This is a genomic window from Turneriella parva DSM 21527 (assembly GCF_000266885.1).
GTDB lineage: Bacteria > Spirochaetota > Leptospiria > Turneriellales > Turneriellaceae > Turneriella > Turneriella parva.
The window spans coordinates 113,275-228,617 of sequence record NC_018020.1 but is presented as its reverse complement, the minus strand read 5'-3'; the positions used below and the strand labels follow the sequence as shown (position 1 = coordinate 228,617).

105 protein-coding genes (2 of these 105 only partly in view) are annotated in these 115,343 nt (G+C 54.4%); 42 read left to right on the top strand and 63 right to left on the bottom strand.

Going from position 1 to position 115,343, the window contains the following annotated elements:
- The 7 genes from sthA to TURPA_RS01030 form a co-directional block, all read right to left on the bottom strand.
- Positions 1-674, bottom strand: partial view of a Si-specific NAD(P)(+) transhydrogenase gene (sthA, locus tag TURPA_RS01060; RefSeq protein ID WP_014801429.1) — the 5' portion only. 718 nt of this gene lie to the left of the window's left edge; the window shows 674 of its 1,392 coding nt (coding positions 1-674); its start codon is at positions 672-674; its stop codon lies beyond the left edge, outside the window.
- On the bottom strand, positions 671-1,507 hold the full coding sequence (gene lpxA, locus TURPA_RS01055) for an acyl-ACP--UDP-N-acetylglucosamine O-acyltransferase (protein WP_014801428.1): 837 nt from the start codon (positions 1,505-1,507) through the stop codon (positions 671-673). The genes sthA and lpxA overlap by 4 nt, the downstream gene beginning before the upstream one ends.
- Before the next feature lie 141 nt (positions 1,508-1,648).
- Positions 1,649-2,158, bottom strand: a complete 510-nt coding sequence (locus TURPA_RS01050; RefSeq protein ID WP_157210348.1) for a hypothetical protein — start codon at positions 2,156-2,158, stop codon at positions 1,649-1,651.
- Positions 2,159-2,280: 122 nt separating this feature from the next.
- Positions 2,281-2,430 (bottom strand): hypothetical protein, encoded by a 150-nt coding sequence (locus TURPA_RS01045; protein ID WP_014801426.1) that lies wholly within the window; start codon positions 2,428-2,430, stop codon positions 2,281-2,283.
- Between the two features lie 172 nt (positions 2,431-2,602).
- Entirely contained in the window at positions 2,603-6,178 is a 3,576-nt protein-coding gene (locus TURPA_RS21205) for a beta strand repeat-containing protein (RefSeq protein ID WP_157210347.1), read from the bottom strand.
- 282 nt (positions 6,179-6,460) lie between these two features.
- Positions 6,461-7,936 (bottom strand): coproporphyrinogen-III oxidase family protein, encoded by a 1,476-nt coding sequence (locus tag TURPA_RS01035; RefSeq protein ID WP_014801424.1) that lies wholly within the window; start codon positions 7,934-7,936, stop codon positions 6,461-6,463.
- Positions 7,936-9,588, bottom strand: coding sequence for an FAD-dependent oxidoreductase (locus tag TURPA_RS01030; RefSeq protein ID WP_014801423.1), 1,653 nt, complete (start codon positions 9,586-9,588; stop codon positions 7,936-7,938). The genes TURPA_RS01035 and TURPA_RS01030 overlap by 1 nt, the downstream gene beginning before the upstream one ends.
- 128 nt (positions 9,589-9,716) lie before the next feature.
- On the opposite strand from TURPA_RS01030, the gene TURPA_RS21200 reads away from it, so the two are divergent.
- Together TURPA_RS21200 and TURPA_RS01020 are read left to right on the top strand one after the other, a co-directional pair.
- Positions 9,717-10,124, top strand: a complete 408-nt coding sequence (locus tag TURPA_RS21200) for a single-stranded DNA-binding protein (RefSeq protein WP_014801422.1) — start codon at positions 9,717-9,719, stop codon at positions 10,122-10,124.
- A gap of 53 nt (positions 10,125-10,177) precedes the next feature.
- Complete coding sequence (locus TURPA_RS01020; RefSeq protein WP_014801421.1) at positions 10,178-10,423, top strand: hypothetical protein; 246 nt, start codon at positions 10,178-10,180, stop codon at positions 10,421-10,423.
- A gap of 15 nt (positions 10,424-10,438) precedes the next feature.
- Here TURPA_RS01020 and TURPA_RS21195 read toward each other — a convergent pair whose 3' ends face one another.
- The 3 genes from TURPA_RS21195 to TURPA_RS01005 all read right to left on the bottom strand — a co-directional run bounded on the left by TURPA_RS21195 (position 10,439) and on the right by TURPA_RS01005 (position 14,888).
- On the bottom strand, positions 10,439-10,774 hold the full coding sequence (locus tag TURPA_RS21195) for a 5-formyltetrahydrofolate cyclo-ligase (protein WP_157210346.1): 336 nt from the start codon (positions 10,772-10,774) through the stop codon (positions 10,439-10,441).
- 220 nt (positions 10,775-10,994) lie between these two features.
- Positions 10,995-13,556: a leucine--tRNA ligase gene (gene leuS, locus TURPA_RS01010; RefSeq protein ID WP_014801419.1), complete on the bottom strand. Its 2,562-nt coding sequence runs from the start codon at positions 13,554-13,556 to the stop codon at positions 10,995-10,997.
- A 234-nt stretch (positions 13,557-13,790) separates the two neighbouring features.
- The gene (locus TURPA_RS01005) at positions 13,791-14,888 is read right to left on the bottom strand and encodes a PilZ domain-containing protein (protein ID WP_014801418.1); all 1,098 of its coding nucleotides are present in this window, start codon (positions 14,886-14,888) and stop codon (positions 13,791-13,793) included.
- 129 nt (positions 14,889-15,017) lie between these two features.
- Between TURPA_RS01005 and TURPA_RS01000 the strand changes: the two genes are divergently transcribed.
- Complete coding sequence (locus TURPA_RS01000; protein WP_217157674.1) at positions 15,018-15,824, top strand: SDR family NAD(P)-dependent oxidoreductase; 807 nt, start codon at positions 15,018-15,020, stop codon at positions 15,822-15,824.
- Positions 15,825-15,828: 4 nt separating this feature from the next.
- Here TURPA_RS01000 and TURPA_RS00995 read toward each other — a convergent pair whose 3' ends face one another.
- Together TURPA_RS00995 and TURPA_RS00990 are read right to left on the bottom strand one after the other, a co-directional pair.
- Entirely contained in the window at positions 15,829-16,446 is a 618-nt protein-coding gene (locus tag TURPA_RS00995) for an L-threonylcarbamoyladenylate synthase (RefSeq protein WP_014801416.1), read from the bottom strand.
- A gap of 25 nt (positions 16,447-16,471) precedes the next feature.
- Positions 16,472-17,083, bottom strand: a complete 612-nt coding sequence (locus tag TURPA_RS00990; RefSeq protein ID WP_014801415.1) for a hypothetical protein — start codon at positions 17,081-17,083, stop codon at positions 16,472-16,474.
- Between the two features lie 183 nt (positions 17,084-17,266).
- On the opposite strand from TURPA_RS00990, the gene TURPA_RS00985 reads away from it, so the two are divergent.
- The 3 genes from TURPA_RS00985 to TURPA_RS00975 all read left to right on the top strand — a co-directional run bounded on the left by TURPA_RS00985 (position 17,267) and on the right by TURPA_RS00975 (position 21,690).
- On the top strand, positions 17,267-18,259 hold the full coding sequence (locus TURPA_RS00985) for a succinylglutamate desuccinylase/aspartoacylase family protein (RefSeq protein WP_157210345.1): 993 nt from the start codon (positions 17,267-17,269) through the stop codon (positions 18,257-18,259).
- The gene (locus tag TURPA_RS00980; RefSeq protein ID WP_014801413.1) at positions 18,256-20,577 is read left to right on the top strand and encodes a DEAD/DEAH box helicase; all 2,322 of its coding nucleotides are present in this window, start codon (positions 18,256-18,258) and stop codon (positions 20,575-20,577) included. The genes TURPA_RS00985 and TURPA_RS00980 overlap by 4 nt, the downstream gene beginning before the upstream one ends.
- 87 nt (positions 20,578-20,664) lie before the next feature.
- Positions 20,665-21,690: a hypothetical protein gene (locus TURPA_RS00975; protein ID WP_014801412.1), complete on the top strand. Its 1,026-nt coding sequence runs from the start codon at positions 20,665-20,667 to the stop codon at positions 21,688-21,690.
- A gap of 4 nt (positions 21,691-21,694) precedes the next feature.
- Here TURPA_RS00975 and TURPA_RS00970 read toward each other — a convergent pair whose 3' ends face one another.
- The 3 genes from TURPA_RS00970 to TURPA_RS00960 all read right to left on the bottom strand — a co-directional run bounded on the left by TURPA_RS00970 (position 21,695) and on the right by TURPA_RS00960 (position 24,266).
- Positions 21,695-22,081, bottom strand: a complete 387-nt coding sequence (locus TURPA_RS00970) for a VOC family protein (protein ID WP_014801411.1) — start codon at positions 22,079-22,081, stop codon at positions 21,695-21,697.
- 5 nt (positions 22,082-22,086) lie between these two features.
- Positions 22,087-23,418 (bottom strand): tRNA (N(6)-L-threonylcarbamoyladenosine(37)-C(2))-methylthiotransferase MtaB, encoded by a 1,332-nt coding sequence (gene mtaB / locus TURPA_RS00965; protein ID WP_157210344.1) that lies wholly within the window; start codon positions 23,416-23,418, stop codon positions 22,087-22,089.
- A 62-nt stretch (positions 23,419-23,480) separates the two neighbouring features.
- Entirely contained in the window at positions 23,481-24,266 is a 786-nt protein-coding gene (locus TURPA_RS00960) for a tetratricopeptide repeat protein (RefSeq protein ID WP_014801409.1), read from the bottom strand.
- An 88-nt stretch (positions 24,267-24,354) separates the two neighbouring features.
- Between TURPA_RS00960 and TURPA_RS00955 the strand changes: the two genes are divergently transcribed.
- Positions 24,355-25,194, top strand: a complete 840-nt coding sequence (locus TURPA_RS00955) for a pyridoxal-phosphate dependent enzyme (protein ID WP_014801408.1) — start codon at positions 24,355-24,357, stop codon at positions 25,192-25,194.
- Here TURPA_RS00955 and TURPA_RS00950 read toward each other — a convergent pair.
- Positions 25,176-25,640 carry a MarR family winged helix-turn-helix transcriptional regulator gene (locus tag TURPA_RS00950; protein WP_014801407.1) on the bottom strand — a complete coding sequence of 155 codons (465 nt, stop codon included), beginning with the start codon at positions 25,638-25,640 and terminating at the stop codon, positions 25,176-25,178. The genes TURPA_RS00955 and TURPA_RS00950 overlap by 19 nt on opposite strands.
- A 1-nt stretch (position 25,641) precedes the next feature.
- On the bottom strand, positions 25,642-26,607 hold the full coding sequence (locus tag TURPA_RS00945; protein WP_014801406.1) for a phosphate ABC transporter substrate-binding protein: 966 nt from the start codon (positions 26,605-26,607) through the stop codon (positions 25,642-25,644).
- A 140-nt stretch (positions 26,608-26,747) separates the two neighbouring features.
- On the opposite strand from TURPA_RS00945, the gene TURPA_RS00940 reads away from it, so the two are divergent.
- Positions 26,748-27,785, top strand: coding sequence for a pepsin/retropepsin-like aspartic protease family protein (locus TURPA_RS00940; protein WP_014801405.1), 1,038 nt, complete (start codon positions 26,748-26,750; stop codon positions 27,783-27,785).
- Between the two features lie 22 nt (positions 27,786-27,807).
- Here the strand turns inward: TURPA_RS00940 and TURPA_RS00935 are convergent, their stop codons facing one another.
- The 6 genes from TURPA_RS00935 to TURPA_RS00910 form a co-directional block, all read right to left on the bottom strand.
- Complete coding sequence (locus TURPA_RS00935) at positions 27,808-28,311, bottom strand: hypothetical protein (RefSeq protein WP_014801404.1); 504 nt, start codon at positions 28,309-28,311, stop codon at positions 27,808-27,810.
- 44 nt (positions 28,312-28,355) lie between these two features.
- Positions 28,356-29,816 (bottom strand): hypothetical protein, encoded by a 1,461-nt coding sequence (locus TURPA_RS21190; protein WP_014801403.1) that lies wholly within the window; start codon positions 29,814-29,816, stop codon positions 28,356-28,358.
- A 55-nt stretch (positions 29,817-29,871) separates the two neighbouring features.
- A complete protein-coding gene (locus tag TURPA_RS00925) occupies positions 29,872-32,706 on the bottom strand; it encodes a TonB-dependent receptor (RefSeq protein WP_014801402.1) in 2,835 nt (944 codons plus the stop codon).
- A 142-nt stretch (positions 32,707-32,848) separates the two neighbouring features.
- Entirely contained in the window at positions 32,849-33,499 is a 651-nt protein-coding gene (locus tag TURPA_RS23925; RefSeq protein WP_053332081.1) for an energy transducer TonB, read from the bottom strand.
- 101 nt (positions 33,500-33,600) lie between these two features.
- Positions 33,601-34,029, bottom strand: coding sequence for an ExbD/TolR family protein (locus TURPA_RS00915; protein ID WP_014801400.1), 429 nt, complete (start codon positions 34,027-34,029; stop codon positions 33,601-33,603).
- Positions 34,030-34,081: 52 nt separating this feature from the next.
- Positions 34,082-34,942: a MotA/TolQ/ExbB proton channel family protein gene (locus TURPA_RS00910; protein ID WP_014801399.1), complete on the bottom strand. Its 861-nt coding sequence runs from the start codon at positions 34,940-34,942 to the stop codon at positions 34,082-34,084.
- A gap of 507 nt (positions 34,943-35,449) precedes the next feature.
- On the opposite strand from TURPA_RS00910, the gene TURPA_RS00905 reads away from it, so the two are divergent.
- The 6 genes from TURPA_RS00905 (at position 35,450) to TURPA_RS00880 (ending at position 44,768) form a co-directional block, all read left to right on the top strand.
- On the top strand, positions 35,450-36,520 hold the full coding sequence (locus TURPA_RS00905) for a hypothetical protein (protein ID WP_014801398.1): 1,071 nt from the start codon (positions 35,450-35,452) through the stop codon (positions 36,518-36,520).
- Positions 36,521-36,640: 120 nt separating this feature from the next.
- Positions 36,641-38,053: an amidophosphoribosyltransferase gene (purF, locus tag TURPA_RS00900; protein ID WP_053332258.1), complete on the top strand. Its 1,413-nt coding sequence runs from the start codon at positions 36,641-36,643 to the stop codon at positions 38,051-38,053.
- A gap of 16 nt (positions 38,054-38,069) precedes the next feature.
- A complete protein-coding gene (lpxB, locus tag TURPA_RS00895; RefSeq protein ID WP_014801396.1) occupies positions 38,070-39,239 on the top strand; it encodes a lipid-A-disaccharide synthase in 1,170 nt (389 codons plus the stop codon).
- 67 nt (positions 39,240-39,306) lie between these two features.
- Positions 39,307-40,233, top strand: a complete 927-nt coding sequence (locus TURPA_RS21180; protein WP_014801395.1) for a septal ring lytic transglycosylase RlpA family protein — start codon at positions 39,307-39,309, stop codon at positions 40,231-40,233.
- 259 nt (positions 40,234-40,492) lie between these two features.
- Positions 40,493-42,751 carry a DNA translocase FtsK gene (locus TURPA_RS21175; protein ID WP_014801394.1) on the top strand — a complete coding sequence of 753 codons (2,259 nt, stop codon included), beginning with the start codon at positions 40,493-40,495 and terminating at the stop codon, positions 42,749-42,751.
- Between the two features lie 82 nt (positions 42,752-42,833).
- The gene (locus TURPA_RS00880) at positions 42,834-44,768 is read left to right on the top strand and encodes a PP2C family protein-serine/threonine phosphatase (protein WP_014801393.1); all 1,935 of its coding nucleotides are present in this window, start codon (positions 42,834-42,836) and stop codon (positions 44,766-44,768) included.
- Between the two features lie 19 nt (positions 44,769-44,787).
- On the opposite strand, the gene TURPA_RS23255 is transcribed toward TURPA_RS00880, so the two are convergent.
- Positions 44,788-44,976 carry a hypothetical protein gene (locus TURPA_RS23255; protein ID WP_157210343.1) on the bottom strand — a complete coding sequence of 63 codons (189 nt, stop codon included), beginning with the start codon at positions 44,974-44,976 and terminating at the stop codon, positions 44,788-44,790.
- 128 nt (positions 44,977-45,104) lie between these two features.
- On the opposite strand from TURPA_RS23255, the gene TURPA_RS23250 reads away from it, so the two are divergent.
- From TURPA_RS23250 to lnt, 5 genes are all read left to right on the top strand, one after another.
- A complete protein-coding gene (locus tag TURPA_RS23250; RefSeq protein WP_157210342.1) occupies positions 45,105-45,257 on the top strand; it encodes a hypothetical protein in 153 nt (50 codons plus the stop codon).
- A gap of 71 nt (positions 45,258-45,328) precedes the next feature.
- On the top strand, positions 45,329-45,775 hold the full coding sequence (locus tag TURPA_RS00870; RefSeq protein ID WP_157210341.1) for an esterase/lipase family protein: 447 nt from the start codon (positions 45,329-45,331) through the stop codon (positions 45,773-45,775).
- Positions 45,776-45,780: 5 nt separating this feature from the next.
- Entirely contained in the window at positions 45,781-45,951 is a 171-nt protein-coding gene (locus TURPA_RS23245) for a hypothetical protein (RefSeq protein WP_169314387.1), read from the top strand.
- Between the two features lie 85 nt (positions 45,952-46,036).
- Entirely contained in the window at positions 46,037-47,119 is a 1,083-nt protein-coding gene (locus tag TURPA_RS00865; protein WP_014801392.1) for a lipase secretion chaperone, read from the top strand.
- 59 nt (positions 47,120-47,178) lie between these two features.
- Positions 47,179-48,792 (top strand): apolipoprotein N-acyltransferase, encoded by a 1,614-nt coding sequence (gene lnt / locus TURPA_RS00860; protein ID WP_014801391.1) that lies wholly within the window; start codon positions 47,179-47,181, stop codon positions 48,790-48,792.
- Here lnt and trmB read toward each other — a convergent pair.
- Genes trmB through gltX form a run of 3 tightly spaced genes read right to left on the bottom strand, consistent with a single transcriptional unit; the run spans position 48,761 to position 51,629 of the window.
- Positions 48,761-49,432: a tRNA (guanine(46)-N(7))-methyltransferase TrmB gene (trmB, locus tag TURPA_RS00855; RefSeq protein WP_014801390.1), complete on the bottom strand. Its 672-nt coding sequence runs from the start codon at positions 49,430-49,432 to the stop codon at positions 48,761-48,763. The two genes, lnt and trmB, sit on opposite strands and share 32 nt — an antisense overlap.
- Positions 49,429-50,076, bottom strand: a complete 648-nt coding sequence (locus tag TURPA_RS00850; protein WP_014801389.1) for an ATP-binding protein — start codon at positions 50,074-50,076, stop codon at positions 49,429-49,431. Before TURPA_RS00850 ends, trmB begins: the two co-directional genes overlap by 4 nt.
- A complete protein-coding gene (gene gltX, locus TURPA_RS00845; protein WP_014801388.1) occupies positions 50,073-51,629 on the bottom strand; it encodes a glutamate--tRNA ligase in 1,557 nt (518 codons plus the stop codon). The genes TURPA_RS00850 and gltX overlap by 4 nt, the downstream gene beginning before the upstream one ends.
- 158 nt (positions 51,630-51,787) lie before the next feature.
- Between gltX and TURPA_RS00840 the strand changes: the two genes are divergently transcribed.
- On the top strand, positions 51,788-53,437 hold the full coding sequence (locus TURPA_RS00840) for a glycerol-3-phosphate dehydrogenase/oxidase (protein ID WP_014801387.1): 1,650 nt from the start codon (positions 51,788-51,790) through the stop codon (positions 53,435-53,437).
- Positions 53,438-53,476: 39 nt separating this feature from the next.
- Positions 53,477-54,421 (top strand): UDP-N-acetylmuramate dehydrogenase, encoded by a 945-nt coding sequence (gene murB, locus TURPA_RS00835; protein WP_014801386.1) that lies wholly within the window; start codon positions 53,477-53,479, stop codon positions 54,419-54,421.
- Positions 54,422-54,600: 179 nt separating this feature from the next.
- Here murB and TURPA_RS00830 read toward each other — a convergent pair whose 3' ends face one another.
- The 8 genes from TURPA_RS00830 to TURPA_RS00795 all read right to left on the bottom strand — a co-directional run bounded on the left by TURPA_RS00830 (position 54,601) and on the right by TURPA_RS00795 (position 65,061).
- Entirely contained in the window at positions 54,601-56,097 is a 1,497-nt protein-coding gene (locus TURPA_RS00830; RefSeq protein WP_014801385.1) for a glycoside hydrolase family 1 protein, read from the bottom strand.
- Positions 56,098-56,170: 73 nt separating this feature from the next.
- Positions 56,171-57,160, bottom strand: a complete 990-nt coding sequence (locus tag TURPA_RS00825) for an ankyrin repeat domain-containing protein (protein WP_041948216.1) — start codon at positions 57,158-57,160, stop codon at positions 56,171-56,173.
- 187 nt (positions 57,161-57,347) lie between these two features.
- The gene (locus tag TURPA_RS00820; protein WP_014801383.1) at positions 57,348-58,163 is read right to left on the bottom strand and encodes an SDR family NAD(P)-dependent oxidoreductase; all 816 of its coding nucleotides are present in this window, start codon (positions 58,161-58,163) and stop codon (positions 57,348-57,350) included.
- A 51-nt stretch (positions 58,164-58,214) separates the two neighbouring features.
- The gene (locus tag TURPA_RS00815) at positions 58,215-60,101 is read right to left on the bottom strand and encodes an AMP-dependent synthetase/ligase (protein WP_014801382.1); all 1,887 of its coding nucleotides are present in this window, start codon (positions 60,099-60,101) and stop codon (positions 58,215-58,217) included.
- 41 nt (positions 60,102-60,142) lie between these two features.
- Positions 60,143-61,255: a helix-turn-helix domain-containing protein gene (locus TURPA_RS00810; RefSeq protein ID WP_014801381.1), complete on the bottom strand. Its 1,113-nt coding sequence runs from the start codon at positions 61,253-61,255 to the stop codon at positions 60,143-60,145.
- Positions 61,256-61,336: 81 nt separating this feature from the next.
- Positions 61,337-63,442 (bottom strand): (Fe-S)-binding protein, encoded by a 2,106-nt coding sequence (locus TURPA_RS00805; protein ID WP_014801380.1) that lies wholly within the window; start codon positions 63,440-63,442, stop codon positions 61,337-61,339.
- Between the two features lie 87 nt (positions 63,443-63,529).
- Positions 63,530-63,934, bottom strand: a complete 405-nt coding sequence (locus TURPA_RS00800) for a clan AA aspartic protease (protein WP_014801379.1) — start codon at positions 63,932-63,934, stop codon at positions 63,530-63,532.
- Between the two features lie 179 nt (positions 63,935-64,113).
- Positions 64,114-65,061, bottom strand: a complete 948-nt coding sequence (locus TURPA_RS00795; RefSeq protein WP_014801378.1) for an acyl-CoA desaturase — start codon at positions 65,059-65,061, stop codon at positions 64,114-64,116.
- A 115-nt stretch (positions 65,062-65,176) separates the two neighbouring features.
- Between TURPA_RS00795 and TURPA_RS00790 the strand changes: the two genes are divergently transcribed.
- The 3 genes from TURPA_RS00790 (at position 65,177) to TURPA_RS00780 (ending at position 67,497) form a co-directional block, all read left to right on the top strand.
- Complete coding sequence (locus TURPA_RS00790) at positions 65,177-66,112, top strand: aldo/keto reductase (RefSeq protein WP_014801377.1); 936 nt, start codon at positions 65,177-65,179, stop codon at positions 66,110-66,112.
- An 11-nt stretch (positions 66,113-66,123) separates the two neighbouring features.
- The gene (locus TURPA_RS00785; RefSeq protein WP_014801376.1) at positions 66,124-66,498 is read left to right on the top strand and encodes an STAS domain-containing protein; all 375 of its coding nucleotides are present in this window, start codon (positions 66,124-66,126) and stop codon (positions 66,496-66,498) included.
- Between the two features lie 183 nt (positions 66,499-66,681).
- On the top strand, positions 66,682-67,497 hold the full coding sequence (locus TURPA_RS00780; protein WP_014801375.1) for a hypothetical protein: 816 nt from the start codon (positions 66,682-66,684) through the stop codon (positions 67,495-67,497).
- A 57-nt stretch (positions 67,498-67,554) separates the two neighbouring features.
- Here TURPA_RS00780 and TURPA_RS00775 read toward each other — a convergent pair whose 3' ends face one another.
- Complete coding sequence (locus tag TURPA_RS00775; RefSeq protein WP_014801374.1) at positions 67,555-68,826, bottom strand: hypothetical protein; 1,272 nt, start codon at positions 68,824-68,826, stop codon at positions 67,555-67,557.
- A 44-nt stretch (positions 68,827-68,870) separates the two neighbouring features.
- Entirely contained in the window at positions 68,871-69,341 is a 471-nt protein-coding gene (locus TURPA_RS00770; protein WP_014801373.1) for a MarR family winged helix-turn-helix transcriptional regulator, read from the bottom strand.
- Between the two features lie 239 nt (positions 69,342-69,580).
- On the opposite strand from TURPA_RS00770, the gene TURPA_RS00765 reads away from it, so the two are divergent.
- Positions 69,581-70,030, top strand: a complete 450-nt coding sequence (locus TURPA_RS00765) for a DoxX family protein (protein ID WP_014801372.1) — start codon at positions 69,581-69,583, stop codon at positions 70,028-70,030.
- A 21-nt stretch (positions 70,031-70,051) separates the two neighbouring features.
- Here TURPA_RS00765 and TURPA_RS00760 read toward each other — a convergent pair whose 3' ends face one another.
- The 16 genes from TURPA_RS00760 to TURPA_RS00685 all read right to left on the bottom strand — a co-directional run bounded on the left by TURPA_RS00760 (position 70,052) and on the right by TURPA_RS00685 (position 88,950).
- Entirely contained in the window at positions 70,052-71,146 is a 1,095-nt protein-coding gene (locus TURPA_RS00760) for an aldo/keto reductase (protein ID WP_014801371.1), read from the bottom strand.
- Positions 71,143-71,811 (bottom strand): hypothetical protein, encoded by a 669-nt coding sequence (locus tag TURPA_RS00755; RefSeq protein WP_014801370.1) that lies wholly within the window; start codon positions 71,809-71,811, stop codon positions 71,143-71,145. Before TURPA_RS00755 ends, TURPA_RS00760 begins: the two co-directional genes overlap by 4 nt.
- 8 nt (positions 71,812-71,819) lie before the next feature.
- A complete protein-coding gene (locus TURPA_RS00750; protein WP_014801369.1) occupies positions 71,820-72,989 on the bottom strand; it encodes a hypothetical protein in 1,170 nt (389 codons plus the stop codon).
- Positions 72,990-73,064: 75 nt separating this feature from the next.
- Positions 73,065-75,815, bottom strand: a complete 2,751-nt coding sequence (locus tag TURPA_RS00745) for a phosphoenolpyruvate carboxylase (RefSeq protein WP_014801368.1) — start codon at positions 75,813-75,815, stop codon at positions 73,065-73,067.
- Positions 75,816-75,882: 67 nt separating this feature from the next.
- Positions 75,883-77,973 carry a heme lyase CcmF/NrfE family subunit gene (locus TURPA_RS00740; protein WP_014801367.1) on the bottom strand — a complete coding sequence of 697 codons (2,091 nt, stop codon included), beginning with the start codon at positions 77,971-77,973 and terminating at the stop codon, positions 75,883-75,885.
- The gene (locus TURPA_RS00735; protein ID WP_014801366.1) at positions 77,973-78,440 is read right to left on the bottom strand and encodes a hypothetical protein; all 468 of its coding nucleotides are present in this window, start codon (positions 78,438-78,440) and stop codon (positions 77,973-77,975) included. Before TURPA_RS00735 ends, TURPA_RS00740 begins: the two co-directional genes overlap by 1 nt.
- Positions 78,437-80,383 carry a hypothetical protein gene (locus tag TURPA_RS00730; protein WP_014801365.1) on the bottom strand — a complete coding sequence of 649 codons (1,947 nt, stop codon included), beginning with the start codon at positions 80,381-80,383 and terminating at the stop codon, positions 78,437-78,439. The genes TURPA_RS00735 and TURPA_RS00730 overlap by 4 nt, the downstream gene beginning before the upstream one ends.
- Positions 80,384-80,430: 47 nt before the next feature.
- Complete coding sequence (locus TURPA_RS21170; protein WP_014801364.1) at positions 80,431-81,603, bottom strand: cysteine desulfurase family protein; 1,173 nt, start codon at positions 81,601-81,603, stop codon at positions 80,431-80,433.
- Positions 81,575-82,765, bottom strand: a complete 1,191-nt coding sequence (locus tag TURPA_RS00720) for a hypothetical protein (RefSeq protein WP_014801363.1) — start codon at positions 82,763-82,765, stop codon at positions 81,575-81,577. The genes TURPA_RS21170 and TURPA_RS00720 overlap by 29 nt, the downstream gene beginning before the upstream one ends.
- Position 82,766: 1 nt before the next feature.
- Complete coding sequence (locus tag TURPA_RS00715; protein WP_014801362.1) at positions 82,767-83,714, bottom strand: lysophospholipid acyltransferase family protein; 948 nt, start codon at positions 83,712-83,714, stop codon at positions 82,767-82,769.
- Entirely contained in the window at positions 83,711-84,901 is a 1,191-nt protein-coding gene (locus TURPA_RS00710) for a helix-turn-helix domain-containing protein (RefSeq protein ID WP_041948215.1), read from the bottom strand. Before TURPA_RS00710 ends, TURPA_RS00715 begins: the two co-directional genes overlap by 4 nt.
- Positions 84,879-85,727, bottom strand: a complete 849-nt coding sequence (locus TURPA_RS00705; RefSeq protein WP_014801360.1) for a hypothetical protein — start codon at positions 85,725-85,727, stop codon at positions 84,879-84,881. The genes TURPA_RS00710 and TURPA_RS00705 overlap by 23 nt, the downstream gene beginning before the upstream one ends.
- A 9-nt stretch (positions 85,728-85,736) precedes the next feature.
- On the bottom strand, positions 85,737-86,363 hold the full coding sequence (locus TURPA_RS00700; protein WP_053332077.1) for a phosphatidylglycerophosphatase A family protein: 627 nt from the start codon (positions 86,361-86,363) through the stop codon (positions 85,737-85,739).
- A 2-nt stretch (positions 86,364-86,365) separates the two neighbouring features.
- Complete coding sequence (locus TURPA_RS21165; protein ID WP_014801358.1) at positions 86,366-87,514, bottom strand: SpoIID/LytB domain-containing protein; 1,149 nt, start codon at positions 87,512-87,514, stop codon at positions 86,366-86,368.
- A gap of 96 nt (positions 87,515-87,610) precedes the next feature.
- Positions 87,611-88,264, bottom strand: coding sequence for a glutathione S-transferase family protein (locus TURPA_RS00690; RefSeq protein ID WP_014801357.1), 654 nt, complete (start codon positions 88,262-88,264; stop codon positions 87,611-87,613).
- Between the two features lie 5 nt (positions 88,265-88,269).
- On the bottom strand, positions 88,270-88,950 hold the full coding sequence (locus tag TURPA_RS00685) for a hypothetical protein (RefSeq protein ID WP_014801356.1): 681 nt from the start codon (positions 88,948-88,950) through the stop codon (positions 88,270-88,272).
- Between the two features lie 111 nt (positions 88,951-89,061).
- Between TURPA_RS00685 and TURPA_RS00680 the strand changes: the two genes are divergently transcribed.
- The 3 genes from TURPA_RS00680 to TURPA_RS00670 are packed head-to-tail and all read left to right on the top strand — an operon-like array spanning position 89,062 to position 91,936.
- Positions 89,062-89,469 carry a bacteriohemerythrin gene (locus tag TURPA_RS00680; protein WP_014801355.1) on the top strand — a complete coding sequence of 136 codons (408 nt, stop codon included), beginning with the start codon at positions 89,062-89,064 and terminating at the stop codon, positions 89,467-89,469.
- A gap of 6 nt (positions 89,470-89,475) precedes the next feature.
- Positions 89,476-90,831, top strand: coding sequence for an MBOAT family O-acyltransferase (locus TURPA_RS00675; protein WP_014801354.1), 1,356 nt, complete (start codon positions 89,476-89,478; stop codon positions 90,829-90,831).
- A gap of 16 nt (positions 90,832-90,847) precedes the next feature.
- Positions 90,848-91,936, top strand: coding sequence for a DUF1574 domain-containing protein (locus TURPA_RS00670; RefSeq protein ID WP_041948214.1), 1,089 nt, complete (start codon positions 90,848-90,850; stop codon positions 91,934-91,936).
- Between the two features lie 157 nt (positions 91,937-92,093).
- On the opposite strand, the gene cutA is transcribed toward TURPA_RS00670, so the two are convergent.
- The 4 genes from cutA to TURPA_RS00650 all read right to left on the bottom strand — a co-directional run bounded on the left by cutA (position 92,094) and on the right by TURPA_RS00650 (position 94,680).
- The gene (cutA, locus tag TURPA_RS00665; RefSeq protein WP_014801352.1) at positions 92,094-92,417 is read right to left on the bottom strand and encodes a divalent-cation tolerance protein CutA; all 324 of its coding nucleotides are present in this window, start codon (positions 92,415-92,417) and stop codon (positions 92,094-92,096) included.
- A 75-nt stretch (positions 92,418-92,492) separates the two neighbouring features.
- Complete coding sequence (locus TURPA_RS00660; protein ID WP_014801351.1) at positions 92,493-92,876, bottom strand: hypothetical protein; 384 nt, start codon at positions 92,874-92,876, stop codon at positions 92,493-92,495.
- A 20-nt stretch (positions 92,877-92,896) separates the two neighbouring features.
- Positions 92,897-93,544, bottom strand: a complete 648-nt coding sequence (plsY, locus tag TURPA_RS00655) for a glycerol-3-phosphate 1-O-acyltransferase PlsY (RefSeq protein ID WP_014801350.1) — start codon at positions 93,542-93,544, stop codon at positions 92,897-92,899.
- A gap of 47 nt (positions 93,545-93,591) precedes the next feature.
- The gene (locus TURPA_RS00650; protein ID WP_014801349.1) at positions 93,592-94,680 is read right to left on the bottom strand and encodes an outer membrane protein assembly factor BamB family protein; all 1,089 of its coding nucleotides are present in this window, start codon (positions 94,678-94,680) and stop codon (positions 93,592-93,594) included.
- Between the two features lie 256 nt (positions 94,681-94,936).
- On the opposite strand from TURPA_RS00650, the gene TURPA_RS00645 reads away from it, so the two are divergent.
- Entirely contained in the window at positions 94,937-95,284 is a 348-nt protein-coding gene (locus TURPA_RS00645; protein ID WP_014801348.1) for a hypothetical protein, read from the top strand.
- Between the two features lie 40 nt (positions 95,285-95,324).
- Positions 95,325-96,038 (top strand): hypothetical protein, encoded by a 714-nt coding sequence (locus TURPA_RS00640; protein WP_014801347.1) that lies wholly within the window; start codon positions 95,325-95,327, stop codon positions 96,036-96,038.
- A 50-nt stretch (positions 96,039-96,088) separates the two neighbouring features.
- On the opposite strand, the gene TURPA_RS00635 is transcribed toward TURPA_RS00640, so the two are convergent.
- From TURPA_RS00635 to aat, 4 genes are read right to left on the bottom strand one after another with little or no spacing between them, the layout of a single operon-like run.
- The gene (locus TURPA_RS00635; RefSeq protein ID WP_014801346.1) at positions 96,089-97,507 is read right to left on the bottom strand and encodes an ATP-dependent DNA helicase; all 1,419 of its coding nucleotides are present in this window, start codon (positions 97,505-97,507) and stop codon (positions 96,089-96,091) included.
- A complete protein-coding gene (locus TURPA_RS00630; protein WP_014801345.1) occupies positions 97,500-100,415 on the bottom strand; it encodes a UvrD-helicase domain-containing protein in 2,916 nt (971 codons plus the stop codon). The genes TURPA_RS00635 and TURPA_RS00630 overlap by 8 nt, the downstream gene beginning before the upstream one ends.
- Positions 100,412-103,576 carry an exodeoxyribonuclease V subunit gamma gene (locus tag TURPA_RS00625; RefSeq protein WP_014801344.1) on the bottom strand — a complete coding sequence of 1,055 codons (3,165 nt, stop codon included), beginning with the start codon at positions 103,574-103,576 and terminating at the stop codon, positions 100,412-100,414. The genes TURPA_RS00630 and TURPA_RS00625 overlap by 4 nt, the downstream gene beginning before the upstream one ends.
- Before the next feature lie 3 nt (positions 103,577-103,579).
- Entirely contained in the window at positions 103,580-104,227 is a 648-nt protein-coding gene (gene aat, locus TURPA_RS00620; RefSeq protein WP_053332076.1) for a leucyl/phenylalanyl-tRNA--protein transferase, read from the bottom strand.
- Between the two features lie 108 nt (positions 104,228-104,335).
- On the opposite strand from aat, the gene TURPA_RS00615 reads away from it, so the two are divergent.
- On the top strand, positions 104,336-105,193 hold the full coding sequence (locus TURPA_RS00615) for an MBL fold metallo-hydrolase (protein ID WP_014801342.1): 858 nt from the start codon (positions 104,336-104,338) through the stop codon (positions 105,191-105,193).
- On the top strand, positions 105,190-106,923 hold the full coding sequence (gene argS / locus TURPA_RS00610; RefSeq protein ID WP_014801341.1) for an arginine--tRNA ligase: 1,734 nt from the start codon (positions 105,190-105,192) through the stop codon (positions 106,921-106,923). Before TURPA_RS00615 ends, argS begins: the two co-directional genes overlap by 4 nt.
- A 106-nt stretch (positions 106,924-107,029) precedes the next feature.
- Here argS and TURPA_RS00605 read toward each other — a convergent pair whose 3' ends face one another.
- A complete protein-coding gene (locus tag TURPA_RS00605; RefSeq protein ID WP_014801340.1) occupies positions 107,030-107,506 on the bottom strand; it encodes a hypothetical protein in 477 nt (158 codons plus the stop codon).
- 261 nt (positions 107,507-107,767) lie between these two features.
- Between TURPA_RS00605 and purL the strand changes: the two genes are divergently transcribed.
- The 8 genes from purL (at position 107,768) to TURPA_RS00565 (ending at position 113,405) form a co-directional block, all read left to right on the top strand.
- The gene (purL, locus tag TURPA_RS00600; RefSeq protein ID WP_014801339.1) at positions 107,768-110,023 is read left to right on the top strand and encodes a phosphoribosylformylglycinamidine synthase subunit PurL; all 2,256 of its coding nucleotides are present in this window, start codon (positions 107,768-107,770) and stop codon (positions 110,021-110,023) included.
- 109 nt (positions 110,024-110,132) lie between these two features.
- Entirely contained in the window at positions 110,133-110,384 is a 252-nt protein-coding gene (locus TURPA_RS00595) for a hypothetical protein (protein ID WP_014801338.1), read from the top strand.
- Entirely contained in the window at positions 110,371-110,811 is a 441-nt protein-coding gene (locus tag TURPA_RS21160; RefSeq protein ID WP_014801337.1) for a type II toxin-antitoxin system VapC family toxin, read from the top strand. The genes TURPA_RS00595 and TURPA_RS21160 overlap by 14 nt, the downstream gene beginning before the upstream one ends.
- A 44-nt stretch (positions 110,812-110,855) precedes the next feature.
- Positions 110,856-111,416: a nitroreductase family protein gene (locus TURPA_RS00585; RefSeq protein ID WP_014801336.1), complete on the top strand. Its 561-nt coding sequence runs from the start codon at positions 110,856-110,858 to the stop codon at positions 111,414-111,416.
- A 1-nt stretch (position 111,417) separates the two neighbouring features.
- Entirely contained in the window at positions 111,418-111,834 is a 417-nt protein-coding gene (locus TURPA_RS00580) for a cupin domain-containing protein (RefSeq protein WP_014801335.1), read from the top strand.
- A gap of 29 nt (positions 111,835-111,863) precedes the next feature.
- Positions 111,864-112,109: an addiction module protein gene (locus TURPA_RS00575; RefSeq protein ID WP_157210339.1), complete on the top strand. Its 246-nt coding sequence runs from the start codon at positions 111,864-111,866 to the stop codon at positions 112,107-112,109.
- On the top strand, positions 112,110-112,409 hold the full coding sequence (locus TURPA_RS00570; protein WP_014801333.1) for a type II toxin-antitoxin system RelE/ParE family toxin: 300 nt from the start codon (positions 112,110-112,112) through the stop codon (positions 112,407-112,409).
- Between the two features lie 90 nt (positions 112,410-112,499).
- A complete protein-coding gene (locus tag TURPA_RS00565; RefSeq protein WP_014801332.1) occupies positions 112,500-113,405 on the top strand; it encodes a metal-dependent hydrolase in 906 nt (301 codons plus the stop codon).
- A gap of 168 nt (positions 113,406-113,573) precedes the next feature.
- On the opposite strand, the gene fabG is transcribed toward TURPA_RS00565, so the two are convergent.
- The gene (fabG, locus tag TURPA_RS00560; protein WP_014801331.1) at positions 113,574-114,320 is read right to left on the bottom strand and encodes a 3-oxoacyl-[acyl-carrier-protein] reductase; all 747 of its coding nucleotides are present in this window, start codon (positions 114,318-114,320) and stop codon (positions 113,574-113,576) included.
- Positions 114,321-114,624: 304 nt separating this feature from the next.
- Between fabG and TURPA_RS23240 the strand changes: the two genes are divergently transcribed.
- Both TURPA_RS23240 and TURPA_RS00555 read left to right on the top strand, forming a co-directional pair.
- Positions 114,625-114,789 carry a hypothetical protein gene (locus TURPA_RS23240; RefSeq protein WP_014801330.1) on the top strand — a complete coding sequence of 55 codons (165 nt, stop codon included), beginning with the start codon at positions 114,625-114,627 and terminating at the stop codon, positions 114,787-114,789.
- Positions 114,790-114,847: 58 nt separating this feature from the next.
- Positions 114,848-115,343, top strand: the 5' end (the start) of a protein-coding gene (locus tag TURPA_RS00555) for a valine--tRNA ligase (RefSeq protein WP_014801329.1). The gene runs 2,321 nt beyond the window's last position; only the first 496 of its 2,817 coding nucleotides appear in the window; it begins with the start codon at positions 114,848-114,850; the stop codon falls past the right edge of the window.

The window sequence follows — 115,343 nt, the reverse complement described above, 5'->3', positions numbered from 1 at the left end:
AGATGGTAACTCAGCGCATCAATAATCTCATCGTCGAGAAACTCGAGCAGCTTCGCGCGGTGATTAACCAGAGTCACCTTAATGCCGAGACCTTTAAAGATCGAAGCGTACTCGCAGCCAATGACACCCGCACCATAAATCGTGATCGAGCGGGGAGTGTAGGCGAGCTCAAGCACCGTGTCGCTGTCGAGAACATGGTCGTCGAACTTAATATCGGGCGGGTGGTAGGGCCTTGAACCCGTCGCGACGATAATCGCGTCTGCCTGAATCGTCTCAGTGCCACGCTGGCCCATCTCAATCTGAATTTCATTCGGCGTCACGATGCGCGCGCGACCGCCGTACACATCAACCCGGTTGCGTTCATAATAGCTGAGGTTGTGCTGAGCCTCGCGTTCGATAATCTTGCGCGCTGCTGCCAGCATCTGGGGAAAATCGAGCTCGCGGCTCGCGAAGTTAACATGACTTTTGACCAAGGGGTTCGACATCGACTCGATATACCTTTGTATCGAATGCCGTAGCGCCTTTGACGGAATCGTGCCGCGGTGCAGGCACTCCCCGCCGAGCGTTTCGTTCAGCTCAACAATTGCGGTGTGCTTGCCGTCTTTGGCGCACTGCATCGCCGCGCCTTCGCCGGCAGGCCCCGAACCGATAACAACGACGTCGTAGCGCGTCATTCGCCTTCTTCTTCTGCGGCTTTACGTTTTGATGAGTGGTAGGTGAAGCCGCGTTTCGTCGTGCTGAGCCAACGCGATAAGTACTCGATGCGTGCGCGCTCGGGTGACCCTTCTGGCAGCGACGGCAACAGCTCGCTGGCAATCGTTTCAATCGCGATGGATGTAGACAGATCACGCAAATAAAAAATCTGAAAAGCCTGCTTGATCGCAGAACGTTCTGCAGGCGTAAACCCACCGCGCTTCAGGCCCACGAGATTCAAGCCAAACGCCAGCGCGGGGTTGCCATTGTTCAGCGTAAACGGCAGAATATCGCGTGTCGCCTTGCTGACCCCGCCGATCACCGCAAAAGCGCCAACGCGCACAAACTGGTGCGCCATCACAAGGCCCGAGATCAGCGCATTGTCGCCGACTTCGACGTGCCCTGCAATGCCCGTTTTATTCACCATGATCACATTGTTGCCCACATGGCAGTCGTGCGCGACGTGCGCATCGGCCATGAAATAGCAGTTGTTGCCGATCGTTGTCTTGTTGCCTTTTACCGACGGCTGGTGCACCGTGATCTGCTCGCGAAAGACGTTGTTATCGCCAATAACCACCTCAGCTTCAGGGTTATTGAAGTGAATATCCTGCCCGTCTTCGCCAATCGTCGCGCCCGTAAAGAGCCGGTTGTTCTTACCCAGAGTCACCCGGTTGACCAGCGTCGCCTTGACCCCGATCACACAGCCGGGGCCAATCTTCACATCAGGCCCGATATAAGCCTGCGGGCCGACGACAACATCGTCAGCCAGGTTCGCCGGGTTTTCAACGATCGCGGTAGGGTGAATTTTTGCCATGGTTCACGGATGAACCTCGGTTTGCGGCGACAAGGATGTTATGGCCGCAAACCATAATCCACGGAGAGATCGGGGCCGACGGCGACAAGGATGTCAAAGACGTCACAACTTGCCGTCAACGGCAAGTTGTGACTGCCAATTCTATTGAATCGAAATTGAGAAAGTAGGGTTTGAAATTGTGCAGGTACCGTCTTGAATTACCTGTTTGTTGATCCGCACAGCTGCCCGCTTGTTCGTGGGAAACACCACTGGTGTGCCTAACGTTACCCCTGAAGTTGTGTCAACCGCGCTGGTTGGTGGCAACAGAACACGGGTACCGCTCGTGCTTGCAGACAGGGTGTTGTAATAAAGTACAACGCGTTGGTCGTTGCCTGTGCCACCTGAGCATGACACTGCAGTGCCGTTGATCAGTTTGCTGTCTTGACCATCGGCACAAATCAGGTTGTTTTGTGCGGTAGTGCACGCACCGGTTGATGCAGTGTTGACAATTTTTGAAAGCTCAACCATGATGCAGTGGTACGTGCCAGAAGCAATCTTGCCCTTCGCTAGAGTAGGTGTGCTCAACAGGTCAGACTGCACACCCGCCGCGCTTTCAATGAGCGTTACCGGGTTTGTGCATTCTGCGCTGGTAGACAGTGCGATTTTGTACACTTTGTATTTGATTGATGTTGCGTTGAGGAGCGCTGGGGGTGTAGATGGGTCTGAATCTTGGGCAAATAGAGAGCCGCAAAAAACACATGCGTAAATCAAAGTTACAAAATAGTGCAAGATTTTCATATTGCCTCTCCGGTGATCGTAAATTCTGGTTCGCTGTCTGCTGTTGCGGCATTCTCATCGCCAGATTTTGCGCAACCTGGTAATACAATACTCAGTAGCGCAATTATTGCGACTGCCATGGCAATTTTAATAATTTGTTTGCTCATCGTGTTCTCCTCTGTGTCGAGTCTCTTCAACGCGGCCTGCGTAATTTATCGTGTAAACAAGAATTTATTGAGATTGCAATTTGAGATCGTGAATGCTTGTATACTCAGAACGGTCGTTTACTTAACTTTGGCGACCATCTCATGTGAAAGCAGTCACATTTAGTCGTGAATTCTATTTACCAATACTTAACCCGAATTCTTCCGCACTAGAACCTGTTATTTCGTTGTCGCGACTTGTGGCACCGAAAGTGGGGCCGGCATGAGGAAAAAAGAATCCGTACACCCGGCCATTATACGTTGGGTTATTATAAAAATTGGCGCCCACGAAGATATCGGGGCGTCCATCACCATTGATGTCAGTCACTGCTACAGCCCTACCAAATTGGTAGAAGCCGCCACCATCCCCTAGGAAACGTACTGTCGCCAGAGTTGCTGACCCACCCGGAAAATTCGGAGCCTGCCCCATAAACAAATAGGCGCGGCCTGACATGACTGTTGAACCATGCGCACCGACAATCAAGTCACCAAAAGTATCGGCATTGGTATCAGCTATCGTCATATTCGTCGCAAAATAGTGATTCGCCGCCTCACCCGTATAAGTTGCATTCGGCACAGCCCCGCCGCTTAGTGTAATGCCAGCACCATTGACACCGTAAAAAACCCGTATATTTCCTGTGTTTGTCGTCACACCATAGCCGCCGACTACCAGGTCCGTGACGCCGTCGCCATTAAGATCACCTGCCGCCATGCTCCCGCCAAAAAAATTCGATGCAGTGCCCGTGTAGATCGACAGTGCAAAAGACGCTAAACTTCCGGTAATTGTGCCGGCTGAACCATAATAGATGTAGGCCCGCCCGGCACTTGTACTATGCCCTTCAGAGCCGACGGCCAGATCAGGATTGCCGTCTCCATTGAAATCGCCTAGGGCCATAGAGCATGAAAATCGCGGTGCAGTTACAGCTTCACCTTGCCCGGTTACAGATGAGGCGGCAGCGACCCCGCCGGCGCCCCCGAAATGCGCGTAGAATCGGCCGCGCTGGGTCGCGTTTAGAACGGCGCCGATAATTAGGTCTGCATAACCATCATTGTTTGCATTGCCAGCTATCAAACCTGAACCCAGTTGCTCCGCAGATGTGCCTGAAATGACTCGCGAAGGCGCGTTGGTTCCAGCAACGAAATTAGATGCACCGGCAGCGAGGCCGGCCGCACTGCCATTATACACATACACACGACCAAAAGAAGCGGAATTATCTATCGCTGAAACCGCGAGATCGCCGAAGCCATCACCGTTAAAATCAGCAAGGATTAATTGACGACCGAAGTTGTCGTTTATTGCCTGACCACTAATGACCGTGTTTGCTGCAATGGCGGTCGCGGCAATAACGCCGGTGCTGCTTCCGTGAAAAACATAGGCCTTACCCGTACTGGTTGTTGGTGCGTTGGGTCCACCTATTGCCAAATCAGGAAACCCATCGCCATTGACGTCATGGTTATTGCCCTTGCGCACACTGATCGTCACGACAGCCGACATGTTGCCGGCAAGATCGGTCGCTCTGGCACCGATAGAATGCGTTGTGTTATTCACCCACGTAGCCGCACCGGTCGGCAACATGAAATTCCATGAGGGTGTACCTGTTGCCGCATTAAACAAACCGCCGTCGACCTGTACCTCTATTGTTATCGCGCCGGCCAGATTGTCTGTGGCTGAGCCGAGCACCTTATTCGTGTTCAAGGGACTGTTGTTTACAAGATTTGAGATGCTCACAGTCGGCGCCGTGTAATCGAACGTGATGCCTGTATTCGAGATTACGGTCGCGGCATTGCCCGCAGCGTCGCTGCATGCGTAAGCCATCGTGTAAACCGCTCCGTCGGCGAGAGTGGGGTTGTTGGCGATGATGATGCCGTTGTGCGCCCCGGCGTTGAGGTCAGAGCCTGTGACTGACTGCACGTGGGGCGAGCTCGCATCGGCTGCGCCACCGGTGCGCGTCCACGTGATGCTTGCGCTTGCGCAATTTTCAGAGTAGGTGAAGCTGACCAGATTGTTGTTGCGAAATGCGCCCGTCGCCGGCGCGGTGCCGGTGATCGTCGGCGCGGTGAAATCGTAGGTCACATTGGTGACCGTAATCGGCGTCGAGGCATTCGCAGCAAAGTCGGTGCAGTTGAATTGCACGCTGTAGACCGCGCCGTCGACGAGCGGTGGGTTGTTGGTGAGAGTGATGTTCGTCTTTGTGCCTGCATTGAGTTCGGTGCCCGTGAGCGCCTGCACGCGCGGTGAACCAGGGTCGGGGTTGCCGCCCGTGCGCGTCCAAGTGACATTGCCCGAGGCGCAGTTCTCTGACAGGGTGTAGCTCACCTGCGTGGTATTGCGAAACGCGCTGCTGGCAGGCGAAACGCCCGAGATAACGACCGCGCTCGGGTCGTAAGTAACGTTCGTGCGTGTGATGGTTGTCGCCACGTTACCGGCCGAATCAGTACAGTTAAAATCCAACTGGTAAACGGCGCCGTCGATCAGCGTGGGGTTGTTCGTGATCGTGATATTCGTATGCGTGATTGCAGTCATTTCACCGGCGGTGAGCGCCTGCACATGCGGCGACGAAGGGTCTGCTGACCCGCCGGTGCGTGTCCAGGTGATCGAAGCTGTTGCGCAGACTTCGGTGAGGTCGTAACTCACCTGCGTCGTGCTGACGAACGCACTGTCGAGCGGTGCAACGCCGCTGATGATCGGCGCGACATTGTCGAACGTAACGCCGGTCGAAGTTACCGTCGTCGCATTCTGGCCGGCGAAGTCCTGACAATTGAAGTCAATGGTGTAGATCGTGCCGCTCACGAGCGCGGGGTTGTTGGCAAGTGTTAGGTTGGTCTTTGTACCCTGCGTGAGTTCGAGCCCTACCAGCGTCTGCGCGTGCGGCGACGCGCCGTCGGCTGCACCGCCCGTGCGTGTCCAGGTGATCGTGCCCGTCTGGCAATCTTCTGAAAGAGCATACGATACCTGCGTGTTCGTTCTAAACGAACCCGTTATCGGGGCGACTCCCGAGATGACCGGTGCGACGTTGTCGAATGTGACGCCCGCTGCAGTCACCGTCGTTGCGGCGTTACCGGCAGCGTCGGTGCAGTTGAATGCGATATCGTAAACCGTGCCACTCACAAGTGCCGGGTTATTGGTGAGCGTGATGGCGCTGTGCGTGCCCGCAGTGAGTTCAGCCCCGACGAGCGCCTGCACCCTGGGCGAACCGGGGTCTGGGCTGCCGCTGGTGCGTGTCCAGGTGATTGAACCGGTGCCGCATGATTCTGAGAGCGTGTAGCTGACCTGCGTGTTCGTGACATACGCGCCCGGTGCAGGCGCAGTCGCTGAAATAACCGGGGCGGTCGAATCAATCGTATAGACCGCAGTCGCGACGACTGAATTATTCATCGTGGCTTTGCACGCCATCGCGTTCAGCGTGATTGTCGCGGGTACGTTGATCGATCCGACATAGGTGGTGCTGCCAGCAAAGCAGGTGGCGGTTGCATTGTCGCAATCGGCGTTGGTGCCGTCGTTGCGGTAACAGATGGTCGCGCCCGGTGTGGATGTCGTAAGCGTGACATTCTGCGTCGCATTGTACGACCCGCCCGCAGGTGCAAACACCGGGGCTTCAACCGTGTTGGGGGGAGTCGTGCTGACTTTCTCAAGCGCGTCGGTCGGGGCCCAGTTGAAATTGCGGCAGCCGGCCATCGCGATAACCGCAACAGCAAGAATGAAATATCGCATGATGGGTATTTTTCTGTTCACGTACGTTAACCACACAGGCTGCGGAGTTCCATGGCCCTGTGTTGATTAGACGCACGGCGACTGAAAAGTCAACAAATTCCGGACAAAAAAAATTCTATGGGATCTTGTGCGGCGCAAAAAACAAGTGACGATTTAGTAGGTTCCGGAACCTGCTTCAGGCCGCTTTTTCATGAGCCTGTAAGGGGGCGTCGTCGATCGCTTCGAGCGCCTCAGCGACCGGCCGTGGCGCTGGCTTGGGGCTGCGACGCAGTCTCGCCGTTCCTAGTTGCTCGAAGCGGGGCCTGAGGTGCTCGAAGCGGGGCCTGAGGTGCTCGAAGGCCGAATCAAATAACCCTGCACCGAAGGGGCAAAGAAAAGTGCGATAGTTCCATTAAAATGGCGCGCGCCTTTTTCTGTCAGAGAAAGGCAGGTCTTGCCAGAGAGCGCAATTTCACGGCCGTTGACCGATTCTGTATAACTCATCAATCCTTCTGATATCGCGAACTCTACCGCAGGGCCATACGCTTCTTCGAGGTTTTGGCCAAAGCGCTCTTTGAAAGCTGTCAGGTTGATTTCGCCGAAATAAAAGCTCACCGCGATCATTTTCGCCATCATGTGGGCTGCGGGCAGATCATACAGGTCTTGAATCGGTAAGAGACCTTTTTCGATATCTCTGAGGTAGGGCGTGAGGTTTTTGCCGGCCGCGCCCGAGTTATAGGCAATCGTTGTCGGCGAATAGGTCTGCGCGCCAAGGCCCAGACCCAGGTAGGGGCGGCCTTCGATCACCCGGTGCGTGAGGTATTTGCTCGTGCCCGTGTCGCCGCTGGTGCGGCTGTAGGTGTTCTTACCAGGGTTTGCCGAGTAGCCCGCCGAGAACAGCATTTCTTTCGCGATCTTCGCGTGCTGACGCGCCATGTCGAGAGTGACGCGCTCGGCCTGGTGCGAGATGCGTGTGAGCTTATAGCGCATGCGGTAGAGCGTGATGTAATCGGGGTCGAGGCGAATCGCGTGTTCGAGAGTCGCGCGCCATGATTCGGGTGACTGGTCGGCGAAGCCATACATCAGGTCGAGATTGAATTTTTCAAAGCCCGCGGCGCGAATGTGCTCGGTGGCGCGGTAATGGTGTTCGAGTCCATTTGTGTCACGGCCGAGCGCTTTTAGCAGGTCGGGCTGCGTCACCTGCACGCCCATGCTGATGCGCTCAATGCCCATCTGGCGGTATGCGTGAATTTTATCGGGTTCGAGCGAAGCGATGCGCGGCGTGGTCTCAATGCTGATCGCAAAATCGGGGCTGAGCTGAAAGTTGTGCTTCACCACATCAATGTGCTCGGCGATAAATTCAGCCGGGGGAAAAGACGGCGTGCCGCCGCCTATATCCCACCCCCACAGAGTGCGGGGGCCGAGCAGCTCTGCGTACATTTCGGTTTCGCGGTTGAGCGCGGTCATGTAGTCTCGCGTGCGCTCGAGCTCAGATTTGCCGACGACTGTGTATTCGCAGAAAAAGCAGCGCGTTTCGCAGAATGGTATATGGGAATAGAGGCAGATGTCGGGGGCGTCGGCAAACGCGCGCTCGACCGTCTCACGGTGCAGCGCGCGTTCGAGCCTGTAGGGTTTAAAGGTCTGCGAGTGCACTATCGGGTATGCGGTGTTCGAGATGTGGTGGTTCTGCTCGCCCGCCGCAAAAACGTCTGCGGGTGAAAATACCTGCCGGTCGGCTTCGACCGGCGCGGCAAAATAGATTTCGCTAACCTTGGGCATCAGCTGGTTTTTTTGCCGCCGAGAATGTTGACGGCGGTGAATCCGCGGGCTTTGAGAATGCGCATCGCAAGGTGGCCGCGCCGCCCCGATTCGCTGAGCGTCGCCACAATTTTGGCGCGCGATTTCTTGAACTTCTCGGCGAGCTGCCCGGTGCTCTCGCGCAGTCTTTCAAGCGGAATATGCATGTCGTGAAAGCCGGCGTGGCGTGCTTTGAGAGAAACGTCGACGACAAAATATTTGGCACGCGCCGCACGAATCTCTTCGTAGCTCGTCGTTGCGGTGAGGCCTGCTTCTTTCTGCAGCGCGACCGTTGCGGCGACGTTGAGCGCGTCGCGCGCCGTGCCATAAGCGGGGGTGTACGCAAGGTCGAGCATGGCGAGCTGGTTCAGCGTCAGGCCGCCTGCGAGTGCGGCTGCGACGGTGTCGAGGCGTGACTTGATGTCTTTGCCGGCCGCTTCGAGCGCAATCACCTGTTTCTTTTTGCGGTGGTAAAACAGCTTGAGGCTGATACCTTCAGAGCCAGGCATGTAGGGTTCGGTGTTACGGCCGTGCACGAATACCGAGCCGATGTTCGCCTTGCCAAATTTGCGCATCGCCTGTGAGCAGGTTAAGCCGACGCGGCCAACCTCGATACCGGGCAGGCGAATGATCTGGCTCGCAGTCATCGAGCGCAGCACCGCCTTACCGCCCGCGGCGTTTTCACCCGCGACCTGCGCTGTTTTATCAGAGACTGCCGCCTGCGGAATATAAACATGCTCTTTGCCGTCTGGCACGCTCACACAGATGCTGCACGCATAGACGTCTTTGACATTCGTCTCGCAGCGTTCATTCACGGCGATCGAGCCATCGCCCAGAAGCCTGACGCCTGCTTTCTTTAAAAGCTCGGTGCGCGGGCGCACGCCAATTGCCCCAACCACGAAGTCGGTGTCGATGCGCATGCCATCGACCTTCACGGCCACGATGCGATTGTCTTTATATTCGAAATCGGTGTGTTTGAAGCCAGCGACGATGCGCGCCTTATGCTCTTGCGCTGCGGTGGCAATCGATGAAATTTCTGGCGCGTAGTCGGGCAAGAAGCGCAGCTTTTTCTCAACCAGAGTCACATCGGCGCCGCCGCGAACGAGGCCGTCGAGTGCTTCGGCGCCCATCGAGCCACCGCCGAGAATGACAAAGCGCCGCGCGCCGCTGTCGAGTTGCGCCCGTATCGCGGCGAGGTCGTCGAGAGTTCTGAAATAGCGAAAATTTTCAGCGGCCTTCAGGCCAATCGGGTGAAGAGACGACGCGCCGGCAGCAAAAATCAGCCGGTCGTATGGGAGGGTCGAATCGCCCTTTTCATCTCGCAAATGCAGCAGCTTTTTCTTCGCTTCGAGCTGAACAACCTCGGTACGCGTACGCACTTCAATATTGTAAACCGATTGAAAAAAATCTTCACGCTCGCGGTTCAACTCTTCGAGCGACGCAACCTCGCCACTCAGGTGCAGCGAGAGCCCCGTCATCGCATAGCTCACCCGCGTGTTGCGTTCGAGCAGAATAATGCGGGCATGCTCATCAACTTCGCGCGCACGCGCGGCGGCGGTTGGCCCTGCGAGTGCCGCGCCGACCACGACGATTGTCTTAGCAGATGAGGATTTAGATTTTTTCTTCGGCGGCATTGCCGTAAGCATGGCTTTTACCCGGCAAGCGTAAACAAGAAAAATATCAATCCGCGTGAGAAAAAAACGGCCTTTTCTGGTATTTAGTATTTAGAGGGGGAAAAACCCACTCAAAAAGGAAGGAAACTATGAACACATTAGAAGACGAACTCGGCGGCGAATCGACGCCCACCGAAGCCGGCAAAGATGTCGGTAAAGCACGCACACAGTGGAACTGGATTCAGCTGTCAGGGCGTATCTCAACAGACGTTGAAAAGAAGACAGTCAAAGACCAGACAGTGATCAGCTTTGCGCTGCTTTTTGAAACGCAGCGCAAGACCGATAAAGAGGGCTCACATGCCAACTTCATTCAGATTGAACTCTGGGGCAAGATGGCAGAACTCTTTTATCCGTTGCTGGCGAAGGGCATGCAGATTCTCGTCACCGGCGAGCTATTTCAGCAGCGCTGGGTTTCGAAAGAGAACCAAAAGGCGCAGAAATTCTGCATTTCAGCGCAGGCACTCGCAATCAGCGACCACACCTACCGGCCGAGTTAAAATGTTGACGGGCGCTGAAATGGATGGTAGATTGCAACCGAGGACAGCAGATTATGGCAATTGAAACTTTGATTACCGTTGCCGCGACCATGATCGTCGGTCTTTCGCTGGGCCTGCTGTTCTTTCTGATCGACTTTTTCAGAACTCGTGAACAGCGTGATTGGCGGGCCGACTTTCGGGCTTTGCAGCTAGAGAACAACCGTTACCTGCAAAAAGTGCACGATGAAAATACGCGGTTTTTTCGCAGCATCGGGTTGACGCAGCAGCAAATTCTCGAACGTGTCGACCGGGTTGACTAGCGCGGCATTGACCCGTTAGTCGCCATAGCGTACCGGAGTTACGGGCTCGTCGTGAGCCGTAACCGGTACCTCATCGACAAACTGAAATTTATAACCCAGAAAAATACGGCGCGGCTTGGGAATGCCTGAACTCGCAAGATAACGGTCGTAATAACCTTTACCGCGACCGAGACGGTTGCCTTGGCGATCGACGAAGAGGCCGGGAACAATTACGATTTCAGGTTCAGCCAGTTTGCCCGCATCATCGACGAACCACATTTTCTCACCATCAACCTGCGGGTAAACAAATGCAGGTTTCGCAAATGCCTGCGATGCCTCGACAATTTGCCTCGCGGGGAGCTCGACTCTCATGGGAGTGTAGACTGCGATGAGCGTCGCCTGGCGCTCGGCTAAAGACAAACTCGCCTCTGCATAGGACCTCAAGCTCAAAGCAATACGTGCGTGAATTTGGGCGAGCGTGCCAGCGTCTTGTGCGGCGAAGAACGCCTTAGATAACACTTTGAAGTGATCGCGTAACGCAGCTTTATCCATAGCTATTGCGTAATCTGTTTGGGGTCTTGCCCCGAACAGATCACGCTACCACAAAGTTGATCATTTTGTTCTTCACGACAATAACTTTGCGTACGGTTTTACCTTCAAGCGCCGCTTTGACCGCATCGACGCTGCGTGCCGCACTTTCGAAATCCGCGTCGCTGATGCCGATTGCAAGCTCGGTGCGGCCACGTATCTTGCCGTTGATCTGTATCACTGCCTCGAAACTTGATTCGACCAGGTATTCGGCGTTGAACTGCGGCCATGGCGCAAGCGCGATGCTGCCTTTTTCACCGAGCGCCTGCCAGATTTCTTCAGCCACGTGCGGCGCGAAAGGGGAAAGCAGTTTGACAAAGGTTGCTGCCGCTTCTTTGCCGATCGACTCGACGCGGTAGGCTTCGTTGACGAAAATCATCATCTGCGAAATCGCCGTATTGAGTGACAGAGTCTCGATATCATCGCTGACCTTTTTGATTGTCTGGTGCAATACTTTCAGCACCGCTTTCTCATCGGCAGGGGCAGCCAATAGTTTGGCGCTCAGCGTCGGTTGCGCCGGCGCATTCTCATCGCTGTGGGTATTGCCAAAATACAGACGGTAAACGCGTCCCAGAAACCGGTAGATGCCCTCGATGCTCTTCGACTGCCACGGTTTCATCTGCTCCAGAGGCCCCATGAACATCTCGTATAGCCTGAAGGTATCGGCGCCATATTCGGCCACAACGGTGTCGGGGTTGACCACATTGCCACGCGACTTTGACATTTTGCTACCGTCTTCGCCGAGAATAATGCCTTGGTGCACCAGCTTCTTGAACGGTTCGACCGATGTCACGTAACCCAGATCGTAGAGCACTTTGTGCCAGAAGCGCGCATAGAGCAAATGCAAGACCGCGTGTTCGGCGCCCCCGACATAGAGGTCGACGCCGCCATTCAGCCAGTACTTCTCTTTTTCTGCTGAGGCGAACCTTTCTTTGTTCGCCGTGTCGGCGAAGCGCAGGTAATACCACGAGCTGCCCGCCCATTGCGGCATCGTATTCGTTTCACGGCGCAGCTTGCGGCCGCCTTTTTCATGGTTCACCCAATCAGGCAGGTTGGCGAGCGGTGATTCGCCCGTACCTGCAGGTTGAAAATTTTTGCTCTCGGGCAAGAGCAGCGGCAGAGCGCTCTCTTCTTCTGCGACCATGAAGCCGTCTGCGTCGAAACTCACCGGCACGGGTTCGCCCCAATAACGCTGTCGCGAGAAAAGCCAGTCGCGCAGCTTGTACTGAATACGCCGCTCACCCAGTTTTTCTTTTTCAAGATGCGCAATAATTTTTTCTTTTGCTTCGGGCGTCTTGAGTCCGTCGAAGATGGGTGAGTTGATGGCGACCCCGTCTTCAGTGACGGGTAGTTCTGCCGCGCTCTCGCGCGGTTGAACTACCTGTCGAATATCAAGCGAAAATTGCTGCGCAAACGCAAAGTCGCGCTCGTCATGTGCAGGCACCGCCATGATGGCGCCCGTGCCGTAACCCATGAGCACGTAATCGGCGATGTACAGCGGAATCTTTTCGCCAGTGACGGGATGCATTGCGTGCGCGCCAATGGCGACGCCCGTTTTCTCTTTTTTTGCCGCGTCGAGCTGTCTGTCGAGATCGGTCTTGAGCGCCGTTGTTTTGCGGTAAGCATCGATTTCGGCTTTGGCTGAATCAGCAGCAATTTTATCGACCAGTGGATGTTCAGGGGCGAGCACCATGAAGGTGACGCCGTAAAGCGTGTCGGGGCGAGTGGTGAATACCGTCAGCTTTTCGGGGGATCCCGCGATGCCGAAGTGTACCAGCGCGCCGGTTGACTGGCCAATCCAGTTTTTTTGCAGCTCGAGTGTGCCTGCGGGCCAGTCAACGTGTTCGAGATCGGTGAGCAGGCGCTCGGCGTACGCTGTGATGCGCAGCATCCACTGGCGCATCGGTTTGCGTTCGACCTTGTAACCTTTGCCGACCCATTCGTCGACCTCTTCGTTAGCCAGAACAGTGCCAAGCTCTGCGCACCAGTTGACGGGCATATTTGCGATGTATGCCAGGCGATGGTTGGCTATGAAATCCTCACGTTCTTTTTTCTTTGCATCACCTTCGAGGTCTGATGGTATTTTCAGTTCAGAGATCGGGCGCGCTTTTTTCGCAGCAGCATCGTACCAAGAGTTGAAGAGTTTCAGAAATATCCACTGCGTGAATTTGTAATAGTCGGGCGAAGTGGTATCAATTTCACGCGACCAGTCATACGAAAAACCGAGCGATTTCAGCTGCCGGCGAAAGTTGTCGATGTTCTGTTTTGTCGTGACCTTAGGGTGAATACCCGTCTGCATCGCGTAGCGCTCGGCGGGCAGGCCGAAGGCGTCCCAACCCATGGGGTGCAGCACATTGAAGCCCTGCATGCGGCGCTTGCGCGCGATGATGTCGGTTGCGGTATAGCCTTCGGGGTGGCCGACGTGCAGCCCCGCCCCCGACGGATAAGGGAACATATCGAGCACGTAATACTTAGGTTTTGATAAATCTTCGCCGGTCGCGAAAGTCTGGTTGTTTTCCCAGTAGAGTTGCCACTTCTTTTCGATTTCGGCAAAGGGGTAAGACATAGTGCTGCAATGCGATTTTGCGACAGGGCGAAAAGCGCAACCCGGCAAAGTAACAGGCAGTTTTTATTCGCTTTCGCAGGCTCCGGAAGAACTCCCGAAAAAGTGAAAAGCCTCGTCGTTTGCCAGCGCAAACGACTGCTAAAGCGCGTCGTCGCTTTGAAGCAAAGCGACTTTGCTGCTTTTCACTTTTTCGGTTCCGTTCGCCTGCTAACAGGTTCCTTTTTCGGGAACCTGTTAGAGCATGGCTTTGAGTGCGGTTTCGCCGGCTTCTGAGAGGCCTTCAAATTCAATGCCGTAACGCCGGCCGTTCTCAAGCGAGGTCATGTTCATGATTTTGCCGCTGAAAGTCGCGACGTTTTCGGCTGCGAAGTGCGCATCGAGCACGATCTTATCGCCGACGCCGGCAGTCGAGAGAACGCTGCGCTGCCCGGTGTAGATAAACCCTAACCCGCCGTGGCTCACGTCGACGATTTTACCCGATATCGGGTTATCTGGGTAACACCTCTTGGCGTCGAGATCGCGCTCGAGGCGCCGCATCAGTTGCCGCACGGTATGGTATTGGCTGATATTCAGCGGCGCCCGTGTACTGAATACCTGCACATAACCGACAATCAGTACGCCACGATAGCGCAGCGGCTCGCAAATTTCGCCGATATAGTCGCCCGGCAGACCGTCGGAGCGCATAACCTGTTCATATTCACTATGCGGCATCGCAACAACATTTTGTTCGTCGCCCTGCCTCTGCCGCGTCATGTCGGGTGCAAAAACCGGAAGGTTAAATTCTTGCAGCTTTTTCATGCGCACGGTCAGTCGGTTTGTGCGCTGTAGCTCGAACTTCACCACGCACTCTGGCACGAGCTCTTTAATGGCATTTGCGTATTGTAACAGCGTTGCATCGCGGCCGCTGCTCGTGCCTGCGTTCACCCGGTAAAATTCGGGATGCGGAATCACATTGCGCACCTGGCCCGCAAGTTCGCTGCCCGAAATGGCCACGCGGTTTTCATGGCGAATGCCGCGCTTTGTCAGGTAGAGCCGCAGCGGCTTGAGAATTTCAGTGCCCTTATCGGTTCTGCTGATAACGCTGCATTCGAGCATCATCGAATGGTCGTCTTTCGTCAAGAGCAGCGTGCGCGATTGCGCCGGCGCCATCTGGTGTAGAATCTCGAGATGCGGGTGTACATACTGTAGTGCGCGCGCCGGATTCTTCTGGTTATTTTCAACGATGTGAATCGGCAGACGGGAAAACAGTTTCTCGGTAATCTGGTGCAATTGTGCGTGATCGATAATTTTGCGCGCCTTGGCTGCTGCATCGGCTTCTGGTGGGTTGTGCATCTCTTAACTAATGACCGCCTTTCGTTTGTTATCTATGCCATTTTTCTGCGCTTGTCTATACGTATTATTACTGAATTTTTTAATGAAATGCCCTTGGCAGAATGTGCAGAAGAGAAAATTTGTACTTAAATTTGTTCTCTAATTTGTTCTCTGAGGTTCTCTGCCATCAACACAGATAAAAAAATTGCATTCATTACCGGTGCTTCAAGCGGTTTCGGCGCCGCGATTGCAGAGAAATTTGCTTCACGAGGATATAAACTCGTTCTGTTGGCACGCCGCCTCGAAAGGCTGCAGGCACTCGCGGGAAAATTAAACACCGAGTGCCATGCCATCGGCTGTGACGTGCGCGAGAGTGCGCAGCTCAGCGATGCCGTCGCGAATTTGCCCGCCGATTTCGCCGCGGTCGATATCCTCATTAACAACGCGGGTTTGGCTCTCGGACTCGAGCCTGCGCATGAGGCCGAGTGGGCAGACTGGCAGCAGATGATCGAAACCAATTGCACTGCGGTTGCCCGCCTGACAAGGCTCATTGCGCCTGGCATGGTGGCGCGTGGTCGTGGCCACATAGTAATGCTGGGCTCGGTTGCCGGCAGCTATGCTTACCCCGGTGGCAATGTCTATGGCGCGACGAAGGCATTCGTCGAGCAGCTCTCGAGAAATCTCAGGGCCGATTTGTCCCAGCACGGCATTCGCGTGACGCATATTGCGCCGGGTCTCGCGGGTGGCAGCGAATTTTCACAGGTGCGTTTTCACGGTGATGCGGCTAAGGCTGCGTCTGTCTATGCCGGCACAGAGCCGCTGAGGCCCGCCGACATCGCCGAATGCGTCGATTGGGCGGTTCTGCAGCCGCAGCATGTCAACATCAACAGCATTGAACTTATGCCGACCTGCCAGGCTCCGGGGCCACTCGCAGTCTATCGCAGGCCTCAAGGTTGAGGCATTATGCCTCGGGCAGACCTTCGGGTACGGCCCCGAGGCCTTCGCGTATCAGAGTCGGCGGCCAGGTGCGCACGTCGAGAATCGTCGAATACGCACCGCTGACAGGGCCGCACTCGACGACTGCATCGACGCGGCTTTCGTAGCGATCGGCAATCTCTTCAAAGTCATGCATATCTTCGGGCGGCAGGTCGAGCGAGCTGCCCATCAGCGGCAGATCGAGCTGTGCCAGAAGCGCAGCAATCAGCGGATGTTCAACGATACGAATGCCGACGGTATTTTGTTTGGTGACCGCATAGTGCGGCAGGCTTTTTGCCGCATCGAAGATCAACGTGTAAGGCCCCGGCAGAATATCTTTCATAAAGCGAAAGAGCTGGTTGCCCTGTGTGCGCACGTAGGTGCTCATCTGCGAAAAGTCGCGGCAATAAAGCGTCAGCGCCTTGTGTTTGGGTAAATCTTTGATGCGCTGAATCTGCGCGATGCTGTCTTTGTTCTGCGCCAGCGTGACGAATGCATAGACGGTATCGGTTGGCAGAACGAGTAGAGATCCCCCTTTTAATTTTTCGACAAGCTGTTTGACGAGCCTGGGTTCGGGGTTGTCGGAATGCAGGTAGAGTCGCATGCGCGACCCTACCTGGTTTGAACTTTTAGATCCAGAGCATTGCGCCGATCGACGCGCGCCAGCCGGTTGTGCTTACATCAGAGACTCCAAGTGCCTTGATTTCGCTCGGAACTGTTAAAGAACTCCATTGAATGCCACCCTCAGCAAAAACGTAAATTAGGGGCAGGACCTTGAGCGTCAGACCGAACAGGGTGTGGCCCGTGCTGCCGTAGTAGAGATAATCTGTGGTTACCGTACCAATAGTTGTTTTTGTTGAGTTGCCCTCGTAGCCGTAACCAAATCGACCGTATGGTACTACGCCTATAATATTGCCAACGACATCTGCGTAGACGACCAATTCACCGCCAACGCGAAGGTGCGTCGATTCGGGGGCGGTCGCAGGGCCACCCTTGATAGTGCCGTAATCCATGAAGGGACCCGCGCCAAAAGTAATCAGGAGTGGAATGCCTGCGGTGAAGCGTGCAAAGGCACCAAAGCCAACACCTGAGTATTTATTCGAAACGGAACCCGAAGAAGTCGACGAATCGAATGTCAGGCTGGTGTAGTTGCCTTGCACACCAAGCTGTGCGATTGAAAACGCGGGCGCGGCGGCGCCCAACAGAACTGCCATTATGGCGATAAGTTTAAGTTTTTTCATTAGTGTTTAGACGTACATATCGGGCGCCGCGGTCAAACTTATTTTCTTGCGCCCCATTTGCCCGCGCCGAGGGCAAATGGTTTAGTGCTTGTCTTGCCAGCCTTGCTGCCTGTAAGAGACATAATTTTGGGATCAAAAATGGGAGCATTTGACGCAAATATGCCCGGTCAGCGTGCGCCGAGAGTGCATTCGCCCTCAGAACTTGCCGCCGCGCTCGCACCCGGCGAATGGCTGAAAAATTTTATTCCCTTTGAAGAAGATGGCTCGCAGCGTTCGTGGCTGATGCCCTACCTCTTTGCGCACGGGGCGAAACCAGGCCGCAAAGTAACGATCATTGCTGCCATTCACGGCGACGAACTCAACGGCGTGCGCATGCTGCACGAACTCGCGAACCTTTTGCAGGGCACAGAGATCAACGGGTCGCTTTGCCTGGTGCCGGTGGCGAACCTCATGGGTTACGCCAACCACTCGCGCTATCTGCCCGACCGCCGCGACCTCAACCGCATGTTTCCCGGGCTCAAAGACGGCTCTGAGGGCGCGCGGCTGGCGCACTTCTTGTGGACGAATTTCGTCGCGCAGGCCGACTACATCGTTGACGTGCATTCGGGCAGCTATAACCGCTGGAACTTTCCGCACCTGCGCGGTAACATGAAAGATGAAACGATGCGCGAGTGGGCACGAAATCTTGAAGGTCAGGTGGTATTGACAAGTTCGGGCGTCGCAGGCTCGTTGCGCAAAGAGGCGGGCAAAGTAGGTAAGCCGGTGTTTCTGATTGAAGCCGGTGAAACCGGTCGGTTCGAAAAAGACATTCTGCGGCGTGGTTTGCGCCTGCTTCTGCAGATTCTGGTCTCACTCGAATCGATCGACCGCGGTGTGCTGGCTGAAGTCTCTGCGCGTTTTGATACTGAAATTGGCGTCCCCGACCATCCGACCGGGTATTACCGCAAAGCGGTGTGGCAGCGCGCAACGCACGCCGGGCTGTTTATGCCGCAGGTTGCACCTGGTGAACGCGTCGCTGTAGGGCAGCCGCTCGGTTTTATCACCGATCTTTTTGGCGAGCGCCGTGCAGAAATTCTTTCAGAACAGACAGGGTTCATTCTCGGCATGCACCTTCACCCTCAGGTCGTGCCCGGCCGCGCGTTGTTTCATATTGCTTATGACTTCAAAGAACTATGAATCTTGAACAATACCTCGACTCGCTGCGCAGGAGTGAGTCGGCAAATATTCGTGCACTCATTGAGCGGCCCGAAAAAGCCGCAAAATTCGCAGAAATACCCAAGGCACTAGGGCCCGAGCTTCGCCGGGTCTTAAAAGAAAGGGGGATAGAGAAACTCTATTCGCACCAGCAGCAGGCCGTAGAGCTTTATCTCGCACAGCAAGACTTTGTCGTCACCACGCCGACAGCTTCGGGCAAAACGCTCTGTTACCTTCTGCCGATTCTGCATTCAAAACTCAAAAACCCGAATGGCAAGCACCTGTTTATGTTTCCGACCAAGGCGCTCGCGCAAGACCAGCTCGCTGCCTACCGGGGTTATGCCGATGCGCTCGGCATGTCGTGGAACGTGAACACTTTTGACGGTGATACCCCTGAAGAAGAGCGGCGCGCGGTCAGAAAGGCCGGTGATTTTATTCTCACGAACCCCGACATGCTGCACTCGGGTATCATGCCGCACCACACAATCTGGAAGTCATTTTTTGAGAACCTCGAGACGATTGTCATCGATGAAATGCACACCTACATCGGCGTCTTTGGCTCGCATGTGGCGAATGTGCTGCGGCGACTCAACCGCCTGCTCGAACATTACAAGCCCAGTCGCCTTACCGCCATCCCTGGCTCCGGCGACCCTGCGACCTCCATGTCGCGTGGCCCACGCTATATATTCTGCTCGGCAACCATAGCGAACCCTGCAGAACTGGCCAACCAGTTGTCGGGCCGTGAGTTTAACGCGATCACAGAATCGGGCGCGCCCGAGGGCAGAAAATATTTTCTCTTTTACGATCCGCCTTTTTACGAAAAATTGCAAATTGCTGAGTCGCCTTATAAGGCTGCGGCGCGCATCGGTTCGGGGCTTATTCGCAATAACATACCGACGATATTTTTCGCGCGCTCGCGCAACCGCGTCGAAATTCTGACCGAGTTCTTGCGCTCGCGGTTGCCCGAAAGTCTTGCGCGCAAGGTGCGTGGTTACAGGGGTGGTTTTCTGCCGCTCGAACGCCGGCAGGTTGAACGTTCGCTGCGCGAAGGCACGACGCTGGGTGTCGTGTCGACGAATGCGCTTGAACTGGGCATAGACATAGGGGCATTAAACGCCGTCATATCGATAGGTTACCCCGGGCGCATGAGCTCGCTCTACCAGCAGTTCGGCCGCGCGGGCAGAAAAAAAGAACCGTCGCTCGCGGTGCTGATTGCCTCGCCTTCGGCGCTCGATCAATACCTGATGCGCAACCCTGACTATCTGTTTGAAAGTAAAGGCGAAGCGGCGATTGTGAACCCCGACAATCTTCTTATCTATCAAGATCAGATTAAATGCGCCGCGTACGAGCTGCGCTTTCAGCAGGGCGACAAGTTCGGCGAGTACCCGGTGGATCAGTTCATGGATAACCTTGTTGAAGAGCGGGTCGTGCTCGAAAAAGGTGGCACCTATTTCTGGACGAGTGACACGTACCCGGCTGCCAATGTGTCGCTGCGCTCTGCTGCGACCGACAACTTTGTCATTGTCGATAAAACTCACGCGGGCAATGAAAAGGTAATCGGCGAGATTGATCTGTTCTCGGCGCCGCTCTTTATTCATGACGAAGCAATTTATATGCATGCGGGCCGGCACTATTATGTGAATATTCTCAAGTGGGATGAGCGCCGTGCTGAAGTCACTGAAGTTAAATCAGATTATTACACCGATGCACATGAAAAGGTGCACCGCAGTATTCTGCATCTCGACGAGAAGCGTACCGAAAAAAAACTGACGCAGCATTGGGGCGAGGTTACGCTGCGCCGACAGGCATACCTCTATAAGAAGATCAAGATTGAAACTTCAGAAAATCTGGGTTGGGGGCAGATACACACGCCTGAAATTGAAATGCATACACAGGGCGCGTGGCTTGATATTTTGCCCGAGGCATTGCCACAAATACCCGCGAATTTCATGAGCGCGCTGCTCACCCGGTTCGCTTACCTTTTGCGGCAGCTGGCGCCGCTCGTGGCGCTCTGCGACCGCCGTGATATTTCTGTCTCGTCAAGTTACCGCGACGTGCATTTTGGCGACCATGCCATCATCTTTCACGACAATTATCCCGGTGGGGTGGGGCTTTCGCACAAGCTGGTCAGCAACTACGACGCGCTCTTTGCGCTCGCGCGGCAGACGGTTGAACAATGCAGCTGTGAGGCCGGCTGCCCGTCTTGTATCGGGGTTTGGGATGCCAAAACCGATGGCGACGCCGACCTGCCAGACGATCTGAAAAGCCCGGTACGTGTGCTGCTGCAGAATCTCACGTAGTGTCGCTTGGCCTGATGGCGCGCCGCGTTATGCGTACGAAGATAAATTTAGCGTTTTCGTCTCCGGAGCAACTTTGTAGACAGCCCCATGCAACGCTATCTCTTACTGACAGTTCTTGCCTTTGCCGCATGCAAGAAGCCAGTCGATTTGAAAAAAGAAGAGGCTGCTTATGACGCCTATCTTGAAGCGTTGCCAGAATTGCGGGTGGTACAGAAGAACATACCTGTTCAACTGAATGTTGCATACGTTGAAAATCCGCATTTACCAACTCTCGATGTCGCTGGCAGGCAGCGTGTCTATGCAAGCGTCGAAGCGCTGGCGCGGCGCGTCTATGGTTTCGATCTCAAGATAACAGAAACGCGGCAGCAAACAATTGCAGATTTTTTTGCCGCTGTGGGCCCGCGTTTCGCTGAGACACCGATTCGTTTTCCGTCAGTGGCCTTTCTGATTTCGTGGTTTGCGCCGAACCGAGACGCGCTTGTGGCAGAAACGATTGCGGCGGCACTCAAGAAACACTCTACTGAAAAGCTGGCAGAATACCTGGGTAAAGACACAGACCCTGCGGCTGCGAGCCGGGTGTTCTTGCAGAAGTTAACGTCGATCTATGCTGAAAAAAATGCGACCGGCAGGCCCCTGCTCAGTGCCACCAACAGGCAAGAAGAGGCATGGTATTCGTTTGGCCATTGGTCGACAATCTTGCAAGGTGAAAAAGAATTCGACTTTGTGCTGACGAATGTCGGCATCATCGGCGCAGACAATGGCATGCCGCTCTATGTTATCGCGCGCGGCGGTGTGACGAGTGCGTTCGTGGAGAACAATGCCTACCGGCCTTACCAGGGCGCGGGCATGCTGGGAGCGTATCCGTTCTTGTCAGATTCGCCTTTCTTTATAGCAGAGCGCGGCGCTCTCACAGCGACGGAAAAAGAAGAGGCGATTGCCTGGTTATGGCTGCATGAGCTCGGGCACTTATTACTTAAGAAAGAAGAGAACTATTCTTTCTCTGATTCGGTTCACCGCGCGCCGCCGAATCTGAAATATCATGAATGGGTAAAAACCGTGCGCGCCACGAAAGACCATCGCAGCGACAAGGTCGGCCTGATGAAAAAGTTCTGATGCTTTAGTGGCGTTCGATCAGATCCCACAGGTTGCCGTAGAGGTCTTTGAAAACTGCGGCGGTGCCGAATTCAGCCGCGGCCGGTTCGCGCACGAACGTAACTCCCCGCTCTGAAAAGTTTCTGAAATCGCGGGCAATGTCGTCGGTATAAAGAAACAGAAACACCCGCCCGCCGGTTTGGTTGCCAATGGCTGCATGCTGTTCAGGCGTCACGGCTTTGGCGATGAGCACGCTGCACGCAGACCCCGGGGGAGTCACCACGACCCAGCGTTTTGTGTCGCTGAGCTGCGTATCTTCGGTGAGAGTAAAGCCAAGTTTTTCGGTGTAGAAGCTGATCGCCTCGCCATAATCGGCGACGACGACCGCGACCTGACCGAGTTGCAGTTTCATGACCGTCAAAGAGTGATACGTTCGCGCAGGCTTTTTTCAGGGGCGAGCCGTTGGGCCGACCACTCGATGAAGAAGCGCTGGCCGCGCCTTAGGCTCGGCATTTCAGAGAGCGGCATGACGCCACGCAGATAATTTTCTGTCAGAAAATGAACCGTGTCAGTCTCAATACGTTCGGCGATAGCCGCAAAGGTTTTGCCAGACATGCGCGCGATATAGGCGTCGGCCATCGACTTCTTTAAGCGCGAAAGTTCTGCCGCACGTTCGCGAATAACTGCCCCGTGAATTTCTTTGTATTCGCGCCGGGTTGCGGGCGCACTGCCTTGCCGCCGCAACAGCCAATCGACGATCGGTGTGTTGCGCCGCTTTGAAAACGGGAAAATATGAATGTTGGCAAAATCAGCCTCGCGGCAGAATGCCAGCGTCTCTGCGAACTCGGCGTCACCCTCTGAGGGAAAGCCGACAATCACATCGGTACCGATGTGCACATCGGGGCAGAGCACGCGAACCTTCTCGATGCGGCGCATGAAGTTGTCGGGGGTGTACCCCCGGCGCATCGTGCGCAGAACGAACTTTGAACCCGACTGCAGCGGAATATGCAGAAATTTTGCCATCTTCGGGTGCTCAAAAAATGCCGCGAATCTTTCGTCGACATCGCCGGGTTCTATGGAGCTTATACGCAGCTGAAAATCGCCGGGCAAATTCAGAATCTGTTCAACGAGCGCGTGAAAACCCGTGCCGTTATCGTTGAACCAGCCGATGTTGACGCCTGTGAGCACGAGTTCGCCAAAGCCAGCGTCGATGAGTTCGCGCGCCGTATCAAGCGTGTTCTGCGTGTCGCGCGAAACACCGCGCCCCCGCGCCTGCGGAATTTTGCAGTAGCTGCAGCTCTTGTTGCAGCCGTCTTGAATCTTGAGCGTCGCGCGGCTCTTGAAATCGTGGCGCGACGAAAAAAAGAAGCGGTTGTTTGAGCTATCTGCCTCACCGCCGGCGATAACTTCTGCAATACGGTGTTTCTGGTCGTTCGAGACAACCCGGTAGACGCCAGGCAGCGACCGCAGCTCTTCGGCATCGGTTGTCGCATAACAACCTGTCACCACGATTTTCGCAAGAGGGTTGAGGCGGTGCGCGCGGCGAATCGCCGCACGGTTCTTGTAATCTGCCTTGTTGGTGACCGTGCAGGTATTCACGACGACAAAATCTGCCTCTCGCAGATTCTGCGTCAGCGTGTGCGCATTGTCTTCAAGGTTTGCCTTGATGCCGTCGCTTTCGAACTGGTTCAGCCTGCAGCCGAAATGGATTAGGGCAGTCCTTGGATGGACGTCCTCGGCACGCGACACCAGGTCGCTCTTGGTGCCGAGAGCAGTTTTTGCGCCGGCAGAAATATTTTGATTTAGTTGATTCAAGGCGCTTTGATGGCTTTGACACGTTCAAGGTTGCGTGTTGCCGCTGTTTTGATTTCCGTATTTTCTGAGCGACCTAGCTTCTCGTAGGCTGCCACCACATCGGCGCGCTTATCTTCGGGAAACTTCTGCTGCGCCCATTGCAGTTCAGCAATATTGGCACGCAACATTGCGTGCACATCTGCGTCGCGCATAGACTCGGCATAACTCAGCGCGATGTCTGCTTCGGCGAGGTTGCCGAGCGCGATCAGCGCGCGCGTCTCGGTGATTAATCCCCCGTACTTGATCTCTGCATTGTCGCTCTGCTTTGCTTCTCGCGCGAGACTCAGCGCTGCAGAAGGTTTGCCATAACCGAGTTCGGCGCGTGCCACATTGAGCGTGAGTGCGGCGGGAACAGGCTTGCCGTCTTCTTTCATGGCCGCGGCGTAGCGGTAACCGACCTTACGCGCCTCACGGTATTTGCCCTGCGCCAGCAGCAGAGCGACAATATCTTCGCGCACGTCGGTGCGGGCCTCGTTTTCATCGGCAACGATGCGCAGGTGTGCGATGGCATCGGCATAGTTTTTCTTGCCTGCGTGGCAATGGGCGACGAGCACCCTGAGTTGCGCCTGCCCTGAGCTTGTCGAAGGGTCTTTTATTGCTGGGCGAATCGCGGTGATGCAGGCGTCAAAGTTCTTCTGTTCAAAGTACGCGAGCGCCTTCTCATAGGCTGATTCGGGGGCTACTTTCTGCGCAGACGCCGCGAAGGTCGTGGCAAAAAGCAGTGTCTTTAGTGCGGTGCGCATACAAAGGCACGGCTCTGCTCACGAGACACGCCGAAAAGCCATAATATGATTTTTAACTGCAGCCTGAAAGCTTTGCCTGCGGTGGCCCATGCTGTTGCAGCTGCCCAACCCATGGGGCCTCGACCTATGGCTTTTGAAGTCAAATGAAACGGCGCCGCACCTTGGCGGTAACAAATTTCATAAACTGCGCGGTTATCTTGAAAGCGCAAAACGACGGTCGACTGGTACGCTCATCACCATGGCCGGGGCGCATTCAAACCACCTGCGTGCATTCGCCGCACTCAGCCGGCGCGAACAGCTGCGGGCGCATGCGATCATTCGCGGCGACGAGCTTAGAGATTACACGAGGCATTCGGCCGAGCTTCGCTTTGCTCTCGATCAGGGGGTGGATTTATCTTTTGTATCCCGCGCGGCATACCGTGAGCTGCGTGAGGCGGTGTCGACCGCTGACCGCGCGGCTCTGGTGCCCGATGCGCCATGGCGCGAGGCAGTCTTTGTGCCCGAAGGCGGCCTCGGCGCAGAGGGCGTCACGGGAGTCAAAGACTGGGCGCGCGAGGCGTCTGGGTTTGAGCATGTCTTTATCGCCTGCGCGACCGGCACGACCTGCGCGGGTTTCTTGCAGGCTGCGCACGAGAACCAGAAAATCTGCGGAGTTGCTGTGCTCGAGAATGCAGCCGCAATTGAGCGGGCAATCCATCTTTTGGCGCCTGAACATGAATCACGGTTTGAGCTTCTGAACGACTATGTATTTTCAGGCTTTGCCAGCACGACCGATGAACTTAAAGTGATCGCGGCCGAATACAGTACGCTCTGGCAGATAACCATCGACACAACCTATATGGCGCGCGCAGTGAAGGCAGTGCGCGACCGGGCAATGAGCGGTAAGCACAAAGGGAGGGCGCTGCTGGTTTATACGTACAATGAATGAAACTTGCCGAGAAATTCGCTGAGTGCTCCCTTGAACTTCTGAGGGTCTTCGCTCTGCGACTGCAAAAAGTTGTCGATGATTTCAGAGACTTCATTCGTCACCTGGCGGCATTCGACGGCGAGTTCGCGGCCCTTTTCGGTGAGCGATATTAACTGGCTGCGCGCGTCGAGTGGGTTGGGTGTTTCAGAAACGTATTCGATTTTTCTGAGCTTGCCCAAAAGTACACTCATGTTCGCGCGCTCACGCATCGTGAGAATGCAGAGGTCGGTGGCCGATTTCGAGCCGTGTTCGAGAAGGGCGGTCAGAATTGTTGCATAGGGCACTGTCAGGCCCAGTTTCGAGAGTTTGCCTTCAAGCATCGACGCCGCAATGCGCCCGCCACGAATCAGCAGCACTGCGCTCGGCGCATTCTGGTGAGACATCAGAGGGTTTGCGGGCATCAGCATTTTATTTTTCCGCGTTGCGCTTCTCGATCACGAGAACCGTGTTCGGGGCAGCCTGCATGTATTCGTATTCAAGAATCTGCTTCTGGCCTTCTTCGCTGAGAGCATAAGCGACAAACGCATCTTTGCGGGCATTATCGGGTACATAGACGAGAGCGAGCGCGCGTGCGAGCCGGTATTGGCCCTTTTGAATGTTCTCGACGGTTGGTAACATGAACGGGCCCTCTTTGTTGAGCGCATATTCGACGATGCGTACCTTGCCCTTGCCTTCAGATTTCGCAACGCCGACGCCCATGTACGCGATCGCTCCTGCATTGCTGGCGACAAAATCCAAAATCTCACGGTTATCGCGTTTGACTGTCGCCGTTGTTACGTATTCGGTATTTTTGAATGCACCATAAACCGCTTCGCCGAGATCTTTTCGGCGCAGCACATGCTCGCGTACAAACGCCTCGGTGCCTGAGTTGCGGTTACGCAGCACCGGCAAGATGGCCATATCGGGGCCACCCAGCTCTTTCCAGTTAGTGATTTTGCCCGAAAGAATCTGTGCATACTGGCTGAGGTGAATCTGCTTCAGCGGGTTTTGTGGATTCACCACAATCGCAAGCCCGTCGTAGCCAATTTCGACTTTTTCGAATTTACTGATGTCGGCGAGCGCCTCAAGGTGGGTTTCTTTAATCTCGTTCGAAGTCATGGCGATGTCGATGCGGCCGAGCGTCAGATCTTCGATGCCAGCCTTCGAGCCGCCGCCGCCCACCTTCGCTTCGAACTTATTCTGCTTTTTGTTGAAACCATTCGCGAGCAGCTGAATCGCGTCTTTCATGGTCTCAGACCCAGAAATTAGGATTTCTTGCTTTTTAGAACACGCGGCCATCGGCAGGCCGGCGAGCGAAATCCATATCAGGCTATGGAATTTCATAGCCAAGAGGCGCGCAATGGCGCATGAAAAGTTATTTCGGATAATTTTCATATTTAGTTAATTGCCATAATACAGAACTGAATCCGGCTGGCAAGGCATTTTGGGGTTGGGGACTAAAAATATCGGTTGGTTTGCCTGCGAAGCATTTTGAACCCTGCTTTACTGGCCTGTGGCAGCCAAGGCATTTACCCATGCGGTTTTTGGTTGTTGCAATCTTGCTTTGTGCCAGCTGCGAGAAGAGCACACGCAATTGGACTCGGCCGACAGGACTTTCAGCTGAAGAGGCAGTCGTCTCGACAAATGCGGCGCTTGAGACACTCTATGCACAGGGCTTTGAATCAGAGCGCCTTGACCTCGTGAACGGCGGCCTACTTGTTGGGGCCAGGTTCAACGGTCATGAAAAGAAGATGTTACTCGATACCGGCGCAACGTTCTCCAGCATTGGCAAAGGGCGTGCAGAGACGTTTGGCCTACTGATCGGAGACTTCTCGAATGAAGAGGATAAGGTATTCGTAACCTGGCTTGACGTACTAAAAGGACAACAATTGGCGCTGGCGCGATCATTTCAGGTCGCTGGTTACGATTATTCTCCTTGGGTTTTTGGTACGCATGAAAGTTTGCGGGGCGACCCACTTCTCGGTTCGGAGTATTTACGTTTCTCAGCCGCCGTCATTTTTACCCGTTTTCGATTTCTGGCGATTCAACCCGATGGTATCCCGGCCAAGTCTCTGGTTAAACTGCTGAAAGGGCATGGGTTCGCGGAATTGCCGATGCACGGATGGGATTATAGCGCGACTCTCAAGATTAAGCGCGGCAAAGGGACACCGATCAAATTCGGCGTGCCCTATGTGAACGTGAAAATGAACGGGCGCAGTGGTCGCATGTTGGTCGATACCGGCGCACACATGTCAATTGTCTATCGTGATCTCGTTGCCGATAAGGCAAATGAATTTTATCGGTATCAAGATTCTGCATCGATAGACGCAGCGGGCAACAGACAAGATAAGTATGCAGTTTTATTGGAAAATCTGGTCATCAATGACGCTTACCAAGTGAAACATCAATCGCTGTTTAATGCAAAAGACATTAGTAAGCGCAAAGCTAAAATGCAAGAATTGGGATTAGCCGAGGATAATCTAGACATGGGTGCCCTCGGGCTCGATTTTCTCGTTGAACACAACGCAATCATCGACATGGGAAATATGACCCTTTACTTACGATTCAACTAGGGCAACGGCGCGCGGTAGGTAGCTATTCGTAAGCAATATTCCATAGCTTAAACCCGCCGTTCACTTCAACGACGGCTTTCAGTATTTCGGAGTTGGCCAGCGTGACGGTCTTGTTCTCTTCCTTATCGAGAAATTCAGCGTAGAGCGGCAGGTCGCGGTGAATTTTTATGCCGTCGAGTTTTAGAATCTTTTTCGGCTGGCCCACAGTCATCTTAATGAGCTTCAAGCCACCAAAGCGTTCAAAGAGCTTCTTTGTGCCCTTCTGCCGGTCTGGAAGAGTCCAACCCCAGTAATCGTTCTCTGCGATGCTGCCATCTTTCGCCTCAGGCAATTGTTGGTAAACGGACTTGCGAAACTCACCAAAGGTGAGCAACCTGGCGTTCAGACACTGTGCATCGTTTGCTTCGATACAGCGCAAATGATGCTCTGTTAGCTCCTGAATGGAACCAAAGGGATCAGAAAGAGGCGGAAGCTTCTTTCCGCATGCCACGAAAATCAATAAGGTGAAGATAAATACTTTTTTCATGGTCTGTGGAAAGGCGGTCGGTTACCGACCGCCATTGACAAGCGTTAGTTCGCCGGGAAAGATACCCAGCCCATAGTTGTGCCCCAATTGTCTGTTTGGTTCTGGAAAGCGCCGATGAATGTGGCGGTCGCCATATCAGTACCATTTGGAGCGGCTGCAGGGTCTGCATACGTGGCAGTAATTGCCGCCGTTGGCCGAAACTCATTGATGCCGCTTGTAGCACCCCAGAGAACACCTTCTGAGGGTCGGCTCAGTGATGGAGTCGTGCATGCCAGGTTTGTGGTTACGTTGTTGGTGTTGCCATCTGGAAAAGTTACTGCCAGGGTGTTAGCCACGCAGCCAGCAGGCTGGTTCGCTCCAGAGCAAAACAAGCTATCGGCTGTAGTCTTGGCTGTCGTGAATGTTGCGTTGGTGAATGCACATTCAATTACATTCGACTGAAAGCGCAGGTCGAAAGACGCTCCGTAGTTGGTTGCTGGCGTATTGCCTGCGTTGGTAATTGAGTTGGCTGCAACTGCAATGACGCCATTCGCACCCCAAACGTGGGCGATGTAAGAGTTGTCGAGTTCCATAGTGCCGCTTGCACGCACGCTGATTATGCCCTCGACTGTCTTGTTATATGAGCCAAGAATTGTGAAGTTTGAGAGCTTTGCGTTAGTTGACCGGTTCGCGTCTGCACCAACACCATCATATTCGATGCCCTGGTCGCCGTCTTTAGGCACAGCTGCTACGATGTAGCGGGCAGTACCTCTCCAGCCTTCGTCGACATCAAATGCGTCATCTTGATTGTTGGTGATGAGTGCGTAGTTCACGTTTACTGCACCGCCAAATATCTCTATGCCATCGTCTGACCCGCGATGAAACTGCACGTGGTCGATGGTCGTTCCACTGCCAACACCCGCGAGGAACAAGCCGTTAAATTCTTTACCACTCGCGATTTCGCGACCAGCAAATTCAATGCGCACATACTGCAGCGTACCGCTGTTGTCAGTGTTGCCCAAAGTGCCCGCGCATGCGTTGCCTGCGTCACCGCAACCATAAGGACCGGTGAAGATTTCTGAGTCAGTCGCATAATCTGCGCTCGCTGTGTTATTCGTAGCCGATTTGCCATGAATCACGATACCGCCCCAGTCTGATGGATTGCGTGAACCTTGGTTGCCACCGCTGGTGAAAATCACGGGGTTGGTGTCCGTGCCTATGGCGGTGATTATGCCACCACGCTTAACCAGAATGTAGCTTAGCGTACTGGTCGAAGCGAGTACGCGCGCACCTGCATTCACAGTCAGCGTCACGCCGCTGTTCACCTCTACTTTGCCGCGAATCGCGACGCAGGCATTAGCCGCGATTGTCTTATTCGCTGTAATAATGCCTTCGATTGTCTCACTTGGCGTGCAGACGGGGTTTGATACAGTCGAGCTTGCCGCCGCCGCATCCTCAGATTTGGCACACGAGACTGCGAAAGTTGCCGCAACCGCGAGTGCCAACCATTTTGTTGTTGGTTTCATTCTTTTTCTCCTGTTAATTTCTTTCAGCATTTATGTACTGCGTTGCGGCGATTTCTTATAGTTTGTAGGTCAGACCAAACGAAATGTTCACACCTCGTCGATACGTCTGAATCTCTTGCCTTTCGCTGCCGCTCCCTTGACTGACTTCAATTAGTGGATTCAGAATATTACCCACGGATACTTTCAAATCCATCTTCTCGCCGAGTTTTTGTTTACCGATCATGTCGAGGGTGCCGTAAGTTTCTTCGTACGTATTCGGCAGGCCGTTGACACCCACCTGGGCAATTCTTCGGCCAAAGATGTTATAGAGTACCGCTACACTGGTTCCTGATTTTTCCCGGTCGTAGTAGAGACCCGCATTTAACAACCAAGGTGACTGACCCTGAAGCGGTCGATTTGGATTGGTCTCTGCCGTCGTGAGGTTAGGATTCACTGTAATCTCTGAGGTCACATAGGTTGCGTTAAAGAGCGCAGAAAATTCTTCTATATAGCTGGTAATGAATCCGAGTTTCTTGCGGACTTCAAATTCAGCACCGAGTAGTTTCGCGCGGGATTGGTTCACGTACGTAAACTGTAGGTCGTCTGCAAGGGCGCCTACGGTCGCCTCGATTGGGTTGCGAATGTCTTTGTAGAAGCCGCTGATAGCTATAATCTCACCCACCGCAGGAAACCATTCGATGCGCGTGTCATAGTTATTGATAGTTGCAGCCGAAAGATTAGGGTTACCTTTGATCAAGGCACCTGTCACGAGATCGTCAAAAACTCTGAAGTTTGAGGCTTCGATGAAGTCCGGTCGGTTGAGTGTTTGGCTTGCCCCGAAGCGAATATTCAGATCGTCAATAGGCGTATAAATCAAATTCGCCGCCGGCATGAAGTTTGTAGATTTCAGTGCAGCATTGACTTTCTGATTTCGCGCAAATATGTTGAACGATTCGCTAGTCTGCTCCCATGATTCGGCGCGCACACCCGTAACAAGACGCACTCTTGGAATTAAAGGCACGTCAAATTGTGTATAGCCGGCACCTATGGCGAGCTTAGCGTTGTAGGCATCAAAGCCTTCGGCCTCAGAAGTGCCAGTGACTTCTGACATCATGGGCGCGCCGGTGAGAAAAATCTGCTCAGCCGTTTGTGTCAGGTCGATTGCAGTGTTCGTTAGGTCATGAGTAAAGCGGCGGCTGATCGTCTCACGATTTCGGTACGAGCCATCAGCACCGAGCGTGAATTTTGACTTAAGACCCGACCATTGTTCAAACGGTATTGACCAGCTTGCACCCGCCTGGTAGACCTGCTCATTATGCTTGTTAAAGTACCGCGTCATGTTGCGCGTCTGCTGAAATTGGCCGTCAATGCCGTACCGAGTGACGCGTGTATCCGGCGTGTCCCGGCCAGCGAGAGCAACGGTACCGAACCAGTTTATCTCTGAATCCAGAAAGCCCAGCCGGTGTTCGCCAGCGAGCTGGTTAAAGATTAGACTCGATTCTTGGAAACTAAGGATGGTTTTGGTTCCTTGATTTGAAAAATCGTATTGCCCCTTATTCTGACGGGTTGTGTCAGTTGATTTATGGGTGTAAAAGCTGTTAAGCTTGAACTTCGATTGCTTCGAAGATGCAAACGCCGTGGAAATCTGAGCGCTTTTCAGCGTAGAATAGCTGAAGTCTTCATATTTATAATCAGCAGCAACCGACTTGTCGGCGAGGTAGCGTTTGAAGGTGCCTTTTTCTGTCTGTGAGCTTTCCTGAAAAAATCCAGAAACGAGAAAGCCCAGTTTGCGGGTCTCGTCTATTTCGTACGTTTTGCCAAAAGAAGCTTCAATTTTTCCCGCTGGCCTGCCCGAAATATCCTGACGAGACCAGACATTGCTGAATTTCTTCGCGAATTCGATTCTCTCAGCGTTCGTGAAACCTTCACCGAAGCTAAAGGGCGAAATCTTGTTATTTACAACGCTCGCGGGCAAAGCCCTGCCACCGTCGTCATAGCCGAGTGCATCGAGTGAGCCACCTTTGTAAGTACCGAATGGCTGAAAGGTAGTGATTGAATTCATACCAAAAGACAATCCCACTTTTGCTTCGCGTTCGTCGGGGTAGTCTTTCGTATTGATATTGATGACGCCGCCGCCAAATTCACCTGGCAACTCTGGCAAATAGCTTTTGATGATCGTGACGTTGTCGAGCAGTGATACGGGAAAGATATCCAATGGTACGACACGCCTTGTGGGTATCGGTGAGGGTACCTGCGAACCATTAACCTGGACCATCGAATAACGTTCAGACATACCGCGAATGAAGACGAACTGCCCGCCCCCGACGATGCTGACGCCTGTGACGCGCTTCGCTGCATCAGAGGCATCGCTGTCAGGCGATTTGCTGATCTGCTCAGCCGAGATCGCATCTTGCGCCGCCGCCGCTTTCTTCTGCTTGCTGAGCAGCGAGGCAGCAGTATTATCGACCCGCTTAGCTGTTACCACAACCTCTGACGAGACTTTGTAGTTCAGCGTCACGTTCGCGACTGCTGCCTTGCCGGTGCCGACAGTGACTTTCGTTGCCGAGGGCTGGTAGCCGGTGATCTGGTAGGTGACGGTCTGCTCGCCGACGGGCACGTTGGTGATGACGTAGTTGCCGTCGATGTCGGTGATGCCATAGACGCCGAGTTCTTTGATCACTGCGGTGACGCCGATCATCGCCTCGCCGTTAGCAGAATCGAGCACGCGGCCACGAATTGTGCCGGTGGCGCCGCTGGTTGCGACGGCCGCGGGCGCTGCCGCGGGTTTTGCACCCTTGCGTTGTGCGCCGATACCGCTGATCGAGACGAGCAGCATAAGGGGGATTAATCCCCGTGCTGTTCTGGTCGCCGTGCGGCTGAGATTACCCTGTTTCTTGGGGCTCTGGTTCATTTTGTAACTCCTTGTTTGTGCTGTGCGTTATGGTGTAAAGCTATATTTAGGTATTTAGCTAAACGGCAAAGTTAATTGGCTGATTAACTATTCATTCGAAAAAACAGGCAGAAATTTTATTTCTGCCTGTTGCTCGCATACCTTAGTTGAGAACGAATTTTACGCGCTCATAATATTTGACTACGATTGCCTTGCCGGCCGGGCCGATTGAGGGTTTGAAGCGCTTGGCTTTGTAGGTTTTGGCTGCGGCTTCGTCGAGGCCCATGCCGAGCTTTTTGCCGACGGGTTTTGCGCGCAAGACCTTGCCGTCTTCAGAGATGACAATCTCAAGCGTGACGGCGCCTTCAATACCGGCGGACCGCGCCTCAGACGTGTAGGCAGGGCGAATCTCGGGTGAGAGGTCGACAGGCATCGTCGCGCCGCCGACTGCCGCGTTCACCGCCGTCGCAATGCGTGGGTCTTCTTGGTTCGGGTCCGGCGGTGTCTTGTCTTTCAAGAACTCGTTGCCGAAAACTTCGTCGACCTCTTCGCGTGGTTTGACGTTCTTCTTTTTGAACGGCTGCACCACGTCGCCGAAGTCGACGGTCACGGCGAGCTTGTCGAGCTCTGAATCGTCGGGGCTCCAGTCGATTTTGACGACGGTGATCGCAATCGATAACACCAGCAAGATCGCCCCGAGCCAGACCGACTTGTTGCGGCTTACCCAGGGAATCGTCTCGTAGTTCTCGAACGTGTTCGAAAGACCCGGGTAGACGAGCCGGCCGTCTGTCAGGCGAATGCCGTCAAAGCTCACGACGCCGCTGCGTGAGCTACGTTTCTCCCCCCACCCAGCCTCCCCCCGCTTGCGGGGGGAGGTGCCAAAGGCGGAGGGGGGACTTGTGAGCGTCATAAATCCTACTTGCCTTTTTTGGCCGAATCGACCGCAAGACCGACTTTGCTGATGCCCGAGAGTTTAACGTCATCGAGCACTTTCAGCATGTCGCTGTACTTTGTATCTTTTTCCATGCGCAGAATCACGGCAACGTCGGGTTGCGCTTTCTTCGCTGACGTGAGGCGGGGTCCAAGTTCTGCGAGGTCTTTGACTTCTTTGTCGCCGATAAAGACCTTGCCGTTGGGCTTAATCGTGATCGCGACTTTGTGCGGTTCGCGTTTCATCGCCACGGCGTTTACCTTCGGCAATTGAATCGGCACGGTGCGGTATTTGGTGAACTCGGCGGTGACCATCAGAATGATCACGAGCACGAGCATGATGTCGACGAGGGGCACGACGTTGATGTCGCCAATGACCTCGTCGCCAGAATCGTTACCTACTTTAGCAGCCATAGTTTTCTCCTTTTGCTCCCCTCTCCTTCAGGAGAGGGGCTGGGGGTGAGGCTTATTTACCGCTCCGCGTCGCGCGGCGCAATGCGACGATAATGTTGGTCACTTCTTCTGAGTTTGACATTTTGCGCTTAATGACCGATGAGAAATAGTTGAAGAGCATGACGCACGGTATCGCCACGCCAAGACCCATCGCGGTTGCCACGAGTGCTTCAGAGATACCTTTCATTACCACTTGTGGGCCTGCGTCGGCAGCGCCCGCGAGGTCGCGAAACGCTTTCATAATACCGAGAACCGTGCCGAGAAGACCGATAAACGGCGCGTTATTGCCGAGCGTTGAGAGAATCGGCAGGCGGCTGCTCAGGTAGCGGCGCTCGGCGACGGTAGCGGCATTGGCGTATGACTGAATTGTATCTTCATCGTGCTGCCAGCCTTTGAGCGTGACGGCGACGATTCGGCCTTCGACACCATATTTTGGGTCAGAGACTTCTTTTGCGAGTTCTTCGCCGGTTGCCGGGTTCTGGCTGAGCTTTTCAGTCACCAGGCGCACGAGTTCGGCGTTGGCCGACTTGCTGTTCAGAATTACCCACAGGCGGTCAGCGCCGATGGCGAGCGCGACCAGAAAGAGCGCCATGAGAATCCACAGGGCCGGGTCTTTGCTGTGAAAGATATTGAGTTCGCCCGCTTCAGCGAAAGCTGCGGCCTCTTTGTTACCTTCGGCGCCGAGGGGAGCCGTTTCCGCTGCCGCAGGGGACGCCGCACCAGCGGCTGGGGCGCCTGCTGCGGGGGCTGCCGCCGCCGGAGCGGCTGTCTGCGCCGTGACAGACATCGTCACGAACACGACGCCGAGCGAAAGAACGAGAAAAAGCAAGGTCTTGCCGGTGCTTTTGGGGCTGTTTACGAGGTTTTTGAACATGGTATCTCCTGTTTTTGGGGTTCAAAGTCTGAGAATGAGTCCCTTGGGCTGATTCTCAGACCTTGCCATACCCCTCTGCGGCTGTATCTCAAGACTGAGATATATTGTAAATTGTAAACTTAGCTAATTAACTAAGTGTATGCAATTGGTGCAGTGCCCAGAGTTTCCTCACAAGGAAACAGTAGGCTGTCGGCAGAATGCCAGTCCAGTTCCGTTCATGGCCCTGAAAATCCATAGCTGAGGTCTGCCAGAATCAGCCTATGCTATGGAATTCCATAGCTGCGCTGAACTCCGAGCTCTTTGTCGGCCTGCCGCTCATGGCAGAAAATAGCATTTATCGGTAATTTTGGGCATTCGGTCGGCGTTAGGCATTCTTCTGTCTTCATCTCCGTGTCCCTCCGCGGCCTCCGTGGTTTATCAACGAGGTATTCACATGGTTCATCGGGCACTACCGAGCTACGTATATTTCGAATTGACACCGGCGTCAGCCCGGTATTACCCTGCCTGATGCGCCGAGTACTGCCTCTCGTCTTGGTATTTACCGCATTTTCACCCGCATTCGCGGCCCTCAAAAAAGTCATTATTCTACCGATCATCAACATCGACAAAGACGCCAATTTCGCCTACCTTGAGGGCTCGATCACCGACAGCCTCAAAGAGCGTCTGCGCGAGAAATTTGCGTTCGACGAGCTCGCCGAAGAAAAATGGACGCTGGTCGCAGAACAGAACTTTATCCTCAAAGACGACTTTCACACCCGCACTGCGGCAATGAACCTCGGTATTCTCGCCAACCAAGATATTGTGATCAACGGCGGATTTAAACCCGTGAACAAGAAACTCGCCGGGGGCAAGATCAAATCGAGCATTCATGCAACGGCGCACCTGCTCGACGTTAAAAAGAAGAAGACAATTGCCACGATTGAGCTCGATCTGCCGGCAGACAGCGAGCTTTTCACTGCCGTGGGCCAGGTCGCCGACCGTATGGAAGCCGAAACCCGCAAGGTTATCCCGAGTAAAGAAGATGCAGCACGCTCAGGCCTTACGGCCGAAAGCGCGCCGTTTTTCTCTGATTTTAGCCTCGGCCTCAGGGGCGGTGGCGGCGTCTACGTTTCGGGCTATGCGAAATATTTTACCGCGCAGCTACCGGCTTTGGGGGCGATTCTGCACGCCAATATGCCGCGGTTCGGGGGCTTAACGACCGAACTGGGTTTTACATTCATGGGCCACCGGCTTCGAGAGGGTAACGATGCCGCGATTCAGCAGCTTGGTGCCTCAGCGACCACAGCCAATTACATGGCATCGTGGAGCTTAGGGTACCGCATCGGGCTATCGGCACGCTGGTATCTTGAACCACAGCTGGGTGGCGGCTACGTCATGCAAACGACTACAGTCACAGGCAGTGGCATCAATTCGACCCTGAATAACGGCTTTCCGTTCGGCAGGGCAGGGCTCATGACCGGTTTTCGCGTCAACCAGCTGATCGACCTGTCGGTGAGCGCCGAATCACTGGCCTATGTTGAGCAGGGCACCATGACTTTCTTGCCGCTCGTACTCGCCGGGGTGCACTACAAGTTTTGATTTGCGCCTTATGTCGCTTAGCCTTTATAACCGAATAGGGTGAGCCACAAGAAAAAGCAGCGTCAGACCGGTCAAAGAGCACCCGCTTCAAATAAACACTATCCTAAAGAAGAATGCGGCATCGTCGGCGTTTATAACGTCGAAGAGGCTGCGAACCACGCATACCTGGGCGCCTACGCGCAGCAGCACCGTGGCCAAGAAAGCGCAGGCATCGTCTCGTCTGACGGCGAACGCCTCTACCGCTACGCAGGCATGGGCAAAGTTGCGGATGTATTCACGCCACAAAAGATTCGCCAGCTCATGGGCCGGCACGCCATTTCTCATAATCGCTATTCGACCACCGGCGCGAGCTTCTTGCGCAACGCGCAGCCAATTCGTTTCGAATCGCGCCTCGGCACCATGGCGCTCGCACACAACGGTAATTTAACCAACGCACAGACTGTTCGCCGTTCGCTCGAAGAGCTGGGGTCGCTTTTTCAGACGACGATCGACACCGAAGTGATCAGCCATCTGGTTGCGCGTTCGCGCGCCGACAATTTTACTGACGCGCTCATTGAAGCGGTGACGCAGATTCGTGGCGCGTATTCGCTCGTTGTGCTCACCGGCGACACGCTCTATGCTCTGCGCGACCCGAACGGGTTTCGGCCGCTTGTCATGGGTAAAAAAGATGACGGCTTTATTTTTGCCTCTGAAACCTGCGCGCTCGACATTATCGACGCCGAATACGTGCGCGACATTGAACCGGGTGAACTTGTTGTTGTGACCCCGCGCGGCGTGACTTCGCTTTTTCCGTTTGCGAAAACTTCGCAGAACCTCTGCATTTTCGAATATGTCTATTTTTCGCGGCCCGATTCTTTGGTCTTCGGCAAGTCGGTCTATAACACGCGCCTGCGCATGGGCGAAATTCTCGCAGAAGAGTCGGGCGTCGAAGCCGATCTTGTGATGCCCGTACCCGATTCATCTTCTGTAGCTGCGCTCGGTTATGCCCGCCAAAGCGGATTGCCCTACCACATGGGCCTCATTCGTTCGCACTATGTCGGCCGCACGTTCATCGAACCTGATCAGAAAATCCGTGACTTTGGCGCGAAAATCAAGTACAATGCGATCGCCGCTGTTGTGAAAGACAAGCGCGTCGTCGTGATCGACGACAGCATTATGCGCGGCACGACGACCCGCAAGATTGTGAAGATGCTCAGAAACGCCGGCGCAAAAGAAATTCACGTCCGTATCGCGAGCGCTCCAACACGGCATGCGTGTTATTATGGCATCGACATACCGAGCCCGTCAGAGCTGATCGCGGCGACGCACACGATTGAAGAGATTATCAAATACCTGCGCGTCGATTCACTCGCATACCTTTCGCTCGAGGGCATGCAACGTGGCGCGGCTGATATCGAAGGCGGTTCTGGCAACGCCGGTTATTGTACTGCATGTTTCGACGGCAAATATCCGGTGAGGCTCGATGAAAACGAAGCGATCTACTCAAACCAAAAAACGCTCTTCAGCGAATACGAAATCGAAGAAAGCGCGTAGTAAAGCGCGAACTGGCTTGCCTGTCGCAGACACGCAAACCAGTTCGCGCGTACTCATTATTGCAGGCGAAGAATCGGGTGATCTGCTTGCCTCAGCGATCGTACGCGAGGTATTAAAGAAGAAAAAAGTAAATCTCTGGGGCTGTGGTGGCCGTAGGCTGCGCGAGGCGGGTGTCGATGTGCGCGTCACTTCTGAAGAGTTGTCGACGGTCGGCTTTTTCGAAGCGGCCAAAAACTACCGGCGGCTCACCAAAATTATGGATCGTCTCGTTGAAGAGGCGGTCTCGAACGGCACGACCGAAGCGTGGCTGGTTGATTTTCCGGGGTTTAATATCATGATTGCTGCCAAGCTCAAAGAAAAGGGCATCAAATGCACCATGATTGTGTCACCCACCGTCTGGGCATGGAAATACAAGCGTATCTTCAAAATACGCGACCGTTTTGAGCGTGTGCTCTGCCTGTACGATTTCGAACCTGAAATTTACAATAAGATCGGCGTCGAGGCGCACTATATCGGGCACCCGCTGACGACCGAAACTGCAGATTTCAAGAAACGAATTTTGCGTGACGGTAACCCGCTCATGAAAGTGCCGCAACTCCGTAATGTGTTCAAAGAAAAACGCCCGATTATCGCGATCATGCCCGGGTCAAGACCTGCCGAAATTGAGCACCACACCAGCCGCATTCTCGACGGGGTGCGGCTTTTTCAGAAGAAACACCCGGGTTACGTATTTGTTATACCGGCGGCCAATGAGAATATACATGCGCAGCTCTCGAAATATAACCTGCCTCCTGATACGTACCTCGTCGAATATGGGGCGCCCTATGTATTAAATCTGGCGAGCGCTGCGATTGCGTGCTCTGGCACCGTAACCCTCGAGTGTGCGCTCTTTGGCGTACCGCACCTGATTCTTTATAGATCCTCCTGGATGTCTTATACAATCTTCAAGGGTGTTGTGCGCATACCTTATATCGGTATGGTGAATGTGCTTGCCGGAAAATTCATAGTACAAGAGTTTTTGCAGCACCGCCTCAAGGCGAAGCACATGGCAGACGAACTCGAGAAGATCTTGCAGAACACTGACTACCGCAAAACACAGCAGGGTGAACTTGCAAAAATTTCCAAACGCCTGACGGCATACGAGCCTGCAAAGCAGGCGGCGAAGATTCTTATTGATAGAATTTGATGCCTGTGGCATCAAATTCTACTAAAAAAAGCTAAGTCTCGCCTCATAACCGCCCGAAGATTGAAGTATGAAAGCCTCACTTCTGTTTATTGCCATGTTTGCGCTCATCGCCTGCCGCGCACCGCAGGCGCGTACCAACCCCAATGACCCTGCTGTAACCGGCGTCGCCAACCGCGGTGAAGACCCTGTTCTGCAAGACGGCACAATGGGCGAAGAAAAAACACCTGCGCTGACAGCAGAAGGTTATGCTGCATGGTACGGCAAAGAGCTGCAGGGCAGGCCGACGGCGAGCGGCGACCTGTTTGATATGAATAAGATGACCGCTGCACACCGCGATTACCCGATGAATTCACTCGTTCTCGTCAAGAACCTTGAAAACGGCAAGAAGGCGATGGTGAAAGTGAACGACCGCGGGCCCTACGTCGAAGGCCGCGTTATGGACGTGAGTTTTGCCGCCGCCCGCGAGCTCGGTTTTGCCGAGAAGGGAACAGCAAAAGTGCAGCTTGAGCTGGTGCAGGCCGGTGAGGACAACTTTATGGCGAAGTCACAAGGATGTGACGAGGCCGACGTTGGCAAGGACGGCATCTGTGCGTCGGCCAAGGCAGGTAAAGCTAAAAAATCAAAGAAGAAGCGTGAGGCTTCAGAAGAAATCATAGAACCTGCTGCCGACCTCGAGGCCGATGACGCTGCGGATGAAGAAGACGATACAAAAATCAAATCAGCCGGCTCAGGCAAAGAGAAAATCACGTTTCTCGATGGCAAAAAGCCAAAGGGTTTCACCGTACAGGTTGGCGCGTTCAAGAAAAAAGTAAACGCTGAGCGCCATCGCGATGAAATTCTCGAAGCGTATCCTCAAAAAGCATTTATCGCAACCAATGGAAAGTGGCACTTTGTCTGTCTCGGTGATTTCAAATCACGCAAACAAGCGAAGGATTTCTTAAAGAAACTCAGCGACGACGGTGTTGAGGTAATGTACCGCGGCAAAGTGGGCTAAGCGGTTCCTGAATGGAACCGCTTAGCAGGCGCACGGCCCCGAATAAAGCGCAAAGCAGCGAAGCGGCTCATGCCGCGTAGCGCTTTAGCAGGCGTTTGCGGAAGCAAATGCCGAGACTTTGCGCTTTTTCGGTAATCGGGCCGGAGCCTGTTTATCACAGTATTAGCCATATGACACAAAAAAAGGGCCGCATGGCCCTTTTTTTGTGTCTGAGGCTTTATTCAAATCTTGCCGATAATCAGTGAAGCCGGTTTGATTTATGCTGAAATGGCTCAAGAACACTGAGAAATCCTCATCTGTCGAGATCAAAGGTGAAGCACGCCCGCCGTGGATTCAGAAAATTCGCGTGCCCGTGCCTGACAAACCAGAACCTGAGCTGCAGTGGAAAAGTCGCCTCGCCGAAAAGCTCGGCGAAATGCGCCACACAGAAAGTGCACCAAAGCCGACGCGCGTGGCGCAGCTCGACGGCTATGCATTTCACATTGCGCCGCTCGATATCGCGGCCGCAAACATCATGCCCGAAACGACGGCTGAAGCAGACTTGCCCCGCACACCGGCGCACGATGACAGGCCGCCGCAGCGCGTCGCGGTCGGGCCGGTCGCAGCGCCGACGGAATATGCATACACGCTCGATGCGCCGCGACCCAAAGCGCAGCAGCCGGGCGAATATAACCTGTCTTATTCGACGCTAGACTATGCGGGCGGTGATGAGTTCGACCTTGAGCGCCTCTTTGATGCCGCCGATTTTGAAGTCTCCCGCCCATGGTCAGCGCCCGATGCCGCGATCGACGCACTCGACCCGCTGCTGCAGGGGGCACGTGTCGCTGTTGCACCGGCCGAAGACACTGCAGAAATTATCACCATGGATATTGCCGCTGACGGGCAAGACGAATCATTTGAAGAGTTGCTCGAAAAATCTGAACCCGTAGCACCGCCGGCGAAACCAGCTGCAAGCGCAGAAGCCGACGGTAAGGCCAGCGTGAGACTCAAAGCCGAAGCTCTCATAAAACGCGAGGCAGCGCCGAAGCCAATGCCCGCGGTAATCGATCGCGCTTCTGTCACCCCGCAGGTGCACGTGAGCCGCCAGCGCGAAATTCTGTTCCCTTTACTGAAGACGCAGCGCCACGCACTCGAGTTTTCTAACCCGGCAGAAGCGCAGAATGTCATTGCGAAACTCGAAGAGACGCTCGACCAGTTTTCGATCGAAGGGCGCGTCATCGGTATTCAGCGCGGGCCGATCATTACGCGCTACGAACTCAAGATGGCTGCCGGTATCAAGGTAAACCGCATTCTGGCGTTGACCGACGAACTCGCGATGGCGCTCGAGGCGATGCGTGTGCGCATCGAAGCCCCGATTCCCGGGCGATCAACCGTCGGTATTGAGATACCCAACAAGCAGCGCGTGAAAGTTTTGCTCGGCGATATTCTGAACGACATCGGCTATAAAGAATTCGGCGGCGAGTTGCCGTTACCCCTTGGCCGCGACATCGCGGGCAACCTTCTGCTTGAAGATCTGACGCGCATGCCGCACCTTTTGATTGCGGGCGCGACAGGTTCGGGCAAATCTGTTGCGGTGAATTCGTTCATCTCGAGTCTCATTCTGCACAAAACCCCCGAAGAGGTGAGGTTCTTGCTGGTTGACCCCAAGCTTGTCGAGCTTTCGGGGTATAACGACATACCGCATCTGTTGCACCCGGTGATTACCGAACCCAACAAGGCGATTCTCGCGCTGAACTGGGCCGTTGAAGAGATGGAGCGCCGCTACGAAGACCTGGCAGACATGAGTACGCGCGACATTCGTTCGTATAATGAGAAGGTGCGAACGCAGCGCGGCAAGAACAAGAATATCGGCGAAGAAACTCCGATTATGCCATACATCGTCGTGCTGATCGACGAGCTCGGCGACCTGATGATGGTGGCGGGTAAAGAAGTTGAATCTTCAATCATTCGCCTTGCGCAAAAGGCGCGGGCCGTGGGTATTCACTTGATTCTCGCAACACAGCGTCCGTCGGTTGACGTCATCACTGCGCTCATCAAAGCAAACTGCCCGGCGCGTATAGCGCTGCAGGTGGCGCAAAAAACCGACTCACGCACGATTCTCGATGGCAATGGCGCAGAGCAACTGTTGGGTCAGGGTGACATGCTATTCAGACATCCTTCAAAAGCGCAGCTGATACGCGCGCAGGTGCCGCTCATCGAAGACAATGAAGTTGAGGATGTAGTCGCGTACGCAAAGAAGCTCGCGAAGCCGGTTTATATTACCCTCGAAGACCCCAAAGGTAAAATGGGCGAACTTGAAGCCGGCGACGAAGAACTGTTTGAAGAGGCCTGGCAGATTATTGTCGAAAGCCAAAAGGCATCGGCGAGCTATCTGCAGCGTCGCCTGCGCATTGGTTACAACAAGGCAGCGCGTCTCATCGAAGCCTTCGAAGCGCGCGGCATGATCGGCCCACAGATTGGTTCTAAGCCACGAGAAATTATTGGCACAGGCCAAGGTGGGCCAGGCCGCGCGCTGTGACACCAAACGAGTGAAAATGTAGCGTCTGTGTCAACTCGCCCTAGCGAGTTGACACAGACGCTACAAATGTTAATAAGTCCCCATGATGAGCAGGCTACGGAACCTCTTCCGTAAGAACCCAGACAGAATACAGTACCGGCAAGAGTTTGTCGCCGATATGGATCGGCAGCTGAATGGCTTTGTGCGCATTGGTTCGGCGATCGCCATTTTTGCCTGGCTCGATTTTGCCTTTAATACCGATAAGAAGCTGCACCCTGAATTTCCCGAGCTGCTGTATTTTCGTTTAGGGCTGACGGGCATTGCGATTCTGGTCTTTTTGGCGACGTTTATACCGCAGCTCAGCAGGTTTGGGGCGCTCTCGATCAAGTTGCTCATTGGTTATGTCATTGTCGCTACCTCATTCTTCACCGGGCGCATCGCAGACGACCCGAACTATGTTTCGGGCCTGCAGATTGTGGTGATGATACCGATTGCAACGCCTGTCGCGTTTCGGCTTTTTCTGGCGCTCGAGACCATCTCGATTCTGACTTTCGTGATTTCGGTGCTCGTTCACAAACCAAATCTCTCTACCCCAGCGGCCGCGTATTCGATGAACAACCTGCTCATATCATATGTGATCGCAATCTCGTTTTCTTTTATGCTCGACCGCATTCGTTTCGGGTCGTTTATGAAAACGAAAAAAATTGAACTCAAAAATATTGAAATTGAAGCCCAGATCAAGCGCATCAACGAACTCAAGACCCAGCAAGACGGCGATTATTTTCTCACTTCGCAGCTGCTGCATCCCCTGGCGCTCAACGAGGCCGTGCCATCGCGAATTCGCGTCGAGTTTTTGACCGAACAGAAGAAGAAGTTTCAGTTCAGGCAATGGCATTCTGAAATCGGCGGCGACATCAGCTCGTCGAACAGCGTGATTCTGCGCAACAAACGTTATGTTGCCTTTATGAACGGTGATGCGATGGGCAAGTCGATTCAGGGGGCAGGTGGCGCCCTGGTGCTCGGCACGGTCTTTAAGTCGTTCTTGCACCGTACGCAAAACGATGAGATGAGCCGCTTTGTATTTCCCGAGCAGTGGCTGCGCGATTGCTACGAAGAATTAGACCATGTGATGATCTCTTTTGACGGCCGCATGCTGGTTTCAGCCGTGATTGGGCTGATCGACGAAGACAGCGGTTTGCTGTATTACATTAACGCTGAGCACCCGTGGATCGTCGTGCTGCGAAACGGCGAAGCGTCTTTTATTGAAGAAGAAATGACGCTCAGAAAACTGGGAATGCCCGAAAACGAAGAGCTGTTCAGAGTGAAGACGTACCGCCTGCAGCAGGGTGATGTGATCTTTGCTGGTTCAGACGGTCGCGACGACATCTCGATGGGGCGCGACGAAATGGGCAACTCGATGATTAATTCTGATGAAACGCTGTTTTTGCGTACCATCGAAAAAGCGAATGGCGATCTGCACGAAATTCGCCGCCAGCTGCAAGAGCGCGGCGATATAACCGATGACCTGTCGCTGATTCGCATTACGTACGACGGCACAGGCCATGAACCCATCACGAAATCAGATCTTTCGGTGATTCGGCGTTATGCGCAGAACAAAGATTACGAGGGGGCTGCGCAAGAGCTCGATAAGCTGTACGCTGAAAATCCGCATGACCCCAAAATCGTTTATGAACTAGCGCTTCTGAATTCGCGGTTGAAGCACTTCGCCAAAGCAGCAGCTCTGGGCGAAGAGTATTGCAACTATGACCCGTCAGATCTCGGCATGATCTACCTGACTTCGCGGGCATTGAAGTATTGCGCGAACGGCGACAAGAGCCTGCTGAAGCGTGCGGCCGATTATGGCGAAAGGTTGATTCTGCGCGAACCGATGAGTTTTCATGGCATCGTGAATCTCTCTGATATCTATCGCCGCCTGGAAAAAAAAGACAAGGCAGCATTGCTATTCAAGAAAGCGCAGGCTTTTGACCCTGAAAATCGGGCCGTCAAACGGCTTGAAGGTCTGCTAACAGGTTCTTGAAAAACAACCGCTCGGGCAATTAGCCAGGTTTTCTGCGGTTGTTCGATGCATCGAGTATACGCGCCTTCGTGAGCATCTCATAGAACAGATCCATTCCCTTTTGAACCGGGTCGTCTTCTGGGGTTATTTGCACTAACCCTTCGTATTCGAGGTTCAGCAGTCCATACATCCAGGCCCAGAGTGTGCGGGCAATTTCCAGCGAGTTCACGCTTTGGTTCAGAAATTCACCCTCTTTTGTGCTTTTGCGTATCGCGTGCAGAAATACTCGAAACGAAGGTTGAACATAGCGGATTTTTTTACATATAGCCGGCGTTCGCCGTTGCTGAACATGAGCCGATGCAGCTCACGGTGGTGGGTGCCGAACGCCCAATAGGCGTGCGCTATTTCGCTGAGCTTCTGATGAAGATCAGTATGTTTGGCTTCAGCCTCGCGAAGGCGTCGTGTCAGATCGGCTTCACCCTGGCTGATCAGCGCCTGCAGAATCTCTGACTGGTTTTTGAAATGCACATAAGGGTTCGCCAGAGAACATCCGCTTTTGGTCGCAAGGCGCCTCGGTTTACGTGCCCACAAAGACCGCATTGCAAAGCCACGCCGCGCGCGCCGAAGAGATGAAACAACTCATCAACCTCTGGATGGCGGCAAACGGCTATACGAAGGTCAATCTCATGGGGCATTCACAGGGTGGCCTCGATGCACGCTATATGGTTGCAAATCTGGGCATGGCATCGAAAGTACGTGTTCTCACGTCGATTGCAACCCCTCACCGCGGTGCACCGATGGCTGACATCGTCTTGAACGTGATTCCCTCGTGGTTGCAGCCGCACGCAGTTGCAGCGGTCGGGTACCTGAGTGGCATTTTGCTCTATGGCAACACGAAGCAAGATCTGGCAGCTTCGCTGAAAGACCTGACAATAGCGGGTTCGGCGGCATTCAACACCCTGCTATGGGCCGGATCTGCCCGATTACCGACATCGGCGCGCTCTTTTATGGTCAAGGCACGCAGTTAGATTGTATGGTGCCTGTCTCATCGGCAAAATGGGGCACATACAAGGGTACACCTTCAGTTCCGCTGTACTCAACCGGTGTCGACCACCTGCAAAGCGCCAACAATGTTCTGGGAAATTGGTTCGATCTGAATGGTTTCTACCTCGACATGGCAAAAAACGCGATGGCGAATCAATAGATAGCCGAGTTTTCCACGCAAAACAGGCCGGCTAGCCGGCCTGTTTTTGTTTGACGTTAGCTTCTGCAAACAAAGGATTATCAATATGAACAAACGCAATGTACTGCTGGCAGCACCGATTCTGTTATTGTTCTTTCTGCTCGCGTGGTTCTTGTGGCCTGAATCAGAAGAAGACAAGAAGATCAAGGCGCTCAAAACACAGGCCTTGCGCGCGGCGCAGGCTGCAAACCCGGCATCGGGTGAATACCGGCAGTTCGCCGCCGATAGCAAATCACTCTTTACCGAAGAAAATATGTATACCTATGCGCAGCTGATTGAAATGGCCCGCACCGGGCGCATTTCGCTTATTGCAGAACTTTGGAAACTGCGCCAGAAATGCGACAGCCGTGGCGCCACCGAACCCACAAAAGAGCAGGCCAGCGAAGCTGCACCAGCGCCGAAAATGAACGCCGAAGAATGCAATCTGCGAATCGAAGCCTTTATACGCGAGCAGTATCCTGCGCCAGATAATGAGAAGCTGCTGAAGCTCTTTCGCGACTATTTGCGGTACGAAGACACAATGCGGCGATTTATCCTGCCCGAAAATCTGAGTGTCGAAGAGCGGCAGCAGCAGATTAAGAAAAAGCGGCGAGAAATATTCTCTGAGAGCGACGCGCAGCTCGTATTTGGGTATGAAGAAGCGCGCACCGACACGCAAGAGGCACTCGCAGAGTTTATTAAAAGCTCGGCAGCATTGCCTGCGAACGAGCGCGTGCAGAAATATTTTGACCTGAGAAAAAAATCGCTGGGTGATTACAATGCGGCCTACACAGAATCTGAGCCGGCGTACACGCGCTACGAAACCGAGCTTATGCTGCGCGGCGATGAAATGCAGCGAAAAAATTCGGCCGCCGTGGAAACACAGCAGATGCGTGAAAAGTATTTCGGGCGTGATGCTGCGCGGCGTATGGCACAGGTTGACAAAGAAGTACAGCAAGAGCGGCAGCGAATCGAGGCGTATGAGGCTGCGGCTCAGAAGTTCAATCAGCAAAATGCCTCGCTGTCTGAGGTAGAGCGCAAGACAAAACTCTCAGAACTGCGCGTTTCACTGCTCGGCAAAGACGAAGCCGAAGCCTACGAGCGCCGCATGCAATACGAAGAGTATCTTCGCACGAATAACCTGAAATAAGTTTGTCCGGCCTGCGTAATTATTACTGCCGGCAGGCGCTTTTTGCGATAGGGCACGCCGTGTGCCTGCTGCTCGCTCTCTCACCGTTCGATATCTGGCCGCTCGGGTTTGCAGCACCTGCACTGATGTTCTTAGCCAGTGACGGGCAGCGCGGGGCCCGGCCTTTGCAGATCTTGGCCGCGTCTCTGATGTTTTCACTCGCGACAACCGCAATCACCTTTGGCTGGATAGCGGGTACAATATGGCGGTACACGGGGCAGAATCTTTTTCTGGCATCTCTGTTGGCGATGGTGTATGCCATCGTGTTTCAGCTGAAGTTTCCTCTGGTGTTTTTTGCTCTGCGCTCCCTGCGCTTAACTCTGCGACAGGGCGCAGCGCCGCTCGTGGCCACGGCCTCGGTTGTCGCAATTGCCGATGCGCTCGCGCCAGAGCTTTTTCCCTGGTCGTGGGGTAACGGCATCGCGGGCGAACCTCATCTAAGGCAGATTGCGGCGATCGGTTCTGTATACCTTGTGGGCTTTTTCGCAGTGTTGGTTGCGGCAGTTCTGCTCGCTCCGTTACTGCGCAGGCGTAGCGACTCGCAATCTGCGTTCAACCTGGGCCCGGCTTTGCTGATCGCCGCGCTGATTCTCTGTGCGCTGTTGTTTCGCTACTGGCCTGACACTGCGCCCTCGTCGCCGCCGCTACGGGTGGCAATAGCCCAGACGAGTATCGGGCCGGCACCTGCCGCCAAGAGCAGCGATGAAAATTTCGCCCGCGAGGCAATAAACCGGCTGTTTGCGCAGTCTGTCGACGCCTTACAGCTGCATGCGCCGCTCGACCTGATTCTTTGGCCAGAAGCATCGATGCCGTTTCACAGCGCATCGCCCAGTGTTGCAAACCGAAATATCTATTCGGTCACTTTCGACGGGGCGCTCGAATATCTTCGCAGGCGTGCGCAGGTCGCCGTTATCTACCATGATATGCATAAAGAAAGCAATGCTTTGAGATCGCGCTTTGCTGCACGCGGCGCTGATGTTCCCGAGGCGCAGTATTTCAAAAAGCGCCTTGTTCCCTGGGGCGAATACCTGCCGTTCGGCGCCCGGCGGTGGTTTCCCGAGGCGGGCAATTTTACACCCGGCTCGTTGCGACCGCAGGCGCTTGAATTGCCGCTTGTTGCCCAGCGCGAGCATCTCACCTATACGCAAATTCAGGGCGAACTTTCTCTGGTACAACAGCCCGCTGTGCTGCGACAGAACTTTGATCTCGGCAAGACAGCGCGCGTTTTGCAGGTTCAACCATTGCTCTGCTACGAGGCCCTGTACCCTTCAGATGCGCAGACACAGACAGCGGACGTGATTATTAATCTTGCAAGCGACGCATGGTTTGGCGATGGTTTTGAGGGCGCCCAGCATGCTTCGGCGACGGTGCTGCGCGCGGTTGAAAACGGCAGACCGATGCTCAGGGCGGCGATGAGCGGCATCAGTTTTGCGGTCGATAACCGCGGCGAGAACCTCGTGGCGCGCACCGGACAGGGCAGGCCAGAAACTCTGTTTGCAGAGATTCCGCTGACAACGCGCAGAACCCCATTCTCAGTTCTGGGGATGATTAGTTTTTATGCGCTCATGTTCGCTGCGTCATGGCCGTGGCTGCTCTCGCGCCTTACAGCTTCTCGTATTCGAGAAAATAAATGAGTGCACCTTCGTTACGGTGCAGGGTCTCGAAAAAGCTGCGCGGTCTGCCCGCAATATCGCTGACTGCCAGGTAAGCCCCGTGAATATTCTTCAGGCGGGGTTCACCTTCGAAGGCCTGCATCGCTTCGCGCGAATAGGCATAGTTGTCGGTGGCAAAGGTGATTCTGCCGCGCTCTGCAGCTATGCGAACCAGTTCGCCCACGAAATCAGACGAGATAAAGCGGTGTTTATGGTGGCGCGCCTTAGGCCACGGGTCAGGAAAATTTATCGTGATCGAATCGAATTGCGACGTGTCGAAGACTCCCGCAAAGAACCAGGCGACGTCGAGCACCAGATAGCGAATATTCGCGATACCCGCTCGCTTCTGGTCTTTGCCCGACGTGATGACACGCGCAAGTTTTTTTTCAACCGCAATGTGCATCGTTTCAGGTGCCTGCACGGCGAGCGCGCGGGTAAATTCACCCCAGCCGCAGCCAATTTCAAGGGCAAACCTATCAAAACCGGCAAACGCATGGCGTACGTTTAAGGGAAAATGATCGCGTTCGAACGGGAGTGCGAATTCGCCGGCACGTTTCGCTTTTTTCGCGAGAATTGCCGAGAGTTTGGCCTGCAAGGCCAAACTGCCAGCCTCAAGCTTCATGCTGCTTCGGCGACGTATTCAACTGTCACAATCGAACCCACCGTGCTTGAACCCGGAGTGCGGGCTGTCGAACCGTCGGTTTCGTGAAAGGCGATGTCGAGCTTTCTCACGAGGTTAGAAATAATGCGCAGGCCCCTGCCGAACCGCAGGTGTTCAATGAGTGAACCGTTCAGCGGAATCAAAGCTTTGCGTGCCTCACGGTATTCTTTGAGGCTGCGCAGAAAGCTGCCGAGATCTTCACCCCTGGGTATTTCTTCGAACACATCAGAAAGTTTGAAGCCGCCGCCATAGTCGAGTACGCTGAGGCTAAAAACGCCATTTTGCATCGTCCATTTGAGCACGATGTTTTCGGCACCGTTGCGGGCGTAACTCGCGAGAATCGCATTCGCCACCAGTTCATCGGCGACGAGGGCAAGTTCAAATACGCTCTGTTCAGACAGGTCAAACATGCCGGCGACCGATTCTATGTACCCGCGCACGTGGGCAACGGCAGACAGGTCTGCGGGAATAAAGCACACACCGCGCTCGAAACGGGTCTTGCCTGCCAGCCGTTGGTCTTGTGCGGCCCAGTCACAAAACAGTATCTGCGTTTTTGTGGCGGGAGAATTTGTCGCAAATTCTTGCACGGTCAATATGATATTCACGAGGCCTTCTTGAGGGCAACCATTTTTGAGAGACGCTCTGTTACGCGCCCTTTGCCCAGCAGGTTCAGATAAACCGGCAGTTCGAGCCCTTCGAGCCGGCCTGTTGAAGCGAGCCTGACACCCATGAAGAGCGGCTTGCCTTTAAGTCCCGTCTCTTTGCCGACGGCATTAATCGCATCTTTTATAGCATTCTGTTCCAGTGTATCTGTTGCATCGCCCATCTGCTCTATTTGACGTAGCATTGCCCCGGCGAGCGACGAAAAATTTTCTGCTGCAAAGTACTCTGATGAGACATAATTCTCTAACACCGGGTTAAAGGGCAGGTAGAAGTCTGCCAGGTACTGCTTAATCTGCCCGAGCGTATCGAGATAAACCCTGAGCGAAAGCAAAATGCCGCGCAGACGTTCATTATCCGCATTGCACTCGCCAGAAGGCACAACACCGGTCGCCGCGACGAAGGGCAGAATTTCGGCGATGAAATCATCGTCGGGAGTCGCACGTATGTGCTGGTTCGAAAGCCAGTTCAGTTTCGATTTGGGAAAAAGATAAGTCTCGAGCTCAGATATTGAAACCTGCGCCAGATCGACTTCTGCCGCTTTGGCGAGGTCGAATACATCAAACATCGCCGGCGATTTGCTGCAACGGGCAACGTCAAAGATCGATTTCTGTTCGGCGATCGACATGTACTCTCGGCCGTCGGGCGACGACCAGCCCAATAATGCCATATAGTTATTGAATGCGCGCGCCGTGTAACCGAGGTCGCGAAAAGCGGTGATGGGAGTTGCCCCGTGACGCTTCGAAAGCTTTTTGTGGTCTGAGCCGACGATTTCACTGACATGCGCCCATGCGGGTACCTTCCAGCCGAAGGCTTCGTAGATCAGAACCTGGCGCGGGGTGTTTGAAAGATGGCCAACGCCGCGAATTACGTGCGTGATGTCCATAAGATGATCGTCGACGACGACCGCATAGTTGTACGAAGCAAAGCCGTCAGATTTGACGATGATGAAGTCGCCAATGAGCGCCGTATCGAAGCGTACGGTCCCCTGAACCATGTCTTCGACAACAACCTCTTTCGAAGGCGTGCGAAATCTCAAGGTGTGCGCAAGCCCCTGCGCCTTTTTCTCAGCCACTTCGTCTGGGGTTAACGCACGGCATTTGCCGTCATAGACATAGGGCAGGCCCATGGCTTCACGCTGTTTCTTCTTGCGATCGAGTTCATCTCCCGTGCAGAAGCACGGGTACGCCTTTTTTTCAGCGACGAGTTTTTCGCCGTATTCTTTGTAGATATGCAGGCGCTCAGATTGTTTGTACGGGCCGTGCGGGCCGCCGACCTCGGGGCCTTCGTCCCATTCATAACCGAGCCATTTCAGCGAGTCGATTACCTGGTGGTAGCTCTGTTCGGTCGAGCGCGCCTGGTCGGTATCTTCAATGCGCAGAATAAATTTTCCCTTTTGCGACCGAGCATAGAGATAGTTAAAAAGTGCGGTGCGCGCGCCACCGACATGCAGGTAACCTGTGGGTGAGGGTGCGAAACGGGTGCGGATTTCAGACATATATGTTTATGGTTTCAGTTTTTCAGACGGCTCGTGATGTGACAATAACCGAATCTCAAATCGCCGGACACCCGGTCAATGATTAGACATAGTGGTTTACGACCTGTCTGACAGGTCATTTCTGAACGCGATTCTGCCATGGGGCAGGCCGGCGATAAATGAAGCGAGATCTGCAGCGGTTTCAGAACCAGGTATTCGATGTGCTCGTTCTGGGCGGCGGCGTCAGCGGCGCCTCAATCGCTTGGGATGCCGTCTTGCGGGGTTTTTCAGTCGCGCTGATCGAACGTGCCGATTTTGGTCATGCGACTTCTGCATCCACCTCAAAATTGATTCATGGCGGCCTCAGATACTTGGCGCAGGGTGATATTCCCGTTGTGCGCGAATCGCTGCGCGAACGCCGCTATCTCGAAATTAACATGCCGCATCAGGTTTTTCCGATGCCGTTTCTCATGCCGTTCTATGACTTTACACCGACCCCCCGCTGGATGCTCGGTATCGGCCTCACGCTCTATGATGCCCTCGCATGGGACAGAAATTACATCGACGACCCTGACAAACATCTCGACGGCAAACGCTGGCTGACGCGTGAAAAGGCGCTGCAGATTGAACCGGGCCTGAATCCCAACGGGCTGCGCGGCGCTTATCATTATTATGACGCTCTGAACCGGCACCCGAACCGGTCGAACCTCGAGTACGTGCTTTCTGCCGCCGAACGCGGTGCGCAGGTTGCGAACTACGTTGGCTGCTCCGATTTTATCGTCGAAGAGACTGCGTCGGGCAAAAAGGTTTCAGGGGTCATCGCCGAAGACCGCATCAGCGGAAAGCAGTTTCCCATACGCTCGCGCGTCACGATCAATGCGACAGGGCCGTGGGGTGACATGGTGCTCGCGAAGCTGCATCGAAACCCCGAACATAAACTTGTTCGCTCGAAGGGTATACACCTTCTGTTTCCCAGGTTTCACAAGAATGCGACGATTGGCATAGAAACACGCGATAAGCACCATATCTTTTTGATTCCATGGGGTAAGTATTCGCTCTTGGGTACAACCGATACCGAATATAAAGGTGACCCCGACGATCTGAGCGTCACCCGCGATGACGCGGAAACTTTTCTGAAGCAATACAACGATTACTTTCCGCAGAAGAAGGTGCTCGGCGATGTTGTCAATTCATACGCAGGCTTAAGGCCGCTCGTCGCCGAAAGTTCTGTGACTTCGACATATAAGGCATCGCGCCGCCACGAAATTGTCTACCACAAGAAGACAGAGAATGTCGACGGACTCGTTTCAGTCTTTGGCGGTAAATGGACAACTTCGCGCGCGCTCGCCGAGCAGACGATTGATCTGGTCGAACGTAAGTTTGGTTTTCCACGCCGCCGTTCGGTTTCGCACAAGACACCTGTCGTGGGCGGGGCGGTCGGTTCACGGCTTGCCACCTTTATCGCCGAAGCTCACGCCCGCTGGGACAAAGTATTCGCACCACAATTGATCGAGCACCTGATTGAAATTTATGGTGCGCTCTATGAGAGAGTGCTCGATTACGTCATTAAAGACAAGTCGCTGCTGCGCCCGATAGAAAACGAATATCCGTTTATTTTCGCAGAGATTTGCTACGCGGTTGACCATGAAATGGCGCTGACGCTGAGCGACTTCATGAAGCGCCGCTGCGGCCTGGGCAACATGGGTTATGTGTCAGATTCGGCACTTGCCGCCGTCGCGTCCCTCATGGGCGATCTCTTGCGCTGGGACAGCACCCGTCGCCGCGAAGAAATTGCCGAATTTAAGAAATCGCGTTCGATTATCGGTTAACGAAACTCAGCCATGCAGATTTAGCAGGCCTGGACCCATATGCACGATTATTCTGAACTTGAAGAATTTCTCAACGCTCAGGGTATTCGCTTTGATAGCGATGTAACTTTAAAAGAATATACCACCTTTCGCCTCGGCGGCGCGGCAAAGGTGTTCGTACAACCCCGGCATGCCGATGAACTGGCGCTGCTGCAGGCCTGGCTCGCGGGCCACGCTCTGCCGGTGTTTCTTCTCGGCGGCGGTTCAAACCTGCTGGTCTCAGACGAAGGTTTTGCGGGCGTCGTGATACATCCGCAATTTGGCGAAGAGCCTCGTATTCTGCACCAATCAACCGATCGGCTGCAGGTTTACGTGCCTGCGAGTGCAAGAGCGCCGCTTGCGGGCAAAAAGATTTCAGCCAAGGGCTTTGCCGGTCTCGAATTTTTAACGACAATACCCGGCCACTTTGGTGGGTCGGTGATACAGAACGCGGGCTGTTATGGTCATGAGCTCAAAGATTCTCTCGTGAATGTTGAACTCGCGCACCAGGGCAATGCGCAGACGCTGCCGAATATTGCCTGCGATTTTCGCTACCGCGACAGCCTTTTCAAGCGCGACAGCAGCTACTGGATAGCCGGCGCCACTCTTGAGTTACCAAAGGGGGATGCAGGGGCGATTGAGGCCCGCATCGCCGAATACAAAGCCCGCCGCATTGCATCACAGCCCAAGAACCGCCGCTCAGCCGGCAGTATTTTCAAGAACCCGCCAGCGGATATATCAGATAAGAAAGCGTGGCAACTGATCGAGGCAGCAAATCTGCGCGGCGTCAAAGAGGGCGGGGCCGAAATTTCAGCCGAGCACTGCAATTTTATTGTCAATAATGGCCACGCGACAGCTGCCGATGTCTATAAGCTGATTCGCCTTGCCGAACAGCGCGTGTTCGAGGCGACGGGCGTTCGGCTCGAGCGCGAGGTTGTACTCGTCGGCAACTTCGCAGAGCTTTGAGTCATATGCAGGCTCTGGAAATACCCCCGAAAAAGCAAAAAGCCTCGTCGTTTGTAGAGCGGTTTCTATGAAACCGCTCTACAAACGACTGCTAAAGCGCGTCGTCGCTAAGCGACTTAGCTGCTTTTCGCTTTTTCGGTTTCCAGAGCCTGCTGGCAGTTTCCTTTTTAAGGGAACTGCTAATGGTAGGGTTTTGCTGCTTCGCGGTACGCGTCAGGTGAAATCCCCGTTTCTATGATGCGCTTATACGTGTCGAAGCTCTTGCGCTTTTTTCGCGCGAAGCCGTTCTTATAATCGGTTTCGACGAGGCCGAAACGCGCATCGTAACCTTCGGCCCATTCAAAGTTGTCGATCAGCGACCAGTGAAAGTAACCGCGCACATCGGCGCCTGCCTCGATTGCGGCTGCGGTCTCGGCGAGGTGTGTGGTAATCAGGCGTTGCCTGAGTATGTCGTCGTGCTTCGCCTCAGCTGTGCCCGATTCAAGAATATAAAGGGGCAGCTTATATTTGTTATTTGCCGTGAGCAGAATTGTCTTCATGCCAATCGGATAATCTGCCCAACCGAGTTCATTTTTTATTTCGCTCTCGTCGCTTTCGTCATGGTTCTTGACTTCAAACTTTGTTGGAGAAAAAATATTCGATTTAATGTAAAATCTGCCGTAATAATTGACGCCGATAAAGTCTTGCGTGCCTTTCAGATCTGCGATGGTCTCTTCAATATCGGTATTTGTTACCTTCAACACACCCGTCTGGATAGCATCGGTGAAATCCCAGATGAAGGCCTGCTCGACTTTGCCCGCAATAATGCGGTCGAGCAGCGCATAGTTTCTGTAGGGCGCAAACTCGCGGGTGTGTTGCGTGACTCCCACCGAAGCCTTGACGCCGTTCTTGGTCGAGAAAACCTTAATGATTTTGTAGGCCAGCGCGTGCGCTTTCAGAAGCGACTGCATGACGGGCGCGACGGCTTTTTCGTTTGGCCGTTTCTCCATCGGGGGAAATATGCCCTGCATATAACCCGAATAGATGTAGACCATCGGCTCGTTGAGCGTTGTCCAGACGCGCACGTCTTTACCCCAGCGATTAACGACGAATGTGACGAAGCGGCCGAAATGTTCGAGTGCGTCAGCTCTTTCCCAGCCACGCTTGCCGTCTTTTTCGGCGAAAAACCATTGCGGCGAACTGAAGTGAAAGAGTGTCACAGAGGGTTCAATACCGTTACGTTTGAGCTCCGCAAAAAGTTTGTCATAGAATGCAACGGCAGCCGCATCGGGCTCTGTTGTTTCAGCTTTGGGGAAAAGTTTATCCCAAGCGATCGAGAAGCGGTAGGCGTTGTTGCCCATCTCTTTCATGAGCGCCACGTCTTCTGCGAGCTTCTCGTTGTGCGCGGTTTTTTTTGTGATGACGTCGGCAGACCAGAGATGCAGGTCTTTGATCGCAGCGCCTGCAACGGCCTTGCCTTCGCCTGCGTAACTCTTGCGAATCAGTTCTGCCCAGTCGCTTGCGGTCGTTGCCTCAAGCTGCTCGGCAGCCGTCGCAGTGCCCCACAAAAAGCCTTTGGGAAACTTCAGCGGCTGCGCAACTTCGGTGCGGGTCAGCTTCTCTGAGGTGCGCGATTTGCCGCAGTGTGTAGCGAGCGCCATAAGAGACAATAATACGAAAAAACTGAACTTACGCATTCGGTAGCACTTGGGTTTCGACCGAAATTGTCAAATCTATGCCAACCGGTGTCGAGCAGAATCAACCGTCGCACTACTCACGGGCACCGGCCTTTTCGAGCATGGTGATAATATTCGCTGCGCCCAGAATCTTTGCAGTTGCAAGGGGGGTCTTGCCGCTCGCCGTTGTGGCATTGGCGTCGAGTCCATATGAAAGCAACAACCGAACAGTTTCGGGCTGCTGTCGCTCAATGGCATCAAACAAGGCTGTGCGGCCATATCTGTTCGCGTGCCGCGGATTCAGACCCTTCTGCACCAGATACTGAATGGCTGCATTGGCGCCATTGCCGGCAGCGGCGGCCACGATATTATTGCCATTCTTATCAAGGCGTTGCAGCTTCGCGCCGCTGGCGAGCAGCAGTTTTATCGCCTCTATGTTGTCAGAACAGGCCGCGCTCCACAATGGGGTGTAGTCGTCGTTGTCCGCAATTTCAAGTTTTGCGCCGGCCCGCAGCAGCACCTTCATCGTATTCAATCTGGCTTTTCGCGCAGCAAAATGCAATGCAGTCATGCCGTTTCTATTCGACCGGTCATTGATGCGGGCTCCCCGCTTTAGCAGAAAGGTTACCATTGCCGCTTGATCGTTGTCCGCTGCGGCCATTAGCGGGCTACCCATTGTCTGCTGGTGCAGATTGATGCCACTTGCCAACAGCCTCTGCACGGCTGGCAGATCGCCCTGGTGGGCACTCATGACGAGCGCATTGATGCCCGTTGGCCTAATGACGATTTGCTCTCCCTTCACTGCCAGTGCTGACACATCGAGTTCGCAAAAGGCGATGAAGCTGCCTTCTAATTCTTCTTTCCCGGCCGAAATGGCGATTCCCGCAGCAAAATTGGGTTTGATCGAGCTGACGTTTCGCGCAAGATTGTCGATGTCTTTCTCTTGCAGAGAATACAGGTTCTGCCTGCCGGCTTTACTTACCCGGCCTTGATAAATGGCAACCGAATCTGCATTTTCGAGCACAAAGGCCTGCTGACTTCCCGTGTCGCACGCGTTTCTCATCGCAATTTCGAAACGATCCATGAATTGCTGCATTCTCGCCGTGCGCGTAGACAAACGGCCTGAGCCAGATGCGCATTGGGGTGCGAAGATGCATGAGACAAGAATGTACAAGGTGGCTTTTGTGAACCGGTTCATGATTCCCTCTAGATTCTCAGACAATTGGCAGGCGCTTGGCTTAGGTCAAATCATCAAGTGCCCGGTCAGTCAGTTAACCAACCCTTTGCGTCAGCATGCCGACCAGGCTCGTGAATTCTTCTGGCATGAGTCTTTTGGCAAGATCCATCGCGTGCGCATCGAGACCGATCAGCAGCTTCTTCTGTTTCTTCTTTACTGCGCCGAGAATTGCCTTCGCTGCGTCTTCGGCCGATGTGCTCGCGATGCTGTCGAAGCGCGAGGTGATGTGCGCCTTGTCATTGCCACCGGGCGATGCGTGCACCTTGGCATTGCGTATGATATTCGTCTTGATGCCACCGGGATGCACCGAAGTCACGACAACAGGCGAGCCTGCGAGTTCCTGGTGTAGTGTTTCGTTGAAACCATAGACTGCATATTTTGAGCAGTTGTACGGCCCGTTATTCGGGAAAGGCACGAAGCCATTCACGCTACTGATGTTGACAACCGACGCCTCTGGCCGGGTCTTGAGGTGTGGCAGAAACGCCAGTGTACCGTACACGACACCCCAGAAGTTCACGTTCATCACCCACTCGAAGTCTTCGTAGCTCACCTGGTCGAGTGGCTGCAGTACGGTAACGCCCGCATTGTTGATAACAATATCGACCTGACCATGTGCCTTGACCGCAGCGTCGGCGAGCGCATAGACCTGATCGCGTTTCGCGACGTCGACAACGTGCGATGTGATCTTCGTCTGCCCGTAGAGTTCACCGACAGTGGCTTCAAGATTTTTTTGCACCACATCGGCGAGCACCAGCTCAGCGCCAGCTTTTGCAAGCTGGTGCGCGAGCTGCCGGCCGATGCCCGAGCCTGCACCCGTCACAACGGCGACTTTGTTTCTGAGGTCTTTCATATGCAAGCCTCAAAAGAATGAGGCTCGCGTCAAGATTATCGGTGTGTGAAGTCACTCAAAAATGCCTTGAATTTCTTTTTCGTACAGCTCAGTAATCACATGCCGCCTGAGCGAAAGTTTTGCCGTGAGTTCACGGTCTTTCTCCCACAGCTGGCCCATGACGGCAATGCCGCCAATGCGCTCGAAGGCCTTGAAGCCGTTTTCACCGCTGATGAGCCGATGCGTTTCGGCCTTCAGCAGTTTCTTTACCTCTGCGTTTTGCGCGAGGGTTTGCAGATCGGTGCCAAATTGTTTCAGGGCCTCGGTGCGAGGTACGATGAGAGCCGCTAAAAATTTCTGGTCTTGCCCGACGACCATACATTGTTCAATCAGGGGGGATTCCAAAAGCTTCGATTCAATCGGCACTGGTTCGACATTCTCGCCATTCATCAGCACGATCGTTTCTTTACTGCGTCCGACGATTTTGAGGCAGCCATTTGCCGTCATGATCGCCAGGTCGCCGGTATTCATCCATCCGTTTTTCAGAACTTTTGCAGTTGCCTCGGGATTTTTGTAATAGCCAGCCATCACCTGAGGGCCTTTTACATGCAGCTCGCCTTTTCTGCCAAAGTAGTCTCTACCGGGATAAATCGTCGCGCCGGTTGCGATGTCGACGAGGCGAATTTCGGTCTCGCTATAGAGCGGACCGACCGAACCGATCACCGCGTTTTCAGGCAGCCGCACCGAGATGATCGGCGATGTTTCGGTCATACCATAACCTTCAAGTACCGCAATGCCGATGTCGTTGAAAAATTCGTCTATATGCAGGGGCAGGGCGCCGCCGCCTGAAATAGTCGCGCGCAACCTGCCACCGGTTGCTGCCCGAATCTTGCTCAATACAACTGCGTCGAGCAGCAGCGCCGGCACGACGGTCGCGATGATCACCAGAGTTGAAGAGAGAATTGCAGCCATACGCATGAAAATATTCTGCGGCAGAATCTGCAGGTTTTGGCCTCGCATCTCGCGCAGCGCCTGGCGGTAAACATGATTCACGCTGATCGCTGCATGAAAGAGAGCACGTTTGATGGGTGAACCTTCGGCGACCTTCGTTAAAATGCCGTTGTAGATACTCTCCCACAGGCGGGGCGCCGATGCCATAAACGTGGGTTTTACGCTTTGCATATCGGCCTTCAGATGCTTGACGTTTGTGTAAACAGTCTTGGCGCCCGAGGCGATCGAAATAATTTCAAACGCGCGCTCGAAAATGTGCCAGATCGGCAGAATGGAGAGCATCACATCATGGCGGTTGAAGCCCAGCGGCAGATTGCGTATCTGCGAAATAATGTTGCCGTGCGTGAGCATCACACCTTTAGGCGCGCCGGTTGTGCCCGAAGTGTATATCAGCGTAAAGAGGTCGTCGGGCTTTATCTCTGCAACCCGACGTTCGATCTCGATCTTTTCGATAGCTTTGCCAGCGGCAATGAGGTCGTGAATGTTATGGCACTCCAGCCGGGTTTTCTGGTAACTGAACTGGTTTATGAACACCACATGCTCGACGCCAGGCAGCTTATCGAGAAGTGAGGCGAACTTTTCCCAAATGCTTTGGTTCTCGACAACCACGATGCGGCAACCCGCGTGGTTAACAATATACTCAATGTCGTGCTCGGTTGCGTCGGTGCCGCGCGGTACATCTGCAGCCCCGGCCAGAATCACGGCATAATCGGCGATCATCCATTCGATGCGGTTATCGGCGAGAATTGCCACATGCTCTTTGGGCTGCAGCCTGCAGACTTCTATCAGCGCCGCCGAGAGATCGAGGCCCGCGTCATAAAGCTCTTTGTAGGTCGGGCCGTCGAACTGGCCTGGGCCATTGCGCGTCAGAAATGATTTTTCAGCAGCATAAGACATTGCCGCTTCACGGTAAAGCTCAGCGACGTTGCGGAGTTTGTTTTTTTCCATGCCTTGAACGTAGCACGGTTTTGGGCCGATGTCGCCCTGAATCACGATTCTGGACGTTTTTTTTCTCTTATTCCCGATAAGCCCCGGTTTTTTGCGAAACCGGTCGGTGTCTGGCCGGTTTCGAGTTTAAAGGCGGCATTGAATGCGCTTTTCGTGGCAAAACCGCATTCGTACGCAATCCTCAAAATGCTTAGGGGCTGATCGTCGGCGAGCCGGCGTTTTGCTTCTTCGATGCGCAACCGGTTTACATAACGGTTGAAGTTCATGCCAAAATTATCGTTGATCAGCTGCGAAAGCTGGTCTGGTCTGAGACCCAGTCTTTGCGCCAGATCGGCGATGCGCAGATTTTCTGCTGCGAACAGTCGCTCGCCGACGATGAGCCGCTCGAGCTGCTGCACTTTGGTTTCACTGCGGCCCTTTAAGCGATCGTAGCGGCGCGCGTCGCGCACCAAAAGTTCGGGAAAGTGCTGGTTGCGTGCCAGTGCGACAAATGCGAGTACCACCGCGAGTGAATAGGCAGAAAGCGCCAATACTTTCACATTCATCCAGTCGCCACCGATTAGCGTTGCAATCATCATTGCTGTTGCGACGGCGCAAATCAGCAAGAATACACGCATGGCCCTCAAAAATGAAAACTCGTTCGCCGTCAGCCGCGAGAAGAATGGCCGCAGATAACGAACCGATAGCAGAAAGTATACGAGCGGCGCAGTGTAGGTGATAAGAAATACCACCCGCAGCGACGGTATTACGTATTCTGGCAGAGGTTGTGAATGCGCGAGCATTTGCCTTTTGGACTCAGCCGAAATGGAGTAGATGTCGCTCATATAGAGCGTAACGGCGAGCGCCAGCAACAGGTGCAGAAGATAAACTGGCTTAAGACGAAAATTGGGTTCGGCGACGAAGCGCAGAAAGAAGTAGATTGCAGGCCCCGCAAGCATCACGATTGGCAGGTGCACAAAGGCAAGGTGCGGCAAAGATATGTAGCGATCGAGAAGAAACCGGGTGAAGAGCAGCAAGATCGCCGCGAAAATGAAAAAAAAAGCGCCTCCCAAGAGGCGCACGGTTTTGCGGTGCCTGCCCAGAACCAGCAGCAGCCCCGTATAAAAGGCCGTGCCGGCTCCGATTGTGCCCACGAGGCCGGTCAGCTCGGCCATAGATTGCGGTAGGCTATTTTGGTTTCCTGCGGAGACCTGCGTGATTTGCCCGGCAAATCAACCCGTAGATTGCAGAGCAATCTACTTGGCAGTCTGCGCCAGAATCTCTGCGACGTCGAGAGTCTTGACCGACTCTTCTTTCTCCATCGATTTGACGCCGTCGGCTACCATAGTAATGCAGAATGGGCATGCGCTTGCGACAGTCTTAGCTTCAGTCGCGACGAGCTGTTTCGTGCGCTTGATGTTGACGCGCTCGTACGTGATGCCTTCGGCTTTGAGCGCGGCTTCGTCGCGCGCGTGTTCTTCTTCTTTCCACATCTGCGCGCCACCGGCACCGCAGCAGAGGCCGCGTGACTTGCTGTCGACCGCTTCGACCACCTTACCGCCCGTTGCTTTTTCGAGAATCGAGCGCGGCGCCGAGTAAACGTCGTTGTAACGGCCCAGATAACAAGAGTCGTGGTAAGTCACCAGGCCGAGTTCTTTCGCCTTTGATGGGTCTACCTGAATTTTATTTTCTTTCAGTAGCTTGTCGAGGTATGTCGTGTGGTGTTCAACCTCATAGTTGCCACCCATCTGTGGGTACTCGTTCTTCAGCGTGTTGAAGCAGTGCGGGCAACCCGTAACGATCTTCTGCACGCCGTAGTTGTTCATCGTCTGTATGTTCATGCCGGCAAGAGTCTGAAACAGGTATTCATTGCCCGCGCGGCGCGCTGAGTCGCCCGTGCAGTTTTCTTCGGTACCCAGAATGCCGAATTTCACGTCGGCCTTATTCATGAGGCTCGCAATCGACTGTGCGATCTTCTTGTTGCGGTCGTCGAATGCGCCTGCGCAGCCAACCCAGAAGAGAACGTCTGGCTTCTGGCCTTCTTCGTTCCATTTTGCCATCGTTTTGATGTTGAGGCCTTCTGCCCATTCTTCACGTTTATGAGAACCAACGCCCCATGGGTTTGACTGGTTCTCCATGTTGGTGAGCGCGGTTTGCAGTTCGCCCGGCAGAGCACCCTCTGAAAGCACGAGAGCGCGGCGCATACCGATAATCGCATCGACCTGGTTGTTGCCCACGGGGCAGGCTTCTACGCAGGCATAGCAGGTAGTGCAGGCCCAGAGCGATTCTTGCGACGTATAGTTGTCGATCACGCGCAGTTCAGTCATCGCAGAAATTTCTTCGTCAGTCTTGCCGGCTTTTTTTGCCGCGTCAACTTTGTGCATCTGTTCCATCAGCGCGTGCTTGAGGTCGCCCATGATGCTCTTCGGGTTGAGCTGCTTGCCGGTGCGGTTCGCAGGGCATTCAATCGTGCAGCGGCCGCATTCGATGCAGCTGAGGCCGTTCATGTGGTCTTTCCATGTGAAATCTTGTACGTTCGCCGCGCCCCAGACTTTCGCGTTTTCAGTATCGAGAAACGCCAGCTGGCCTTTCGGTGTTTCTTTTTCGAACCAGAAGTTGACCGGCGCCCAAATCAGGTGAGCGTGTTTAGAGTTGGGTACAAATGCCATGAAGGCGAACACAGTCATGATGTGAGTCCACCAGCCGCCGATGTACCAATAGCCGGCGTTCGCCGAAGTTACGCCCCATGACGCAAGCAGCGCGCCGACGCTTTCGCGAATCGGCAGGCCGTGCGAATGGCCTTGCAATATTCCGTGGGCGCCTTCTGCAACCAGCGTCGAAATCATCAGTGTCGAGATCATGCCGATCACGATCATTGATTGACCCGAAGGGCGGTCGAGTTCATAGGCGCGGTAAACCCAGCGGCGCAGCGCGAAGAACGCGAGGCCTGCAAGTACTAAAAGCGAGAAGACGTCGAGCGCATAGTCATAGACGAAAGCAAAATGCGGTATAACCTTACCCATGAGGTCAGGTATTGAAAATTCATAACCCGTCGTGCCCACGAGGGGCATCTGAAACGGGCCGAAAAATCCACCAATCAGCTGGCTGGTCGTGTGGCCGCCATAGACAAGAAAGCCGTAAAAGATAAAGATGTGAAAAATACCGCGCACGGGCTTCTTCATGAGCTTCTTTTGCAGCAGAACGTTGATAACGATGTTCTTGATCTTCTGGCCAAGTGTCGATTTGATCTCTTGCGCCTGGCCGAGGTGCGCATAGCGCCAGTATTTCATGACGGCATAACCGGCATAAGCGAACGAAGCGATAAATGCCACTGCAAAGAGGGCAACCTGTGCGATTTCCATGGGTAATTATCGGAGTTTTTGGGGGAGTGTAAAGAGAAAAGCGGCGCACATTGCGCCGCTTTTCTCTTGTTGAGAATCGTTCTCGACTTACATGACGAGACCACTCGCGATATTCGGGCTCTCGGGGTTTACGACAAGTTGTTGTTTTAGCGGATGCACGAGCAAGTCCATGTCTTCAAGCGGAATCGCACCCAAGAGTACTTTTTCGCCCAGCACGAGAGCTCCGGTGAAACAGCTGCGGTTGGCAAAGCGAATCTGCACGGGCCCCACATAGGGGCAGAGCACCTTTTTGTGGTCGGCCAGGGTGACCTCGCGTTTCTCGAGCTCGGCAAGATTCAGTTGAATTCTCACATGCTCAGGTATGCAGAGCATGAAAGCCCCGGTGTCGACCAGAGCGTCTGTCGACAGGGGGCTCAGCGAAGCATCGCGCGGGTTCGATAACTCGATTGTTGCGTAGACGAGATCTAGAGGGGCTGCGCGGAAGGTCGCCATATGGGATATTACAGCATCACGGTTAAACGACAAAATTCAGGAAAAGCGGGCCTAAGCCCGTTCATAGAGCGATTTTCGTGTCGAAAATCGCGGAACTTTTCCTGAATTTTGTCATTTACGACCTTCCGCGCAGCCCCCATACCTTTTCTTGCAGGCGACGGGTCTCGCGTCAATGAATTCTACTGGCCGGCCGCAAGCACCTGCTCACGTGGTGCCGGCGATTGGTTGGCCTGCTGCGACGCAATCGTCTTCGCCTTAATCGCCTTCGGAACCTCTTTGAAATTCCAGACGAGTCCGAAGAGTCCGAGAAAGCGCAGAATGTAATAGGTCATGTCGATCTCCCACCAGTAGAAGCCCATGCGCGCAGACGCCTGGTAATAATGGTGGTTGTTGTGCCAGCCTTCGCCCATGGTGGTGATCGCAAGCAGCCAGTGGTTGCGCGACTCGTCGCCGGTTTCGTAGCGCTTCGAGCCCCATTTGTGCGTCAGAGAATTGATGGTGAACGTCGAGTGGTAAGTGATCAGCGTGCTGAGGAAAAAGCCAATCCACAGGCCGGGCCAGCCGGCGATCAGAAACGAAACGACGCCGAGAGTCCACGGGGCTATCCAGTCGTGTTTTGAGATAAACCTGATTTCGGGGTATTTGGCGAAATCTTGTATGTCTTCGATAGGCACGCGTTTATTTTCTTTTTTGAAGATCCAGCCGATGTGCGATTCGTAGAAACCGAGTTTTTTCATCGAATGAATATCGAGATCGGTGTCGCTGTGCTTGTGGTGCCCCCGGTGGTGGCCCGACCACCACAGCACGCCCTTTTGACCGGTTGTTTCGGCGCCGAATGCCAGAATGAACTGAAAGATTCGGCTGGTTTCAAATGAGCGGTGCGCGAAATAACGGTGGTATGCCGCAGTAACGAAGAACATCCTCACCCAATAAGAGACGATGCAGAGCACGACCGCTTTCCAGGTAACGCCTGTGTAAATTGCTGCGAGCGGTATAAAATGCATCGCGATAAACATCTTGTCGCCGCTGAACCACGAGCCGATCTTTGAACGGCCGGTAATTTTGTCGGCTTCGGTAAATTGTGGGGTCTGCGTGCCCTGAACGGGCAAATCTGTCGTCGTCTTCATATTTCTGAGATGGCGAACCTGCGGCGCGGGTTGCAAAAAAAATGAGGATTTATCCTTTTTCTTCGCGACACTCTGTAGGGGTAGGTTTAAACCTACCCCTACAGAGTGTCGCGCAATGAATCTCACACGGGCAGAATTTTTACGTTACACGGCCGCGCTGGCAGTACCTCTTGCCACCGGCATGCGCCTCGATGCATTACCGCTGGCCCCCGATTTAAATCGGGGGCAAGCGCTGGCAAATATACCTTCAACGGGTGAGAAACTGCCGCGCGTTGGCCTGGGCACGTACAAGATATTTGACCAGTTACAGCCGCAGCGTGCCGCGGCTTTGCTGCAGAATTTCTATAAGCTGGGAGGCCGGCTCGTCGATTCGTCGCCCATGTATGGCCCGGCAGAAGAGGTGACCGGTACGGCCTCGGTTGCCGCCAACATCAACGACAAACTCTTTCTTGCCACCAAGGTCTGGATCTCTGGCCGTGAACAGGGTGTTCAGCAAATGGCTGAGTCGTTCAAAAAATTGAGGCGCAAACAAATCGAGCTCTTTCAGATTCATAATCTGGTCGATTGGCGCACGCAGTTGAAAACTCTACGGTCATATAAAGATAAAAGGCTCATTCGCTATATCGGACTTACGCACTATTCTACATCCGCCTTTGGCGAATTGAAAAAAATAATCGAAACCGAACGCATCGACTTTTTGCAGATACCCTATTCGATCGCCGAAACAACCGCCGCGATGGGCAAAGATTCGCTGATCGAGACCGCGGCCCGGTGCCAGGTCGCCGTTATTGCGAACGAACCGTTTGCGCAGGGCCGTCTTTTTAGCAGTGTCAGGGGCAGGGGGGTGCCGCCATGGGCCATCGAACAGGGCATAACAAGCTGGGCGCAGTTCTTCTTGAAATTTATTCTGGGCGATGAGCGCGTGCCGTTCGTTATTCCCGCGACCAACAAGTTGCAGCATCTGCAAGAAAATATGGCTGCCGGGGTGGGTGATTATCCCGGGGCAAGTGTGCGCGCCCGTATGCAAAAAGATTTTTTGGCGACACGGTAGCAGCGCCGTATATGCCGTCTCTACCGATGTCGACCGAACGCTGCAAAGTGCTGATCAAAGATGTGCCCGAAAAGGCGTATTCCATCGTCTTTATCAGCGGTATTCTGAACCTGTTTACCGCCAAGCAGGTGCGCGCCGAGCTTGAGCCATTGCTTTCGGCCGAACGCGTACGCGTGGTCGTCGACATCGAAGAACTCGCGACCATCGACTCATCGGGCATCGGCGCGCTGGTGAATTTTATTCTCGCGATTCGCAAACACGAAGATGCACGCGTCGTCTTTACCACGCCAAGGCAGGTAGTGCTGCACATTTTTGAAGTGACGAAACTCAAATCATTCTTCACCATCATTGAAGATTACGCAGAAGCCGAAGCGTATTTTGCCTAGACTGCTTTATGACAGGCTTGTCATAAAGCAGTCTAGGTTCATTAACAAACGTTTACCCTTATTTTGGCGCACCATGCGCCGCGCCGCCAATCTAATCTCGAATGCGCGCCGTGTATGCGACTGCATACGCGGCGCGCGAAAACAACAAGGCAAAATTTGCGTGAAGGAGTAAGCACGAAAAATATGAAACTAACAGGACTTTTCCTGGCACTTATTACGGTCTCGGCCCTCTCGGCTGAAGAATCGGTTATCTTCGTTCATGGCCGCTCGGGCAGCCACTGCGATGCAAGCGGCGGATACACCACAGACGTGAACAACTATTGGGGCACTGCGAAGAGTATTACCACCTCTGCCTCACGCTACTATGTCGGCTACGACGGCGCCTCTGACCCACGCACATGGGGCAGCTGCCGTGCTCAATCGAAACTCTACCAGGTGCTCGAGGCAAAATGCAAGGGCTCTAACTACTGCACGATCATCTGCCACAGCGCGGGTTGTTATGCATCAGAATATTTCATCGATAAGTCGGCGACGACCTACAACATTCGCCGCATCTGGGCTTCGTCAAGCGCGGCCGGCGGTTCAGAACTTGCCAACGCAGCTTTCTGGGCGTCGAACGACATGGTTGCGGCGCTCAAGACCGGCAATGCGCGCGGTTCGTACAACCACAACAACATGAAGGGTATCGGCGTCTATGCGATCGCAGGTTACGAAGCCACCTGGACTGGTGCGTCGGTAATTCTGCCGGGCGAAGACGACGGTGCAGTTGCATACCACAGCACTTGCGGTCTCAACACAACCGGCAGTTTTTCAAACTGCCTCGGCGCAACGCGCTTCTCTTATCACTACATCTGGAGCGGTCGCGCTTCGGGTACCGAGTGGTCGAGCTCTAAGAACGGCTACCACAAAGTACACACGGGTGACGGTTCTAACTCAATCAATACTGCCGCAAAGCTTGAATACAATGCCTGCCGCAGTCTCGGCTTAGGCTGCAAATAATCCCCCACCGCCCTTCGGGCACCTCCCCCGCACGCGGGGGAGGCAGGGAGGGGGACATTATTCGCCTTGTATCTGGCTCTCCATATCTTTAATTCTCGCCTCTTTCTCGGGTGACGTCCACTCGGCGTTACTGAAATCTTTCAGGGTGTATTCTTTGACCGTGGTGTATGACCTCGCGGTGTAGGGCATGTAATAGAGCAGCGGCTCTTCAAGCGGTGTTGCATTCGCGATCGCGTCGACCTTGGCCGGGTCGCCTATCCAGCGGGCGGGAAAAGGCAGGTTCTCGCAGGTGCCGCGCAGCTCGCGCATCGTGAAGCGCCCCTGGTAGCCGTTGTCATGGAATATCTTGCCGAAGAAGACGAATGAAACAGGGTGCAGCCCCGGTGCGAGCACCGAGTTCGTCGTCACCCAGTGCGTCGGGTTACCGCGTGAATCGTAAAGATTTGCCTGAAAGATAAACTTACATTCACGTTTTACATCCACAATGGTGTCGATGACAAGGCTGCCATTATCGAGCCGCTCGGTAAAATTGTCGGTGAATTTCGCCGGGCTGATCGGGCTTGAAAAGAAGGTGTGCGAGACTTCAATCGGGTCTTTGTTACCCTTGGCCTTGATCTGCACGACGAGCTTCAGGTTGCCCCAGTATTTTTTATCTTCACCGGGAATCTTGTAGCTGAAGGTTGTGATGCCGTCATCGGCAACCCCGTCGGGTGGATAGCCCGAGTCGTTATAGTCGGGTGTGCCGAGGCGCGAGCGCGTCATGACGGGGTCGCCGAGCACAAAAACATCGCCGAGGCTGTACTGCAGCTTTGCGCCGTTCGAATCGGTTACCTTCAGCGCGACAATGAGCTCGTCGCCGAAAGTCAGTGTGTGTCGGTTTGCGGTGAACTGGTAACGCGGCAGGCTTTCGTAATATTTTCTGAGATCGCTTTCAATTTCGCTGTCTTTTTTTCCCGACTGCTTTAGGTCTTCGATGCGCTTTTTAACCCCGGCCTCGTTGTTGAGTGCCGGGTCATCGATGAGCGGCAGCGGTTCGTCGACGAGTTTCCACGGGTCGATCAGGTCGACCATCGTGCTGTCGAGCGGCCGCGAAAAATCGGGGTATTGTGCATGCAGTTTGTATGCCTCGAGCATCGCGCGCGGCGACGGATTGCGATTGAGCATGCGCTCGAGTTCTGCGGGTGTGGCAAACCCCTGGCTGCCGAGACGGCTGAAGCTGCGCGGCAGGTTCGCGTTTGCGCTGTCGTCTTTACGGGTGAATGACCAGAAGAACAAAGAGCCCATCGCGACTGCCACGAATATTGCTGCGTAGTACCATTTGAATTTCATCTCTGCCTTTTTGTACCGGCCCTCTCAGATGGCAATTCTGAAAACTATTCGCTGCACGCCTGCGCCATGAAATTATCGGGCAGGTGCGCGCGCAATTTTGGCATGATCGCCGCCAGCTGCCTGTGTTCGGTCGTGCTGAGAGCAGAAGTGAAGAATGCCTCGATGCAGCGGCTATAGACGGCCCAGGCCTTGCGCACTGCCGAGATGCCCTTTGTCGTGATCACGGCGTGAAAACCTCTGAGGTCGCTCGGGCATTTCTCGCGTTTCAGGTATCCCTGCTTTTCGAGGGTGTTGACGATTTTTGTGGCGCCGCTCTTCGTCAGAATGCAGGCTTTTGAAAGGTCGTACATGCGCAGCCGTTTCTCAGGTGCCTGATAAAGCTCAATGAGGATATCGTAAGCGGAGAGTGGTATGGTCCCTGCCGCTTTCAGCTCGCGTTCAATGCGATAGACTACCTCTGCATTGTAGGCGAGCAGGTCTCGCCATGCGGTTATAGGCGTCTCTTGGTCTTTCATGCCGACAAATTACGAACTTTTTGTTGACGAGTCAACTAAATGGGGTTAGCTTCATGTTATTGGTTGATTAGTCAACCAATGGCTGCCCGATGTTACGGGCGCTCGCGAAATGAGCGGTTAACGCAGAAAAACTGCCGAGTCCGGTGTGGCTGGGCATCTTTTCTGCTCTTACCCGAAAAAATCTTCGCGATCGCTACAGAGGCAACGGGCAGAAAAATTGAAGGTATAAGGAGATTTATATGACAGATTTAATTCAAACAATCGTGGCGACAGACGCAGGCTGGTCGGGCCTGGTACTGCGCGTAGCGCTCGCCGTGATGATTCTGCCCCACGGTGCACAGAAGCTTCTGGGCTGGTTTGGTGGCTATGGGTTCAAAGGTACAATGGGCTATTTCACCGGAACCGCCGGCTTACCGGCAATCGTGGCGTTTCTGGTGATCGTCGGTGAGTTTTTTGGCGGCCTGATGCTGCTTTCGGGGGCAGGCACCCGCATCGGCGCACTCTCGGTAGGTCTCATTATGCTCGGCGCAATGTTGATGGTACACCGCCAGAACGGTTTTTTCATGAACTGGTATGGCGCGCAAAAAGGCGAGGGCGTTGAGTTCTTCATTCTCGCGATCGGCATCTCTGCAGCGCTCGTGATCAGTGGCGGCGGAAACCTTTCAGTCGATTCGCTGATTAAACTCTGATGAAGTTGGGGCGCGCCCCAACTAGAAAGGCATAGGGAAATCGCGGCGAACCGCCGCGATTTCATTCAAAACTTCTTTGCTGAGTTCCAGATCTACCGCCGCGATATTCGTCTTGAGCTGCTCTCTGCTCGTCGCCCCGATAATCGCTGCAGTCACGAATGGGCGCGAAAGCACAAAAGCAATCGCCATCTGCGCAACATCGATATTGTATTTTTTCGCGACGGCGAGATAGCGGTCGACTGCCGCGTGCGCCTGCGGCGTGTCACGCTGGTTGAAACGGCTCGAGAGTGTCCAGCGGCTGCCTGTGGGCCGCGCGCCGCCCGCGTATTTGCCGGTGAGCATTCCCGATGCGAGCGGCGACCAGGCCAACAGGCCCACCTTTTCGCGTATTGAGATTTCCATGAGGTCGGGTTCGTGCAGACGGTAGAGCAGGCTGTATTCGTTCTGAATTGACTGCATCCGCGGCAGGTTATTCGTTTCGGCTGCGTGCAGGTATTTCATCGTGCCCCATGCCGTTTCGTTGGATAATCCTACATACCTGATCTTGCCTGCTGCAATCAGCTCTTTGAGCGTCGTGAGCACCTCGACGAAATTGTTTATTTCGTGTGCGTTCGTCGGCGCTCTGCCCTCCGTGGCTCCGCCGACCCCAGGTTCTCCGTGCCCCAAGGTCGACTTTTTAATCTTATATGTCCACTGCTGGCCGAAATGGTATGAACCGCGGTTTGGCCAGTGCAGCTGGTAAAGATCGATGTAGTCGGTCTGCAAACGTTTGAGCGACCCTTCGACCGATGCGGTGATGCTCGCGCGGTTGATGTCGCTGCCGTCATGAATCCACTTGAGGCCGTTGCCGGCGATCTTCGTTGCGAGAATAACCTTGTCACGGTTCTTGCGGGCCGCGAACCAGGTGCCAATGATGGTTTCGGTCTTGCCGTATGTGTCGGCAGAAGGGGGTACCGCGTACATCTCTGCGGTGTCGAAAAAATTCACGCCTTGCGCAAGGGCGTAATCCATCTGTTCATGCGCGTCGGCTTCGGTATTTTGAAATCCCCATGTCATCGTACCGAGGCAAATGGCGCTCACGTCGAGATCGGTGGTGCCGAGGCGACGGTAGATCATGGTCTGGCAACGCAGTAGATCGTGCCGTTGTTGGTGCAGCCTTGTATCGTGCCTGTATTCAGCCATGCAGATGAAGTGCTGTTGAAATCGCCAACTACGGAATTATTGACCGAGCCAACTGTGAAATCTCCGCAGTTATTGCTGCCATTGCTAAAATACTGACCACCCGCTTGCGTGCCTGTCCAGACAACGGTAGCAGTCGGGGTACCCTTATTTTCTGTGAGGTTAAGCGGCGCAAGCAGGTTGCCGCTCAAAAGGCCGGCGTAACCCTGAGCAATCTTTTGCCCGTTCATATTTGCCCAGTTGGGGCCACCGGAAGGCACTGAACAGTTGAGCTGTTGACCATTGGTGCCGGCGATTCGGCAGGTCATGTCATAAGCCGCCGCGCTCATGAAGGCGATAAAATTATTGCTACCTGACAGGCCAGCATTTGCTGCCATGGTGCGACACGCGCAGTCTGCTCTGAGCAAACCCTGAAACGTGGCGCAACCAGTAAAAATTCCAGCAGAATAGGTACCCATATCGCCCGAGGTGTTCACTGACCCGACGAACGCGGTTAACGTCAGCGCGCTCGCGGGGTTCTCGAGGTAATCAGCCAGACCGATATTTGTGCAGCTGCTGCCTGAGGCTAGCGCGAGCAATAGCGATGGAAAGTATTTCTTCACGGCACCTCTCAGAACATGCCCGTGATTGCCAGCGCCGCACCGACTGTATTGATCGGTTTCGAATCATAGTACATGCGGTATTCGGCGTCAGCGCCGATTGCGAGCCACGAAAAGATCAAGAAGTGAATGCCCGTTCTCGCCATGAAGAATGGGTTCTTGGCATCTTGGCTGATCGGCTGAAAGCTGCCCGTGCTGCACTGGGTGTTCTGCGAAGAACACTCGGTGCTCACCGATAGCCTGCCGTAATAGTAGCCCGCGCCGACGAAGTTCGTCCAGCGCCAACGCGGCGAAAGGTCGAAGAAATAGCCGACGGTTGCGGCCCCTGAAAGGTGATCGAAGTTCGTCTGGTACGGTGAGTTTTTACCATAAGATCTGAGGCCAGAAAAAGACGTAAACGCGCCGATATGCCAGGCGTTTTTCAGGCGGTAATGCCCGTAAAGACTTGCGGCGGGTTCTGTCTTTACATCGGCCGCGTCGCGGTTTACCAACGGATACATTGGACCAGCGGACAGAGCGAACGACCAATTGATATCTTGCCAGGTTTTCGATTTTTCTGTTTTGTCGAGCTGCGTCTTGCCCTTTTTGTCAAGTTCGGCCTTACCCTTTGCCTGTTGCTGTTCGAGCGCAACTTTGGTGATTTCGGCAACGATGTCTGTTGCGACCTTGTCGGCTGCCTGAAAGATAGTGCTGTCGACGCGGTTCTCAACGGCAGGCAAAAGCCTGAACTTGTCGGTAGAGCCGAGAGAAATATTGGTGTGGATTTCGATTTCTTCTGCTTCTTTGTTGTAAGAGAAATCACCATAGATCAGAATATCGACGTCAGCCTTGCGGCAAATTTCGGCGGCTTCTTTTGCGCCGATGGTACCCTTTGACTTTGCCCTGATTTGTTCAACGACCGGGTCGACCTTGCTTGAATCAACTTCGGTAAATTCGAATTTCTGGTGCATCGATGCGGTAATCGCCTCTTTCAGTGAACCCGGCATATACTCAAAGTTCTTGGTGCCCGTCTTGTCTTGATACAAGAGAATTGCGACGCGCGCGGCTTCAGGCGAAGCTGTTTGGTTTGCAGCCGCTGCTGTCTCTTTAGCTGTTTTTTTCGCATTGCGACGGGCAGCGCCCAGCTCAACGCCCGGTAGAGCAAATGTTGCTACGATGATATAGAGAAGGTGTTTTTTCATCTGCGGTATTTCGCCAAGCAAAAGTGAGAATGTCAAGAATATCGTCGTTTGCCTGCGTTGCCTTTCATGGCGCGATCAACCGGTATTCTTGAGTCCCGCCGCTATACCGTTTATGGTAAGCAAAAGACCGCGCCGCAAAACTTCGTTCTCAGGTTCTTTTCTCAGCCGCATCAGGTAATCGGCCTGCAGAATATTGAGCGGGTCGAGCCAGAGTGAGCGGTATTCGATTTCGCGCCGTAAATTCGCATCGTATGCAACAAGGCTGCCAGCAGGTGAAATTTCGCTAACACGGCGAATGGTATTCGCGAGGCGCTCGTGAATCTGGTTCGCCACAGGCTGCAGAGAGGCGTCGACAAGCCGGCTGTCGTAGTGCGCGGCGATGCGCGCGTCAGATTTAATGAGTACCATTTCGATCAAATCGATGAACGACCGAAAGAAATACCATTCACTGCGCATACGCAGTAATGTATCGCGCTTGTCTGATTCGAGAATTTTGGCGAGCGCAGTGCCCACGCCCAGCCACGACGGCAACATGAGACGCACCTGCGTCCAGGCAAAGATCCACGGTATCGCGCGCAGTGCGTCTATTCCTTGGGACACGGATGTCCCGGGTTCGCGCGGCACCGGATGTGCTTCTTTGGGCGAACCTTGGGACACGGATGTCCCGGGTTCGCGCGGCACAGGATGTGCCTCTCGGGGCGAACCGCCGGAGCGACGTTTTGCGGGCCTTGAGCCTATGTTCAGATTTCCCAGTTCTTGTTCGGGTGTCGCCGCTCTGAAATAATCGATGAATTCGGGTGTTTCGTACACGAGTCTTCTGTATTCGGCCGCCGCGCTTTCAGAAAGCGATTCCATGACATCGCGAAATTCTTGCGGCGGCCCCGGCGGGGGTTTCAGACTTGCGGTGAGCACAGCGCTCGTGTAGATTTCGAGGCTGCGGCGCGCGACGGTGGGCAATCCGAATTTTGCCTGAATCATTTCACCCTGTTCCGTTACCCGCATGCGGCCCTCGACAGAACCCGGCGGCTGCGAAAGTATCGCCAGGTGCGAGGGGCCGCCTCCACGGCCAATAGTGCCGCCTCGCCCGTGAAAGAGCGTGACTTCAACGCCTGCTTCTTGTGCAACTTTGATGATCTCTTCTTGGCAGCGAAAAAGGTTCCAGGCGGCGGTGAGAATTCCCGAATCTTTCGAGCTGTCTGAGTAGCCGATCATGATTTCCTGTTTGTTGCCTATGAGCGCACGGTACTCGGGTATCGCGAACAGCTTACGCAGAATCTGTGGAGCATTCACCAGGTCGTTGATGGTCTCGAACAGCGGTACCACGCGCAGCGGTGTTTTGCGCCCTGTCACCTTCTGCAAAAGCTGCACGGCGAGAATATCAGAGACGCTTCTCGCCATCGATATGACATACGCGCCCAATGATTCAGTTCGAATGCGGGAAAGCATTGAGAAGGTATCGAGCACCTCGCGCACCTCTGCATCGCAGGCGAGGTCGAGCGGTATCAGCGGGCGACGCTCTTTGAGTTCGGCGCAAAGGAATGCAATCTTTTCATTCTCGGGGTAATCTGCATAGTTTCCGAGCCCGAGGCTCTGTGTGATGGCGCCGAGCGCCTCGCGGTGGCGTGAAGACTCTTGCCGAATATCGAGCTTCACCAAATGCAGGCCGAAGACCGAGAGTCGTCGTAACAGGTCGGTGAGACGCCCTTCGGCAACGGCGTGCATATTGGTGGCGATCAGCGAGTCATACACCACGGTGAGTTCGCGAATCAGCTCGCCCGCATTTCGGTAGTGGCCCTGAACTTCTGAATGACCGCGCTGCAACAGGTCTTCGAGCCGGGTGCGCGTCGAAACCATGCGGTTGTGAATGCCCTTTAGGTAAACCCGGTAGGGCTCGTGCGCATTTTCGGTTAGTGCCGCGAGTTTCTCGTCGCCTGAGCGTAGCGAAAGTTCAAAGCGCAGTTTGTCAATTTCACGGTCGTAAAGCACCGCGGCCATCCACTGGGCGAGCCAAACCGCGCGTTGCGTGACGGCCGCCGTGACGTTGGGGTTACCATCGCGGTCGCCACCCATCCACGACGCGAAACAGATCGGCACTGCCTCAAGCGGCAGCGCCTTGCCTGTTTCTCGTTTCAGCAGGTCTGAAACTTCGCGCAAATATCTGGGCAGCTCTTGCCAGAGGGTTTGCTCAAAAACCAGAAGGCCGCCATAGGCCTCATCTGTCGGCGTAGGCTTTTTCTTTCGGATTGCGTCGGTTTCCCACATGCCGAAAATCTCGCGCCGAATCGCTTCGGTGTTCAGTTGCTGCTCATAGTGCGGCACGTCGCTATACGCGCGAATTTCGAGGTGGCGCGCTATGTTCGCATATTTTTGCATGAGCGAGCGCCGCATGATTTCAGTGGGGTGCGCCGTGAGTACAAGCTCAATATGCATATTGGTCACGGCATCGTACAGCGTCTCTTTGGAGATGCCCGATTCTTTTAGAGTTCGAAAAGTTTTGCCGAGATCGGCAAGTGTTTCGCCGGCCGCTGCGCCGCGTTCGATGAGTGCTTTATTTTGCTCTTCGGCAATATTCACGAGGCTGAGGTAACACGACAGGGCCCGCGTGATCTTTTCGGCGCGCTCGGCATCAAATTCAGCAAACTGCTTTCGTAGCGCTTCGAAATCCTCATTTTTTCGGCTGCTGCGATACGCAGCTGAGTTGTGCAGTACTGCAGAAACCTGATCCAGAAATTGTTCACCCTCTCGCTGTCTGATAACTTCGCCGAGAATGCCATGCAAGAATCCGATGTCTTCTTGGAGTCTCGCGTTGGCGTCTGTGCTTTTCATTCTGTATTTGGGGCAGATTCTGCTCTAAATCACTCTCTGCCCCTTTGCAGCAATTTTTGCGCCCGTTCTAAGGCGCGGTTCGCGACCTCGGTATAAGAGAAAATTTGAGGCTGCCGAAGCCGATAAACTTTTTCTCACCGACCGGCAGCAGCAGCAGCAGGCCCATGAGACCAAAAAAAGCGAAACCACCCCAGACCCACCGTACGAGTGGGTTTAGCCATACCTGAATAACGAGCTTACCCTTTTCGTCGCCGCCCAGCTGCAGGTAGACGTCGGCGTTGAACTTTGAAATGATCGCGGGTTCAGAAGTGTTCTGCGTGTCTGAGTAGCGCCCCTCTCTGAAATTATACATCGGGTAGGTGCGAATTTCGGTGGTGTCGCGTCCCACAAGAGTATTATCGCGGTAGACCGCAACGGTCACCATGCGGGTACCGTATAGGGGAATGCGTGCACCTTCGGGCTGGCCTTTCTCTTCGTAATTTTCGACGTGTATTGTATAGCCGGCAAAATGCTGCGCTTCACCCGGCGAGAGCATCAGTCTGCCCTCGGTGCCGAACGCGAGCCCGGCAAAGCCTGAGAACAATATGGCGAGCGAGATATGCACCATGTAGCCCAAAAAGCGCCGCTTGTTCTGAAAAAGTACAAGTATAATTGCGAGCGGCAGATTTTCGCCGCTATAGGTGCGCCGGCTGAGCGCAGCGCGCAGCCATTCTTCGAGCACACCTGCCACTACAAAAGCCGCGGTCGCAAACGTGATGATCGCCATTACTTTTGATCCGTTCCATTCGGTGGCGGTGCCCCCCACGATTAAAAACGAAACACCCGCAGCGAGCACCGCAGCGAGCACAGGCAGTCGCAGGTTTTTCAGCAGCGAATGCCAGCTTGTTGACCGCCATGCGAGCAGCGGCCCAAGCCCCGTGAGAAACAGAATAAGAATGCCCATCGGCGCCATAAATCTGTTAAACCATTCTGCCGTGACCGATTCACGTCTGCCTGAAATCGCTTCGCTCATCGTCGGGTACATGGTGCCGAAAAAGATGATAAAGAGCGACGCCAAAAGCAAAACGTTGTTGAACAGAAAGCCGACTTCACGGCTCATCAGCGATTCGATCGGTTGCGCCGACTTGAGCGATTCATAACCGCGAATAATTGCATAAGTGCAAAAAAACATCGTCACGACGATGAACCCCAAAAAGAACCAGCCGAGATTCGACTGCGCGAATGCATGTACCGATTGTACGACACCTGACCGCGTCAGAGCGGTGCCGACGACTGTCATGATAAACGAAATCGAGACGAGCACCATGTTCCAGACTTTGAGCATGCCGCGCCGTTCTTGCACGATGATCGAGTGTAAGAATGCCGTGGCTGTCAGCCAGGGCATGAGCGATGCATTTTCAACCGGATCCCAGGCCCAGTAGCCGCCCCAGCCAAGCTCTTCATAGGCCCATTTGCCGCCGAGCAGAATGCCGACGCCGAGAAAGAACCAGCTGAACAGAGTCCAGCGGCGCACGTGCTTAATCCACGCTACCGGTGAAGCCGACTGCGAATTCAGCAGCGCTGCCATCGCAATGGCGAAAGGTACTGCGAACGAAACATAACCCAGATAAAGAATAGGCGGATGTATGATCATCGCCCAATGCTGCAGCAGCGGATTGAGCCCACGGCCCTCGGCATGGGCAAAGAGTTTCTCACCTTCTTGAAATACCCTGAACGGGTCAGATGACGGTGCAAAACAGCCGATCGCGGTAAAGAACAGCGAAAGTGACATGAGAATGACAATCATCCAGGCTTCGAGGGCCGGCTCTGCTTTGCGTATATGGAGTATCGCCAGGTATGAAAAGAGCACGACGAGAAAGTTCCACCAGAGCATTGAGCCTGCCTGGCCCGCCCAGAGCGAGGTCAGCCGGTAAAAAACCGGTAGCTGCAGGTTCACGTGCTCGGCGACGTAGACGATCGAGAAGTCTGCGGTGACGAGCATATAGAGCAGTATCACCACGCAGATAGAGACCGCGATCAGGTGCAGCTCGAGCGCAGAACGCGCCGATGCGAGCAGCGCACCGCGCTGGGGTCTGCGAATGTGCAAAGCGGCCATAATGGCCGAATATGCCGACGTGGCTATTAGCAGGTTAAAGACGATTGAGGCAAACAGGTGCATTATTTTTCCCCTTCGAGAATTGCCCCGATGCCCGCGTGGTTGCGGTGGGGCTTTTCACTCCAATGAATTTCGATTGAAAGCTGGCCAATTTTTTCTCTCAGATAAGAAGCGACGACGCGCGCGCGCAGGTTGGCGATGCGCTCCGCGTCGCTGTGGTCGGGGTCACCAAAACCAAAGACACGCAGCCTTTGCCCCGGTCTGATGCCGAGGGCCATCAGCTGCTTCTGCGTGCCATCGGTCAGGCGAATCGAACCGCGGCGAAATGCCATGAGCAGCAATGCCTTGCTCTCGTCGGTCTCTGCGCCTGCCGGCTTCTCGCTGCGCGCGACCACCGATCGGCCGCTGACATCGACCGATTTTGCTTCGATGCGGCGGGGCGCGATGACAACCGGCCGGGTTGAAAGAACTTCTTCAGTATAGATTGGCAGGGTTGAGCAGATGATCATGAGGATTAAGAACGCTCTCATTTCACGACCTCGACTGAGTATCGACCTGCCGCAATGTCGGGCGCAATATTGAGTTCACCGCTGTACTGGTAGCCGCCGTCGATCTGTTGCTTCTTGAGTATGATGGTCTGTACTGTCTTGCCACCTGCGGTCTTGAGGCGCGCTTTCAGGTTCATGCTGCGCTCGTCAAAATAGCTGACAGGGTACACCTGCGCAGGTTCAACCACCGGCGCGGCGCTGAACTGTTTCCACATTTTCAGATTCTGCAGCGGAAAGCGGTATTCGCGGCTTGCACCGTTAATGTTTTCGCTGATCACAATCGCCGTTTCACCTTCGGCGAGAATCTGGCCGGGGCTTGCCTTGACGTAAACTTCACCGGGCTGCAGTTTGATCGTGCTTAAGTCTAACTGAAACGTGAACTTCCCTTTTTCGGCGCGCACGTTATAGTCGATTTTCTGCTCGGCACCCGAATCATTGACATGCCAAAGATAAATCAGTATCTCACCCGTTGCCGCGTTGGTAATAAACACGGTTGGTTCGTGTTTCTGCAGCGCGGCGCCGAGTTCAGTCGCGACAACCTGTGTTGCGCCCGCTGAAATATCGGCGGGATTATACCACAGAATGACGGCAGAATCGCCCGTGACCCGGCGGTCGGCGCTGACTGCGTAATCCCACAACGTGTCGGCGGCGTTCTGCCATGCAGCGAAGGCGATACGGTCGGGCGGCACGAGGCCCTCGCCGACCAGAATGTTCTGTAAACCCGGTTCAAGTTGCCTTGCAGTCCCGGCGGTGTCGGGGTCGAAAACCTGCCACATGACAGACGCAGTAGGGGTGAACTCCACTTCGTTACGAAAAAGCTGGCTCGCGCTGCCCGCCGGTATCATGAAAGGCACGCCGTCATTCTGACCCGCCCAGGTATCGAGCAGAAGTCTTAATCCCACCTTGTGTTTGACCGCAGAGCCGTTGCGGATCTCATAAGTGATGCGTGTTTTGACACGATCGCCGGCCGGCTCGGGTTTAATTTTCTGCACAATGGTGACACCGGTCTTGCCGATCGCAGCTTCGCAGACCAGTGTGCCGTCTGCAGTCTTGCTGCGGCTCACCTTCTGTGACTCGAGGCGGTAGTCGGTGCCATCGACGCGCACGGTGGTGAAGGTGGTGCCGATGCCGTCGGGCAGAGTTCCGTTCGGGTGACCGTAAATGAGATCGAAGCGCTTACCTGCATGCGTGCCGCCCGCGCTGAACTGTCCGCTTGCAGAGATGGCGACCTCGCTGCCGAGTTCGCCTGCGACGGCTTCACTTGTGAATTCTGCCTTGCGAAAATTTTTCCGGTGGCTGTCATAGCCATCGTTGGCCACGATGGGCGCCGTCTGCAGCGCATAATCGGCAGGCGTCAGTGCAATCAGAGATTCTTGCTCGAGCGAATATGCGGCCGAGAGTGTTTTCAAAAAATCAGCAGCGTAATAGGCGGCCGTGAAGCGCAGACGATTGCGTGCAGCGTCAGCCGTTGCAGAATTGACACGAATACGGGCGACAAGGTACGGCGTTTCGAAGTCGACACCGGCAGGCGACAGGGCCATATCGGCGCTGTCTGCTTCAAACATAAAGGGCGCTGGCACAGGGCAGGTACCCGCAACGAAAAGCGGCGACGCAAATCCGCGGGCTGTAATCAGCTTTTCGCGCGGTTCGGTGACGCGCAGTTTGCATTTAACTGCAGGGTAGGCCTCGACAAAATCTGCGGCGAGCGAACGGTTACGCGGGTCAGAAATCATCTGCGGCGACTCTTGCCGCATTTTCACGAAGGCCGCCACGAGTTCTTCATACCTGGCTTTGTCAGAAATACCTTTTTCGCGCAGCTCGGTGGCTTTCGCGAGCAGGCCTTGCAGGTCTGCCGGCGGTTTTTCGGGGGCAGATGCACAGCCCGCTGCGAGCAAAAGGCAACAGAGGTATACAGATGCGCGCATGCGTTACTTTAGCGCTTCGCCACAGGGCGACAATCATTGCAGAAAAATCAGAGTTTACTCAGTCGGTTCGCCGCAGTCGCTAGCGTCGAGGCGACGGTCTGCATTGTCTCGTCGCTGAGGTTCTGGTCGTATGAAAGCCGCACGACGCCGAGCGCCTCGCTTTCGCTGTAGCCCATCGCCAAGAGCGCCGCAGAGGCAGTCCGTGAACGTGATTTGCACGAGGTTCCGGTTGAAACGGTGATGCCCGCTTTGTCGAGCGCCATGATCAGAAAATCGATCGGCACCCCTGGCAAGAGCAGAAGCGTGGTGCCGGGGGCGCGCTGCATGTTTGCGCCGATAATCTCTGCGCCCTGTAAACCTGAGAAAGCGCTTAGCAAATAGCCTTCGAATCTCTGCGTGTGCGCTTTCCACTTGGTGAAACTCGTCTCTGCGATGCGGCGCCCCAGCGCTAACGCGAGCGCAATGATCGCTTCGACGTTATGGCTGCCCGCTCTGAGCCCGTGCTCCTGATTGCCGCCGGCAAGCAGCGGTTCGTTGTCTGAAAGCACATTTTCAGGGGGAGTGATAATGAGGCCTGCGCCAAAACCCGCACCGACTTTGTGCCCTGTCGCCGTTACGTAACAACCCCGGTCGGTCAGGTATCGGATAAACCGGGGCTGCAGGCAGGTCGGGCCGTCGGGGCAGAGCTTGGGTATAAGCTGCGAGGCATCGGCGAGAACCGGTATGCTCTGTGAAAAAAATTGCTGCGCGAAATCTTCTAAAGGGAGTACAAGGCCGCTCTCGTTCTGAATCGCCATCAGCACGGCAAGGTCTGCGGCGCTCTGTGGCGATACGGGTTCAATGGCTCCATCGCGCGAAGCTTTCATGAAGGTGATGTCGGCCTCAGGGAATCGTTTTAGCGGCTCGGCGATTGAAGGGTGTTCGAAAGGCGAACAAATAACGCGCAGCCGGCGCTCGCCCCTGCGTCGGTAAAATTCCCGCAGCAATAAGTTATTCGATTCGGTTGCAGAACCCGTGAAAATTATCTGCTTTGGCTGAACGGTAAATATTTGCGCAATTTGCTCCCGCGCCCATTCAATCTTCTGGTTGACCAATTGCGATTCAAGCGACAGGCCCGAAGAATTGGCAAAATGTTCAAAGTAAAATGCGCGCGCCTCACCCAGGGCTTCATGGTCGGGCGGGTGAGTCGAATTAAAATCGAGATAAACTTTCGCTTTCATTGCGCAGAAGCTCCAGATGAAAACGCAGGCGCTCAAGATCGCGCCTCGTCGCCGGGTCGCGCAGCGTTTTTGCCTTCAGCGCATTCGAGATCACGTTTTGCGCACGAACAAACTCTTCGCCGCGAACTGCGGTCTCAGCCAATGCGTAGAGATAATCTTCGCGGTCGGTAATGCCGGCGTCATCGAGCGAAAACAGTTCGTAATGGCATTTGCGGGCAATGCTGCTGCTCGAGTGCCGCGCCTCGGCCAGTAGCGCCGCAATCATCGCTGTCAGCGCCGCCGGACTTTTCAGTGTAAAGTAAGCATTGCGCACGTTCTTGAGTTGTGCGGGGTCATACGGAGTGCGAAATCGGGTTGCGTCGAAGTGGCGCACGAGCAGCTCACGATAAATATTGTCTTGCTGCCGCTTCTCGCGAAACTTGGTCTCGAACAGTTCAGGGTCTTTGTCGTACAGCCTGCCGTTATCGCTGTCGTACATCTGCTTCTGCAGCGCGTATTCGCGGTAGTCGAGGGCCCGCGCCCATAATGGCGCGGTTTCTCTGAGCGCGCAGGTTGCCCGGTAGATTTCTTCGGCGAGCTCAATCGCGGGCACGAAATCGGGTTTTTTCTGCATCGCCGGCTCGACGTATTTTACAAAGATCTCCAGCGTCTTTTTGAGCCCCTCTGTCTGGTGCTGTGCGATGCGAGCCGCGACGGTGCGCGAAGCTGCGAGCTCGCCAAGCGCCGTTGTGCGATCGGTAATCTCAACCGAGGTGCGGTAGTCACCGCAGCCACTTTTGAGTCCGTTTAGATAGGTAAAAATGACGGTTTCACTTTCTCGGCGCAGAAATGACGAGTAGGGTTTGCGTGTGACTGCAGCCGTGAGTGTCTCGGCAGCCGACTGATTCTTGTCGATGCTCGTCGCCGCGAGTTCGTGCAGAGCTTTCCAGCCTTGTTCGATGAGAGCACGCGCCTTGTCTTCGTTTTCGGCAAAAGCGAATGGTTTTGAGCCATGCCGCAGTGTATCTGACCAGTCGGGCGATGAAAACATGCGCGAAAGGGTTTTTAACAAACCAAACCGCGCAGAAAATATGACGGCAAAGCTGATGAGCAAAATGCCTGCGATGCTGCCGTAGCGTGCGATCGGGTTTTTCCAGATGCGGGCAAAAAGGTACTTCAGCATTTTACCCCTGCGCGCCCTCAGAAGGTGGGCGCGTTTTCCAGCGGCGGTGTACCCAGAAATATTGTTCAGGGTATTTACGAATTTCTTTGGCCATTTCTGAAACCCAGAGCTGCGTCAGTTGCTGGGCCGCTTCACGCGACGATGCAAAATCTGATTTGCCTGCAAAGCGATAGAGGGTGCGCGCATAAAACCGATAACGGCCCTTACCCTGAAAAATGCAAAATGCGACCACCAACCGTGCTTTGCCGAGGTACGCCATGACCGCAGGCCCCATGTGCGTCGATGCCTGCTTGCCCAGAAAATCTACGAACACACCTTCGCCGCCGGCATCCTGATCGGCGACAAGGCCAATCGGTTCTTTTCGCCGCAGCAGCGGCACGTATTTTTCTGATTCTTTCAGGTAGATCGCACCGCCGCCGCCATAACCCTCACGAATCTTGCGCACCATAAAATCGACATAGGGGTTCGAAAGTTTTTGCGCAGCGAAGTAGATCTTCAGCCCCACCGACGCATAGGCCGGAATCGGAATCTCCCAGTTGCCGAAATGGCCTTCGGCAAAGACGACACCCTGCGAGCGGTCTTCGGCGATCGCGAGCGCCTCTTCATCAAATGTCACGTATTTTCTGATGAAGCGCCTGTTTTTCATTTTCCAAGACTGCATCAGTTCAAAAAAACTGCGAATCGTATGGTCGAGGTTGTTGTTCACAAAGCGTTTCAATTCTTTTTCATCGGTGATCCCCAGAATTTCAGAAACCTGTCCGCGAATGCGCCGCCGCGCCGAATTCAACAGCGGTGAAAGTATTATGCGAAAAAAACGCGCGACCGAATGCAGCATCGAAAAAGGAAACAAGTTAATGATGCCGAAGAGCAGCATCACGAACGCAAATTCGATGACGTGAGAAATCCGCTTTTTTAGAGGGAAATATTTCTTTTCTTCGGGCTGGCTCATGGTTGTTTTCTTTCGCTGCCGCGTACACGCGGCTCTTTCGCACGCATAAGTTTACGGTAACGGTAGTTGAATGTCTGCCGGGGAATATTCAAGAGCAGCGCCGCATCAGACTGGTTGCCATTCGCCTCTTGCATCGCCCAGGCAAGCACGCGTGCTTCTTCGGCCTGCAGAATTTCTGGCAAGGTCTTGCCTGCGTAGTTGACCTCACCCCCTCCGCCGTCTTCGACGGCTCCTCCCCCTCTCCTTAAGGAGAGGGGGGTGGGGGGTGAGGTAGCCACCAGCCAAAAAATATAACCTACTGCGCGCGCTGCCGGGTTGTCATAGTCGCGAATCGCCTTGCAAGAGACCCGGTAGCCACGCGGGCCGGCTTTCAGTACAACTGCGCGTTCGATGTCGAGTTCGCCTTTCATCGCACTTTCGGTGATGGCATCTTTCGCCCGCTGTATCAGGTCGGCGCTTGAAAGATGCATCGCATCGCGCAGGCGAATTTCGGCGAACGCGCGGTTGTGAAACATTTCATTGCCATTACCATCGCAGGCCATGAGCGGCAGGTCGAGCGCTGCGAGCGTGTTGATCGCCAGCCGACCGCGTTCGATTTCGCGGTGCAGATTTTCGCTGACGGCACGCGTTGCCTCTGCAGCGGTCGGCGCGGGTTTTGCAAATTTTGGCGGTGCTTCGCGAACGATGGTGAAGGTTGAAACGTCACCCTCTTTCTCCCTCTCAGAAGACGGCGACGCTTCGGTCACCTGAGAGGAGAAAGGGATGTTCGCACGCCCCTCTCCCCGCGGGAGAGTGGTTGGGGGTGAAGGTACAGCCTGAGGCTCACTATCTACCTGCGGTGCAGGTGGGGTCCAGATCTTGACCTGCGGAATTTTGCCCTGCGCCTGCAGAATTTCGGCGCGGCCCCAGAGGGCGTTAAATTCGAACTGGCGGTTGACGGTGGCCAAACCATCGCCACCGCTTTCGTCGAGCCGGCGCAGCAGCTCTTCAGAGGTCTCGGCTGGCTGCATCGCCAGATAGGCACCTTCGGCTTTAATTTCACTCAGCGCCTCGATCAGTGAGAGGCGGTCAATCTGCCCGACGATGCGGCCGCGTTCGACCACTGGCAAGATGTCGGTCTTGTATTCCATGAAGATGCGCATCAGGCGATGCAGAACGTCGGCGTTAAGAAGCTCGGGTGCGGTCACCGGTGCGAACAGTGTAACTCAAACGTGCGCCGTACAGAAAAAAGCGCCTTCCATAAAACGTGAGCTGGCCGCGCTGCTCACCGGGTCTTGCTCCGTTCGAGGCCGCATAGCTGACCCGGTCTTTGAGAGTTTTCTGCATCATCTGCACCGGAGTGAAATATTCGTCGCATTCGATCATGCGCTTCTGACCGCGCAGGTCGAGGTACGCAACGTGCAGCCGCGGGGTCTGGCCGAATTTGCCGCCTGCAGGCAGTGGTGAGGATAGATAACCAATCTGTTGTAATTTTTCGGCGACGGGGCCGGGGGCCGTTTTTTTCACGAGTTTTTGTACCGGTATGGCGAAGTGCAACCCTGACGCGCCGATGAGCAGCAGTTTCACTGGTTTCGCCACCTTTTGGCGTACTGGCGCAGGTGCCGTCAGAACCGCATCGGCATCGGGATATTTTTCGCGCAGGCGAGCGAGGTTGGCCTCATTCAGAAGCGCCTCGCGAATTTTGCCATAGAGCCGGGGTTCGAGTATTTCGCTTGCGAGGTTAGTGCGCAGCCGGCTCAAGAGAAAGCCGAGCGCATTAAAGTGCCGGCGTTCGGTTTCATGGCGCAGCAACAGGTCGTTCAGCAATGTTTCGACGAGCCTGATGCGTTTACCCGCCGCTGCCTGAGGGTAGTCCTTCAGTTTCTCGCGCACACCGCCGAGCGTCGACAGCAGAGAGGCGTAAGCGGCTTTGAGTGTATGCCGGTTCTTGTCGGCGAGCAGAAAAACTTCTTCAGCGCTCTGCGCCTCGCGCTCCAACTCGTTGAAAAGAATCTGTATGTTGTTGCGCGGCATTGCTCTGCTTCAGCCCAGAAATCGAGTAGCCAGAAAGTGTACCCCAAGCGCGAGCGGCGCAGCGGCGAAACCCGCTGCGACGTCGTCGATCACGATGCCGTAACCGCCGGGCAGATCTTGCAGTTTGTGTATGATGCCAGGTTTGGTGATGTCGAAAATTCGAAACAAGACAAACGCCGCAATGTAAGCGAAAGGTGATGCCGGTATGAGCGCGCAGGCAAAGAAGATGCCCGCGAATTCATCGATGACCACTTCACCCGGGTCTTCTTCACGCCATTCGCTGGCAAAGATACCCGAAGCGTAAACTCCCACGGCCGTTGTGACGAGTGCCAGGGCGAGTGCCCACCACGAAACGGGAATCGGGCCGAGAAAGATGACACCCTCACCGGGTAAGAGGCGCGCGCCCACAAAACAAATGAGCAACGCGAAAACAGAACCCCAGGTGCCCGGGGCCTTCGGCAGATAACCTGAAAAGAAGCCGGTTGAAACGATCTCATGCCAGGTCACCGCCGCATGGCGGCCGAGCGCAGCAGGTGCAATGTAGGTTGTTGTCGCAGCGGCAGGTGGTTCGTATGAGCGCGGTGCGCTCTGCATTTTCTGCCGTTGTCTTGCTGCTGTCTTTTTTTTCGTGGCCATATCTATACGCTATAACCGGCCAGACGGCGCAGCGACGTGCCGGGAAAGTAGTGATCGAGAATGCGCTTATACGAATTACCGCGTTCATCAGCCTGTGCCTTGGCGCCCCACTGGCACATGCCGACGCCATGACCGAAGCCACGGCCCGTGAGAATCACCGAGTCACCCTTACGCGCGACACCAAAGAACGTCGACTTCACCTTGATGGCGCCGAGCGCCGTACGAAACTTATCGGCGCGAATGTTTTTTACACCCGAGGCCGTGGCAATCGTCAGCGTCTTCACGCGTTTCGACGGGCTGCGTTCAGCAACCGTCACGTTGCGAACGCCACGCGCATTCAGACGCCGGGCTATTTCAGAGAAGGGTATTTTTACCTGCCATTTATAAACTGGCGCCGCCGAGCAATAGGGCGAGTTCTGCACGTTTAGGTACGGCACGGGTTTGCCCCAGACTTCTTGCGCCGAGGCGAGGGTACCTCCGCATGAAGAGTGAAAGAATGTCTGCGCGAGGGTGTCGCCGTGGTAGAGCACCTCGTCATGCGTTTCGCCGACCGCGTTACGCGCGCCCGTGTCGCCTTTTTTGACGCCGCCATACACCTGAAAGTTCGTCGTGGTGTCGACGTCGAATGGTTTGGCGGTGCGCTCTTTCATTTTGACGAGCAGGTAAGTGCGCGCGACGACCGCCTGCGCTTTGAGCGCCTCAGGGTGCCAGTTCGGGCTCATCTCGTGGCTCACCACCGATGTCAGGTATTCATCCATCGGTACGTGGTTGACGTAGAGCCAGCCGCCGCCTTCGCGTTTTGCCTCGAGCGCGCCGAAGTAGCGTTTTGACTTCAGCACAAAAAAGCCCTTAGGTTTCAGCATACCTTCTTCGGCAAGAGTGATCGAACCACTGCCGCGGCGCGTTACCCGGCCCGAGGTGAAGGTGTAATCGTCGGCCTTAACCTGCAGCGCTTCACCGGCATGCAGTTTCACCCGCACCGTGATGCCGCCATTGCTGTCGTGCGGCAACGCCGTCTGCGATGAGGATTTATAAATATAAGGAGAGAACTTACTCTTGGCGTTGGGGCTGCACGCCGTTAAAACCAGGGCTGAAACCAAAAACAAAGGAAAAATGATACGTTTCTGTGATAAATCCGCCCAAAACTGCATATTCGATTATCGGCAGAAGGCGCAGCAAAACAAGAGAGTTAGGGGTTAGCGAACCTTGGTTACTCTCCCGCGCCACTCAGGGGAGAAATCTCGCAATCAGAGCCACTTCGCGATATGTGCCCCGGTTTTTTTGAGGTACGCGCGAAACAGCTCGGGCACTTCGGGTAATACAGAATTTGTAATGCTCTCCGTCGCTGCAATCTTCGCCGAGTAGGCACTCAAGGCGGGCAGACCTTCGAGAATGTCGGTCGGCAAATGCGGGGCGAGCCACGCGAAGCGTGCAAAGAGTGGTGCGATCGCGACATCGGTCAGTTGCATCGTGTCGCCAGCGAACCATGGGCCTTTGAGTTCGGCGGCAAAACGCTTCAACCCTGCGCGCAGCTCTTCAGTCTTTGCGGTATAGTCGGCCTCGGTCTTGACATGCGTCCACTGGTATTGCAGCCCCAACAGATGCGATGAGAACTCAATCCACGCGCGGGCCTTCGCTTTGAGCAACGGGTCGGTCGGGTGAAGCGAGGGCGGTGTGACCTCGTCGAGATATTCCATGATGATCGCCGATTCGAAGAGCACGTCATCGCCGACCTGAAGCACCGGTACCTTACCCAGAGGCGATAACTTCAAGAACCAATCGGGTTTGTTTGCCAGATCGATGTATTCGATATCAAAATCGATGTGTTTTGTCTTGAGCACGATCACCGATCGCTGTACGAACGGGCAGAGCTTGAAGCTGATGAGGCGGTATTTTTTCATGGAGTCTATTTGCACTGCGGTGCGTTGGTCGACATGGCGGTCGTCAGGTCGGGTGAAAGCTGAATCGTATAGAAGAAAGGCGATTTGCCTGAGCAGCTATAAGGGCTCTGGTCGATACGCAGGGGCGAATACCAGCTGTCTGCCTGTATTTGCACCGAGTTATTTTCATACGCCAGCTTTTTGACGACGATTGAGTTTGTCTTGCCGTCGTCTTTGCGTGCGGTCAGGTACGTGCCGGCCACGATTTCACCGTCGGCCTTGCGTATCTTGAGCAGCACGATCACTTTAGCCCCGCCGCCCTTACCGTAAGATTTCTGCCAGCCGCTTTTCGTGAAGCGGGTGAAGGCAATCGGGTTGTTCGCGCCGCCGTCGGTGCTAAAGGCAATGTACAAGTGCTCTTTGTCGGCTGTTGCGGCAATCGCACGCGCATCTACGGGTGATGCGTCGATATCTTTGCGGCAGAACACCTGTTTGCCGCTCTGGAAAAAAGCGACGATCGGGTTCTGGTTATTTTTCGAGACCTGCAGCGTGCCCAGTTTCACAATGCCGTCTTTGAGGGGCGTCTCTTTGACCATGACGGCCCCTGAGGTGCCAAAGTCGCAGTTGCTCGCTGCCTGCACCTGCCCAGTGTTCGTCAGAAGTACGGTGAATACGAGTGTGTTAATGAAAATGAGTCGCGTGAACATAGTGCAGCCTGCGCTGTACTCGGGCAGACGTAAACCAAGAATTGCCCTATGGTGCGACTGCAGAACCTGCGAGTCTTGACGTCTTGTCGCTGCTGCGGATACCTATTCTCTATGATACCCCTTGAGTGGACGATTGAGTACAGCACGGGAATTCCCAAAATTGATTCGCAGCACGCATACTTGTTCGAACTCGCGAACAGACTCTCGCGGTCGTTGGCCTCAGGGCGAAGCGACGAGATCTTGGCGAATATCATTCAAGAGTTGAACGAATACGTGACCACACATTTTGCCTACGAAGAGTCAGTCATGCAGAACGCGCACTACGATGCGCTCGTTCAGCACCAGGCGATGCACCAGAAAATGCGCGAGCAGCTCGGCGAATATGTCGTGCAGTTGCAGAACAAGACGCTCAGCGCGCAGGCCCTCAGCAAGTTTCTCGAAACCTGGCTGACGCAGCATATTCTGCACGAAGACATGGCCTACATACCCGCAGTGGCTGCGAGCGCGGGTAACGGATAAATAATCATGAATTTTCTTTCACTGGCCTTTCTCGCTTTCTTCATCGCCTCGTTTGTCATTTACTGGAACCTGCCGCAACGCCTGCGCGTGGGTTTTTTGATACTCGCTTCGCTGTTCTACTACGGCTTTTACAGCCCGGCGTTTTTGGCACACTTCGTACTCGTTATTCTGATAAATTTTTTAATCGCGCAGAAGCTTGCAGCCGGCCGTTCGCGTCCGCTGGTTATTGCTGCCGTATCGCTGAACATTCTGCACCTCGCATTCTTCAAATATTTCAATTCAGCGATTGCGTTGCTGCTGCCGCCGGGCACTGCAAACCCCGAAACACTGAAGGTGGTCATGCCACTCGCAATCAGCTTCTATACTTTTCAATTCATCTCTTTTCAGGTCGACACCTATCGCGGTCAGGTAGAAAAACCTGAAGCGGCAAGGTTTGCTCTTTATATGCTGTTCTTTCCGCATTTGATTTCGGGGCCGATCTTGCGGTCTTCTGATTTTTACCGCGCGGTGGGTAACCCCGTCGCTTCACGCGAAATGCAGACGCGCGGCCTCTACCTGATTTGTCTGGGGCTGGTGAAGAAGCTTTTTATCGCCGACGTTCTGGGTTACCTCATTAACTCCGTGTATAAATCTCCGGGGGATTACGGCAGTACAGACGCCTTGCTCGCCATTCTGGGCTATAGCGCACAGATCTACTGTGACTTTTCGGGATTCATCGATCTCGCGCGTGGTATGGCGAAACTCTTCGGCTACGACATGCCGAACAACTTTCGCAGCCCGTATTTTTCGACCAGTTTCTCAGAACTCTGGACACGCTGGCACATTACCCTGTCGGTATTTATTCGCGAGTACATTTATTTTGCGCTCGGCGGCAATCGCGTTTCGCAGCCGCGCCAGTACTTCAACCTGATGGTGGCAATGGTGCTCTCGGGTATATGGCACGGCGAAACGATAAATTTTCTGATCTGGGGTGCACTGCACGGCATCTACCTCACGCTCGAAAAGCTCGTCAAACTTGGCAAGACGCCCGCAAATCGCTACACCTGGGCGCTGCGCAACCTCTGGGTGATTACCGGCTGGAGCTTCGCGTTCGTGTTCTTTCGCGCACCCGACCTGGCAACGGCACTAGCCGTGATTTCGCAGGTGTTCGTTTTGAAGAGTGCGGCGCTGACCGTCTGGCTGGTGCTGCTGCTCATTGCCGCGACCTGGCTCGTGCAATATCTGGAGCACCGGCGCGAGAACCTGCTGCAGCTGGTTTTGCCGCGCGCGGCCTGGGTGCTGCCGGTAATGCTGCTCGTTATCTATTTTTTGATATCACGCATTCAAATACCCAGCGAGGCATTTATCTATGTCCAATTCTGAATCCAACAAACCACTCATGAAGCGCTGGTTGTATTATCCTTTAATTCTGCTGGCGCTGCTTTTTGCCGCTGATAAACTGCTGCTGCTCACAGGTAAACCGTCTGCAGGTGCGGTTGAAGGTTCAGGCATTCAGCTGACCGAAACGGCCCGCATTCGTCTGGACAACGAAGCAAGTTTCGTCGCCAAAAAGAGGGGCACTCTCACGGGTTGTGGCAGCGCCTGCCGCACGGTACTGGTCTTTGGCAGCTCTCGCTCTGAACGCTTCAATCTGTTGAAGCAAGAGGCAAGCATTACCGAATTTCTCGCAGCCAAAGAACGCGACCAGATTCTTGAGACCCAGTTTCTAGTCTATGCTCAGGTCGGGGCGCAGATGGTCGTCTATTACCATGCGGTCGACCGGCTGTGGCGACAGAACCTGATACCCGATGCAATTGTCTTTGAGCTGGGCCCCGAACTGCTCGAACTCGAGCACCGCAACAACCACGGAAAGTCAGAATTCATCTTCAGCGACGAGTACGACTATGACTATTACCGGCTGCTCGAAAAATTCGGAAAAAAGTCCGTTTCAGAAGAAGCGCGTGCGAGATTGATTTTTGCCGGCTATGCGCTGAAACCCCGGCCAGAACTTCTGATTTCTGACTACCGCGCGAGACCACAAAACGAACGACCGCAGTACTCTATTCTCGAGAAGTATATTCGCGGCTATAAAGATTATCTCGATTCAGACCTTACAGGCAAACTGCGCGATGAGCGCATCGGCCAGTTTCTGAGCATGTATGAGGGCAATTACAAGATATTCGCAGTCGACCCGCTTATGGACGAATCATTGCGCCGCATCGTGAAGCTCGCACGCGACAAGAATGTGCCGATGCTGCTCTACAAACCGTTTGTGCACGAAGAGCTGAACCGGGTGCTCGACAAAACTCCCTATGCGCCCGCGGTCGAAAAATACGCGATAGACCTGCCGGGCGGCAGTGTGAAATTCCATTTCGCCAAGCAAGACGATTACAAATGCAAATTCTGGTCTGACGCAAGCCACTATTCGACGCGCTGTACGCCCGAGATCATGCACCACCTGCTGCGCCAGCTGAATTTCTTTCGCTAGCAGGTTCCTGAAAAAGGAACCTGTTAGCAGGCATCCGGAACCGCAAAAGCGAAAAGCAGCATAGTCGCTTGCTGGCAAGCGACGTCGCGCTTTAGCAGTCGTTTGCGCACGCAAATGACGAGGCTTTTCGCTTTTGCGGGAGTTTTTCCGGAGCCTGCTAGCCAACGTAACCCTGAAGCCACACCCAGTATTCGCCATGCATGTCGGCGTGTATGGTCGTGATTTCAGGCACAGAATAAGGATGTCCAGCTTTAATGAATGCTATCGCCTCGGGGGCGACTGCCGACGAGGTTTTAACGAATAACTTTACCTCGTTCTCGCGTACGATCTTGTTTTCCCAAAAATATACAGAACGCATGTCGGGAAAAATATTCACGCACGCAGCAAGCTTCGCGCTGACAATTGCATCCGCCATTTTTTCTGCCGCTGCCAGATCGGGTAATGCCGTCAGCAGAACGATGGGGTGGGGGGCAGGGTTCAAAGTTCAGGGGTGCCGGCTATCGGCGATGAACGCCCACCCGCAGAAGCCTGACGCTCTGCGGGTCGACATTTCATGCTAGTTGGCGCCGGCTTTCGGTTTTGTAATGATCTTTTCGTCGCGCGGTACTGCGTAATAGTATTCGGGGTCGTTCGAAAAGGTGAAAAACCCGACATATTCTTCAAACTTGAAATAGTAAGTCAGCTTGTCTTTTTCAGATTGTTCATAGTTCGACGCTGAGATTTTTACCTTTTCGGGGGTCTGGTAACCGTAGTAGCGCACGAGCAGGCGGCGCAGCGAGCGCTGAATATTGGTCTCGAGAAATTGTTTGCGCATTTCTGGAGTATCTTTTCCCTTTTCGATATCGTCTTTCGTCTTAAAAAATTCGTCGCGAATCGGCCCGGCTGAAAGTGACGCGGCGCCTGCGCATAGAAGCGCGAACATCAATAATTGCTTTTTCATAGATACTCCTTTATCTGCGGTCACACCGGTTTGGCGGGCATCTCTGGCCGTTTTTCACCGAGGCGGTTTTCTTCACCCGCGATGATACGCCTGATATTAGACTTATGCTTGTAAATCACAAAAATGCACGCGATACACACAAACGCGAAAAGTTCGCAGTCAGCCGGTAGGGTATGGTTGATAAAAAAGAGGCCCGGCAGCAGGGCAGCCGCGACGATGGAGCCGAGCGAAATATAACGCGAAACGGCGACGACCAGAATAAAAACCGGCAGCGCGATCGCGACTGCGAGTGGCAAAAGCGCCGTCATTACCCCGAGGCCCGTGGCAACACCCTTACCGCCGCGAAATTTCAGCCAGACGGGAAAGACGTGCCCGACCAGCGCCGCGAGTGCGGCCGCCAGCGCATAACGCTGCACCGAGGCATCAGCTGCGAGACAGACGTGCAGCACGAGCAGAACGGGCACCAGACCCTTCACGGCATCGAAGAGCAATATGGCGACACCCCAACCTTTACCCAAAAGCCGCATTGCGTTCGAGGCGCCGACATTGCCAGAGCCAAATTGCCTGATGTCGACGCGCTTAAGGCCGTAGGCGGCAAGGTAAGCCGTCGGTATTGAACCGCACAGGTATGCGCCCAGAACGACCCAGGCTAAGGTTGCAGAATTCACAGAGGCGAGTGACGATTAACGCAGTGGCGTCAAGATATTTGAAGCCGTCAATTGAGAGCAGTCAGAACTTCGCCGCGGTCGGTTCTGACAATAAGGCGGCCATGTTGCGCCACGAGTTGCAGCGCGGCAGGGGTTTCATCGACCTGCCAGTAGTGCACGGGTTCGCCCGTGTCAGCGCGCAAGAGCGTGACAATACTGCCCTGCGCCATCGCAATGTAGTCGTCTGCTGAAGCGAGCGAGCTCACGCGGTCATAGGTCGACATCCAGCGTAGTGCACCGCTCGTGTCGAATGCCCAGAGTTTGCTGAAATCGCCGTCAGTCGTCGGTGCAATAACGCGGTCTTTCGCAATCAGCGGGCTGTTCGTCGCTTCACCGTGCGTATCGCCCTGCCAGTTCAGGTCGCCGGTCATCGCGTTCAGCGCAAGAACTTTCTTCTTGTCGGCTATCGCGTAGATGTTTTCGCCGCGCCCATCGCTCACAGGTTCAAGGGCCGTGATTTTCGAATCGGTCTGCACCATGTAGTCGATATGACCGTCATTGATGTTGATACCATAGATGCGACCGTCGGCACACGCCACGGCCATGGTCGTATTCTTGATTTGCAGAGGCGATACGTCGATGCGATCGCTCACGTTCTGCATCCACACAATCTGGCCATTGCCTGCGTTGATGAGATAGACGGCGCCAATCGTCGTCGCCACGCCGACAAGAATGCGGCCGCGGTCTGTAAAGACGAGCGGTGCCGAAGTGGCTGATATCTCTGGCAGACGCGCCTGCCACATCACCCGCCGCGACCAGGTGTCGATGCCGCTCAGTCTGTTATTGAGGTCGAGCGTCAGATGAAATTCACGACCCTGGGCGGGCGTGATCTGGTTCTCCCAGATTGTTTCGACGCCGTCAGGGCTAATGCGCTCAATCGAGGGGCCAGTCGGGTTTGCGCCGCCGGCAATGATAAGGCCCATGCCACTCGAGAGAAACAGACAGCCGATGAGCGCCGGCAAAACAGCCACCGAGGGCACAAGGCTGCGCGTTCGCCTTGCGTACACCTGCGAGGCGATTTCACGCGAATTGGCCGTGAGGTGCCCTGCGAATGTATCACTGCTGCGGCCAACCAGAGACCTGAGATGCCCCTTCATACCAATACCTTATCTCTCATCGGCAAATAGTCCGAAAAAAAGTGAGGATTACCCCCGTACTGACGAACGCCATACCGCAGCCCGCTGCTGCGGGTTGCGGTATGGCCCAGATTTCAAAGCTCTTTTCCCTTGACGCACTTAATCTGTGATTTGCCTTGGGTCAAGGGCTGAGCCAAGCTGTACACAGTTTTGGGAACCCGAAGGCCTTTACATGGGTCTTGGGTTATGGCACATAAAACCACACACAGGAGCTTCAATGATGAGACACACTAGATTACTATTGGCTATGCTGGCACTTGCCGTTATGGCAGGCTATGGCTGCGGCAGCAGCAAGGTGGCCGACGACCCGCGTGACATTATATATCCTTCAAGCGTTGAAAAAGCAGACGCTGATGCGGCGATTGCAGACGCGCAGGCAGCCTACACTGCACTCGGCGAAGACGGCAGCGCTGAAACCGGAAAAGCCAAAGAGGTGCTCGACAAAGCAAAAGAATTTGCGATTGAAAAAGAGTACGAAGCGGCCTGGGCCGCGGCCATCAAGGCGAAGTCATATTGCGCACTCTCAAAAGTATTGCAGCAATCTCGCGCTGCGGGGCTCAAATAGCCACGCGTGGGCCTAACGCCATTATTTAAGGAGACCTAGAATGAAAAACCTGATTAAAGCAATACTCGTCATGAGCATGATTTCCCCTGCGTTTGCAGGCATGATTAAAGAAGCGCAGGCACAGCGCGAAGTCGACGACGCAAAACAGTCGCTCGCCACCATGGAAGCGCGCAAAGAGCTCGCAACATTTCTGCCCGAGCAAGATGCGTACCGTGCCCGAATTTTCTTCACCAAAGCGCAGAACTTTCTGAATGACAGTGAATATGACAAGGCGAGCTTCTACGCGATTCTTTCGACCAACTTCGCGAAGATGAGCATCGCGCGGGGCCTCTTGGCCAAAGCAGAGCGTGACAACCTTGAAGCCCTCGCTTCAGGTAAAGCTCTCGAAAGCGTTGTGCCCACCCTGAAAGGTGCAGGCCTCAAGCGCAAAGGTGCAAGCCCGGTTTTTTCAGGAACATATGACCTGAAAGCCCTCTACAATATAAAGCGCGCACCGAAGGCAGACGAAGTGCCTGCGCTCAGCGATGATATGCAGGGCAAGATTGCCGACATGTCGCCCATTCTGCAGGCACAGAAAGACGTGAAAATTCAGCTCGTCGCGAAAGGCAAAAGCGAAGAGCACGCGGCAAAATATGGTGCGAGCGTCAAAGACGCATTGATTGTGAAAGGCATCGAAGCCGGTCGCATCGAAGTTGTGACGAAAAAAGGCAAAGATTCTGTTGAGGTCACCCTCGACGGCATCAAAGCGAAATAAACCTATTCTGCTTAAAGGCCCGTACCTTCGGTGCGGGCTTTTTTATGCCCTCAGTGCATCTTTAAAATAACCGCCTGCTCACGGGCGCGTGTCACTGCAGTATAGAGCAGCCGATGATCACGCTCGGGGTTCTTTCGTGTTTCGTGCACGATGTGCACCATCTGGTACTCTGATCCCTGGCTTTTGTGTATAGTGATCGCGTACGCTATTTGCCAGTGGCGCAGCCGACCGAGCGGCAGACGCTTCACTCTGCCTGCGCTTTCGATGATCACATGCTCGTGATTTCCATCGTTAAATATGAAACCTGTATCGCCGTTAAAGAGTTGCAGCTCATAACTATTGGCCGTTACCATAATCGGCGTCACCCGGTTTCCCGTGCAGACTGCCGCAATGCGTCGGTTCAACGCCGAGGTGCCGTGGCTGCCCTCGTTGCTTTCGCACAGAATGATGCTGCGCTGAAGCTGCTGCAGAATATCTTTCGCCGCTTTTTGCCAGGTCGTCCCAGGAAAAGGCGTTTGGGCCAGCCGCTCGGCGAGCGCGGTGAACCCGGGCGTGCGATAGATTTCCCGAGCATAGTTTTCGACGTGAAGATTCAGGGCCTGCGTGTCTTGAATTTCAATGAGGCGAATGCCCTCTGATTGAGCAGTTACGGCTGAAATGCCGTCGCTCTGCAATGCCGCATAAACGGCCGCTTTTGACGCAGAAAATCGATGGGTGACTGTGAGTTCAAGGTGAGTGAGCAGACCTTGCTCGGCCAGAAATTCCAAAGCGGGAGCAATCGCAATGCCGTCGACGGCCGGCAGTTGCCCGATATCGCCCGCGAGCACGACCTGGGCGTGCAGCGGCAGCGCCCCGATCAGTCGTGCAAAGAGGCCGAGATCAACCATCGAAATTTCATCGACGATGAGAACATCGACAGGCAGCGGGTTCGGCGCATCGTACTTTGCCCGGCTGCCGTCTGGGCTCAGTTGCATCAACCGGTGAATCGTGAGGCATTCGAGCAGCAAATTGGGCAGCGCTTCGAGCGCTGTGAAGCGTGCTGCAGCTTTGCCCGTGGGCGCGGCAATTGCCACGCGCACCGGTGAATCTGTCTGTTTTGCGGCGAGCGACTCGACAAAACGAGATATTTGGTAGCTCTTACCGGTGCCAGGGCCACCAGTTACAAGAGTGTTTACCCCGGGCATGATGGCAGCGCTGCGCTGCCCGCGCGCACGGTTCAGAGACTGCAGAAAGAATGTAAACATGTCTTTGTACCGGCCCGGAATAAAATGCATTGCGCCGTTTATCTCGGTAAGGTCAAAGTATTCGGTTGCTAACATGCCGGCGGTTCGCTCTGAAGCTTCAACGGCAATTTCGCCCGCGAGAAACTGTGAGATCAGACTCTCGCGCTCAGCCAAGCTCAGCGGCACTTGATTCCAGAGGTCGGCGTCGGCGATCAACTGATCGGTGAGATATTTGAATTCAGACATAGGCGTATTCTTTGAACTGAACTCCGGTGGTTTCACCACTTTTCAGATAGCGCAAAAATAGAAAGTAGCAGCCCCTGACGCGGCGGCCGCTTTCAGGGTACAATTCTTGCAAATATCGCTGCAAAGCTTCACCATAGATTTCGCGCTGCTTATCATAATGCAACTTGATATAGTCATCGAGGTCTGCGGGGGCAACTCCCGCGAGTGAATTGCTTTTGTAGTCGAGAATGTAATAATCCATGTCGTTGGGTGTGAAAACCATGTCCATAAACCCGGTCATGATACGCGTCACCGGGCTCGCAGGCATGCGGCGCAGCTCAGCATGCGTGTCTGCACTGCTGTAGAACGGCATCTCGCGCCAAAGGTTTGTCTGCGGCAGTTCACTGAGGCGGGTGTGTTTGGCCGTGTCGACAAGCGGCAGGCTGGCATTCGCGCACTGGACAACAATTTCAAGAATTCGGTTCGCGACTGCTTCAAGCATATCGTCTTCGACCAGCTGAGAAATTTCGAGGGCAGCGCGGGTCTTCTGTAGAATGGCGTTTGCTTCGGCAGTGGTTTTGCTCTTTAATCCCGAGAAGTCACAGGTTTCCAGCAGTGTGTGCAAGAGTTGGCCGGTTTCGGCGCCGCGCGGCAAAATGTCATCGGCAAACTCGACGGCTGTAAAGTCGGCTTTGCTCAGCGAAGAGAATGACTCGCGTTTCAGAATGCGCAGCGGCACATCTTTGTGCTGTGGCAAAGGCAATGGCGCTGCCGGGTTATCGAACAGACCTGGCTCAACGGACGATGGTTCAGCAGGCCCGTTGGAATCGATCGCTACCGCGGTCGTCGCATCGGGCAGGCGGTGCAGGGTCACTATCTTGTTCACTTTCGGTATCTGGTCATAAAGAAACGCCGCAGTCGGTCCTGGGTTTGCCACGTGCAGCGCGGGCTGCGCGAAAATGAGAAGTTTATGCTTGGCACGGGTCAGCGCCACATACAATAAGTTGAGCTGCGTAATCTGCGACTCTTCGCTGCTGGTCATCAGCTTATCTGCGCCGCTGTCAAACGCATCAATGTCTGCCGGCACGACGGCATGGCCTGCGGCATCGTGAAAGAACGGAAAATCGCGCCAGCGTTTGTCGCTTTCGCCATCGGCCAGCACCACGAGGTTCCAATCGAGACCTTTCGAGCTCTGCACGGTCAAGAGCTGAACGGCCGCCGCCGATCTGAGCATGTCGCCGCTGGCCGCTTCGGCGGCATCACGGTCTTTCAGCTGGGCCACGGCCTTTCGCAGAGTGAAATGATCGACGATGTCTTTACCGCAGCGGTTCAGAAGATTTTCGAAAAGCGTACGCCAGGCGTGGTATTCTACTGGGTCAGCATCATGTTCGAGTATCGCATGCAAGGGGCGAAAATTTTGAGCCAAAGCCTGCAAAAAATTGATGATCTTTCCCTGGTGCAGCAAGGCCCCGAGATATTCATAATGCCTCAGCGCATCGGTTTGTCCCAGCATGAAGACTGTGGTGTTGGCCTGTGCAAGACCGAGGCTGGTTTCATGGGAAAACGAATCGACGAAAACCTTCAGGTGTTCGATGTCGAGTCGCCTGACATCGGGCTTTTCACCGTAATAGGCATATTCAACTGCCCGTGCACGAAGCGCATCGGCCATCACAGCCAGGGTACGGTGTTTGAATGCGATGACCGCGATCGTCCAATCTGGGTGCGCGGCCCTGATCGCAGAAATTCGGTCGGCGGCCTGCGCGCAGAATACTTTGGTTGATTGTTGCGAGTAGTTTTCAGCGTACCAGATTTCTGTACCGCTCGAATCGTCGCCGGTAGAAACGACCTTGTCGTTCGTTTCTGCGGGGGAGTACGATATGCCTGCGCGACTCCAGACCTCGGCGGTTGCCGGGTCAGAGAAGAAGTCATTCAGGTAATGCAAAATCTCGGGCACACTGCGGTAGTTTCGCGTCAATTCGTCGGTCAACGCGCCCAGACCCATGAGCTCAGTTCTTGCCCGAAGGTACACAAATACATCCGCACCGCGAAATTTATATATCGCCTGTTTAGGATCGCCCACAACCACGAGAATGGTCTTTCTGGATTGCAGGTCTGCGAGAAATAGCGTTCTGAATATTTGCCATTGAATTTCATCCGTATCTTGAAATTCATCGATCAGGGCATAGTGGTAACTCTGCCTGATGGTCGCGGCGAAATCGCTGTCTTTGACCGCTTCGGCCATGAGCGTTATCATGCGCGAAAACGACATTGAGTTTGCCGTTTCGGCAATTTCGTGCATGCGCCTGACAATCGCCGCGAGCGTGAAATTGAAGAATTCCGCTGCGTTTGCAATTGCCGACATTTCGGGTGCAGGCGGCGAAAGTGGCAGAGAATTCATGCTGAAACACCAGAGCGCGCGTGAGCGCAATGCCTGGTCAAAGGTACGGTTATTGCCACCCGAACCGAAATCAGACTCATGCAAATGACGCGCGAGCTCATCGGCATCGAGCTGAGTCCAGATTTCTCTGTACACCCAGGCGCGGGCTTCTTCAAAAAGTTCGCTGTCGCTCACACCCTCACCCTGGGTTCGTGCCAGAGAGTAGAGCTTACTGAGGCCGAGGCTGCGCAGGCAGAAACTGTGGATCGTGCCGATGGCGTTTAGCGAAAAATTTTCCGTGGCCCTTTTTGCAGGCTCTCCCGGCATTGAGCGGAGTTTTTCATAGATTCTCGCCTTCAGCTCGGCCGCCGCCTTCTCGGTGAAGGTAACGCAGAGAATTTGGGAAATAGTCGCTTTTTCTTGTGCGATAATTTCGGCGACCAGGTTTACGAGGCGAGTTGTTTTTCCTGACCCCGCCGATGCCTCTATAAATAGGTGTTGCCCAGACTGAATCAGCTTTCTGATGTGCGCCTGTTCTTCTTCGGTGGTCACTTTTTGCTCCGTTTCGCAGCTTTGGGTTTACCTGCATTGACTATTGCATTCGCGGCGGCGAGCGGCCCGATGTATTGTCTGCAGAAGTCGAAGCTGCGCCGGTCTGCCGCCAGATCGAAAAAGCGCTTTAGAAAGACAGAACGGGCAGGGCGCTGCGCGAATTCTGAATCGCTCTCATGCCAATCGACGAGCTTTTTCTCTTCGACGGTCGCCAAAGTGGCAAAGACGCTCGTGCCAAGACTCGCGACATCGAACCAAAAGACCTCTCTTGCTGCCAGCGCGGCGACGACATCCCGAAGGTAAGCCATGCTGTCGAAATCGGGCAAAGCCACTTTGCATATTTCTTTCATTTGAAAATCAAGTGTTTCAGGCTCTTTGGCTTTGCTATGAATGGCAATTTCAGAAAAACCCAGGCTCAGGGTATCGGTCAAAGCGTTCTGCGCGCAGTCGAGCATGCAGCGCAAAAGATGCAGCTCCAGAATCGGTGAAAGCCTTCGTTTACTTGTCGCTGATTCGATTCGGACCAAGAGTCCGCTTTCGGTGTCGAGATAGAGATCATGGCACTCGCCCGTAATTCTGGCAGCACCGATATCAACTGCGGGCAGGTAATAGCGGTCGATCCGTTCTGCGTCTTTTCTCACAAATGCTTTCTTAATTTCCGCTTTAAACACGATATCGATACGTCGGTATTTGGCAATCGTATCTGCGGTGAATGCTTCGAGCCGCCGCACATTGTCACTTTTGTCGAGCAAGCGCATGGCCTGATCAAAACCGCCGGCAGGCAGTTCGCCGCTTTTCTGACGACGTCCCACGAACTCAACGGGCGAACGAGAGATTTTTCCAGTTTTCAGAGCATCTTTAAGGTAGTCTTCACAAAAGGCTGCCTGCTTGCTTTTGCCTGTAGCCAGCGCAGGTTCAGAATATTTGAATTCAGCCGGTTCTTCTGGTAAGGTCACGCGCTGCGACAGTATGTGCAACGCCGGATTCATCAGAAATGCATGCAGTTCCCGTAGCGTCGGCGGAGTATCAGAGTCGCCCGCCGGAAAGTCTTGCAAGAGTATGTCTGTGAGTTTTTTGTTTCTTTTCTGGCTGGGTGTGTTCAGGTAGTTGATCGTCAAAACGTCGTCGTCTGCTGCGATCACAGTTCGCTGCGCGCGCCCGTCGAGCATTGTCGGCGCAAAATCTTTAAGGTATGAGACCGCCAGGCCCTGAGTCGGTAGCGCACTCTCGAAGCGCGCCAATACCTGCGCCGGATAGAACTCCGCACCGGTTTTTGCGTCGACATTGCTGTAAGCCAGAATGACATGTTCGCTGCCGCCATAAACCGCCTGCAGCATGGCAATCGCGAGTTGCTCGTCGCTGCTGAGGCGGGTCGGGGCCTTGCGGAACTCTGGCAGCATATAGAGCCTGTCATCATCACGGGTGGTTATCTTGTCGCTCAGATCAAAGAGTACCTGAACGCGGCGACCATAGGCCGTCGCGCCTGGCTGCGCGAAGGCGATGCCATCTGCCGGCTGGCTCACGCGTAAATCGAGCCCCTGAATCTGGTTTTCGGTGATGGCCACGATCTGCCCCAGAGACAGAGACTGCGATCCGGGTATATTTTCTATGCGTTCAAATAGCTGCAGAACGCGCTGTTTCTCGTTACCGGTACCGAAAAGGGGTGACCGCAAGGTTTCGCGCAGCCGGGGCAGAAGCCTTTCGCCTGTTTCCCGTTTCAGGCGGTTGACACTCTCTTCGAGCAAAAGTATGCTTTTCAGCAAAAGTTCTGTGTGCTCAGCCGAATCGAAGAGCCGCAGAGTTTTTTGGCTGCCAAGACGATCTTGAAAAAACAGCGCGCGGGCGAAGCGAGAGAGCGCGTTGGTGAGCGAATAGGCCTCAAATGCAGACTTGTGGTCTGAGCGAAAACCCTGTGCCCGTTCGAGCGCAAGTTTGAAGTGCAAAACATCTTCGTCGCTCACCCTCAATGCCTGCATGGTGATGGGGTTCTGCCAGTACCTCAGCAATATCTCGCGATCAATGCCTGATTCTGCACCAACGGCAAGAATTTTCAACAATTCAACATTCGCCTCAGGCGCGGTTGTTTTTGCAGAGCGGCAGGTCGCAGTTAGCCTGCGCATTGCAAACGCCCGTTCGAAAGCTGAAAACTGCGCATCGACATTGTGCAGTGCGATCGAAATGTCAGTCTGGCGCAGACCGCTGCCCATCAGCTTTTCATGGCAGATGTCGCCAATAATCTCTGCTGCACGCCATAGACCTGGCAAAGCCGCAACTTCAACGCGGGCTGCCAGGTTCTCACTCTCTTCAATGTGTCTGAAAGAAACCTCAACGCCCGAAAATTTTGCCGTGTGTGAGAGCAAACTGCGATAGCCTGCAAATTTTTCTCCGATTGCCTGCATGAAAGTGTCGGGCGAAGCCTGCAGTTCGGCAAAATCTGTCGCGTAGATCGTGACCTGAACCGAACGGGCAATGCTGCAAAGCGCCCGCAGGTGGTGCGCTGACAGAATCGGCATGCCGAAAAGAATCAAACCTGCCTGCGCGTTGCCTGCTGCCGGCGGTGGTTCAATACTGAACTGCCCGCCGAGCAGCGCTGAAGTGTATCCAGCTTTGAGCAGCGTGTCTTTCAGCGTTTTCCATAAAACGTCTGCAGGGCTCTTGGCTTTGAGTGAACTCAGCGCCTCGGGTATGTGCAGCAGGTAGTCATACCATTCACCCGCGAGTTTTTGCGCGAGCGCCAACATGCGTGCTTGTGTGAGCTGAAGACGGTCGTAGCCCAGCGTATTCAAGAGATTATCATGCGCGCGATCTTGCAGAATGCCGAGTAAGACAATCTCGAGGTCAAATAGAGTCAGATTGCGTTCTGTTGTCGGTTTCGCTGGCGGTGCGGTAAACCAGCTCTCATTGGCGTTGGGCGGCAATGCGTGGCGGCAACGCAGTGAAAAATTTTCAATCGCGCTTTCCAGAAACGGAAAGTTGACTCCCATGACTACGCCGTCATCTTGAATCAGGTTTCGTTGCAGATAAGTTTCGGTGTCAAGATTGCCGACTACAATGGTCTGCGGCGTCTGCGGCAGCAGATGCCGGCGGTCAGTATGCAGCTGTTGTGAGAATGGTGCATAAAGTGCACGCAGTGATTTGCCATGAATATATTCAATCGACACAGATTAGACCAGAGCCTGACGCAGCATCTTCTCGAAAGTGGCCCGCGGCACTTCATACGCGCCAAAAGATTCTGCGATCTCAGAGGGCACCTGAAAATCAAAGAATTGCGCACCGCTGCCGAGCAGTTGTTCGTACATATTCACGAGCGCGATTTTGCCGGCGTTATTCTGCAGATGAAAAGTCGATTCGAGAAACGCGGCCCGCCCGAGCACTACGCCGTATATGCCGCCAACCAGGCGACTATCTTCATAGGCCTCCCACGAATGTGCCCAGCCGAGCTCGAAGAGCTTCACATAAGCCGACTGCATTTCATCGGTAATCCACGTCTCTGGCCTGACCCTGGCACAGAGACGAATCACCTCGGTGAATGACGAGTCGCAGCGAATTTCAAGATTGCTGCGTTTCAGTGCCTTTTTCAGGCTACGGCTGATGTGCAGCTCGCCGGCACGCAGAACCGTTCTTTGCGGTGGGGAGCACCAGAGTATCGGCGGCTTTTCGTACCACGGGAAAAAGCCGTGAGAATAAGCGTAGAGCAGCGTGTCAGGTTCGAGGTCAGCACCCGCCCCGAGGTACATCGATTCGCCTAAGCCTTCGGTCGACGGGAAAGCATAGCGCGTCGTAAAAACGGGCAGGGATTTGCCGCGGGTCACGGAGCCGCTGGCTTCTGAGTGTGGCAAATTTAGTTTCGGCGGCATCTCAATTTTCGGGACTGGCGTAGTTACAGTTACCCCCCCTGCCAGAACGATATTGGAATAAGCGTGTCATTGAAAATAAAATATTACGGCGTCAGGGGCTCTCTGCCTGTCAGCGGCTCACAATTCGACAAGTTCGGTGGCAACACTACCTGCTGCCTTGTAGAGCACAACGGCACGCGCATTGTTATCGATGCCGGCACCGGCATTCGTATACTCGGTCTTGAACTGATGCAGTCTGACCTGCCCAAAACGGGCGGCAACATACACCTGCTGTTTACGCACAGCCACTGGGACCATATTCAGGGTTTTCCCTTCTTTATACCTGCCTTCTTGCCCAACGTGAAACTCGACGTCTACGGCGAAACCAAGACTGTTCCCGGCCTCGATGGCCGCGATGAAGTGTGGGATATCGAACGCGTTCTGCATATGCAGCAGCATTTCATCTATTTTCCCGTCGGCACCAAATACATGTCGTCGAACAAGACATTCCACGCGATCGATGCCTCTTCGCGCTTTCGCATCGACGGCATCGAAATATCTTGTTTCGCCCTGCACCACCCCAATTCGACGCTGGCGTTTCGCTTTGATGTCGATGGTAAATCGTTTGTTTTTTCCACTGACGTCGAGCATAACGACGACATGCTGAGGCGCCTCGCCGAATTTTCTCAAGGGGCCGATGTGCTTGCGTATGACTGCCAGTATACAATGGCCGAATACAACGCCGGCAAAGCTGGTTGGGGTCATTCGACGTACGAAAGCGCGATCGAGATCTGCAAACGCGGCTCGGTGAAGAACCTGCACATGATTCACCACGACCCGTTACACAGCGACAATACACTGCTGCAAATGGAAGCTGATGCGCAGAAGCTTTTTCCCGCAGCGAAGATGATACCCGAAGGCTACGAGCACAAGTTCACATGACGCTGCGTTACTTTTTGAAGCAGATCGTCGCTGCTGCGGCTGAACGCGTGGCAGCCGATGGCGCGCTTTCATTACCCGAGGGTTTTGCTCCGCGTATCGATTACACGCCCGATCTCAAGTTTGGCCATTACGCAACACCCGCGGCAATGGAACTCGCGAAAGCATTTCGCCAGAACCCACGCGCGATCGCTGAAAAACTTATTGCGGCAATCGACGCTGCGCCATTTGCAAAGATTGAACTGGCCGGTGCGGGCTTCATCAACTTCACTCTGAATCAATCTTCGATCGGCAAGATCACACCCTTTGCAAATCTCGCAGACTGGCTCAAGGCCAACGAAAACGAGACGCAGTCTGAAAAAGTTATCTTTGAGTATGTTTCAGCCAACCCGACAGGGCCGATGAATATCGTTTCAGCGCGCGCAGCTTCGGTCGGTGACAGCCTCACGCGTATCATGAAAGCGGCGGGTCATCAGGTTGCGCGCGAATATTATGTGAACGATTATGGCAACCAGGTTGAAAAACTCGGGCTTTCATTTGCGTATCGCTATTTGCAGAAATTTAAGGCCGTGACTCTACCCGAAGATTGTTACCAGGGCGAATACATTATCGAGTACCTCGATGCGATGCTCGCAGCGGGGCAGGTTCAGGCTGATCTGCTTCTGACAGCTGACAGCGTAGCGGCGCTCGATGAAGCAAAATGGCTGGCCTCTGCGGCGAAATTTTTCGCGCCGCGCGGCGTGACCGCAATTCTGGGCGAGCAACAGAAAGATCTTCAGGCCTTTCACACCGAATTCGACCGCTTTTTTTCAGAGGCAAGCCTGCATGAGAGCGGGGCAGTGCTGAAAGCTGGCGCCGAACTGGAAAAACGCGGTAAGGTCGCCCTGAACGACGGTGCAAAAGTTTTTTTGAGCAAAGAATACGGAGACGACAAAGATCGCGTGATTGTGCGCTCCGACGGCCGGCCAACATACCTGCTCGCCGACATTGCTTACCATGCCGACAAAGTGGCGCGCGGCTTTACCACAATCATCGATATCTGGGGCCCCGACCACCACGGTTACATCGCCCGGCTTTCAGGCGCGCTCAAGGCGCTGGGCTTTGGCGAGAAAGCAGGCGAAACCTTTAAAGTTATTATTGCGCAGCAGGTGAACCTGCTCGAAAACGGCGAACCCGTTGTGATGTCAAAGCGGCTTGGCAAGTTTCAGACGATGCGCGATCTGATACAGAAGATACCGGTAGACGTGTGCCGCTATTTCTTTGTCACGCGGGGCCTCAACACGCATCTTGACTTCGACCTGACACTTGCGCTCGACCAGTCCAAAAAGAATCCCGTGTATTACGTGCAATACGCGAACGCGCGCATCCATTCGATCTTTCGCGAATGCGTTGAACCGGCGGGCGAGATCAATATTGAACAGTTGGCCGTGAATGCAGCCGGTCAGGCCGAGCGCGAGGCATTGCTCTTCTGGTTATTGCGTTTTCCCGAGTTGGTGCAAGATATTGCGCGTAATTATGAGATCCAACGAATGCCCGAATACCTCTACCAGACGGCGACGCTGTTCACGACGTTTTATCACGCCAAAAATAACCGCATTAAAGACTTGCTCGCAACAAATGCCGGTGAGGCCGCAGCTCTGCTGTCACTCTGTAACCTGACGACCCAGGTGCTCGAATCCGGGTTGGGACTTTTGGGAATCACGGCGCTCCGTGAAATGCACAGAGATGAATAGCAATAAAAAAGGCGGCTGACGCCGCCTTTTTTATTGCTATGTCGGGTGTTATTTAGCTCTGCCGCCAAGAGGGCATCGTGCCCGCGGCAGAGCGTGTAACATCGTGTTACTTCGACAATTCAGCCATTGCGAGTTCGCAATCTTTCTTGATGCCTTTTTTCTGAATTTCCATCAGAACTTTGCAGCCCACGATGTCGCCTTCTGGTTTGCAGTTGGCTTTTTTCACTTTAGCACCTTTCATGCGGCCTGCGAGGTCTTTGCCCACAGCTGAACCTGCGAGTGCAAAGTTGTCAACAGTTGCTGCAGCCTGAATGTTTGCGCCGCGGCAGATTTCGATCACTTTACGCTGACCGTCGATACGCGCAGCTTCTTTAGCTGCTGCTTCTTTCTGCAGTGAGCTCTTGAGGCCCGCAGGTGAAATGCCGTCGCCTTTAACGATCAGTTTGTCTTCGCCGACGAAGCCTTCTTCGAGTGAGTCAACCGAGCCTTCGCCCTGGCTGATGTCTTGCAGGCCTTTTGTGCCGCCGCAGTATGTCGCGAGAAATGCAACTGCGAATAATGCTGTGTACGCTAATTTCTTCATGTTTTCTCCTAAAATCTTGATTTTGCCCCGCTTTTGGCCGGGCTGCCCTTTTGGACTTGTTGCAGTATTGCGTCTTTGCAATCCCAAGTCAAGCCGAAAGGCCTAATTGCGGCCGGCGGTGAATAATGAGGATTTCTCTTCGTTATAGCCGTCGGTCGCGGGGCGCCAAACGCCCCACAACCTATTAGACGGCCGGCAACTGTGAATGGGTCATTTTTTTCATCATGGTTGCCCGCCTGTCTCGAACCCCGGTGTTGAAACATGCTCATTGTAGACCGCGAAGGCACAGCCGAAGAGGCAAAGAAGCTCGGCCTCAAAGATGGGGAGTTTGACCTGATTGTGGGGCATCTGGGCCGTAAGCCGTCTTTTACCGAGCTCGCGATGTTTTCGGGCATGTGGTCGGAGCATTGTTCGTATAAGAACTCAATCCTCCTTTTGAAGAAGCTCTATTCTGAATCAGACCGACTGCTGGCAAAGCCCGGTGAAGAAAATGCCGGTTCACTCAAGATCAACGACAAGCAGGCAGTTGTCTTTAAGGTTGAGTCTCATAATCACCCGTCAGCCGTTGAGCCTTACCAGGGCGCGGCGACCGGTGTCGGCGGCATCATGCGCGACGTTTTTACTATGGGCGCGCGGCCGATTGCGACCTTAAACTCGCTGCGATTTGGTATGCCCGCAAAAGATCAGAGAACGCGCTACCTTTTGCGCCGTGTCGTCAAAGGCATCGGCGACTATGGCAACAGCCTCGGCATCGCCAACACGGGCGGTGAAATCTTTTTCCACGAAAGTTATACGCGTAACCCACTGGTGAACGCGATGACCGTGGGCGTGGCCGACATCGACAAGATGGCGACCGCGAAGATTCCCGGTCCCGGAAAGTGGGTTGTGTATGTCGGCGCAAAGACCGGCCGTGACGGTATTCACGGCGCGAGCTTTGCCTCTAAGAACCTCAGCAAAGAGTCTGAAGAAGAGCGAAGTGCAGTACAGGTCGGCGATCCGTTTCTCGAAAAGCTCGTCATGGAAGCGACGATTGAATGCATACAAAAGAAGCTCGTGCTCGCAATCCAGGACATGGGCGCCGCGGGCCTCGTCAGTTCTTCTTCAGAGATGGCAGCCTCTGGCAATGTGGGAGTTCGCCTCGATCTGGAGAAAGTTCCCGCGCGCGAGACCGGCATGGTGCCGTTTGAATTTATGCTCTCAGAAAGCCAGGAGCGCATGCTGATGGTGATCGAACCCGGCAATTGGGACAAGGTGAAGGCTGTTTTCGATAAGTGGGAGCTCGACGCAGCGGTGATCGGTGAAACCACCGAAGGTAAGAATCTGCAGATTTTCATGGACGGTAAATGTTACGCCGACCTCACCGCAGAAATTCTTACCAAGAAAGCGCCGCGTTACGAACGTGAGCAGAAACCCGTGGCGATGAAGCAGGGGGCAGCTGATTTGAACCAACTCGATGAACTGCTGCAAAAGGCGGATATATCGGGTGTGACAAAACTTTTCGCGAAGCTGCTCGCACACCCAAACCTCTGCTCACGGCAACCGATCTATCGGCAGTACGATACCGACATCGGTCTCAAGCGCGTCATTGGGCCCGGACAAAACGGCTGCGTTGTGCGCGTGCCGCATTCTGATTCAGCGCTCGCGGTCACGATCGATGGCAACGGCTACTACATCGCGATTGACCCTTACAAGGGCGCGCAGCACACCGTTGCCGAAGCGGTCCGCAATATCGCCGCGACCGGTGCCGTACCGATTGGCCTCACCAACTGCCTCAACTTCGCGAACCCGTATATTCCCGAGAACTACTGGTTCTTCGCGCAGGCTGTGACCGGCATGTCTGACGCGTGCCGCGAGTTCAAGGTGCCAATTGTGAGCGGCAACGTCTCGTTCTACAATGAATCTGAAGATGGGCCGGTACTGCCGACGCCGACCATGGGTGTGGTTGGCCTGCTCGAAAAGGCAGTGCATGCCGTGCCTGCGGCGCCTGCGGATTTATCCTCGAAACTAAACCTGTTTCTCTGCGGCAAGTTTGCCCCGTCGCAGCAGGCGAGCCAATACCACTATGCCGAAGGCAAACCGCTGGGTGGTCCATTACCATCGTTGGATCTCAAAACCGAACTTGCCGGTGCGCAGAAGCTCGCGAAACTCGCCGGGGCAGGTGTCCTTGCCGCGGCAATCGACCTTTCAGCCGGTGGCCTCATGCGCGCAGCCTGCCGTGTGGCGTTTGCCTGCTTTGAATCGAGCGGCAAGATGCCATCGATCACACTGGATATCACGGTGCTGGGCAAGGGACTCGCCGACACTCTCTTGCTGGGTGAAACAGCGCATTGTTATCTCGTGGCCGTAAGCGATGCTAACGCATCGGCGCTCGAAAAAGAACACTCCGCTGAGTTTCCGGTGGCGAAGCTGGGGAGCTTTGAAGCGGGTGGCGGAAAGTTGAAGCTGGGTCAGACTGAAATAGCTCTCGCTGATCTCTATGCGGCCTGGGCAGGTGGATTGAAAGAATATTTTCGATGACTGCCTTTGTTTGTAGGGGTAGGTTTAAACCTACCCCTACAAACAAGAAAGACACCGTGCTTACATAAAAAATATCGCCGTAAACACGGCAAAAATATACATTCCGCCCATGCGGACAAAAACCACGCTTGAGCTCGAGGCACCCGTATACCGCAAGCTGAAGACAATGGCGAGTAAAGAAGGTAAGACGCTGAAGAAGCTCATGGACGAGCTGATCGTCCTGGGTTTGCGCGGAAAAGAAGCCCGTGGCAAAACAAGATTCGTCTGGCCGGGAGCTGTCGACCTTGAACCGAAAATAGACATTACCGACAAAGAACTGGTCACCAACATACTCGACCGCCAGAAACATGTACTCGATTGATGCCAATATCTTCATCTATGCTGCCATCAAGGGCGAACCCCGGCAGGTTGAGGCGGAGCAGTTTTTGAATCGTATTCTGTCAACACAGGAGCCGTGCTTCTTGTGTTGGGAAACTTTGCACGCCTTTGTGCGCATTGTCACTAATCCCGCAATCTTCCAGCGGCCGATGCCGTTTGCCAAAGCCTGTGCGTATGTCGAAAGCGTTATGGCGATGCCGCAGGTCGAAATGTTAGCACCCGGTCCAGAATCCTTTCGCCTATTGGCCGGCTATGCCGAGATCATGCCGGTCAAAGGTAAGCTTGTTTCCGATGCCATTATTGCCTCACAACTTGAGGCCGCCGGGATACGCACGATTTACACGAATGACCGGGATTTCCATAAGTTTCCGGCTCTCAAACCGAAGAACCCGTTCTCTTCCCGCAAATAGTTGTATTGCCGAGCGGCTATTCTTTGCTTAGATTGTATTCACAAATGCGCACTCCCGAGCATCCCATTGACAGCCAATTCACCGACCGCTGGTCTCCACGTGGTTTCGATTCCACTTACACGCTCAGCTCAGAAGAACTACACTCACTGCTCGAGGCTGCGCGCTGGGCACCCTCGTCGTCGAACGAACAACCGTGGAAATTCTATGTTGCAAAAGATGCCGAAAGCCGTGCGCGGTTCAATGCTTTCGTAAACGATACCAACCGCACGTGGGCGAGCCACGCGAGCCAGATTATCGTGGTCACTGCGCGCAAGAATTTTGCCGCTTCGGGTAAGCCCAATATCCACGCCTGGTATGACACCGGCGCGGCTGTCATGGCCCTGGTGCTCGAAGCTCAGCATCGGGGTCTGGTTGCCCGGCAAATGGGAGGCATTCTGCGGGACGTCATTGAACGCGAACTCTCAATCGATACGGGCGAAGAAGATATTATCTGCTGCGTCGCGCTGGGCAAGCGCGGGGGAACTGACCACCTGCTCGAAAAACACCGCGAACTGGAAAAACCCAACAGCCGCAAACCACAAAGCGATTTTGTTTTCGCGGTCTGATATGGCACTTTCGGCCGAAGTCCAGAAACTCGTCACCGAGCTCAAACTGGTTGAACATCCCGAAGGTGGTTGGTACCGCGAGACTTACCGGTCTCCGGTGAAATTGCAGACAGACAAAGGGGAGCGCAACCTCGCTACGCTGATCTATTACCTCTTGCCCGCGGGCGTCGAGTCGCGCATCCATAAAGTCTCCTGGGACGAAATCTGGCTCTGGCAGGGAGGGGGCGTGCTCGATGTGCGGAGTTATATCGGTGATAAATATCAATCCCACTTATTAGGCCATGGGACTGGCGCCATACCGCAGCAGTTGATGCCGGCAGGAACATGGTTCAACGCGGTTGTGATCGAAGGCGACTACGTGCTCGCGGCGTGCATGGTCGCGCCTGGTTTTGATTTTGCCGATTTGACTTTTCGATAATGCTGCCGGTGCCTGCGAAAAAAGTTGCCATGCCGACCAAATCATCGCACACTGTGCCCGTGGGCGTACAAGAAGCTCTGATCGCGATCAATAGCCTCAGCAAAGACCAACAGCTCGAGCTCGTCGGCAAGGTTTGGGAGAATTTGGCTCCGGAGTCTCCGAGCCCCGATTGGCATCGCGCGCTGATTGAGCAACGGCTTGCAGATGCAGAGAATTCTGCAAGCCATGCTGATACCTGGGAGAATGTAGAAAAACGCATTCGCGCAAGGCTTTGATTGGCGCGTAAACTCCTGGTTTGGCCTGAAGCAGAGGCCGATTTAACCGCCGCCGCGATCTGGTATTCTGAAATCCGAGCCAATCTTGCGGAAGCCTTTCTGTCAGATTTTTCGGCAATTGTGCAACTAATCCTCGACAATCTCCAAATGGGTGTCGCCTATGGAAAAGAAGTCCGAAAGCTTGCCTTAAGAAAATTCCCGTACATCGTCTACTACCGAAATTCCGAACAGATAGAGATCGTCGCTTGTTTGCACGCAGGTCGCGAACCAGGGTTGTTAGCTCAACGCGTACAGCATTGAATCTATGTATTCCTTACTGATTCCGAGTGTGTTGTAGCAATTGCTACAATAAATATTGACGACTTGTTCGCTTTTGCCGATATTTCGCCTATGAAAGATACCCGCGAATTCATGGCTGCTGAGGCCGTCAAAATGAACGGCGCCGCCGTGGGCATACCCACGCGCAACCTGCAGTTTAAACACCCCGATGAAGTGCCGCGCTATTTTGCCTACAACGGCAGCGTGGTTGGTACAACACTGAAAGCAGTGTTCTCGGCGATCTTTCCCCCGGGTGAGCGCTACTTCGTCGAATCGGTGCGGCACTTTCGCGACCAGGTGAAAGACCCGGTGCTCAAGGCAAAGATCACCGGTTTCATTGGCCAGGAAGCGATGCACGGCCGCGAGCACGAGGAGCTCAACGAGTGGTTCGAAAAGCGCGGTTTCGACATGGCATTTCCCGAAGCGCAGATCAAGTTCAGCCTGTGGTTGTGCGAACGGTTTTCCCCTTCGCAGCAGCTCGCGATCACGACGCTCGCCGAACATTTCACCGCGCACCTTGCTGAAGAATGGCTGACGCACGAAGAGTTTCGCGGCAGCACGCACGCAGAAATGCTCAAGCTGTGGACCTGGCATGGTATCGAAGAGCTCGAGCACAAAGAAGTCGCGTACGATTTGCTGCAACAGGTAAGCGAGAACGAACACCTCGAGCGCATTCTCGCGGTGCCGATCATCGTTACCTGCATGGTGCCGGGAATCCTCACGTCATGGGCATACCTCATCGCGCGCGAAGGCAAACTCTTCGACGTGCAGCGCAACCTGAGCGACCTATGGGCACTCTTCAAGCCCGGCGGCTTTCTGACGAACGTGCTCGTGCAGATGCCGCAATTTCTGATGAAGGATTTTCACCCCAACCAGCGTGACACGCGCGCACTGGTGGAGCGTTATCGCCAGGAGTACTTTTCGGAGAAGGGGACTGTGGCTGAGGAATTTAAGAATCGTAAGGCAGTAGCTGGGTAATTTTCGCAGAGATTAGACCACCCTGCAAGCGCCGCCAAGAAAACGAAAACGCTGTGTTGCCTTTTAGGCAACACCACGCGAACGCTTCGCGGTTTTCGTTTTCTTGTTTGTGCCTGGCGGCACAAATGCGCGGCGGTTTCGGGTGGTCTCCCGGCTTGTAAGCTGCGCTTACAAGCCTATTACCATACCACCATCCACACGAAGGATCACGCCGGTAATAAAATCCGCATCAGAAGATGCAAGAAAGCGGACTGCCTTCGCGATGTCGGCGGGCTCACCGCGTTTTGGCAGTGGGGTCTGCTTGATAACTTCTTCTTTCCACTTGTCGGGCAGGTTGCTCGTCATGTCAGTCAGAATGAAGCCCGGGCACACGGCATTGACAGTAATGTTGCGTGAAGCGTATTCGCGCGCTGCAGTCTTCGTAATCGCAATCACCCCGGCTTTCGCTGAAGCGTAGTTCGCCTGGCCGGCGCTGCCGACGAGACCTGCAACCGACGAGATGTTCACGATCTTGCCGTACTTGGCTTTCATCATGACCTTCGTTGCTGCCTGGATGCCGAAGAACACACCTTTGAGGTTAACGGTCTGCACGAGATCCCAGTCGGCTTCTGACATGCGCATCAGCAGGTCGTCGCGTATCGCGCCGGCGTTGTTGACCCAGATGTCGAGGCGTCCGAGTTTTTCCACCGCTGCATTGGCGAGCGCGGTCTGCTCTTCTTTCTTGGTAACGTTGCACGAAACACCGATTGCTTTCACCCCGTACTTCGCGGCGATTTCATCGGCAGTTTTTTGTGCGCCCTCGCCGTTGATATCAGAGATGACAATGTTGCATCCCTGTTCTGCGAGAGACTCTGCAATCGCGCGGCCAATACCGCGCTGTGAACCCGTAATTACTGCTACTCTGTCTTTGAACATGCGTCGAAATCTATCGACGCGTTAAGGTGTAAAGTTGTATTGTAGCGTTTGCTACAGCAAGATGATCTCCTTGGCCAGTGACCTTGCGGCAAGCCTGGTCGAACTGCTAATTCGGTGGCCAAGGAGGGGCCAACTGAGAGCATTTGTTTTTGTTGCCAGCACAGGTTGGCTCAGGTTATACTCGTGCCGTGAGTACATTTACTCTCATCATGGCAATCGTCGGCATTACCTCAGGCATTTACCTGTTGGCGGTTGGTCTGTCGCGCATGGTTGCCAAAGAAGTCGCCAAGAACTCTGCGCATCGATGAACGAGCGCGTCCTTGCTTTTCTGGGTGCGGGTATTGCGACAACCCTGCTCTTACTAGTTTCGACGTACAATGAGTTCAAACCTACCGTAGAGACACTAATTCAGGCCATCGGCCTGGTTGGAGCGCTACTCGCGGTTTATGAATTCTTTCGCGGTAAGTGACCGCAATAGGCTGTACTATCAATGCTTTTCACCCTGACTCAAAAGCCAGCCCTAACGCATGGCGAAGAAGGAACTCGGCTCCGTTTATAATCCGCAGGGGCTGCAGGAAAAGTGGTACCCGCTCTGGGAAAAAGAGGGCTACTTTGATTACCATAAGAATACCGGTAAGGCGGATGCAGATCTCAAACCCGAAGATTGTTACAGTATTGTTATACCTCCGCCTAACGTCACCGGGTCGCTGCATCTCGGCCATGCGCTCAACCACACACTGCAGGATATATTGATTCGCCACCAGCGCATGCTGGGTAAAGCTGCGCTCTGGGTGCCGGGCACCGACCACGCGGGTATCGCGACGCAGAACGTCGTCGAGAGGTTGCTCGCGAAAGAGGGCCTGCGCCGCGAAGACATGGGGCGCGAAAAGTTTGAAGAGCGCGTGTGGCAGTGGAAAGCTGAATCGGGCGGCATGATCACGCACCAGCAGCGCCAGCTCGGTGAGAGCGTGAACTGGGACATGGAGCGCTTCACGATGGACGAAGGCTTAAGCCATATCGTTC

Coding starts and splice junctions, on each gene's coding strand:
- TURPA_RS00800 (WP_014801379.1), bottom strand. CDS start 63,934: ATGGCGACCTTCCGCGCAGCCCCTCTAGATCTCGTCTACGCAACAATC.
- TURPA_RS00970 (WP_014801411.1), bottom strand. CDS start 22,081: ATGAAACTGCAACTCGGTCAGGTCGCGGTCGTCGTCGCCGATTATGGC.
- TURPA_RS00660 (WP_014801351.1), bottom strand. CDS start 92,876: ATGAAAAAGCAATTATTGATGTTCGCGCTTCTATGCGCAGGCGCCGCG.
- gltX (WP_014801388.1), bottom strand. CDS start 51,629: ATGTCTGAAATCCGCACCCGTTTCGCACCCTCACCCACAGGTTACCTG.
- TURPA_RS01020 (WP_014801421.1), top strand. CDS start 10,178: ATGGCAATTGAAACTTTGATTACCGTTGCCGCGACCATGATCGTCGGT.
- TURPA_RS00585 (WP_014801336.1), top strand. CDS start 110,856: ATGCGCACTCCCGAGCATCCCATTGACAGCCAATTCACCGACCGCTGG.
- TURPA_RS00940 (WP_014801405.1), top strand. CDS start 26,748: ATGCGGTTTTTGGTTGTTGCAATCTTGCTTTGTGCCAGCTGCGAGAAG.
- TURPA_RS00810 (WP_014801381.1), bottom strand. CDS start 61,255: ATGGCCGAGCTGACCGGCCTCGTGGGCACAATCGGAGCCGGCACGGCC.
- TURPA_RS00740 (WP_014801367.1), bottom strand. CDS start 77,973: ATGCACCTGTTTGCCTCAATCGTCTTTAACCTGCTAATAGCCACGTCG.
- TURPA_RS00640 (WP_014801347.1), top strand. CDS start 95,325: ATGAAAAACCTGATTAAAGCAATACTCGTCATGAGCATGATTTCCCCT.
- TURPA_RS23240 (WP_014801330.1), top strand. CDS start 114,625: ATGAACGAGCGCGTCCTTGCTTTTCTGGGTGCGGGTATTGCGACAACC.
- TURPA_RS00840 (WP_014801387.1), top strand. CDS start 51,788: ATGAAGCGAGATCTGCAGCGGTTTCAGAACCAGGTATTCGATGTGCTC.
- TURPA_RS00775 (WP_014801374.1), bottom strand. CDS start 68,826: ATGAAATTCAAATGGTACTACGCAGCAATATTCGTGGCAGTCGCGATG.
- TURPA_RS21205 (WP_157210347.1), bottom strand. CDS start 6,178: ATGCGATATTTCATTCTTGCTGTTGCGGTTATCGCGATGGCCGGCTGC.
- TURPA_RS00605 (WP_014801340.1), bottom strand. CDS start 107,506: ATGAAGAAATTAGCGTACACAGCATTATTCGCAGTTGCATTTCTCGCG.
- TURPA_RS21160 (WP_014801337.1), top strand. CDS start 110,371: ATGTACTCGATTGATGCCAATATCTTCATCTATGCTGCCATCAAGGGC.
- fabG (WP_014801331.1), bottom strand. CDS start 114,320: ATGTTCAAAGACAGAGTAGCAGTAATTACGGGTTCACAGCGCGGTATT.
- TURPA_RS00980 (WP_014801413.1), top strand. CDS start 18,256: ATGAATCTTGAACAATACCTCGACTCGCTGCGCAGGAGTGAGTCGGCA.
- TURPA_RS00815 (WP_014801382.1), bottom strand. CDS start 60,101: ATGGAAAAAAACAAACTCCGCAACGTCGCTGAGCTTTACCGTGAAGCG.
- murB (WP_014801386.1), top strand. CDS start 53,477: ATGCACGATTATTCTGAACTTGAAGAATTTCTCAACGCTCAGGGTATT.
- TURPA_RS00770 (WP_014801373.1), bottom strand. CDS start 69,341: ATGAAAGACCAAGAGACGCCTATAACCGCATGGCGAGACCTGCTCGCC.
- TURPA_RS00685 (WP_014801356.1), bottom strand. CDS start 88,950: ATGTTCACGCGACTCATTTTCATTAACACACTCGTATTCACCGTACTT.
- TURPA_RS00735 (WP_014801366.1), bottom strand. CDS start 78,440: ATGAGAGCGTTCTTAATCCTCATGATCATCTGCTCAACCCTGCCAATC.
- leuS (WP_014801419.1), bottom strand. CDS start 13,556: ATGTCTTACCCCTTTGCCGAAATCGAAAAGAAGTGGCAACTCTACTGG.
- TURPA_RS00650 (WP_014801349.1), bottom strand. CDS start 94,680: ATGAAGGGGCATCTCAGGTCTCTGGTTGGCCGCAGCAGTGATACATTC.
- TURPA_RS00730 (WP_014801365.1), bottom strand. CDS start 80,383: ATGCGCGCATCTGTATACCTCTGTTGCCTTTTGCTCGCAGCGGGCTGT.
- TURPA_RS00820 (WP_014801383.1), bottom strand. CDS start 58,163: ATGAAAGACCTCAGAAACAAAGTCGCCGTTGTGACGGGTGCAGGCTCG.
- TURPA_RS00955 (WP_014801408.1), top strand. CDS start 24,355: ATGCTGTTGCAGCTGCCCAACCCATGGGGCCTCGACCTATGGCTTTTG.
- trmB (WP_014801390.1), bottom strand. CDS start 49,432: ATGAAGCTTGAGGCTGGCAGTTTGGCCTTGCAGGCCAAACTCTCGGCA.
- lpxA (WP_014801428.1), bottom strand. CDS start 1,507: ATGGCAAAAATTCACCCTACCGCGATCGTTGAAAACCCGGCGAACCTG.
- TURPA_RS00715 (WP_014801362.1), bottom strand. CDS start 83,714: ATGAGCCAGCCCGAAGAAAAGAAATATTTCCCTCTAAAAAAGCGGATT.
- TURPA_RS00865 (WP_014801392.1), top strand. CDS start 46,037: ATGAACAAACGCAATGTACTGCTGGCAGCACCGATTCTGTTATTGTTC.
- TURPA_RS21165 (WP_014801358.1), bottom strand. CDS start 87,514: ATGCAGTTTTGGGCGGATTTATCACAGAAACGTATCATTTTTCCTTTG.
- TURPA_RS01045 (WP_014801426.1), bottom strand. CDS start 2,430: ATGAGCAAACAAATTATTAAAATTGCCATGGCAGTCGCAATAATTGCG.
- TURPA_RS00790 (WP_014801377.1), top strand. CDS start 65,177: ATGAATCTCACACGGGCAGAATTTTTACGTTACACGGCCGCGCTGGCA.
- TURPA_RS00830 (WP_014801385.1), bottom strand. CDS start 56,097: ATGCGTAAGTTCAGTTTTTTCGTATTATTGTCTCTTATGGCGCTCGCT.
- TURPA_RS00990 (WP_014801415.1), bottom strand. CDS start 17,083: ATGAAAAAACTTAAACTTATCGCCATAATGGCAGTTCTGTTGGGCGCC.
- TURPA_RS00745 (WP_014801368.1), bottom strand. CDS start 75,815: ATGAAAAGCACAGACGCCAACGCGAGACTCCAAGAAGACATCGGATTC.
- TURPA_RS00935 (WP_014801404.1), bottom strand. CDS start 28,311: ATGAAAAAAGTATTTATCTTCACCTTATTGATTTTCGTGGCATGCGGA.
- TURPA_RS00975 (WP_014801412.1), top strand. CDS start 20,665: ATGCAACGCTATCTCTTACTGACAGTTCTTGCCTTTGCCGCATGCAAG.
- TURPA_RS00780 (WP_014801375.1), top strand. CDS start 66,682: ATGAAACTAACAGGACTTTTCCTGGCACTTATTACGGTCTCGGCCCTC.
- TURPA_RS21195 (WP_157210346.1), bottom strand. CDS start 10,774: ATGAGAGTCGAGCTCCCCGCGAGGCAAATTGTCGAGGCATCGCAGGCA.
- TURPA_RS00910 (WP_014801399.1), bottom strand. CDS start 34,942: ATGTTCAAAAACCTCGTAAACAGCCCCAAAAGCACCGGCAAGACCTTG.
- TURPA_RS00915 (WP_014801400.1), bottom strand. CDS start 34,029: ATGGCTGCTAAAGTAGGTAACGATTCTGGCGACGAGGTCATTGGCGAC.
- TURPA_RS00720 (WP_014801363.1), bottom strand. CDS start 82,765: ATGCTGAAGTACCTTTTTGCCCGCATCTGGAAAAACCCGATCGCACGC.
- TURPA_RS00575 (WP_157210339.1), top strand. CDS start 111,864: ATGCCGACCAAATCATCGCACACTGTGCCCGTGGGCGTACAAGAAGCT.
- TURPA_RS00635 (WP_014801346.1), bottom strand. CDS start 97,507: ATGTCTGAATTCAAATATCTCACCGATCAGTTGATCGCCGACGCCGAC.
- TURPA_RS00690 (WP_014801357.1), bottom strand. CDS start 88,264: ATGAAAAAATACCGCCTCATCAGCTTCAAGCTCTGCCCGTTCGTACAG.
- purL (WP_014801339.1), top strand. CDS start 107,768: ATGCTCATTGTAGACCGCGAAGGCACAGCCGAAGAGGCAAAGAAGCTC.
- argS (WP_014801341.1), top strand. CDS start 105,190: ATGACGCTGCGTTACTTTTTGAAGCAGATCGTCGCTGCTGCGGCTGAA.
- TURPA_RS00675 (WP_014801354.1), top strand. CDS start 89,476: ATGAATTTTCTTTCACTGGCCTTTCTCGCTTTCTTCATCGCCTCGTTT.
- TURPA_RS23250 (WP_157210342.1), top strand. CDS start 45,105: ATGCAGCTCACGGTGGTGGGTGCCGAACGCCCAATAGGCGTGCGCTAT.
- TURPA_RS21180 (WP_014801395.1), top strand. CDS start 39,307: ATGAAAGCCTCACTTCTGTTTATTGCCATGTTTGCGCTCATCGCCTGC.
- TURPA_RS00680 (WP_014801355.1), top strand. CDS start 89,062: ATGATACCCCTTGAGTGGACGATTGAGTACAGCACGGGAATTCCCAAA.
- TURPA_RS00905 (WP_014801398.1), top strand. CDS start 35,450: ATGCGCCGAGTACTGCCTCTCGTCTTGGTATTTACCGCATTTTCACCC.
- TURPA_RS01030 (WP_014801423.1), bottom strand. CDS start 9,588: ATGCCGCCGAAGAAAAAATCTAAATCCTCATCTGCTAAGACAATCGTC.
- TURPA_RS00595 (WP_014801338.1), top strand. CDS start 110,133: ATGCGGACAAAAACCACGCTTGAGCTCGAGGCACCCGTATACCGCAAG.
- TURPA_RS21175 (WP_014801394.1), top strand. CDS start 40,493: ATGCTGAAATGGCTCAAGAACACTGAGAAATCCTCATCTGTCGAGATC.
- TURPA_RS00925 (WP_014801402.1), bottom strand. CDS start 32,706: ATGAACCAGAGCCCCAAGAAACAGGGTAATCTCAGCCGCACGGCGACC.
- TURPA_RS00645 (WP_014801348.1), top strand. CDS start 94,937: ATGATGAGACACACTAGATTACTATTGGCTATGCTGGCACTTGCCGTT.
- TURPA_RS00805 (WP_014801380.1), bottom strand. CDS start 63,442: ATGGAAATCGCACAGGTTGCCCTCTTTGCAGTGGCATTTATCGCTTCG.
- TURPA_RS21190 (WP_014801403.1), bottom strand. CDS start 29,816: ATGAAACCAACAACAAAATGGTTGGCACTCGCGGTTGCGGCAACTTTC.
- TURPA_RS00795 (WP_014801378.1), bottom strand. CDS start 65,061: ATGAAGACGACGACAGATTTGCCCGTTCAGGGCACGCAGACCCCACAA.
- TURPA_RS00765 (WP_014801372.1), top strand. CDS start 69,581: ATGACAGATTTAATTCAAACAATCGTGGCGACAGACGCAGGCTGGTCG.
- TURPA_RS23245 (WP_169314387.1), top strand. CDS start 45,781: ATGGTGCCTGTCTCATCGGCAAAATGGGGCACATACAAGGGTACACCT.
- TURPA_RS00785 (WP_014801376.1), top strand. CDS start 66,124: ATGCCGTCTCTACCGATGTCGACCGAACGCTGCAAAGTGCTGATCAAA.
- TURPA_RS00705 (WP_014801360.1), bottom strand. CDS start 85,727: ATGCCGCGCAACAACATACAGATTCTTTTCAACGAGTTGGAGCGCGAG.
- TURPA_RS00945 (WP_014801406.1), bottom strand. CDS start 26,607: ATGAAAATTATCCGAAATAACTTTTCATGCGCCATTGCGCGCCTCTTG.
- TURPA_RS00750 (WP_014801369.1), bottom strand. CDS start 72,989: ATGAAAAAACACCTTCTCTATATCATCGTAGCAACATTTGCTCTACCG.
- TURPA_RS00700 (WP_053332077.1), bottom strand. CDS start 86,363: ATGGCCACGAAAAAAAAGACAGCAGCAAGACAACGGCAGAAAATGCAG.
- TURPA_RS00995 (WP_014801416.1), bottom strand. CDS start 16,446: ATGCGACTCTACCTGCATTCCGACAACCCCGAACCCAGGCTCGTCAAA.
- TURPA_RS00825 (WP_041948216.1), bottom strand. CDS start 57,160: ATGGATCGTTTCGAAATTGCGATGAGAAACGCGTGCGACACGGGAAGT.
- TURPA_RS00580 (WP_014801335.1), top strand. CDS start 111,418: ATGGCACTTTCGGCCGAAGTCCAGAAACTCGTCACCGAGCTCAAACTG.
- TURPA_RS00960 (WP_014801409.1), bottom strand. CDS start 24,266: ATGCGCACCGCACTAAAGACACTGCTTTTTGCCACGACCTTCGCGGCG.
- TURPA_RS01035 (WP_014801424.1), bottom strand. CDS start 7,936: ATGCCCAAGGTTAGCGAAATCTATTTTGCCGCGCCGGTCGAAGCCGAC.
- TURPA_RS00670 (WP_041948214.1), top strand. CDS start 90,848: ATGAAGCGCTGGTTGTATTATCCTTTAATTCTGCTGGCGCTGCTTTTT.
- TURPA_RS00950 (WP_014801407.1), bottom strand. CDS start 25,640: ATGCTGATGCCCGCAAACCCTCTGATGTCTCACCAGAATGCGCCGAGC.
- TURPA_RS00880 (WP_014801393.1), top strand. CDS start 42,834: ATGATGAGCAGGCTACGGAACCTCTTCCGTAAGAACCCAGACAGAATA.
- TURPA_RS21200 (WP_014801422.1), top strand. CDS start 9,717: ATGAACACATTAGAAGACGAACTCGGCGGCGAATCGACGCCCACCGAA.
- TURPA_RS00760 (WP_014801371.1), bottom strand. CDS start 71,146: ATGATCTACCGTCGCCTCGGCACCACCGATCTCGACGTGAGCGCCATT.
- TURPA_RS00565 (WP_014801332.1), top strand. CDS start 112,500: ATGAAAGATACCCGCGAATTCATGGCTGCTGAGGCCGTCAAAATGAAC.
- TURPA_RS01005 (WP_014801418.1), bottom strand. CDS start 14,888: ATGCACAACCCACCAGAAGCCGATGCAGCAGCCAAGGCGCGCAAAATT.
- TURPA_RS21170 (WP_014801364.1), bottom strand. CDS start 81,603: ATGAAAGCGAAAGTTTATCTCGATTTTAATTCGACTCACCCGCCCGAC.